At 68.0% G+C, this 81,799-nt stretch carries 99 protein-coding genes, 2 tRNA genes and 1 pseudogene (1 of these 102 cut by a window edge); 71 read left to right on the top strand and 31 right to left on the bottom strand.

Translation table 11 applies throughout. From position 1 onward, the window contains the following. Positions 1-131 precede the first annotated feature (131 nt). Positions 132-1,223, bottom strand: a complete 1,092-nt coding sequence (locus PSV23_RS06915; RefSeq protein WP_300467222.1) for a L,D-transpeptidase family protein — start codon at positions 1,221-1,223, stop codon at positions 132-134. A gap of 59 nt (positions 1,224-1,282) precedes the next feature. Then, on the bottom strand, positions 1,283-1,453 hold the full coding sequence (locus PSV23_RS06910; protein WP_300467220.1) for a hypothetical protein: 171 nt from the start codon (positions 1,451-1,453) through the stop codon (positions 1,283-1,285). 160 nt (positions 1,454-1,613) lie between these two features. Here PSV23_RS06910 and PSV23_RS06905 point away from each other — a divergent pair, with 160 nt between their 5' ends. The 3 genes from PSV23_RS06905 (at position 1,614) to PSV23_RS06895 (ending at position 4,657) form a co-directional block, all read left to right on the top strand. Continuing rightward, the gene (locus PSV23_RS06905) at positions 1,614-2,753 is read left to right on the top strand and encodes a GNAT family N-acetyltransferase (protein ID WP_300467218.1); all 1,140 of its coding nucleotides are present in this window, start codon (positions 1,614-1,616) and stop codon (positions 2,751-2,753) included. Between the two features lie 8 nt (positions 2,754-2,761). Continuing rightward, positions 2,762-3,670: a cupin-like domain-containing protein gene (locus tag PSV23_RS06900; RefSeq protein ID WP_300467216.1), complete on the top strand. Its 909-nt coding sequence runs from the start codon at positions 2,762-2,764 to the stop codon at positions 3,668-3,670. 96 nt (positions 3,671-3,766) lie between these two features. Then, the gene (locus tag PSV23_RS06895; protein WP_300467214.1) at positions 3,767-4,657 is read left to right on the top strand and encodes a GIN domain-containing protein; all 891 of its coding nucleotides are present in this window, start codon (positions 3,767-3,769) and stop codon (positions 4,655-4,657) included. 145 nt (positions 4,658-4,802) lie between these two features. Here the strand turns inward: PSV23_RS06895 and PSV23_RS06890 are convergent, their stop codons facing one another. After that, entirely contained in the window at positions 4,803-5,576 is a 774-nt protein-coding gene (locus PSV23_RS06890; protein WP_300467212.1) for a hypothetical protein, read from the bottom strand. A gap of 657 nt (positions 5,577-6,233) precedes the next feature. Between PSV23_RS06890 and rpsJ the strand changes: the two genes are divergently transcribed. The 29 genes and pseudogenes from rpsJ (at position 6,234) to PSV23_RS06745 (ending at position 22,090) form a co-directional block, all read left to right on the top strand. Then, entirely contained in the window at positions 6,234-6,539 is a 306-nt protein-coding gene (gene rpsJ / locus PSV23_RS06885; protein WP_003164367.1) for a 30S ribosomal protein S10, read from the top strand. 20 nt (positions 6,540-6,559) lie between these two features. Further along, on the top strand, positions 6,560-7,321 hold the full coding sequence (gene rplC, locus PSV23_RS06880; RefSeq protein WP_300467210.1) for a 50S ribosomal protein L3: 762 nt from the start codon (positions 6,560-6,562) through the stop codon (positions 7,319-7,321). Next, positions 7,321-8,022, top strand: coding sequence for a 50S ribosomal protein L4 (gene rplD, locus PSV23_RS06875; RefSeq protein WP_300467208.1), 702 nt, complete (start codon positions 7,321-7,323; stop codon positions 8,020-8,022). Before rplC ends, rplD begins: the two co-directional genes overlap by 1 nt. After that, a complete protein-coding gene (locus PSV23_RS06870; protein WP_298701884.1) occupies positions 8,022-8,327 on the top strand; it encodes a 50S ribosomal protein L23 in 306 nt (101 codons plus the stop codon). Before rplD ends, PSV23_RS06870 begins: the two co-directional genes overlap by 1 nt. Before the next feature lie 4 nt (positions 8,328-8,331). Further along, positions 8,332-9,165, top strand: a complete 834-nt coding sequence (gene rplB, locus PSV23_RS06865) for a 50S ribosomal protein L2 (protein ID WP_300467205.1) — start codon at positions 8,332-8,334, stop codon at positions 9,163-9,165. A gap of 2 nt (positions 9,166-9,167) precedes the next feature. Continuing rightward, on the top strand, positions 9,168-9,446 hold the full coding sequence (gene rpsS / locus PSV23_RS06860) for a 30S ribosomal protein S19 (RefSeq protein WP_300467203.1): 279 nt from the start codon (positions 9,168-9,170) through the stop codon (positions 9,444-9,446). A 3-nt stretch (positions 9,447-9,449) separates the two neighbouring features. Further along, positions 9,450-9,830: a 50S ribosomal protein L22 gene (rplV, locus tag PSV23_RS06855; protein WP_056615236.1), complete on the top strand. Its 381-nt coding sequence runs from the start codon at positions 9,450-9,452 to the stop codon at positions 9,828-9,830. Beyond that, on the top strand, positions 9,830-10,582 hold the full coding sequence (gene rpsC, locus PSV23_RS06850; RefSeq protein WP_300467200.1) for a 30S ribosomal protein S3: 753 nt from the start codon (positions 9,830-9,832) through the stop codon (positions 10,580-10,582). The genes rplV and rpsC overlap by 1 nt, the downstream gene beginning before the upstream one ends. Before the next feature lie 3 nt (positions 10,583-10,585). Next, complete coding sequence (rplP, locus tag PSV23_RS06845) at positions 10,586-11,029, top strand: 50S ribosomal protein L16 (protein ID WP_055832145.1); 444 nt, start codon at positions 10,586-10,588, stop codon at positions 11,027-11,029. Beyond that, on the top strand, positions 11,026-11,223 hold the full coding sequence (gene rpmC, locus PSV23_RS06840) for a 50S ribosomal protein L29 (RefSeq protein WP_055832148.1): 198 nt from the start codon (positions 11,026-11,028) through the stop codon (positions 11,221-11,223). The genes rplP and rpmC overlap by 4 nt, the downstream gene beginning before the upstream one ends. A 10-nt stretch (positions 11,224-11,233) precedes the next feature. Further along, a complete protein-coding gene (gene rpsQ, locus PSV23_RS06835) occupies positions 11,234-11,482 on the top strand; it encodes a 30S ribosomal protein S17 (RefSeq protein WP_055832150.1) in 249 nt (82 codons plus the stop codon). 18 nt (positions 11,483-11,500) lie between these two features. Continuing rightward, positions 11,501-11,869: a 50S ribosomal protein L14 gene (rplN, locus tag PSV23_RS06830; RefSeq protein ID WP_055832151.1), complete on the top strand. Its 369-nt coding sequence runs from the start codon at positions 11,501-11,503 to the stop codon at positions 11,867-11,869. 2 nt (positions 11,870-11,871) lie between these two features. Beyond that, the gene (gene rplX / locus PSV23_RS06825; RefSeq protein WP_300467196.1) at positions 11,872-12,180 is read left to right on the top strand and encodes a 50S ribosomal protein L24; all 309 of its coding nucleotides are present in this window, start codon (positions 11,872-11,874) and stop codon (positions 12,178-12,180) included. Further along, positions 12,180-12,740: a 50S ribosomal protein L5 gene (rplE, locus tag PSV23_RS06820; RefSeq protein WP_300467194.1), complete on the top strand. Its 561-nt coding sequence runs from the start codon at positions 12,180-12,182 to the stop codon at positions 12,738-12,740. The genes rplX and rplE overlap by 1 nt, the downstream gene beginning before the upstream one ends. Before the next feature lie 19 nt (positions 12,741-12,759). After that, on the top strand, positions 12,760-13,065 hold the full coding sequence (rpsN, locus tag PSV23_RS06815; RefSeq protein ID WP_055832157.1) for a 30S ribosomal protein S14: 306 nt from the start codon (positions 12,760-12,762) through the stop codon (positions 13,063-13,065). A gap of 14 nt (positions 13,066-13,079) precedes the next feature. Then, the gene (gene rpsH / locus PSV23_RS06810) at positions 13,080-13,478 is read left to right on the top strand and encodes a 30S ribosomal protein S8 (protein ID WP_055832159.1); all 399 of its coding nucleotides are present in this window, start codon (positions 13,080-13,082) and stop codon (positions 13,476-13,478) included. Position 13,479: 1 nt separating this feature from the next. Beyond that, entirely contained in the window at positions 13,480-14,013 is a 534-nt protein-coding gene (gene rplF / locus PSV23_RS06805) for a 50S ribosomal protein L6 (RefSeq protein ID WP_300467191.1), read from the top strand. A gap of 3 nt (positions 14,014-14,016) precedes the next feature. Then, on the top strand, positions 14,017-14,379 hold the full coding sequence (gene rplR / locus PSV23_RS06800; protein WP_300467189.1) for a 50S ribosomal protein L18: 363 nt from the start codon (positions 14,017-14,019) through the stop codon (positions 14,377-14,379). 11 nt (positions 14,380-14,390) lie between these two features. Further along, positions 14,391-15,008: a 30S ribosomal protein S5 gene (gene rpsE / locus PSV23_RS06795; protein ID WP_300467187.1), complete on the top strand. Its 618-nt coding sequence runs from the start codon at positions 14,391-14,393 to the stop codon at positions 15,006-15,008. Positions 15,009-15,012: 4 nt separating this feature from the next. After that, entirely contained in the window at positions 15,013-15,210 is a 198-nt protein-coding gene (gene rpmD / locus PSV23_RS06790) for a 50S ribosomal protein L30 (protein ID WP_300467185.1), read from the top strand. 221 nt (positions 15,211-15,431) lie between these two features. Next, positions 15,432-15,872: pseudogene (gene rplO, locus PSV23_RS06785) on the top strand (50S ribosomal protein L15); the annotation flags it as partial. Positions 15,873-16,135: 263 nt separating this feature from the next. Next, positions 16,136-17,542: a preprotein translocase subunit SecY gene (gene secY / locus PSV23_RS06780; protein ID WP_300467183.1), complete on the top strand. Its 1,407-nt coding sequence runs from the start codon at positions 16,136-16,138 to the stop codon at positions 17,540-17,542. 23 nt (positions 17,543-17,565) lie between these two features. Beyond that, positions 17,566-18,138 carry an adenylate kinase gene (locus tag PSV23_RS06775; RefSeq protein ID WP_300467181.1) on the top strand — a complete coding sequence of 191 codons (573 nt, stop codon included), beginning with the start codon at positions 17,566-17,568 and terminating at the stop codon, positions 18,136-18,138. A 57-nt stretch (positions 18,139-18,195) separates the two neighbouring features. Next, the gene (locus PSV23_RS06770) at positions 18,196-18,912 is read left to right on the top strand and encodes an energy transducer TonB (RefSeq protein WP_300467179.1); all 717 of its coding nucleotides are present in this window, start codon (positions 18,196-18,198) and stop codon (positions 18,910-18,912) included. Between the two features lie 141 nt (positions 18,913-19,053). Beyond that, entirely contained in the window at positions 19,054-19,422 is a 369-nt protein-coding gene (gene rpsM, locus PSV23_RS06765) for a 30S ribosomal protein S13 (RefSeq protein ID WP_055832177.1), read from the top strand. A gap of 9 nt (positions 19,423-19,431) precedes the next feature. Beyond that, positions 19,432-19,821, top strand: coding sequence for a 30S ribosomal protein S11 (rpsK, locus tag PSV23_RS06760; protein WP_013268944.1), 390 nt, complete (start codon positions 19,432-19,434; stop codon positions 19,819-19,821). Positions 19,822-19,911: 90 nt separating this feature from the next. After that, positions 19,912-20,931, top strand: coding sequence for a DNA-directed RNA polymerase subunit alpha (locus PSV23_RS06755; protein WP_300467177.1), 1,020 nt, complete (start codon positions 19,912-19,914; stop codon positions 20,929-20,931). 115 nt (positions 20,932-21,046) lie between these two features. Further along, on the top strand, positions 21,047-21,466 hold the full coding sequence (rplQ, locus tag PSV23_RS06750) for a 50S ribosomal protein L17 (RefSeq protein WP_300467175.1): 420 nt from the start codon (positions 21,047-21,049) through the stop codon (positions 21,464-21,466). 162 nt (positions 21,467-21,628) lie between these two features. Further along, positions 21,629-22,090 (top strand): GNAT family N-acetyltransferase, encoded by a 462-nt coding sequence (locus PSV23_RS06745; protein WP_300467173.1) that lies wholly within the window; start codon positions 21,629-21,631, stop codon positions 22,088-22,090. Positions 22,091-22,093: 3 nt separating this feature from the next. Here the strand turns inward: PSV23_RS06745 and PSV23_RS06740 are convergent, their stop codons facing one another. Further along, on the bottom strand, positions 22,094-22,954 hold the full coding sequence (locus PSV23_RS06740) for a hypothetical protein (RefSeq protein ID WP_300467171.1): 861 nt from the start codon (positions 22,952-22,954) through the stop codon (positions 22,094-22,096). Further along, positions 22,944-23,855 (bottom strand): ABC transporter ATP-binding protein, encoded by a 912-nt coding sequence (locus PSV23_RS06735; RefSeq protein ID WP_300467169.1) that lies wholly within the window; start codon positions 23,853-23,855, stop codon positions 22,944-22,946. The genes PSV23_RS06740 and PSV23_RS06735 overlap by 11 nt, the downstream gene beginning before the upstream one ends. A 138-nt stretch (positions 23,856-23,993) precedes the next feature. Between PSV23_RS06735 and PSV23_RS06730 the strand changes: the two genes are divergently transcribed. Together PSV23_RS06730 and PSV23_RS06725 are read left to right on the top strand one after the other, a co-directional pair. After that, a complete protein-coding gene (locus tag PSV23_RS06730; protein WP_300467167.1) occupies positions 23,994-25,256 on the top strand; it encodes a TCR/Tet family MFS transporter in 1,263 nt (420 codons plus the stop codon). 62 nt (positions 25,257-25,318) lie between these two features. Next, positions 25,319-26,695 carry a trypsin-like peptidase domain-containing protein gene (locus tag PSV23_RS06725; protein WP_300467165.1) on the top strand — a complete coding sequence of 459 codons (1,377 nt, stop codon included), beginning with the start codon at positions 25,319-25,321 and terminating at the stop codon, positions 26,693-26,695. Here PSV23_RS06725 and PSV23_RS06720 read toward each other — a convergent pair. From PSV23_RS06720 to PSV23_RS06705, 4 genes are all read right to left on the bottom strand, one after another. Then, positions 26,692-27,441 (bottom strand): DUF4386 domain-containing protein, encoded by a 750-nt coding sequence (locus PSV23_RS06720; protein ID WP_300467163.1) that lies wholly within the window; start codon positions 27,439-27,441, stop codon positions 26,692-26,694. The genes PSV23_RS06725 and PSV23_RS06720 overlap by 4 nt on opposite strands. A 132-nt stretch (positions 27,442-27,573) precedes the next feature. Next, positions 27,574-27,831, bottom strand: a complete 258-nt coding sequence (locus tag PSV23_RS06715) for a hypothetical protein (RefSeq protein WP_300467161.1) — start codon at positions 27,829-27,831, stop codon at positions 27,574-27,576. A 12-nt stretch (positions 27,832-27,843) separates the two neighbouring features. Next, complete coding sequence (locus PSV23_RS06710; RefSeq protein WP_300467159.1) at positions 27,844-28,179, bottom strand: winged helix-turn-helix domain-containing protein; 336 nt, start codon at positions 28,177-28,179, stop codon at positions 27,844-27,846. Positions 28,180-28,254: 75 nt separating this feature from the next. Continuing rightward, a complete protein-coding gene (locus tag PSV23_RS06705; RefSeq protein WP_300467157.1) occupies positions 28,255-28,677 on the bottom strand; it encodes a VOC family protein in 423 nt (140 codons plus the stop codon). Between the two features lie 73 nt (positions 28,678-28,750). On the opposite strand from PSV23_RS06705, the gene PSV23_RS06700 reads away from it, so the two are divergent. The 6 genes from PSV23_RS06700 to PSV23_RS06675 all read left to right on the top strand — a co-directional run bounded on the left by PSV23_RS06700 (position 28,751) and on the right by PSV23_RS06675 (position 32,897). Beyond that, positions 28,751-30,061 (top strand): replication-associated recombination protein A, encoded by a 1,311-nt coding sequence (locus PSV23_RS06700; protein WP_300467155.1) that lies wholly within the window; start codon positions 28,751-28,753, stop codon positions 30,059-30,061. Next, positions 30,058-30,444 (top strand): VOC family protein, encoded by a 387-nt coding sequence (locus PSV23_RS06695; RefSeq protein WP_300467153.1) that lies wholly within the window; start codon positions 30,058-30,060, stop codon positions 30,442-30,444. Before PSV23_RS06700 ends, PSV23_RS06695 begins: the two co-directional genes overlap by 4 nt. Positions 30,445-30,494: 50 nt before the next feature. After that, positions 30,495-30,944 (top strand): hypothetical protein, encoded by a 450-nt coding sequence (locus tag PSV23_RS06690; protein ID WP_300467150.1) that lies wholly within the window; start codon positions 30,495-30,497, stop codon positions 30,942-30,944. Between the two features lie 11 nt (positions 30,945-30,955). Next, positions 30,956-31,390, top strand: coding sequence for a hypothetical protein (locus PSV23_RS06685; protein WP_300467148.1), 435 nt, complete (start codon positions 30,956-30,958; stop codon positions 31,388-31,390). Between the two features lie 40 nt (positions 31,391-31,430). Continuing rightward, positions 31,431-32,156 (top strand): RluA family pseudouridine synthase, encoded by a 726-nt coding sequence (locus PSV23_RS06680; protein ID WP_300467146.1) that lies wholly within the window; start codon positions 31,431-31,433, stop codon positions 32,154-32,156. A gap of 234 nt (positions 32,157-32,390) precedes the next feature. Then, positions 32,391-32,897 (top strand): hypothetical protein, encoded by a 507-nt coding sequence (locus PSV23_RS06675; RefSeq protein WP_300467144.1) that lies wholly within the window; start codon positions 32,391-32,393, stop codon positions 32,895-32,897. On the opposite strand, the gene PSV23_RS06670 is transcribed toward PSV23_RS06675, so the two are convergent. The 3 genes from PSV23_RS06670 to PSV23_RS06660 form a co-directional block, all read right to left on the bottom strand. Beyond that, positions 32,894-33,883, bottom strand: a complete 990-nt coding sequence (locus PSV23_RS06670) for an alpha/beta hydrolase (RefSeq protein WP_300467142.1) — start codon at positions 33,881-33,883, stop codon at positions 32,894-32,896. The two genes, PSV23_RS06675 and PSV23_RS06670, sit on opposite strands and share 4 nt — an antisense overlap. A gap of 98 nt (positions 33,884-33,981) precedes the next feature. Next, on the bottom strand, positions 33,982-35,175 hold the full coding sequence (locus PSV23_RS06665) for a hypothetical protein (protein ID WP_300467140.1): 1,194 nt from the start codon (positions 35,173-35,175) through the stop codon (positions 33,982-33,984). Between the two features lie 143 nt (positions 35,176-35,318). Continuing rightward, on the bottom strand, positions 35,319-35,759 hold the full coding sequence (locus tag PSV23_RS06660) for a DUF2214 family protein (protein ID WP_300467138.1): 441 nt from the start codon (positions 35,757-35,759) through the stop codon (positions 35,319-35,321). 47 nt (positions 35,760-35,806) lie between these two features. Here PSV23_RS06660 and crcB point away from each other — a divergent pair, with 47 nt between their 5' ends. From crcB to PSV23_RS06605, 11 genes are all read left to right on the top strand, one after another. Continuing rightward, positions 35,807-36,202 carry a fluoride efflux transporter CrcB gene (gene crcB / locus PSV23_RS06655; RefSeq protein WP_300467136.1) on the top strand — a complete coding sequence of 132 codons (396 nt, stop codon included), beginning with the start codon at positions 35,807-35,809 and terminating at the stop codon, positions 36,200-36,202. Next, the gene (locus tag PSV23_RS06650) at positions 36,199-37,245 is read left to right on the top strand and encodes an RluA family pseudouridine synthase (RefSeq protein ID WP_300467134.1); all 1,047 of its coding nucleotides are present in this window, start codon (positions 36,199-36,201) and stop codon (positions 37,243-37,245) included. The genes crcB and PSV23_RS06650 overlap by 4 nt, the downstream gene beginning before the upstream one ends. 149 nt (positions 37,246-37,394) lie before the next feature. After that, positions 37,395-38,072, top strand: a complete 678-nt coding sequence (locus PSV23_RS06645; RefSeq protein ID WP_300467132.1) for an HAD-IA family hydrolase — start codon at positions 37,395-37,397, stop codon at positions 38,070-38,072. Positions 38,073-38,080: 8 nt separating this feature from the next. Then, positions 38,081-38,842: an ATP12 family chaperone protein gene (locus PSV23_RS06640; protein WP_300467130.1), complete on the top strand. Its 762-nt coding sequence runs from the start codon at positions 38,081-38,083 to the stop codon at positions 38,840-38,842. 79 nt (positions 38,843-38,921) lie between these two features. Beyond that, positions 38,922-39,380 (top strand): hypothetical protein, encoded by a 459-nt coding sequence (locus PSV23_RS06635; RefSeq protein ID WP_300467128.1) that lies wholly within the window; start codon positions 38,922-38,924, stop codon positions 39,378-39,380. After that, positions 39,377-39,703, top strand: coding sequence for a transcriptional regulator (locus PSV23_RS06630; protein ID WP_300467126.1), 327 nt, complete (start codon positions 39,377-39,379; stop codon positions 39,701-39,703). Before PSV23_RS06635 ends, PSV23_RS06630 begins: the two co-directional genes overlap by 4 nt. Before the next feature lie 55 nt (positions 39,704-39,758). Beyond that, entirely contained in the window at positions 39,759-41,291 is a 1,533-nt protein-coding gene (locus PSV23_RS06625; RefSeq protein WP_300467124.1) for an acyl-CoA carboxylase subunit beta, read from the top strand. Positions 41,292-41,376: 85 nt separating this feature from the next. Then, positions 41,377-42,486, top strand: coding sequence for an FRG domain-containing protein (locus PSV23_RS06620; protein ID WP_300467122.1), 1,110 nt, complete (start codon positions 41,377-41,379; stop codon positions 42,484-42,486). Positions 42,487-42,817: 331 nt separating this feature from the next. Beyond that, a complete protein-coding gene (locus PSV23_RS06615) occupies positions 42,818-42,973 on the top strand; it encodes a hypothetical protein (protein ID WP_300467119.1) in 156 nt (51 codons plus the stop codon). 156 nt (positions 42,974-43,129) lie between these two features. Continuing rightward, positions 43,130-43,471: a GIY-YIG nuclease family protein gene (locus tag PSV23_RS06610; RefSeq protein WP_300467117.1), complete on the top strand. Its 342-nt coding sequence runs from the start codon at positions 43,130-43,132 to the stop codon at positions 43,469-43,471. A gap of 320 nt (positions 43,472-43,791) precedes the next feature. Beyond that, positions 43,792-44,478: a hypothetical protein gene (locus tag PSV23_RS06605; protein WP_300467115.1), complete on the top strand. Its 687-nt coding sequence runs from the start codon at positions 43,792-43,794 to the stop codon at positions 44,476-44,478. Positions 44,479-44,573: 95 nt separating this feature from the next. Here the strand turns inward: PSV23_RS06605 and PSV23_RS06600 are convergent, their stop codons facing one another. Further along, positions 44,574-45,014 carry a MarR family winged helix-turn-helix transcriptional regulator gene (locus PSV23_RS06600; protein WP_300467113.1) on the bottom strand — a complete coding sequence of 147 codons (441 nt, stop codon included), beginning with the start codon at positions 45,012-45,014 and terminating at the stop codon, positions 44,574-44,576. A 78-nt stretch (positions 45,015-45,092) separates the two neighbouring features. Between PSV23_RS06600 and PSV23_RS06595 the strand changes: the two genes are divergently transcribed. Then, positions 45,093-45,743, top strand: a complete 651-nt coding sequence (locus tag PSV23_RS06595) for a glutathione S-transferase family protein (protein ID WP_300467111.1) — start codon at positions 45,093-45,095, stop codon at positions 45,741-45,743. Between the two features lie 333 nt (positions 45,744-46,076). Here PSV23_RS06595 and PSV23_RS06590 read toward each other — a convergent pair whose 3' ends face one another. From PSV23_RS06590 to PSV23_RS06580, 3 genes are all read right to left on the bottom strand, one after another. After that, positions 46,077-46,832, bottom strand: a complete 756-nt coding sequence (locus PSV23_RS06590) for a pseudouridine synthase (protein WP_300467108.1) — start codon at positions 46,830-46,832, stop codon at positions 46,077-46,079. Positions 46,833-46,865: 33 nt separating this feature from the next. Continuing rightward, a complete protein-coding gene (locus tag PSV23_RS06585) occupies positions 46,866-47,375 on the bottom strand; it encodes a heme-binding protein (protein ID WP_300467106.1) in 510 nt (169 codons plus the stop codon). A 68-nt stretch (positions 47,376-47,443) separates the two neighbouring features. Beyond that, a complete protein-coding gene (locus tag PSV23_RS06580; RefSeq protein WP_300467104.1) occupies positions 47,444-48,076 on the bottom strand; it encodes a DUF938 domain-containing protein in 633 nt (210 codons plus the stop codon). A 207-nt stretch (positions 48,077-48,283) separates the two neighbouring features. On the opposite strand from PSV23_RS06580, the gene PSV23_RS06575 reads away from it, so the two are divergent. Next, positions 48,284-50,128: a phosphoenolpyruvate carboxykinase (GTP) gene (locus PSV23_RS06575; protein ID WP_300467102.1), complete on the top strand. Its 1,845-nt coding sequence runs from the start codon at positions 48,284-48,286 to the stop codon at positions 50,126-50,128. A 90-nt stretch (positions 50,129-50,218) separates the two neighbouring features. Continuing rightward, entirely contained in the window at positions 50,219-51,229 is a 1,011-nt protein-coding gene (locus tag PSV23_RS06570; protein ID WP_300467100.1) for an FAD-dependent oxidoreductase, read from the top strand. On the opposite strand, the gene PSV23_RS06565 is transcribed toward PSV23_RS06570, so the two are convergent. After that, complete coding sequence (locus PSV23_RS06565) at positions 51,230-51,955, bottom strand: TonB family protein (RefSeq protein ID WP_300467098.1); 726 nt, start codon at positions 51,953-51,955, stop codon at positions 51,230-51,232. A 191-nt stretch (positions 51,956-52,146) separates the two neighbouring features. Between PSV23_RS06565 and PSV23_RS06560 the strand changes: the two genes are divergently transcribed. Beyond that, the gene (locus PSV23_RS06560; protein WP_300467096.1) at positions 52,147-52,944 is read left to right on the top strand and encodes a transglycosylase SLT domain-containing protein; all 798 of its coding nucleotides are present in this window, start codon (positions 52,147-52,149) and stop codon (positions 52,942-52,944) included. Between the two features lie 75 nt (positions 52,945-53,019). After that, complete coding sequence (locus PSV23_RS06555; protein ID WP_300467094.1) at positions 53,020-54,162, top strand: DUF2336 domain-containing protein; 1,143 nt, start codon at positions 53,020-53,022, stop codon at positions 54,160-54,162. A 53-nt stretch (positions 54,163-54,215) separates the two neighbouring features. On the opposite strand, the gene PSV23_RS06550 is transcribed toward PSV23_RS06555, so the two are convergent. The 3 genes from PSV23_RS06550 to PSV23_RS06540 all read right to left on the bottom strand — a co-directional run bounded on the left by PSV23_RS06550 (position 54,216) and on the right by PSV23_RS06540 (position 56,713). Next, a complete protein-coding gene (locus PSV23_RS06550; protein WP_300467092.1) occupies positions 54,216-54,692 on the bottom strand; it encodes an Hpt domain-containing protein in 477 nt (158 codons plus the stop codon). A 64-nt stretch (positions 54,693-54,756) separates the two neighbouring features. Continuing rightward, the gene (locus PSV23_RS06545) at positions 54,757-55,515 is read right to left on the bottom strand and encodes an NAD kinase (RefSeq protein WP_300467235.1); all 759 of its coding nucleotides are present in this window, start codon (positions 55,513-55,515) and stop codon (positions 54,757-54,759) included. 55 nt (positions 55,516-55,570) lie between these two features. Next, positions 55,571-56,713 carry a DUF2336 domain-containing protein gene (locus PSV23_RS06540; protein ID WP_300467090.1) on the bottom strand — a complete coding sequence of 381 codons (1,143 nt, stop codon included), beginning with the start codon at positions 56,711-56,713 and terminating at the stop codon, positions 55,571-55,573. A 134-nt stretch (positions 56,714-56,847) separates the two neighbouring features. Between PSV23_RS06540 and PSV23_RS06535 the strand changes: the two genes are divergently transcribed. The 4 genes from PSV23_RS06535 to PSV23_RS06520 all read left to right on the top strand — a co-directional run bounded on the left by PSV23_RS06535 (position 56,848) and on the right by PSV23_RS06520 (position 62,876). Next, positions 56,848-57,612, top strand: coding sequence for a class II aldolase/adducin family protein (locus PSV23_RS06535; RefSeq protein WP_300467088.1), 765 nt, complete (start codon positions 56,848-56,850; stop codon positions 57,610-57,612). Then, positions 57,609-58,388: a hypothetical protein gene (locus tag PSV23_RS06530; protein WP_300467086.1), complete on the top strand. Its 780-nt coding sequence runs from the start codon at positions 57,609-57,611 to the stop codon at positions 58,386-58,388. The genes PSV23_RS06535 and PSV23_RS06530 overlap by 4 nt, the downstream gene beginning before the upstream one ends. Positions 58,389-58,509: 121 nt before the next feature. Beyond that, positions 58,510-59,652: an efflux RND transporter periplasmic adaptor subunit gene (locus tag PSV23_RS06525; protein ID WP_300467084.1), complete on the top strand. Its 1,143-nt coding sequence runs from the start codon at positions 58,510-58,512 to the stop codon at positions 59,650-59,652. Further along, the gene (locus PSV23_RS06520; RefSeq protein ID WP_300467082.1) at positions 59,652-62,876 is read left to right on the top strand and encodes an efflux RND transporter permease subunit; all 3,225 of its coding nucleotides are present in this window, start codon (positions 59,652-59,654) and stop codon (positions 62,874-62,876) included. The genes PSV23_RS06525 and PSV23_RS06520 overlap by 1 nt, the downstream gene beginning before the upstream one ends. Positions 62,877-63,121: 245 nt before the next feature. Here PSV23_RS06520 and PSV23_RS06515 read toward each other — a convergent pair whose 3' ends face one another. After that, the gene (locus tag PSV23_RS06515; protein WP_300467080.1) at positions 63,122-63,613 is read right to left on the bottom strand and encodes a cytochrome c family protein; all 492 of its coding nucleotides are present in this window, start codon (positions 63,611-63,613) and stop codon (positions 63,122-63,124) included. 147 nt (positions 63,614-63,760) lie between these two features. Here PSV23_RS06515 and PSV23_RS06510 point away from each other — a divergent pair, with 147 nt between their 5' ends. Both PSV23_RS06510 and PSV23_RS06505 read left to right on the top strand, forming a co-directional pair. Then, the gene (locus PSV23_RS06510) at positions 63,761-64,069 is read left to right on the top strand and encodes a FeoA family protein (RefSeq protein WP_300467078.1); all 309 of its coding nucleotides are present in this window, start codon (positions 63,761-63,763) and stop codon (positions 64,067-64,069) included. Then, positions 64,069-65,940, top strand: coding sequence for a ferrous iron transporter B (locus PSV23_RS06505; protein ID WP_300467076.1), 1,872 nt, complete (start codon positions 64,069-64,071; stop codon positions 65,938-65,940). The genes PSV23_RS06510 and PSV23_RS06505 overlap by 1 nt, the downstream gene beginning before the upstream one ends. A 9-nt stretch (positions 65,941-65,949) precedes the next feature. Here the strand turns inward: PSV23_RS06505 and PSV23_RS06500 are convergent. After that, positions 65,950-66,025, bottom strand: a tRNA-Thr gene (locus PSV23_RS06500). Positions 66,026-66,224: 199 nt separating this feature from the next. Continuing rightward, on the bottom strand, positions 66,225-66,746 hold the full coding sequence (locus PSV23_RS06495) for a hypothetical protein (protein WP_300467074.1): 522 nt from the start codon (positions 66,744-66,746) through the stop codon (positions 66,225-66,227). A gap of 289 nt (positions 66,747-67,035) precedes the next feature. Here PSV23_RS06495 and PSV23_RS06490 point away from each other — a divergent pair, with 289 nt between their 5' ends. Next, positions 67,036-69,060: a TonB-dependent receptor gene (locus tag PSV23_RS06490; protein WP_300467073.1), complete on the top strand. Its 2,025-nt coding sequence runs from the start codon at positions 67,036-67,038 to the stop codon at positions 69,058-69,060. A 115-nt stretch (positions 69,061-69,175) separates the two neighbouring features. Here the strand turns inward: PSV23_RS06490 and PSV23_RS06485 are convergent, their stop codons facing one another. From PSV23_RS06485 to PSV23_RS06460, 6 genes are all read right to left on the bottom strand, one after another. Further along, entirely contained in the window at positions 69,176-69,328 is a 153-nt protein-coding gene (locus tag PSV23_RS06485) for a hypothetical protein (RefSeq protein ID WP_300467071.1), read from the bottom strand. A gap of 249 nt (positions 69,329-69,577) precedes the next feature. Further along, a tRNA-Ser gene (locus PSV23_RS06480) sits at positions 69,578-69,667 on the bottom strand. Between the two features lie 85 nt (positions 69,668-69,752). After that, complete coding sequence (locus tag PSV23_RS06475) at positions 69,753-70,694, bottom strand: NAD regulator (protein ID WP_300467069.1); 942 nt, start codon at positions 70,692-70,694, stop codon at positions 69,753-69,755. A gap of 2 nt (positions 70,695-70,696) precedes the next feature. Beyond that, positions 70,697-71,290, bottom strand: a complete 594-nt coding sequence (locus tag PSV23_RS06470) for an HD family hydrolase (protein ID WP_300467233.1) — start codon at positions 71,288-71,290, stop codon at positions 70,697-70,699. Positions 71,291-71,422: 132 nt separating this feature from the next. After that, the gene (locus PSV23_RS06465; protein ID WP_300467067.1) at positions 71,423-72,346 is read right to left on the bottom strand and encodes a methyltransferase type 11; all 924 of its coding nucleotides are present in this window, start codon (positions 72,344-72,346) and stop codon (positions 71,423-71,425) included. 99 nt (positions 72,347-72,445) lie between these two features. Further along, positions 72,446-73,318, bottom strand: a complete 873-nt coding sequence (locus PSV23_RS06460) for a MoxR family ATPase (protein WP_300467065.1) — start codon at positions 73,316-73,318, stop codon at positions 72,446-72,448. A gap of 966 nt (positions 73,319-74,284) precedes the next feature. Here PSV23_RS06460 and rplM point away from each other — a divergent pair. From rplM to msrB, 5 genes are all read left to right on the top strand, one after another. Then, positions 74,285-74,761, top strand: coding sequence for a 50S ribosomal protein L13 (gene rplM / locus PSV23_RS06455; protein ID WP_300467063.1), 477 nt, complete (start codon positions 74,285-74,287; stop codon positions 74,759-74,761). A gap of 2 nt (positions 74,762-74,763) precedes the next feature. Beyond that, entirely contained in the window at positions 74,764-75,300 is a 537-nt protein-coding gene (gene rpsI / locus PSV23_RS06450) for a 30S ribosomal protein S9 (RefSeq protein WP_300467060.1), read from the top strand. A gap of 77 nt (positions 75,301-75,377) precedes the next feature. Continuing rightward, on the top strand, positions 75,378-75,659 hold the full coding sequence (locus tag PSV23_RS06445) for a hypothetical protein (RefSeq protein ID WP_300467058.1): 282 nt from the start codon (positions 75,378-75,380) through the stop codon (positions 75,657-75,659). Positions 75,660-75,867: 208 nt separating this feature from the next. Continuing rightward, positions 75,868-76,800, top strand: coding sequence for an N-acetyl-gamma-glutamyl-phosphate reductase (argC, locus tag PSV23_RS06440; RefSeq protein WP_300467056.1), 933 nt, complete (start codon positions 75,868-75,870; stop codon positions 76,798-76,800). A 204-nt stretch (positions 76,801-77,004) separates the two neighbouring features. Then, positions 77,005-77,499 (top strand): peptide-methionine (R)-S-oxide reductase MsrB, encoded by a 495-nt coding sequence (msrB, locus tag PSV23_RS06435; protein ID WP_300467054.1) that lies wholly within the window; start codon positions 77,005-77,007, stop codon positions 77,497-77,499. Here msrB and PSV23_RS06430 read toward each other — a convergent pair. Together PSV23_RS06430 and phaC are read right to left on the bottom strand one after the other, a co-directional pair. Then, entirely contained in the window at positions 77,487-77,870 is a 384-nt protein-coding gene (locus PSV23_RS06430) for a hypothetical protein (protein WP_300467052.1), read from the bottom strand. The two genes, msrB and PSV23_RS06430, sit on opposite strands and share 13 nt — an antisense overlap. Further along, a complete protein-coding gene (gene phaC, locus PSV23_RS06425; RefSeq protein ID WP_300467050.1) occupies positions 77,867-79,858 on the bottom strand; it encodes a class I poly(R)-hydroxyalkanoic acid synthase in 1,992 nt (663 codons plus the stop codon). The genes PSV23_RS06430 and phaC overlap by 4 nt, the downstream gene beginning before the upstream one ends. A gap of 120 nt (positions 79,859-79,978) precedes the next feature. Here phaC and PSV23_RS06420 point away from each other — a divergent pair, with 120 nt between their 5' ends. The 3 genes from PSV23_RS06420 to recJ all read left to right on the top strand — a co-directional run. Then, the gene (locus PSV23_RS06420) at positions 79,979-80,392 is read left to right on the top strand and encodes a hypothetical protein (protein ID WP_300467048.1); all 414 of its coding nucleotides are present in this window, start codon (positions 79,979-79,981) and stop codon (positions 80,390-80,392) included. A 61-nt stretch (positions 80,393-80,453) separates the two neighbouring features. Further along, positions 80,454-81,410 (top strand): class II fructose-bisphosphatase, encoded by a 957-nt coding sequence (gene glpX, locus PSV23_RS06415; RefSeq protein WP_300467046.1) that lies wholly within the window; start codon positions 80,454-80,456, stop codon positions 81,408-81,410. Continuing rightward, a protein-coding gene (gene recJ, locus PSV23_RS06410; RefSeq protein ID WP_300467044.1) for a single-stranded-DNA-specific exonuclease RecJ crosses the window boundary here: on the top strand, positions 81,410-81,799 show its beginning. The gene runs 1,425 nt beyond the window's last position; 390 of the gene's 1,815 nt are visible here — the first part of the coding sequence; its start codon is at positions 81,410-81,412; the stop codon falls past the right edge of the window. The genes glpX and recJ overlap by 1 nt, the downstream gene beginning before the upstream one ends.

The raw sequence follows: 81,799 nt of genomic DNA, 5'->3' as shown, positions 1-81,799 counted from the left end.
CCGCGAAGGCGGCCGCACCGTCGGCGCCGGCGTGGTCAGCAAGATCACCGAGTAAGCCTCGGTCGTCTCCTGACGATCTGAAACGCGAGCGGCCCCCGGAGAAATCCGGGGGCCGTTTTGCTTTGGGTGGATCAGATGAACCGCACCACCACGCCCGGTTTGACGCCCGCCGCCAACTGTTCGGCGTCCCAGTTCGTCAGGCGGACGCAACCGTTAGAGGCGGTCTTGCCGATCTTCGACGGATCCGGCGACCCGTGGATGCCGTAGGTGTCGCGCGACAGGTCGATCCAGACCGTGCCGACCGGATTGTTGGGGCCGGCGGGAATGACGACCTTCTGGTCTCCCCGGTCGTAGGACACCCGGGTGGGATCGTAGGTGTAGTTCGGCTCCGGGGCGACGCCGGTCACGGTGACTGTACCCGAAGGGGCGGGCCGCTCGCTCGAGCCGATGGTGGCGGGATAGAAGGCCAGCAGCTTGCCGGCCGCGTCAAAGGCCCGCGCGGAGCGTTCCGCCTTGTCGACCACGATGCGGGCGACACCCGTCAGCGGCGTATCCGTGACGGCGGGAACCACGATGGTCTGGCCGGCGCGGCGGAAATCGACCCCGGGGTTCAGACCCTGAAGCAGAGCCTCGGTGATGTGGAACCGTTCGGCCAGCCGCTCCAGCGGGCTGACGAAATTGGTCCCGGACCTGGCGATGTCGGCCAGTTCGCCCTGGGCCGGCGGGCTGAAGGGGCCCGCGATGTCGGCGGCCGTGATCACATGTTGCGCCATCACGCGGGCGGTGTCGGCGGCCGCGAGATGCTGGAGCAGGGCGGTGTCCACGGCGTCGCCCGAGCCAAGGTTGTTGGCCTTGCGATAGGCGGCCACCGCCTGGCGCGTGTTGTCGCCCGCCAGGCCGTCGATCATGCCCGGCGAGAAGACCGTCCGGTCCAGAAGAATCTGAAGCCGCACCAGACCGGCGTCGGGCGGGGTCGTGGGGGTTGCATCGCCCGCTTCACCCACAGCCTGAGCCGGCGTGGGCGCCGGCGCCGTCGCGCCCGGGGCGTCCGCCGCTTGCGGGACGCCGGCCTCGATCTGGGCGACGCTCAGAACGGGTGGTCCCGCCGTGGAGGCCGCGCCCTGCGCCGTCGGGACGTCTTGCGCGGGCTGGTCGGAGTCCGGTGCGCCGCAGGCGGCGAGGGCGAGGAGACTGGCGGAGGCGAGGATCAGGCGGAGCGACATGGGAATCCGGATGTTGAGGGTGTCCGGACCCAATCCCTCACCGCGCCGCCCGTTCCAGGTCAGGGGTTCGGCTTGCCCGTCGCGGGGTCGGTGGCGGTCTCCCCCGAGTTGGAGGAGCCTTCCGATCCCCGGGGCTCGGTCGCGGGACGGGGCGGCTGGCCTTCGCGGGATGGACTGCGCTGGTCTTCGTTTTCGGTCTCGCGGTTGGGCGGGCGTTTCGGATCGGTCATCGGGGCTCCGGGATGAATTGTGAAACCGCAACGCCCGGCGGCCGCGCGAGGCTCCCGGTCATTCGTCATTCACCATGAACGCTCACCGGCCTGAAACGGGCGGCAGGCTATGTCCGCTGCATGAAGGCGGTCCGTGACGGATTCGCCGCGGGACGTTCGAATGGCTGCGCTTCAGGTGGAAATCGTCGCAATCGACGCGCTGGGCGAGACCCGGTGGGCCCTGTGGCGCGACATGCTGGCGGCCAACCCGTCGCTGAACAGCCCGTACTTCCGGCCCGAGTTCGCCCGGGTCGCCGGACGTATCAGTCCGGACGCGGCGGTGGCGGTGTTCTCGCGCGGCGGCGAGACGGTCGGTTTCTTCCCCCACCAGCGGCGGGGCGGGGCGCTTCAGCCCCTGGCCGCGCCGATGAATGATTATCACGGGGTCATTGCCTTCCCGGGTCAGGCTCCCTCGCTGGAAGAGGTCGCGCGGGCGCTGGGCGCGACCCGGCTGAACGTCACGGCCTGGATGGGCGAGACGGGCCTGGGCGAGGATCGGCGCACGGTGCAGGTCGAACTGGGGGAGGGAGGCTATGACGGCTGGTACGCCGAACGTCGCGCCACCCACGGCAAATTCTTCAAGGACAAGGAGCGCGCCCGGCGCAGCATGGAGGCCGAGCTGGGCCCGCTGCGGGTCGAGCGTGGCCTGCGTGACCCGGCCCTGCTGGACTGGCTGATCGGGCTCAAGCGGGATCAGTACAGGCGCACGGGGCGGCACGACATCTTCGCCTGCGGCTGGACCGCGGACCTGCTGCACGCCCTGCTCAGGGAAGAGCGTGATGGCTTCGGCGCCTCCATGGCCGGGCTGTGGGCCGGCGACCGTCTGACCGCGATCGAATATTCGCTGCACGCCGGCGACCAGTACCATTTCTGGTTCCCGGGCTATGAGCCCAGCCTGGCGCGGTGTTCCCCCGGCATCCTGCTGAGCATGGACACCATGCGGCTGGCGTCGGAGCTCGGCTATCGCACCTTCGACTTCGGGTTCGAGGGTGAGCATTATAAAAAGTACTTCTGCAACGGCGCGCGCATCGTGCGCGAGGCGGTGGTGCTGAAGCCCGGTCTTGGGGCGGCGGTCAGCGAGGCGGCGGTCGGGGTGCTGGGCGGGCCTGGCCAGCGGCTGCGGACAAGCGTGCGGCGGCGCTGGGCGGCCATCGAGGCCTGCGAGACCACGCCGGGCAATCGGTTCAGGGGCGCGGTCCAGGCGGCGGGCGCGGCGCTTGCAAAGGCCCGCCAGGGTTCGACCCGACCCGTTCCGGCCTGAGACATCCCATGAGCGACACGCGCACCCGCTATACCGGCCCCATCAAACAGGCCGAGATCCATCCTCACAGCCTGGTCGAGCAGGGCTTCGCCTCGGACGAGGCGCTGGCGGCGGTGCTGGACCGATACCCAGCCGGGTTGTTCGACATCAATCTGTACGACTACGACGACGCCGGGCAGGTGTCGCTGCGCACCGGCGCGCGGGGGCGGCTGAACGGCGAGGAACTGCTGGCGGCGATCCAGCAGGGGCGGTTGTGGGTCAATCTGCGCGAGGTCGAGACCGGCTGGCCCGAGCTGTGGGCCGCGGCCATGGACGAGTTCCGCAAGGTGCAGGACGCGTATCCGGGTCTGCGGGCGGTCAGGAACGCCGGCCAACTGATCCTGTCGTCGCCCAAGGCGCGGGTGCCGTATCATTTCGATGCGGCGGGTGTGGTGCTGTTCCACCTGCGGGGCCGCAAGCGGATCTTCGTCTATCCCGGCGACGAGGCCCATCTGGCCGAGGCGGACATGGAGCAGGTGGTGTCGCGCCAGACGACCGAGGAACTGCCCTATTCGCTGGCCTTCGAGGCCGACGCCCAGGTGATCGACCTGGAGCCGGGTCAGGCCCTGACCTGGCCCATCTATGCGCCGCATCGGGTCGAGAACCTGGACCGGTTCTGCGTCTCCCTGTCGATGGACTTCCAGACCTGGCCGTCGCGGTTCAGGAACGGCGCCCTCTATACCAATGCCGTGCTGCGCAGCCAGGGCGGACGGCCCCGCATGACGGACCGGATGACGCCGCCGGAACTGGCCGCCCGCTGGGCCGCCTCGCTGGCGCTGAAACGGGTCGGGGGGCTGAAGAGCCGGATCGCCCATTTCGAGCGGGACTTCGAGCCGGAGATCGGCGCGGCTGACGGCGCGGGCGCGCTGCGGGCCTGAGCCGCTTCCTTACAATGGCGTCATGACCTCGATTTAAGCTGACTCGGCGTCCCGGCGGACGCACTTTCCGGCCAACTTCCGGAGAGGGAACACGCCATGAAACTCGCTATCGTATCCGCCGCCGCCATCGCCGCCGCCGCCATGGCCGCCCCCGCCTTCGCCGGGCCGGGGCCCGAAGTCGAGATCCGCCACGCCGTGGCCCGCGTGGCCGTGGTGGTCGAGGACCGCACCGACATCGCCGTGGAGATCGAGCAAGGATCGTCCGGCCTGCCCCCGGTGCGGGTCACTCGCGACGGCGCCGACGTCCGCATCGACGGCGGCCTCGGACGCCGCGGCTTCCTGAATCGCGGTGACGGCATCCGCAACTGCAACTCGCGGCCAGACAATCCCGGTCAGCCGGGTGAGGGCGTCACGGTCGAGGTGCGCAATGTCGGCCGCATCAACGTCTCCGACGCCCCGCTGATCGTCATCCGCACGCCGCGTGACGTCAACGTCGATGCTTCGGGCGCCGTGTTCGGCTCGATCGGTCGGGGCGCCGCCTCCGTGGACCTCGGAAACGGCGGCTGCGGCTACTGGAACGTGGCCAACACGGAAGGGCCCGTGTCCCTGAGCATCGGCGGCTCGGGCGACATGCGCGCCGGAACCTCGACGTCGATGGACATCAGCATCGGAGGGTCCGGGTCAGTGACGGCCGGAGCCACGCGGGACCTTGATATCGCGATCGGTGGATCCGGCGACATCGTCGTGGCCCGGGTTGACGGCCCGGTCGATGTCTCGATCGGTGGATCCGGCGACGTGGACATCCGCGCCGGAACGGCCCCGGACCTCAGCATCAGCATCGCAGGATCGGGCGACGTGAACTTCGGCGGCGTCGCCGGAGATGTCGACGTGTCCCTCGTCGGCGGTGGCGACGTCACCGTGGCCCGCGCCACCGGGTCGGTCAGCCGCTCGGTGGTCGGCGGCGGAGACATCCGCATCGGCGACTGACCCCCGGTCGTCGCGACGGAGAAGGCCCGGGAGCGTGGAACCCTCCGGGCCTTTTTCCATGCCTGCCGTCTGTCTGGCCGGCAGCAGAAAGCCCCGGCGGATCGCTCCGCCGGGGCTTCTGTCGTCTGGGCCCGAAGGCTCTGGCCTAGAGGCCGCCCAGCAGGGAGCCGACGCCGACGGCGGTGCGGCCCAGGTCTGCGCCCGAACGCTGACGCGTCTGCAGGTCGCCGCCGAACGAGAAGCGCAGGCCCACGTTGATGGTGTCGGCCTGCAGGTCCAGGTCCTCGATTTCCGAACGAACGTAGCCGGCGGCCACGCTGATGCCGGTGCCCGGGAACTGGTATTCGCCGCCGACATTGGCGGACCAGCCGTCGCCATCGACGCCCGCGCCGAGGTCGGCGGTCGACCAGCCGGCGCCGGCGTTCACGCGGAACGTCGGGGAGATGAAGTAGGAGGCGTCGCCGCCCACGCTCCAGATGTCTGCGTCCGTGCTCTCGACCGTCTCATAGGCGACGACGCCGGTCAGGGTGACCTTGTCGTTCAGATAGGCCTGGGCTTCGGCGCCGAAGCTCCACAGCTGCTCGTCGGCCGCTTCGGCGCCGCCGGCGAAAGCGCCAACGCGGACATTGCCGAAGTTGCGGCTGACGTGGACGCGGCCGTTGGTGCTGCTGTCATCGGCGTCGTCAGCGCCGTCGAGGGCGAGGCTGAAACCGCCGTCCACGGTGACGGTCCAGTCCGAGGTGACGGGGATGGCGACGCCGGCGTCAACGGCGGCAGCTTCGACTTCGCCGTTCAGGCCGACGATGTCGATGTCCGTGTTGGAATAGTTGACGCCGATCGAGCCGACGGCGTCCTGGGCGAAGGCCGGGGCGGCGGCGAAGGCGGCCACGGCGGCCGTGGCGAGGAGGAGAGACTTCATTTTTTGCTTTTCCATTGTCGCAACCGCGGGGAGTCGCGTCGCGAAGCTCCCGGCTATCAGCGCTGTGGCAGGCTTCACCATTACAATAGCGTCACAAAACAGCGGCTTGAGACGGTTGTGGCGGCTCGGCAACGCATTGTGGCGCCTATGCGGCGCCCAAGCGTAAGCATAACGGCGCTCTGTGTTCCAGCTGTCAGAAACGGCGACAATCCGGGCTCACGGTGACCGGATCGCGAAATCCAGCGGCGGCTCACGGCTCTCCATACAAGACGGTTCGCCATGAAGCGGTCGTCGCGGCCGCCTCGGGACGGCCGTGAAATCCGGCGGCGTCTCTCCTCGCCCGCGAAACAGGCGAAACCCAGCCTGCGCCACGTTTTCGCCGCTTGACGAAACGGGACTCAATCGTCATAAGCGCCAACTCTTGTTGGACCGGCTGTGCATCCCGCGTGTTTTGGGGATGCAGACGCGGTTCGCAGGAACGACCTGAGACCCTGTTCTTTGCAGTGACCCAGGACTTCAACGGCCTTCGCGGTTCGCTGCGTGGGCCGATCGTTTTTGCGGACGTGCGTACTCTGAAGGCATTCGTGCCTGAAGGCCTCCGGTCTTTGAAATGGTTCACAGGGACGCAGGTTCGCCTGCTTGGGAAATACGACCGATATGGATCAAAGCATCCGCATCAGGCTCAAGGCCTTCGATCACCGCGTCCTCGACTTTTCGACGCGCGAAATCGTCAACACGGCCAAGCGCACGGGCGCGACCGTTCGCGGTCCGATCCCGCTGCCGACCCTGATCGAAAAGTTCACCGTGAACCGCTCGCCGCACGTCGACAAGAAGTCGCGCGAGCAGTTTGAAATTCGCACGCACAAGCGCGTGCTCGACATCGTCGACCCCACCCCGCAGACCGTGGACGCGCTCATGAAGCTCGACCTGTCCGCCGGTGTGGACGTCGAGATCAAGATTTAATTGGAAAGAGGCGGGATCCGATGCGCACGGGCGTGATCGCCAAGAAGCTGGGCATGACCCGCGTGTTCGCCGATGACGGCGCGCACGTACCGGTCACTGTGCTTCAGCTCGACGGCTGCCAAGTCGTCGGCCAACGTACCCAGGAGCGTGACGGCTACGTCGCTCTCCAGCTGGGCGCTGGCACCAAGAAGGCCAAGAACACCAACAAGGCTCAGCGCGAATCCTTCGCCAAGCTTGAAGTGGAACCCAAGGCCTATGTCACCGAGTTCCGCATCGATGCGGACGCCATGATGGATGTGGGCTCCGAGTTCTCGGCTGACCACTTCGTCGCCGGCCAGAAGGTCGACGTCCAGGCCGAGACCATCGGCAAGGGCTTCGCCGGCGCCATGAAGCGCTGGAACTTCGGCGGCCTGCGGGCGACCCACGGCGTCTCGGTCTCGCACCGTTCGCACGGTTCGACCGGTCAGCGTCAGGATCCGGGCAAGACGTTCAAGGGCAAGAAGATGGCCGGCCACTATGGCTGTGAAGTCGTCACCACCCAGAACCTCACCGTGTTCCGCGTCGACGTCGAGCGTGGCCTGCTGCTGATCAAGGGCGCCGTCCCCGGTCACGAGGGCACCTGGGTCAAGGTTCGCGACGCCATCAAGAAGGCCCGTCCGGCCGACGCCCCGTTCCCCGGCGGCGTGAAGTCCAAGGGCGGTTCGGCTGCTGCGGCTCAACCGGCTGAAACGCCGGCGGAAGAGGCCCCCGCAGTCGAGACCACCGAAGGCGGTGAAGCGTAATGAAAATCCCGGTCATCAAACTCGACGGCAAGGCCGCCGGTGACGTCGAACTGTCGGAAGCCGTCTTCGGCATCACCGACATTCGCGGCGACATCCTGGCCCGTTACGTCAACTGGCAACTGGCCAAGCGCCGCGCCGGCACCCACAAGGTCCAGACCCGGAACGAGAACTCTCGCACCGGCAAGAAGATGTACAAGCAGAAGGGAACCGGCGGCGCCCGTCACGGTTCGCGCCGCGCCCCGCAGTTCGTCGGTGGTTCGCGCGCCTTCGGCCCGGTCGTTCGCGACCACGGCTTCTCCCTGCCCAAGAAGGTTCGCGCCCTGGCCCTGCGTCATGCGCTGTCGGCCAAGGTCGTCGCCGGTGATCTGGTCATCGTCGACAACATCTCGCTGAAGGACGCCAAGACCGCCGGTCTGCGCGAAACCCTCGGCAAGCTGGGCTGGACCCGCACGCTGATCATCGCCGGTCCGGAAGTCGACACGAACTTCGGCCTGGCCGCCCGCAACATTCCGATGGTGAACGTCCTGCCGAACGCCGGCCTGAACGTTTACGACATCCTGCGGGCCGACAAGCTGGTGCTGACCAAGGCGGCGATCGAAGCGATCGAAGCCACCTACAAGGACTACACCCCGTCGCGTCGTGAAGCCGAGGCCGCCTCGGCCGCCAAACCGGCTGCCAAGACGAAGAAGGAGGCCGCGTAATGGCTGGCGCCAACCCCACCGTAAAACACTACGACACCATCCTGGCTCCGATCATCACGGAAAAGGCCACGATCCTGTCGGAGCAGAACAAGGTCGTGTTCCGCGTCTCGGGCACCTCGACCAAGGACGAGATCGCAGCCGCGGTCGAAAGCCTGTTCAAGGTCAACGTCCTGAAGGTCAACACCCTGGTTCAAAAGGGCAAGACCAAGCGCTTCCGCGGCATCATGGGCCGTCGGGTCGACATCAAAAAAGCGATCGTGACGCTGGCTGAAGGCCAGTCGATCGACGTCACCACGGGGCTCTGATCAGATGGCCTTGAAAACATACAATCCGACATCGCCGGGCCGTCGCGCCCTGGTGCTGATCGACCGTTCGGAGCTCCATAAAGGACGCCCCGAGAAGTCGCTGACCGAAGGCCTGACCAAGTCGGGCGGCCGGGGCGCCGGCGGTCGTATCGCCGTCCGCTTCCGCGGCGGCGGCGCCAAGACGCTGTACCGCAAGATCGACTTCAAGCGCCGGAAGTTCGCCACGGCGACCGTCGAACGCCTGGAATACGATCCGAACCGGACCGCCTTCATCGCCCTCATCGTCTATGAGGACGGCGAAAAGGCCTACATCATCGCGCCGCAACGCCTGAAGGCGGGCGACTCGGTCGTGGCTGGTGAAAAGGTCGACGTGAAGCCGGGCAATGCGATGCCGCTGCGCTCGGTTCCGGTCGGCACGATCATCCACAACATCGAAATGAAGCCGGGCAAGGGCGCCCAGCTGGCCCGTTCGGCCGGCGCCTACGCCCAGCTGGTCGGTCGCGATCAGGGCTATGCCCAGATCCGTCTCGGCTCGGGCGAGCTTCGCATGGTGCTGGACGGCTGCATGGCCACGGTGGGCGCGGTTTCGAACCCCGACCACATGAACCAGAACCTCGGCAAGGCCGGTCGCGTTCGTCACATGGGCTGGCGTCCGCACGTTCGCGGCGTGGCCATGAACCCGATCGACCACCCGCACGGTGGTGGTGAAGGCCGGACCTCTGGCGGTCGCACCCCGGTTACGCCGTGGGGCAAGGACACCAAGGGCACCCGGACCCGCAAGAACAAGGCTACGGACAAGTACATCATCCGTACCCGCCACGTTAAGAAGGCTCGCTAAAGATGGCCCGCTCCTCCTGGAAAGGCCCGTTTGTCGACGGGTATCTGCTGAAGAAGGCCGAGACGGTGTCGTCGTCGGGCCGCAAGGACGTGATCAAGACGTGGTCGCGCCGCTCCACCATCCTGCCGCAGTTTGTCGGCCTGACCTTCGGTGTCCACAACGGCCTCAAGCATGTGCCGGTGTCGGTTTCCGAAGAAATGGTCGGCATGAAGTTCGGCGAGTTCTCCCCGACCCGGTCATTCCCCGGGCACGCGGCGGACAAGAAGGCCAAAAGGAAGTAACTGATGGCCCAGACCAAAAATGAACGTCGGGTCGCCCCGACCGAAGCGCGCGCCAAGCTGGTGAACGTCCGGATCAGCCCTCAGAAGCTGAACCTGGTCGCCCAGTCGATCCGCGGCCTGCCGGTGCAAAAAGCGCTGAACGAGCTGGAATTCAGCCGCAAGCGCATCGCCACCGACGTCCGCAAGGTGCTGTATTCGGCCGTGTCGAACGCCGAGAACAACCACAACCTCGACATCGACAACCTGGTCGTCGCCGAGGCCTTCGTGGGCAAGAACCTGGTGATGAAGCGTTTCGCGAGCCGCGCTCGTGGCCGTTCGTCGCGCATCCTGAAACCTTTCGCGGAGATCACCATCGTGGTTCGCGAAGCCGGTGAGGCCGCCTGATGGGTCAGAAAGTCAATCCGATCGGTCTGCGCCTCGGCGTCAACCGTACGTGGGACAGCCGCTGGTTCGCCCGCGGCGCCGAATACGCCAAGCTGCTGCACCAGGACCTCAAGCTGCGCACGTGGCTGAAGGAACGCCTGAACGCCGCCGGCGTGTCGCGCATCATCATCGAGCGTCCGCACAAGAAGTGCCGCGTGACGATCTACGCCGCCCGTCCGGGTGTCGTGATCGGCAAGAAGGGCGCTGACATCGAGAAGCTCCGCAAGGACATCTCGGCGCGGACCGACGGCGAGGTTCACCTGAACATCGTCGAAGTGCGCAAGCCCGAAACGGACGCCCAGCTGATCGCCGAGAACATCGCGCAGCAGCTGGAACGCCGGATCGCCTTCCGCCGCGCCATGAAGCGCGCGATGCAGTCGGCCATGCGTCTCGGCGCCAAGGGCGTCCGCATCAACGTGTCGGGCCGCCTCGGCGGCGCGGAAATCGCGCGGATGGAATGGTATCGCGAAGGCCGTGTGCCGCTGCACACCCTGCGCGCCGACATCGACTACGGCTTCATCCAGGCCAAGACGACCTACGGCATCATTGGTGTGAAGGTCTGGGTCTTCAAGGGCGAAGTCCTCGAGCACGATCCGATGGCGCAGGACAAGCGCTGGGCGATCGAGGCTTCGGGTCCTTCTTCGAACGAAGGCCGCGGCGGTGATCGCGGCGGCCGCAACGATCGCGGTCAGCGTCGCGGGCGTGAGGGCTAAGTCATGCTGCAACCGAAAAAGACCAAGTATCGCAAGGCCTTCAAGGGCCGCATCCACGGCGCCGCCAAAGGCGGCTTCTCGCTGAACTTCGGGTCCTATGGCCTGAAGACGGTGGAGCCGGAACGCATCACCGCGCGTCAGATCGAGGCGGCCCGCCGCGCGATCACCCGCCAGATGAAGCGTCAGGGCCGCGTCTGGATCCGCGTCTTCCCCGACCTGCCCGTCACGGGCAAGCCGGCCGAAGTCCGCATGGGTAAAGGCAAGGGCGCGGTCGATCACTGGGCGGCGCGCTGCCACCCGGGCCGTATCCTGTTTGAAATCGACGGCGTGCCGGACGACGTGGCTCGCGAGGCCCTGCGTCTTGGCGCCGCCAAGCTGCCGGTCCGTACGAAGGTGGTCACCCGCCTCGACGCCGGTGTCTCGCACGTGGAGCACGTCGGAGCATGACCAAGATCGCCGACCTCCGGGCCCAGACGCCCGACCAGCTGTCCGACGAGCTGCTGAAGCTCAAGAAGGAACAGTTCAACCTGCGCTTCCAGGCCGCCACCGGCCAGATGGAAAAGACCCATCGGGTCTCGGAAGTGCGCAAGGACATCGCCCGTATTTCCACGCTTCTGCGTGCGAACCGCGCGGCGGGTTAAGGAAACGAAGATGCCCAAACGAGTTCTCGAAGGCGTGGTCGTCTCCGACAAGGGCGACAAGACTGTCGTCGTCGTCGTCCAACGCACGCTGCTGCACCCGGTCCTTAAAAAGATCGTGCGCCTGTCCAAGAAGTACCACGCTCACGACGAAGCCAACGCCCTCAAGGTGGGTGATCAGGCCCGCATCATCGAGTGCGCCCCCAAGTCCAAGCTGAAGCGCTGGGAAGTCCTGTCGGACTCCTCGGCCTCGGCTTCGTAATCAGAAAGATCTGATCATATGATCCAGATGCAAACTAACCTGGAGGTAGCCGATAATTCGGGTGCTCGCCGGGTCATGTGCATCAAGGTGTTGGGCGGCTCGAAGCGCCGCTACGCCTCGGTGGGCGACACGATTGTCGCTTCGGTGAAGGAAGCCATTCCTCGCGGCCGCGTGAAGAAGGGCGACGTCGTGCGCGCCATCGTCGTGCGCACCGCCAAGGACATCATGCGCAAGGACGGCTCTGTCATCCGTTTCGACAAGTCGGCCGCCGTCATCGTCAACAAGCAGAACGAGCCGGTCGGCACGCGGATCTTCGGCCCGGTTCCCCGTGAACTGCGCGCCAAGAACCACATGAAGATCATCTCTCTGGCTCCGGAGGTCCTGTAGTCATGGCCGCCAAGATCAAATCGGGCGACAACGTCGTTGTCCTGACCGGCAAGGACAAGGGCCGCACCGGCAAGGTGACCAAGGTCCTGCCGGCGACGAACCGCGTGATGGTGCAAGGCATCAACATGGTTCAACGCCACACCCGCCCGACCCAGGCCGACCCCCAGGGCGGCATCAAGAACAAGGAAGCGTCGCTTCACCTGTCGAACGTCGCGATCGCCGACGCCAACGGCAAGGCGGCCCGCGTCGGCTTCCGCATGGAAGGCGACAAGAAGGTCCGCTTCGCCAAGACGACGGGAGACGTCATCTGATGGCCGACACCAAATACACCCCGCGCCTCAAGGGCGACTACAACGAGCGCATCAAGGGCGTGCTGACCGAGAAGTTCGGCTACACCAACCCGATGCAGATGCCCAAGCTGGACAAGATCGTCCTCAACATGGGCATCGGTGAAGCCGTGGCCGACTCCAAGAAGGCCACCGCGGCCCTCAAGGACCTGGCCGCCATCGCCGGTCAGAAGCCCGTCGCCACCAAGGCCCGCAACTCCATCGCCGGCTTCAAGCTGCGCGAAGGCATGGTCATCGGCGGCAAGGTCACGCTGCGCGGCGACCAGATGTACGAGTTCCTCGACCGCCTGATCACGATCGCGCTGCCGCGCGTGAAGGATTTCCGCGGCCTGAAGCCGACCTCGTTCGACGGTCGCGGCAACTACGCCATGGGCCTCAAGGAACACATCGTGTTCCCCGAGATCAACTACGACCAGATCGACCAGATGTGGGGCATGGACATCATCGTCTGCACCACGGCCAAGACCGATGACGAGGCGCGCGCGCTTCTCACCGAGTTCAAGTTCCCGTTCGTGACGAACTGAGCGGGAAGGGAAAAGCACAATGGCTAAGAAAAGCGCCGTAAACCGCAACGAGATGGTCAAGGCCCTCGTCGCGAAATACGCCGACAAGCGGGCCGCCCTCAAGGCGACCGCCAACAACGAATCCCTGCCTCTCGAGGAGCGTTTCGAAGCGCGCCTCAAGCTGGCCAAGCTGCCGCGCAACTCGGCCGCCAACCGGATTCGCAACCGCTGCGAAGTGACGGGCCGTCCGCGGGCCTTCTATCGCAAGCTCAAGATGAGCCGTATCGCGCTTCGTGAACTCGGCAACCTGGGTCAGATCCCGGGTCTGACCAAGTCCAGCTGGTAAGGGGAGCGACAGACATGATGATCAACGATCCCCTGAGCGACATGATCGCCCGCATCCGGAACGCGCACATGCGCAAACGTTCCAAGGTGCTCACCCCGGCTTCCCGCCTGCGCCAGCGCGTCCTCGACGTGCTGCAGGACGAGGGCTACATCCGCGGCTATTCGCTGGTTCAGAACCCCGGCGAATTCCCGCAGTTCGAGATCGAGCTGAAATACTTCGACGGCCAGCCGGTCATCGCCGAGATCGCCCGCGTGTCCAAGCCGGGCCGCCGCGTCTACTCCGCGATCTCCGACCTGAAGCCGATCAAGAACGGCCTCGGCATCTCGATCCTCTCCACGTCCAAGGGCGTCATGTCGGACACCGCGGCTCGCGAAGCCAAGGTGGGCGGCGAAGTCCTCTGCAGGGTCTACTAAGATGTCCCGTATCGGAAAACGCACCATTGAAGTGCCGAAGGGCGTGACCGTCACGCTCGACGGCCAGACGGTCTCGGTGAAGGGTCCCAAGGGCGAGAGCTCCTGGACCGTCGCCGACGAGATCGAGATCACGCAGGGCGACGATGGCCTGAACCTGGCCATGCGCGAGGACAACCAGCGTTCGCGGGCCATGTGGGGCCTGTCGCGCACCCTGGTCGACAACATGGTCGTCGGCGTCACCACCGGCTTTGAAAAGAGCCTGGATCTGGTCGGCGTCGGTTATCGCGCCGCGATGAAGGGCAACGCCCTGTCGCTGCAGCTCGGCTTCTCGCACGACGTCAACATCGACCCGCCCGCCGGCGTCACCTTCGCGGTGCCCAAGCAGACGGAAATCAAGATCACCGGCGCCGACAAGCAGGCCGTCGGTCAGATCGCCGCCGTCATCCGCAAGCTGCGTCCGCCGGAGCCCTACAAGGGCAAGGGTGTGCGCTACACGGGCGAAAAGGTCCGGCGCAAGGAAGGCAAGAAGAAGTAAGTCATGGCTCTCTCTCTTCGACAACAAGCCCAGCGCCGTACGGAGCGCACCCGCCGCCGCCTGAAGGGCGTCGCCAACGGCCGTCTGCGCCTGTCGGTGCACCGTTCGGACAAGAACATCTCGGCCCAGATCATCGACGACCTGAACGGCGTCACGATCGCCTCGGCCTCCTCGCTGGAAGGCGAGAAGGGCAAGAAGGCCAAGGGTTCGGACGTCGCCGCAGCCGCTCTGATCGGCAAGCTGGTCGCCGAACGCGCCCTCGAGAAGGGCATCAAGGATGTCGTCTTCGATCGCGGCGGCTACATCTATCACGGACGGGTGAAGGCGCTGGCTGATGCCGCGCGTGAAGCCGGCCTGAACTTCTAAGGACGCGACAGATGGCGCAAACTCCCCAACGTGGCGGCGGCGGCAACGATCGCAACCGTCGTGACAACCGCAACGCTCCCGCCGAAGGTCCGGATTCGGACATCGTCGAGAAGCTGGTGCACATCAACCGTGTCGCCGCCACCGTCAAAGGCGGCCGCCGGTTCTCGTTCGCGGCCCTGATGGTCGTCGGCGACGGCAAGGGCCGCGTCGGCTTCGGTCACGGCAAGGCGCGCGAAGTGCCGGAAGCCATCCGCAAGGCGACCGAAGAAGCCAAGAAGACCATGATCCGCGTTCCGCTGCGCGAGAACCGCACCCTGCACCACGACGGCAACGGCCGTTGGGGCGCCGGCAAGATCATGATGCGCGCCGCCCCTCCCGGGACCGGCGTCATCGCGGGCGGTCCGATGCGCGCCGTGCTCGAAACCCTCGGCGTCCAGGACGTCGTCGGCAAGTCGACCGGTTCATCGAACCCCTACAACATGATCCGCGCCACGTTCGAGGCCCTCAAGGTCCAGTCGTCGCCCCGTCAGGTCGCGTCCAAGCGCGGCAAGAAGGTCGCCGATCTGATGGGCCGTCGCAACGACGGCGCCTCGGCTCCGGAAGCGGCGCCTGAAGCCCAGGAAGCCTGAGACCATGGCCAAGACTGAAACCAAGACCACCGTCACCATCCGTCAGACGGGCAGCCCGATCCGCCGCAAGTCGGACCAGCGCGCCACCCTGTCGGGTCTGGGTCTCAACCGCATGGGCCGCGAGTCCACGCTGGAAGACACCCCCTCGGTCCGCGGGATGATCGCCAAGGTCGCCCACCTGACCGAGATCGTCGAAAAGTAACTACCGTGACCCTTCTCCCCTCGGGGGAGAAGGTGGCCCGTAAGGGTCGGATGAGGGGGCTGCTTGATGCAGACTCCCTCATCGTCGTATAGGGCGACGCGGATCGAGCCCCCTCATCCGTCTCGCTTCGCGAGCCACCTTCTCCCCCGAGGGGAGAAGGAAAAAACACACAGCCGAGTCCGGTCCCAGACCGGGCGCTAGCACCCGAAAGGATCAGGCACATGAAACTGAACGAAATTCGCGACAACGAAGGCGCCCACAAGAAGCGCATGCGCGTCGGCCGTGGCCCGGGCTCGGGCAAGGGCAAGACCGCCGGTCGCGGCGTCAAGGGTCAGAAATCCCGTTCGGGCGTCGCCATCGGCGGCTTCGAAGGCGGCCAGATGCCGCTGTACATGCGTATGCCCAAGCGCGGCTTCAACAATCCGGGCGCGCTGAAGCTGGCCGAAGTGAACCTGTGGCGTCTGCAGGACGCCATCGACGCCAAGAAGCTGGACATCAAGGGCGAGATCAAGGGCGACGCCCTGGTCGCGGCCGGCGTGATCCGTCGCGTCAAGGACGGCGTCCGCATCCTGGGCACCGGCGAGATCAAGTCCAAGCTGAACCTGGTCGTCTGGTCGGCCTCGGCCGGCGCCGTCAAGGCCATCGAGGCCGCCGGCGGCACCGTGGTGCAGGAACGCATCGCCGCTGAAGCCAAGGCCGCCGCGCGCGTCGAGAAGCGCAACGCCGCCAAGGGCAAGGCTCCGGCCGCCAAGGCGCCGCGCGGCGACGCCAACAAGATCTCGGCCCGTACGACCCGCACCGCGGCTCGCACTGCAAAATAAGCTTGAGGGGCGCTCTCGCTAAGAGGGCGCCCTTCGCCTATCTGGACGCTGGCGCCGGATTCACGTCCGATACGCCGCCTTCTGATCAGTCGGGGTGACGACACATGGCTTCGGCCGCCGAACAACTCGCAGCAAACATGAACATGGGCTCGTTCGCGAAAGCGACCGAGCTTCACAAGCGTCTGCTGTTCACGATCCTGGCCCTGCTGGTCTACCGCATCGGCACCTATGTGCCGATCCCCGGGATCAACTCGGAAGCCTTCCTGCAGTTCTTCCAGAACCCGGACGGCCAGCGCGGCATCCTGGACATGTTCAACATGTTCTCGGGCGGCGCCGTCGAGCGCATGGCCGTGTTCGCCCTGAACGTCATGCCCTACATCTCGGCCTCGATCATCGTCCAGCTGATGGGCGCGGTCTATCCGCCGTGGGAGAAGCTGCGGAAAGAAGGCGGCGAGAGCGGCCGCAAGCAGCTGAACCAGTACACCCGCTATCTGACCGTGGTCCTGGCCCTGTTCCAGTCGACCGGCATCGCCATCGGCCTGAACGCCCAGCCTGGTCTGATCGACAGCCCCGGCCTGTTCTTCATCGTTTCGACCATCACCACCCTGACCGGCGGGACCATGTTCCTGATGTGGCTGGGTGAGCAGGTCACTGCGCGCGGCGTCGGCAACGGCATCTCGCTGATCATCTTCGCCGGCATCGTCGCCGTCCTGCCGGGCACCATCGCCCGTCTGTTCGGCCTGGCCCAGCAGGGCCAGATGTCCGCCTTCACCCTGCTGTTCATCGCCGCGATGATGATCGGCGTCGTGGTCTTCATCGTCTTCATGGAGCGGGCCCAGCGCCGGCTGCTGATCCAGTATCCCAAGCGCCAGGAAGGCAACCGCATGGCCGGGGGCGAGCGTTCGTTCCTGCCGCTGAAGGTCAACACCGCCGGCGTCATCCCGCCGATCTTCGCCTCGTCGCTGCTGATGCTGCCGACGACGGTCGCCCAGATGACCGCCAACGCCAACCTGCCGTCGTGGATGGAGTGGCTGCCGCTGGTCACCGCCCAGATGCAGCACGGCCAGCCGGTCTTCATGCTGCTGTACGGCGCGCTGATCGTCTTCTTCTGCTTCTTCTACACCTCGATCACCTTCAACCCCGAGGACACGGCCGAGAACCTGCGCAAATACGGCGGCTTCCTGCCGGGCATTCGTCCGGGCAAGCGGACGGCGGAATATCTGGACTATGTCCTGACCCGCCTGACCGTGATCGGCGCCGCCTACATCACCGCGGTCTGCCTGCTGCCGGAAATGGTCATCGCCAACTTCGGATCGGGCCTCGCCTTCGGCGGCACCTCCATCCTGATCGTGGTCTCGGTGACCATGGACACGGTGGCGCAGATCCAGTCGCAGCTGCTGGCGCACCAGTACGAAGGCCTGATCAAGAAGGCCAAGCTGCGCGGCCGCGGCAAGACCGCCGGCACGGGCAAGACTCCGGGCAAGGGCGTCACCGCCCCGGCCCGGCGCTAGACCCTTCGGGGGGAGGGGCGGCGATGAATCTGATCCTGTTCGGACCGCCCGCGGCGGGCAAGGGCACCCAGGCCAAGCGGTTGGTCGAGGCCCGCGGCATGGTCCAGCTGTCGACCGGCGACATGCTGCGCGAGGCCATCGCCTCGGGCTCTGACCTCGGGCGCGAATGCCAGGCCATCATGTCGCGCGGCGATCTGGTCTCGGACGCGATCGTCATCGCCCTGATCGAGGCCCGGCTGAAGGAAGCCGGGGAGGCGGGCGGCGCGATCTTCGACGGCTTCCCGCGCACCGTGGCCCAGGCCGAGGCGCTGGACGCCATGCTGGCCAAGCTGGGCAAGCAAATTGACCGGGTTGTCCGGCTCAAGGTCGATGACGCCGCCCTGCTGGAACGGGTCGCGGTCCGTTTCGCCGACCAGGGCCGTCCGGACGACAATCCGGAGAGCTTCAAGGTCAGGCTGGACGCCTACAACCGCAACACCGCGCCGCTGCTGCCCTACTATGCCGACAAGGGCCTGCTGGTCGAGATCGACGGCATGGGCGCGATCGCCGAGGTGGCCAGGTCCATCGACGCGGCGTTGGACGGCGCCGCCGCCTGAACCTCGCCTGACCTTTTGGCGCGCCGCGCGTTCATGTCCGAGTGATAGGACGTGAGCGTGCGGATCCAGCCTCCATATCTGACCCGGAAGCGCCTGCGGACGGCCGGCATCGTCGTGGGCGTTTCGGCGGCGCACCTGCTGGTGTTCGCCGTCATCGCGCGCACCCAGGCCGACATACCCGTGCTGCCGCCGGCGCCGCCCATAGAGGTGGTGCTGTTCCGCCCGACGCCGCCTCCGCCGCCACCCCCGCCGCCGCTGCAGCCTACGCCCGACCCGGGCGGCGGCAAGCCTGCCGCGCCGTCGCGCATCCACGTTACGCCCAGGCCGGCCGACAAGCCGCGTGAACTGCCAGCCCCGCCCGTGCCTGCTCCCGAGCCCGCGCTCGTGATCGGCATGGCTCCCGTGGCGGGCCCGACGCCGGGCATGGGGCAGGGCGGCACGGGCAATGGGACCGGCACGGGCGACGGCGACGGCGAAGGCCCGGGATCGGGCGGCATCGGCCCCCGGTTCGTTCGCGGCGCCAGCCAGGCCGAAATCTTCAGCGTCGTGCCCCGTGGGCGGCGTCAGGGCCGAGGCTCCGTCAGCTGCGTCATCCGGCTGGATCAAAGGCTCGACGACTGCCGCGTGGTCAGCGAGACGCCGCCTGGGCAGGGGTTCGGGGCTGCCGCCGTGACTGTGGCGGAAGCCTATTTCCGTTTCCGTCCGCCGATGAGCGCTTCAGGGCGTCCGGTCGAGGGCCAGCGCGTCACCGTCTTCGTCCAGTTCGGACGCTGATCGAGTCCTTCCGAAGCCGCGGCAGGCGTTGACGCGACGGGAATCCCCTGTATAAAGCGCGCTTCCGCGAAGGACGTCGGCGCTCCTGGTCTGTTGACCGGAGCGTTTGTTGCGTCCGTCAACGCGTATCTGGAGAGCTTCGTGGCCCGTATCGCTGGTGTCAACATCCCGACCAACAAGCGCGTAGAGATCGCGCTGCAGTACATCCATGGCATCGGCGCCCACGCCGCCAAGGAGATCACGACCAAGGTCGGCATCGAGCCCGCCCGTCGCGTGAACCAGCTGACCGACGCTGAAGTGCTGCAGATCCGCGAGACCATCGACCGCGATCACACCGTCGAAGGCGACCTGCGCCGTGAGACGTCCATGAACATCAAGCGTCTGATGGACCTGGCCTGCTACCGCGGCCTGCGTCACCGCAAGGGCCTGCCGGTCCGCGGTCAGCGCACCCACACCAACGCCCGCACCCGCAAGGGTCCCGCCAAGCCGATCGCCGGCAAGAAGAAGTAAGACAGACACATGGCCAAGGAACCGGGTCGCGTAAAGAAGCGCGAGCGCAAGAACATCACCTCGGGCGTCGCCCACGTGAATGCGTCCTTCAACAACACCATGATCACGATCACCGATGCCCAGGGCAACGCGATCTCGTGGTCGTCGGCCGGACACATGGGCTTCAAGGGTTCGCGCAAATCGACCCCGTACGCCGCCCAGATGGCCGCCGAGGACGCGGGCAAGAAGGCCCAGGAACACGGCGTCAAGACGCTGGAAGTCAACGTTTCGGGTCCCGGTTCCGGCCGGGAATCGGCCCTGCGCGCCCTGCAGTCGGTCGGCCTGACCATCACCACCATCCGCGACGTCACGCCGATGCCGCACAACGGTTGCCGTCCGCCCAAGCGCCGCCGCGTCTAAGCGAACCACAACCGACCGACTATCTCCGCCGGTCCTGACGCCCCTGACGAGGAGCGAGGGACCGGCGAACTCCGTTTTCGAGGGACACCCATGATCGAACGTAACTGGCAAGAGCTGATCCGTCCCGAGAAGCCGCAGATCGAGGCGAGCTCCGACCCGCAGCGCAAGTCGCGCCTGGTCGCCGAGCCCCTGGAACGCGGCTTCGGCGTGACGCTCGGCAACGCCCTGCGCCGCGTTCTCCTGTCGTCGCTGCAAGGCGCCGCCGTGACCGCGATCCAGATCGACGGCGTCGTGCACGAATTCTCGTCGCTGGAAGGCGTGCGCGAGGACGTGGTCGACATCGTGCTCAACATCAAGCAACTGGCGCTGCGCATGCACGCCGAGGGCCCCAAGCGCATGACCCTGCGCGCCACCGGCCCCGGCCCGGTGACCGCCGGCCAGATCGACGTCCCCGCGGACATCGAGGTGCTGAACCCCGACCACGTCATCTGCACGCTGGATGACGGCGCTTCGGTGCGCATGGAACTGACCGTCCAGAACGGCAAGGGCTATGTCGCCTCCGAGCTGAACCGTCCGGAAGACGCGCCGATCGGCCTGATCGCCGTCGACGCCCTGTATTCGCCGGTCAAGCGCGTCGCCTATCGCGTCGAGCCGACCCGTCAGGGCCAGTCGCTGGACTATGACAAGCTGATCCTCGAGGTCGAGACCAACGGCGCGGTTTCGCCCGTTGATGCTGTTGCGTACGCCTCGCGCATCCTCCAGGACCAGCTGCAGATCTTCATCACCTTCGACGAGCCCAAGAAGGCCGTGGAAGCCGCCGACGGCAAGCCGGACCTGCCCTTCAACCCGGCCCTGCTGAAGAAGGTGGACGAGCTGGAACTGTCGGTGCGTTCGGCCAACTGCCTGAAGAACGACAACATCGTCTACATCGGCGACCTGATCCAGAAGACCGAGGGCGAAATGCTTCGCACCCCGAACTTCGGCCGCAAGTCGCTGAACGAGATCAAGGAAGTCCTGATGACGATGGGGCTCAGCCTCGGCATGGATGTGCCGAACTGGCCGCCGGAAAACATCGAGGATCTGGCCAAGAAGTTCGACGACCAGATCTAGTTTCAACCCTCCGCCCTTGGTTCTGTCAGGTTTTCTGGCCGGATCGCGGAGCGGTTAGAATGAGAAAGCCCCAGGTCCGCGAGCCGGATACCAGGGTTGAGTAGGAGAGACCCCGATGCGCCACGGCGCCGCCTATCGCAAGCTCGGTCGTACGAGCGCACACCGGACCGCCATGTTCGCCAACATGGCTGCGTCGCTGATCAAGCACGAGCAGATCACGACCACGCTTCCCAAGGCGAAGGAACTGCGTCCCTTCGTCGAGAAGCTGGTCACGCTCGCCAAGAAGGGCGATCTGCACGCACGCCGTCAGGCCATCAGCCAGGTCCGCGACGTTCCGCAGGTCGGCAAGCTGTTCGAGACGATCGGCCCGCGCTACGCCGACCGTAACGGCGGCTATATCCGCATCATGAAGGCCGGCTATCGCCACGGCGACAACGCCGCCATGGCCGTGATCGAGTTCGTCGATCGCGACGCCGACGCCAAAGGCCTGGACTCGGGTCCGGTCTACGCCATCGAGGGCGACGACGAAGCGTAGGCTTCGGCCGTTGGGGCCACGACAAAAGGGCGGCCGGTGCGAACCGGCCGCCCTTTTTCCTTGTCCAGGAACCAATATATTTCGGGCGATACATCCTCCACATCGCGGTGACGACATGGGCGACAACGACCACATCCACGCTATCCCGCCGCCGGTCCGGTCATGACCCTCGTCATCCGTCCCTATCGCCCCGACCACGCCGCCGCCTGGCGGACGTTGAACGAGGACTGGCTGATCGCCGGGGGCTATGCGCTCGAGCCCAAGGACCAGCTGGTGCTGGGCGACCCGAGGGGGTCCATCCTCGACAAGGGCGGATTCATCTTCATCGCCGAGCGCCACCGCGAGCCGGTCGGCTGCTGCTCATTGATGGCCATGGCCGACGGCGGCTATGAGGTGGGCAAGATGGCGGTCCGCGCGGGCGCGCGCGGCCTGAACCTCGGCTGGCGGCTGCTGGACGCCTGCGAGGCGGCGGCGCGGGCGGCCGGGGCTCCCCGCCTGTATCTGGAGACCAACAAGGCACAGACCCACGCCATCGCCCTGTACCGCCGTTTCGGCTTCGTCGACCTTCCGCCGCAGCCGACGCCCTACGCCCGCTGCGACGTGTGGATGGAGAAGCGGTTCTGACCGCTATTCCTTCGACAGGTCCTGCCGCCTGAACCAGGCCAGAGCCCCGACCAGAGACAGGATCGTCCACAGCGACAGCCCCGTCAGAGAGCGCCACACAGTCCCGTCGCTATAGGGCGCGGGCAGGGCCCCGGGCGCCACCGCCGCCTTCAGGGTGTCATAGGCCAGGCCGGGCAGCAGCAGCTGCGGCAGCCACATCTGCGGCTCCCAACCCAGCAGCGGCATGGCCGTGCCGACGATTCCCTGCACGAAGCCAAGGGCCCAGGGCACGAACAGGGCGGCCAGCAACGACCGCGTCATGACCGCCGTCAGCAGGGCGATCATCGTGAACTGGACGATGCGGACATAGGACAACAGACCGATCAGGGCCGCGCGCCCGGCCTCGGCGCCGTCCATCGCGAAGTTCATGCCGCGCTGGTAGACCACCGCCTCGGCGATCAGGAAGACGAAGCTGGCCGCCAGGAACAGCAGGCTCACGCCGATGGCCAGCATCTTGACCAGGCCGACCTTGGCGAGGATCAGCGAGACGCGGTCATTGCGCGCGCTGATCAGCCGCCACGACTCCCAGCGGTAGTCGCCCGCATAGATCGTCGCCGCGCCGATCAGCATGCAGATCAGGATCACGCCGTTGGCGCTCCCCGAGGCCGCGAACGAGAAGGCCTCGGCGAGATTGATCGGCTCGACCGATGCGGGGAGGGCCAGACCGATCTTCCCGGCGGCCTCGTCGCCCTTGGACTTGCTGACCATGTGGAAGAGTACGCCGCCGATCGCGAACAGCAGCGGGACAAGCACCACGCTGACGAACACCTGCAACCGGTTCAGGGAAAATCGATAGGCCTCGGCCCGGAGTGCATCAGCCAGCATGGGGTGTCTCCGGAGCGCGGATGGAGCCGGTTTCGGTGAAGAAGACGCTTTCCAGATCGGTGCCGACCCAGCGGGCCTCGTCGATCTCGATCCCGGCTTCCACGAGGGCGCGGATCAGCGCCGGCCCTTCGGCCCGGGGCACGTTGGCCAGCACGCCCGCACCATCCCGCGAGCCCCGGGAGCCGAGGATGGCGATGACCTGGTCCACAGGTTTCACCGACAGGCGAAGTTGCTCGCCTGACGCCGTCAGCTCGCTCACCGCGCCTTCGCGCACCAGCCGGCCCCTGTGCAGGATCGCCACGCGGTCGCAGATGCGCTGCACCTCCTGCAACTGGTGGCTGGCCAGAACGACGGTCACGCCGTCGTGGTCGGCCAGGGACCGGATCAGGGCCCGCATTTCCTGGATGCCGGGGGGATCCATGCCGCTGGTCGGTTCATCCAGAATGACCAGTTCGGGGTTGCTCATCAGCGCCGCGGCGACGCCCAGCCGCTGCAGCATGCCGACCGAGAAGCCCTTGACCTTGCGGTCGGCGGCCTCGGTCAGGCCGACGCGCTCCAGCCAGCCGGGAACATCGACCTCGGCGCCGACGCCATGCTCCAGCGCCAGCCAGCGCAACACCTGGCGCGCGGTCATATAGGGCGGGAAACGCGGGGTCTCGATCATCGACCCCATCCGGCGCATCGACGCCACCTGGCCCACGGGTCCGCCCATCACGGTGGCGGAACCCTCCGTCGGCCGGATCAGGCCCAGCAGGATCCGGAACAGGGTCGACTTGCCGGCCCCGTTCGGCCCCAGCACGCCATAGACCCCGCCCTGGGGGATGGTGAGATCCAGCCCGTCGAGGGCGCGCACGGTTCCGTAGGTCTTGGTCAGGCCCCGGGCTTCGATCACGGTTGTCATGCCGTCAGCTTGGCCTTGCCCCGTCGTTTCACGCAAGACGTCGCGGCATTAAGCTTTCGCAACCTCGGCTTGCGGGACCTCGGGGGAGACGGGCGACGGCGTTTCCGCTAGAAGGCGCGTCCGTTTTTCGAGCCTCCCATGTCCGCCCTCAACCGCCTCCGCACCCATCGCGCCGCGCTCGCCTTCATCTTCGTGACGGCGGTGCTGGATATCGTGGCCATGGGCATCATCATCCCCGTCCTGCCGCAACTGATCGAGGATTTCGTCGGCTCCAACGCCCGGGCGGGGGTCATCAACGGGGTCTTCGTGGCCCTGTGGGCCGGGATGCAGTTCATCTGCTCGCCGATCATCGGCTCACTGTCGGACAAGTACGGACGCCGTCCGGTCATCCTGATCAGCTGCGCCGGCCTGGCGCTCGACTATGTGCTGATGGCGGTCGCGCCCGACCTGTGGTGGCTGGCGCTGGGGCGAATCATCGCCGGGATCACCTCGTCCAGCTTCACCACCGTCTACGCCTACATGGCCGACATCACCGCGCCCGAGAAACGGGCCCGCGCCTACGGCCTGATCGGGGCGGCCTTCTCGGGCGGCTTCGTGCTGGGGCCGGTCCTCGGCGGCTTCCTCGGCGAGTTCGGCCCGCGCGTGCCCTTCTGGTTCGCCGCCGGCCTGTCGACCGTGGCCTTCCTCTACGGCCTGCTGGTCCTGCCCGAGAGCCTGCCGGTCGAGAAGCGGATGGCGTTCAGCTGGAAACGCGCCAATCCGGTCGGTTCCCTGATCCTGCTCCGCCGCCATCCCGAGCTCAGCGGACTGTCGGTCGTGAACTTCCTTCTGTATTTCGCCCACCACGTCTTCTCGGCGGTGTTCGTGCTGTACGCCGCCTGGCGCTACGGCTGGGGGCCGCGCGAGGTCGGCCTGCTGCTGGCCCTGGTCGGCGTGCTGGACATGCTGGTGCAGGGCGTTCTGGTAGGGCCGGTCGTCAAGCGGCTCGGCGACCGCACGACCATGGTGCTGGGTCTGGTCGGCGGCACGATCGGGATTGCGGCCATGGGCTGGGCGCCCGACGGCCTGATGTTCATCCTCGCCATGCTGCCCAACGCCCTCTGGGGTCTGGCCATGCCGACGCTGCAGTCGCTGATGACCCGCCGGGTCGGCGAGGACGAGCAGGGCCAGCTGCAGGGCGCGAACATGAGCGTGGCCTCGATCGCCGGGGTCATGTCGCCGCTGTTCTTCGGCTGGGTCTATTCGCTGTCCGTGGGCGAGTTCGCCGTCATCCAGATGCCGGGTCTGGCCTTCTATCTGGCCGCCGTGGTGCTGCTGCTGGCGGCCGTCATCGGCTGGCTGGTGGGGCGAGGGCAGGAACGCCGCGACGCCGTGTCCGTTCAGGCCCCGCCCGCGCCTTGATCCGGTCCAGAATTCCGGGCGGAATGGCGGCGCCAGAGGCTTGCTGATTGAACCGGATGACCATGAAGACGCGCACGCTCGCCATCGCCGCCGCCCTGATGCTCTCGGCCTGCGGCCAGCCCAACGACACCCAGGCCCAGGACGGGGTCTTCGCGGACAACCGGGTTGTGCCCGGCGGCGATCAGGCGATGAAGGCCAGCTTCGCGCCGGTTGTGCGCGAGGCGGCGCCCGCCGTCGTCAACATCGCCGCGCGCGGGGTCCAGGTGGTCCGCGATCCCTTCTTCGGCATTCCCGGTCAGCGCCAGACCGGTTCTGTGGGGTCGGGCGTCATCGTGCGTCCCAATGGCGTCGTGGTCACCAACTACCACGTCATCAACGGCATGCAGCAGATCAAGGTCGTGCTGAACGACCGGCGAGAGTTTGACGCCCGCATCGTCCTCGCCGACGAGCGCTCCGACATCGCCGTGCTGCAGCTGGAGGGCGTCAACGAGCGCCTGCCGACCCTCAACATCGACGACCGCGAGGAACAGCAGGTCGGGGACCTGGTCCTGGCCATTGGCAATCCGTTCGGCGTCGGCCAGACGGTGACCAACGGCATCATCTCGGCCCTGAACCGGACCGAGACGGGCATCAGCGACAGCGGCTCCTTCATCCAGACCGACGCGGCCATCAATCCCGGCAACTCGGGCGGGGCGCTGGTCGACATGGACGGCGACCTGATCGGCATCAACACCGCCATCTTCTCGCGTTCCGGCTCGTCGTCCGGCGTGGGCTTCGCCGTGCCGGCCGCCGCCGTGCGCCGGGTGGTCGAGTCCGCCGTCGGCGGGGCCACTACGGTGATCCGGCCGTGGCTGGGTGTGAAGGGCGAGGCCGTCAGCGCCGACGTGGCCCGCAGTCTGGGGCTCGACCGGCCGCAGGGGCTGGTCGTCACCGAGGTCTGGCCGGGCGGACCGGGCGCCCGCGCGGGCCTGCAGGAGGGCGATGTCATCACCGCCATCGACGGCGCCGAGATCAACGATCAGGGCGGTCTGAACTTCCGCGTCGGCACGCGAGAGCCGAACGAGACCGTGCGGGTGTCTATGCTGCGTGACGGGCAGGCGCGGACGCTGGACGCGCGGGTGCAGCGGCTGCCGGGGAATGCAGAGCTCGAGAACGCCACGGTGATCCAGTCAGGCGGCCTGTCCGGCGCCCAGGTCCTGGGGCTGAACCCGGCCCTCGCCGACAGTCTGGGCGGCGATCCGTTCGCCAGCGGCGTGATCGTGGGGCGGGTCGCGGGCAACAGTTATGCGAGCCGGGGCGTGGGCGTCCGGGCGGGGGATGTCATCATGGCCGTCAACGACCGCCCGGTGACCTCCCCCCAACAACTGGCCAACTTGCCGCGAGGATCGCAGTTGCTGGTCGAGCGCCGGGGACAGCGGGGCGTGCTGGTGGTGCGCTAGACGGCCTGCCCGGGCCCGGCCCGCCCCGCGTCCAGCCGCTCCCGCCAGCGCTTCACATTGACGCCCCTCAGCAGCAGCCACAGGCACATCGCCGACTCGCCGATCAGCACCGGCAGCAGAATCCAGGGACTGATCGCCTGGCCAAAGGCGGGGGCGAACAGCGCCCCGAAGGTGGCGACCAGATAGCAGACGCCGGCGAGCCCCATCATGACGCCGAGGAACCTGGGCAGGTATCCCGACCGGAAGACCAGCGTCCCGATGAGAAGGCAGGCGAAGCCGAAGAAGATCAGGGCGATATGGAAGGAGATGTCATGCGCGGTGAGCATCAGGTCCGCCATGGCATGGACCTGGTCGGGCGCGAAGGCGGCGGCATGGCCCGGGTCGGTCAGGACGGGGGCGACCATGAGCAGGAACAGCTTGCTGACGGTTTCGATGGCCAGCGAGACGCCGTTGAACAGCACGAACAGCAGAGCCAGGTTCTTGCTGGCCGGTTTCAGCAGCAGATACTCGATCCACAGCTGCGGAACCGCCAGGATCGGGACCAGCAGATTGCCGGCCACGCTCGTGCGCCAGACCGACTCCGCGCCGAGGATGTTGTGGGCGGTCGCCGCCGCGTCGCCGGGCACGACGAGGGCGCCCATGACGAAGCCTTCGGACCAGCCGCCGAAAACGATGACGAACAGATAGATCAGGCCGGCGAACCGGGCATAGAGCTGAGGCCGCGCCTCGATCGTCCAGCTTTTCATTTCGGGCTCTTCTTTGGAGGCTGCAGGCGGCCAGGATCAGGCGCACGGGCTTTCGCTCCGGGCCAATGACCCGGACGCAGGAACGGCATGTCGGCAGGTTCGGCCGCCGGTCGGGGCGGCCGGTCGGGCGGCTTAGCCGACGTCCTTGAGGATCTTTTCGACCGCGGCCAGCCGCGTATCCACATCCGCGAGGGTCGACTGGATCGAAGACAGCGCCGCCGCTGTCACGGGTTGGGCCGCCACCGCCGTCTCAGCGAGCCGGCGGTAGCCGTCCTCGCCGGCGGCGCGGGCCCGGGCCTGCATCGCCGCGGAGGCGTATCGCACGCCGAAAATCAGCAGGATGGTCCCGAGCCCAAGGCACAGGATGGTGAAATACACGGACTCGGACATGGAAAATCCTCTCTACTTATCTGAACTTGCGGTCACGGAATCCGCGACCTCGGCGATCGCCGCCGCGGTGAGTTGAAGATTGAAGTCGGCCACTTCGAAGTAGTTGAGCGCCTTGCCGTCGTCGGACAGCTCGAGCCGGCTGGTGACCAGACCGGCGTCCTCAAGCTTCTGCAGGTGCAGATGCAGCAGGGGACGGCTGATGCCGATATCGCGCGCCAGCTGACTCACGTAGTTCCGCCCTCCCGACGACAAGGCCGCAATGATCCTCAGCCTGTGCGGACTGGCCAGAGCCGCCAGGGTCGCCAGCAGACGATCTCCAGCCGACCTGGCCTGATCAATCTCTTTCATATGTCAGAAATAACTGACAGGTAGCGATGCGTCAACCCTTGCAGGCGACGGTTGACCGGGAGCCGGGCCTTTGCGTTATTTCGTCTTCACGGGCGATCCGATCGACCAGGTGTGGCCGAACGGGTCGCGCAGCTGGCCGTAGCGGTCGCCCCAGAACTGGTCGGCGATCGGGAAGAGAGGCACCCCGCCGGCCAGCAGGGCGCGGTTCCACCATTCGTCGGCGTCATCGACCTGCAGGTGGAGGGTCACCCCCTTGGGGACGATGTCCTGCTCGCCGTTGAACTCGGGGAATTCGTCGTTCAGCATGACGCTGGCGCCGTTGATCGTCAGGTGGGCGTGCATCAGCCGCTCGCCGTCCTCGGCCATGTGGCGCCGGATCTCCTCGGCCCCGAAGGCGCGGGTGTAGAATTCGATCGCCGCCTGACCGCCGCGCGACGGGATGGTCAGGTGCGGGGTGACGCCCGTGGTCGGCCCCTGTGCGTTGTGATCTGCGGCCATGGCGCGGTCTCCTGCGGTTGCTCCGATACTAACGCGTGAAAATCCCGCCGGTAACGCCTATCTCTGAACGTCCATGAGCGACCTGTTCGAAGCCTCCGGCATCCATCCCCCCGACGCCCCGCTGGCCGACCGCCTGCGACCGCGCACCCTCGACGAGGTGGTGGGCCAGGATCACCTGCTGGGCGAGGGCGGGCCGATCCGGCGCATGGTCGATGCGGGGCGGCTGGGCTCGATGATCCTGTGGGGTCCGCCGGGTACGGGCAAGACCACCATCGCCCGCCTGCTGGCCCAGGCCGCCGGCTATCAGTTCCAGCAGATCAGCGCCGTCTTCTCGGGCGTCGCCGACCTGAAGAAGGCTTTCGAGGCCGCCCGCATGCGCCGCGCCGCCGGCCAGTCGACCCTGCTGTTCGTCGACGAGATCCACCGTTTCAACCGCGCCCAGCAGGATGGCTTCCTGCCGTTCGTGGAGGAGGGGGTCATCACCCTCGTCGGGGCCACGACCGAGAACCCGTCGTTCGAGCTGAACGGCGCCCTGCTGTCCCGGTCCCAGGTCTATGTGCTGAAAAGGCTGGATGATGCGGCGCTCGATCAACTGTTGATCCGGGCTGAGGACCAGGAGGGCAAGACCCTGCCGCTGACGCCCGAGGCGCGTCAGGCGCTGGCGGCGCTGGCCGACGGCGACGGCCGCTATCTGCTGACCATGTCCGAGGTGCTGTTCGACCTGACCTCGACCGAACCGCTGGACGTCCAGGCCCTTGCCGGCATTCTGCAGAAGCGCGCACCTGCTTATGACAAGAGCAGAGAAGAACACTACAACCTCATATCCGCGCTACATAAATCGGTTCGCGGCTCCGACCCTGACGCCGCCCTCTACTGGCTGGCGCGGATGCTGAACGGCGGCGAGGATCCGCTGTATCTGGCCCGCCGCATCGTGCGGATGGCGGTCGAGGACATCGGCGAGGCCGACCCCCTGTCCCTGCTGGTCGCCAATGCGGCGAAGGACACCTACGACTTCCTCGGCAGCCCGGAGGGCGAACTGGCCCTGGCCCAGGCCGTGGTCCACCTGGCCACCGCGCCCAAGTCCGTGGGGGTCTACGAGGCCTTCAAGGCGGCGAGGAAGGCGGCGGCCGAGACCGGCTCGCTCATGCCGCCCGCCCACATCCGCAACGCCCCGACGAAGCTGATGAAACAGCTCGGCTACGGCAAGGGCTACCAATATGACCCCTCGACGCCCGAGGGCTTCTCGGGCGCGAACTTCTTCCCCGACGGGATGGAGCGACGCGTCTTCTATGCGCCGAAGGGGGAGGGGCATGAGGCCAAGGTCAGGGAACGGCTCGAACGCTGGGCGGCGATGCGGAGCCAGGCGCAGGAGGATCAGGCGTGAACCTCAACCAGGTCACTGTTGAGGTCTCCGACATCCCGCGCGCCCGGTCCTTCTATCAGCGGCTCGGGCTGGAGCTGATCGTCTCCAGCGACCACTACGCCCGCTTCCTCTGCCCGGGCGGCGCGACCTTCTCGATCCACCACGCCGAGTCTGTCTCGCCGGGTGGGACGGTCATCTATTTCGAATGCGACGACCTCGATGCCCGGGTCGCCGCCCTGAAGGCCGCGGGCGTCGCCTTTGAAAGCGGCCCTGCTGATCAGCGCTGGCTGTGGCGGGAGGCGCGTCTGCGCGATCCCGACGGCAATCGCCTTTGCCTGTATTTCGCCGGTGGGAACCGGGTGGATCCGCCGTGGCGGGTGAGCGATTCCCCAGCGTTGCCGTAACGCCGGTTTTGGGTCTAGCCTCCCCCATCGATCAACCTTGGGAGGGGACGATGACCGATACGATGAAGGCCGCGGTTCCGTGGCACCTTTGGGCCGTGGGGGTGATTTCACTGCTGTGGAACGGCTTCGGCGCATATGATTTCGTGATGAGCATCACGCAGGGCGAGGCCTACTGGCGCGCCTCCGGCATGACCGACGCCATGATCGCCTATTACAACGCCATGCCGGCCTGGATGTACGGACCCTGGGTCGTGGGCGTCTGGGGCGCGGTGGCGGGCTCGATCCTGCTGCTGCTGCGCAACCGCTATGCCGTCCACCTCTTCGCGCTGTCGCTGCTCGGTGCGCTGATCAGCCTTCTGTACGGCGCGGTCATCGACAAGGCCCCGCCGCCGCCGGCGGAAATGGCGATCATGGCCTGGATGCCTTACGTCATCGCCCTCATCGCCGCCTTCCTGGCCTGGTATGCCTGGACGATGCAGAAGAAGGGGGTGCTGTCTTGAGCGGCATGGGCATGGGCGAACGCGTTCGCACGCCCTGGCACATCTGGGTCGTCGGCGTCGTGGCGGTGCTGTGGAACGGCTTCGGCTGTTTCGACTACACCATGACCCAGACGCAAGGGCACGCCTGGCTGACCAGCATGGGCATGACCGAGCCGCAGATCACCTGGTTCGACGCCATGCCGGCGTGGACCCACGCGGTCTGGGCCATCGGAGTCTGGGGCGGCCTGCTGGGCGGGCTCCTGCTGCTGCTGCGCCGCAAATGGGCGACGCCCGTTTTCGTCGTCTCCTTCCTCGGCTGGGCCGCGGGCGCGGTCTATGCGTTCGTCCTCTCGAACGGGATGGAGGCCATGGGCCCCATGTGGCCGATGCAGATCGTGATCGGCGGCGCCTGCCTCTTCTTCATCTGGTACGCCTGGACCATGGCCAGGAAGCGCGTCCTGCGCTGAGGGGCTGACGGACGGTCGGTCTTTCGCCTATGCAGGCGCGGTGACCGACCGTACCCCCGTTTCCCTGTCCGAAGCCGACATCGCCGCCGTCCGCTCGTGGGTCATCCACGAGGACGAGGCCGTGATCGCCTTCAACAAGCCCGCCGGCCTGTCCAGCCAGGGCGGCCGCATCCAGGCGCATACCCTGGATGACCTGCTGTGGGCCTTCGCCCGTTCGAACGGCAAGCGGCCCGATCTGGTGCACCGGCTGGACCGCGACACCTCGGGCGTCATCCTCGCGGCGAAGACCAAGCCGGCGGCCGGCTTCCTCGGCAAGGCGATTCAGGCCCGGCGGTTCAGGAAGACCTATCTGGCCCTCGTCTCCGCCGCGCCCGACCCGGCGTCCGGCGTGATCGACAAACCGCTGCTGCGTCAGGAGATCGGCCGCGAAAGCTATATGCGAGCCGTCGCTCCCGACACGCCGGGCGCCCAGCCGGCCCTCAGCCGCTATCGCACCCTGTCGGCTTCGGACGACGGGGCGCTGGTCGAGCTGGATCCGGCGACCGGCCGCATGCACCAGCTGCGCGTCCACATGGCCTCGATCGGGCGTCCGCTGGCCGGAGACGCCCGCTATGGCGGGGCCCTGACCTTCGCCGGCCGCGCCGCGCCCCGGCTGATGCTGCATGCCGCCAAACTGGTCTTTCCCCATCCCGAGGGCGGCTATCGCACCGTGGAAGCGCCGCTGCCCGAGGATTTCGAGGCGCTCAAGGCGGCGGCGGGACTGTAGCGTCTCCTCCCTGTCGCGCAGCGATGGGGAGGTGGCTCGGAGGCGCAGCCGACGAGACGGAGGGGGCGACTCGCCGCGAGGCGGTTGGCGATCCGCCGGCCCCGCCAGCGTCGCCCCCTCCGTCACGGCGCGAAACCGCGCCGCGCCACCTCCCCATTCGCAATGCTCATGGGGAGGAGAGCAGGAACCACCATCGCGCCGTCGCGCTAATCTCCACACGCCTGGAGAGCCGCCATGACCCGTTTCACCCTGCCCCTTATCGCCGCCGCGGGCCTGGCCCTGTCGGCCTGCGCCAGCCTGGCCCCCTATGGCGCGCAGATGTCGCCGGGCGGGCAGGGCTATGCCGAGCAGCGCATCGAATCCAACCGCTTCCGCGTGACCTACAATGGCGTCGGCGCGGCGGGTCCGGTTGCCGACATGGCCCTGCTGCGCGCCGCCGAGCTGACCACCTCGCAGGGCTATGACTGGTTCGAGGTGACCCAGCGCTGGATCGACGGCCGCCCTGACAGCGCCGGCGGCATGCGTCCCAGCGTCGGCGTCGGCTATGGCTCCAGCCGCTACGATGGCCGCTACGGCAATTATTCGAGCTCGGGGGTCGGCGTCGGCGTCGGCCTGAACTTCAGCGGCCCGTCGCCGACCTCCACGACCCTCGAGGTGGTGATGGGGAACGGGAACAAGCCCGACCGCCCGGACGCCTATGACGCGCGCGGGGTTCAGGATGCCCTGCGTCCCCGCCTCTAGGCCGGATCGCGCTCCTTCACAAAGGCCTCCACCGTTCGCCAGAGTTTGGCGTTGTGACCGATCCACAGGTGGCCGCCGTCCGGGTACATCACCAGCCTGGCTCCGGGAATCCGCCGTGCGACGTCCACGGCGGCCTTGTCGGTTTCATAGAGATCGCCGCGCGCGCCGACGACCAGCGTGGGGCAGGTGATCCGCTCCACCGGCCATGGCGGCGGCGCCCCCGCCGTCGCGGAGTCCATCAGGAGTCCCTGCCGGCGGGCGGTCACCGGCAGAATGTTGAACATGGCCGCCCTCGCCCTTTGTCGTTCACGGGGAGACGCGGTCTTCACCACCTCTGGATCGGTGGCCAGGACCATGCGCGTCATGAAATCGGGTGCGGCCCGGATTCCGGCCCAGAACAACAGATCCGACCCCAGCACGGCGTTGATGATTCGCTGCGTTCCGGGGTCCGGCGCGGCGTTGGCGCCCGGCCTGCGATCAGGGGCATGGAGGGCGGGGACCACCAGGGCCAGACCTCGGCACCGCTCCGGATGCCGCAGCGCCAGCTGGGTCGCCGACAGGGCGCCCGCCGAGCCGCCGACGATGACGGCCCGCTCGATCCCCAGTCTGCGCATCAGCCAGTCCAGGGCGTCGGCCTGCATCTCCACCGTTGCGCCCTCGGGCATGGCGCTGCGCAGGTAACCGAACCGCGAGGGTGCGATGATCCGCATCCCCTCGCGCGCCAGCGGGGCGCTGAAGTCCAGGCCCTGGTCGAAGCCCCCTCCACTGCCGTGGATGAAGAGGACGGGCGGGCCGGCGCCGACCTCGGCGTATTCGATCGGCCCCCAGGGACTGTCGACGACCTGACTGCGTCCGCGCGTGTTCGCGCGGGCCTCGGCCATGTCTCGACGAAAGGCCTCGGAGACGGTCGCAAGGGCCGCGATCGCCGCCGTGACTCCGATCACGGGCAGCCAGCGTCGTCGCGATTTCACACGGGGACGGCGCATTCGCGGTCCGTCGAACGGGTTCATGGCTGCCTCCAGTGCGGACGGGACCCTGTCCCACCGCGTCGGAGGCGTCCTTGACGCCGATCAAGTCAGGCGATTCACTGCCCGCCGCGAGTCAGGGCCCGGTATTCGACCAGCCGCTCCTTGTCGCGCCGCACCTGGTCGGCGACGGCGTTGTCGACGTCCAGCGAGGCGTAGCGGACCCAGCCGTCGACCCCCAGCTTGTCCTGGATCGCTCCGACCGGCGTGCGCCAGCGGTAATAGGACAGCCAGCTGACCAGCACTCCCAACACGAGAGCCAGCGCCTGCAGGCCGCGGAAGCCGGCCTCGCCCACCGCCGGCGCGGGCTCCAGCGCCAGCGCGGCCAGGCCGACGACCAGCACCAGCGGCGTCATCAGCCGCTGGGCCCAGCGCATCCAGTAGCGTTCGCGCCGCACGCGCCACAGCTCCATCTGCACATACTTCTCGAGGTACTCCATCCGCGCGCCCAGCCACATGGTCAGCCGGGTCAGATACATGGCGCGCTGGCCCCAGCCCTTGCCGTCCTGCTGGAACTGGGTCTCGGCCTGATCGGCCATGGCGCGGGCCGAGGTGAACAGGTTCTGCAGCTCGCGCGTCCGCTGCACGATCTCGCGCGACAGTTCGTAGGAATCGTTCTCCAGCTGGAACCGGTACTGGATGAACAGCACGGCCTGCAGCCCCCAGTACAGGCCCAGCACGGCCAGCATGGCTCCGGCGGCGAGGCCCAGGCCCATGGCCGGGGATCCGCTCCAGCCCGCGAACAGCCCCGTGCCAAGCAGGGCCAGGGCGGCGAAGGCGGCCAGCGCCCCCGCCTGGCTGAGCCGCTTGATGGTGACGTGGACGATCAGCGCGCGGAAGACGCGGCGGCCATAGCTGTGAATCCGGCTGCGGATGTCGGTGTCGACCGGAAACCGTTCCTCGATCTGACGGCTGAACAGGACGTGGAACCGGTCCGGCTTTCCGTCGGTCTCCCAGAAGGGGAAGATATCCAGCGGCTGGTTGAAATACTCGTCGATGTGCGACGAGACGATCGCCTCGGCCTCGGGGGTGGCGGCGAAATATTCGCTTTCGGAGATGGGGCGCAGGATGCCGTCGCCCGATCGCAGCGGTCCGCGGCCGGAACCCGGCGTCGGCGGCACGGCCCGGTTGGCGCTGTCCTCGGCGCCGGGGGGCGGGGGATTGGGCGTGGCGTGCAGCCGGGCGTCGTGGCCCTGACCGCCGTGGCCGCCGTCGAGGGGCGTCGAGCCGTGGTTGTGATCGTCGTGCGACATACGCTTCGGCGGTCCCTGAAACTTGAACCCGGCAGTATGGCGGAACGCCGCCGCCGGGCGATGGTCTTCCCTCACAGCGCGAAGCGGCGCCGTTGCGCTCAGGTATCACCGTTAACCCTGCGCCCCGGCAAGTGAAGTTTCGGTCAGAACGGATATCGCGCCATGGCCGCCGCGAAACCCAGCAGCGGAATCAGCAGCAGGGCCTCGACGCCCAGGGCCGTCCGCACCCTGCGCCGGTCGGCCTCGTCGGGCTGGAACGCCGCATCGGCCCTGGCCGCCCGCGCCCAGGCGATGAACCTCACCGTCGGGATGATGGACACCAGGCCGATGACCGCGAAGGTCGCGATCTTGGCCCAGAAAAACGGGTTGGACTCATGGAAGGGCCAGCCCTTGGCGCCGAGGAAGACGCGGCAGGCCCCGACGATCAGGATCAGGCCCGCTGTCGCGCCATAGCCGCCGTCCAGCCGCGCCAGACGACCGACGTCGATCGTCGGCCCCCGCAACAGCACCCGTTCCGCCATCAGCATGGCCACCAGTGCGAAGACGAGAATGTGGTGCAGAATGGCCAGTCCAAGATCAAGCAAACGCGCCTCCTTCGTTTTGCCGCCGGGTCAAGTATAAGCGCCACGATATGACACGTCTTCTGATCGTCGCAGCCGGGGGCGCCCTCGGCGCCCTGGCCCGCTACGGCGTCGGCGCCTGGGCCGTCCGCGCCTTTCCGGCCGCTGTCTGGCCCTGGGGCACGCTGGCGGTCAACGTCGTCGGCGGGCTGCTGATGGGGCTGCTGGCGGGCTGGCTGGCCTTCCGGGGCGGCGTTCACGGCGAGAGTATCCGCCTGTTCGCCGCCGTGGGCGTGCTGGGTGGTTTCACGACCTTCTCGGCCTTCTCTCTGGAAACGGCCCTGATGATCGAGCGCCGTCAATTCGCCTTGGCCGGGGGCTATGTCGCCGCCTCGGTGGCGCTTTCGGTGCTCGCCCTGTTTATCGGCCTGATGGTCGCCCGCCGCGCCTTCGGAGCCGCCCTTTGACCCCCCCTGAAGCCAACGAACCCATCCAGGAATCGGAACCCGCCCCCAAACGCGAGGTCCAGACCCTCTACGTCGCCGAGGCTGAGGACGGCATCCGGCTGGATCGCTGGTTCCGCCGGCGCTGGCCGCACCTGTCCAACATCCAGGTGCAGAAGATGGCCCGCTCGGGCCAGATCCGCGTCGACGGCGCCCGCATCAAGCCCGAGGGCCGGCTGACCGCCGGCGCCGCCGTGCGCGTGCCGCCGATCCCGGACGACACCTCGCGCCAGGCGGGCGACGTCCACACCCTCAGTGCGCAGGACATCAAGTTCGCCAGGTCGCTGGTCCTCTATGAGGACGATATGGTCATCGCCATCAACAAGCCCCACGGCCTCGCCGTCCAGGGCGGCACCAAGACCAGCCGCCACGTCGACCGCCTGCTGTCGGCCTGGGGGGAGGGGATGGATCGCCCGCGTCTGGTGCACCGCCTCGACCGCGACACCTCCGGCGTCCTGCTGCTGGGCAAGGGCCCCGAGGCCGCCAAGCGTCTGGCCGGCGCCTTCGCCCGGCGCCAGGCGAAAAAGACCTACTGGGCCATCGTCATCGGCAGTCCCAAGCCCTCGGCCGGCCAGATCGACATGCCGCTGAAGAAGACGGGCATCAACGACTTCGAGATGATGCGTCCCGCCGACCGCAAGGACCCGCGCGCCGAGCCGGCCGAAACCGCCTTCGCCACCATCAGCCGCGCCGCCCACCGCGCGTCGTGGATGGCGCTGCGGCCCTTCACCGGCCGGACCCACCAGCTGCGCGCCCACATGGCCGGCATCGGCCACCCGATCCTCGGCGACCCCAAATACGGCGACGAGAAATCGAAGGAACTGTCCGGCCCGCTGAAGCTGCAGCTCCACGCCCGCCGCATCGAGCTGGAACACCCGTCCGGCGGCATGCTGGTGGTCGAGGCGCCGCTGTCGCCCGAAATGCGCGCCGGCTTCGCCCATTTCGGCTTCGAGGAGGCCGAGGGCAACGAGAGCGATCCGTTCGAAGGGGTGAAGCGGCAGAGATGACGGCCTTGGATCCGTGCATCCCCGCGAAGGCGGGGACCCAGGTTTTGGCCGCGTCTCCGCTGTCGGAAGACGCCGCCGCCAGAACACCCGCCATCCGCGCCGCCGCTCAAGCCTGGGTCCCCGCCTTCGCGGGGATGCGCGGTGTTTAGATGACCCGCCCCCTCGCGGTCTTCGACATCGACGGCACCCTCGTCGACAGCCGCGCCTCCATCCACCGCGCCGCCTGCGAGGCCGCGCGCGACATCGGCCTGCCCGAGCCGGACTACGACCGCGTCCGCCAGATCGTCGGCCTGTCCCTGGAGCACGCCATGGCGGTGCTCGAGCCGGGTCTGAATGCCCAGGAACTGGCCCGCTTCATCGCCGGCTTCCGCGCCAGCTTCCAGCGCATGTACGACGATGGCCACGAGGAGCCGCTCTATCCCGAGGCCATGACCACCCTGCGCCGCCTGCACCGCGACGGCTGGCGCCTGGCCCTCGCCACCGGCCAGAACCGCCGCGGCGTGGCCCGCAACCTGGCGCGGGAGGGTTGGGCCGATATGTTCATCTCCTCCCACTGCGCCGAGGACGGTCCGGGCAAGCCCGACCCCGCCATGCTCCACGCCGCCATGGCCGCCTGCGACAGCGACCCGGCGCGCACTGTCATGATCGGCGACACCGCCCACGACATCGAAATGGCCATCAACGCCGGCGTCCTGCCGCTGGGCGTAAGCTGGGGCTTCCACACCGTCGAGGAACAGCAGGCCGCCGGGGCCCGCCATGTCGCCCGATCCTTCTCCGAACTGACCGTGGTGCTGGACGGTTTCGCCGCCCACACCCGCGCCGCCTGAGACGCCCCATGAGCCATATCCCGCCCCTCGATCCCAACGTCGCCGCCCGCAAGGGCTTCCGCGAGTCCGAAGAGCGGCTGAAACGCTTCTGGACCGCCGTCGACGTGGCGGAAGGGGAGGGCGGCTGGGCCGTGACCCTGGACGGCCGTACGCCGAAGACGCCCGCCCACGCGAAACTGATCCTGCCGACGGGCGCCGCCGCCCGTCTCGTCGCCGACGAATGGGACGCCCAGGGCGAGTTCATCGATCCGGCGACCATGCCCGCCACCCGTCTGGCCTCGACCGCCATCGACCGCGTCAGCCAGGTTCGCGATGCCGTCGCGGACGAGATCGCCGCCTTCGCCGGCTCGGACCTGCTCTGCTACCTGGCCGATCACCCGACCTCGCTGGCGGCCGAACAGGCCCGCGAGTGGACGCCCTGGCGCGACTGGGCCGCGCTGGAGCTGGGCGTGGTGCTGGAACCCGCCGAGGGCATATGCCACCGGCCCCAGGACCCCGCCGCCATCGCCCGCGTCCGCGACCTGGCCCTGCGGCTGGACGACTTCGCCCTGACCGGCCTGGCCATGGCCACGCCCCTGCTGGGCTCCGCCGTCCTCGCCCTCGCGGTCCAGCGCGGCGTCCTGTCGGGCGAGGCCGGCTTCGCGCTCAGCCGCCTCGACGAAGCTTTCCAGGAAGGCCAGTGGGGCGTCGACGCCGAGGCCGCCGAACGCACCGCCGTCCGTCGCGCGGAAGCGGTGCTGCTGGACCGGTGGTTCCGCGCCCTGGGTTAACTTTCCAACTTGGAAAGTTTTAACTTGACGATCTGGAAAGCGTCCATCACTTTCCAGATCAGAAAGTGAGAACCCGCCCATGACCGACGACCCCAGGCCCGCCGAAGCCCTGGCCGCCATCGCCGAGGCGCGCCGCAGCGTCCACGACCGCATCGCCACCCACGGCTGGCGCTATGACCTGTCCTATGCCGCGATCTGCGCGGGCATGGTGGGGGCGCAGGTGCTCGACATTCCCCTGAACGTTTCGGGCATGACGGTCGGCGTGCTGCTCCTCGTCGTCATGTTCCAGGCCGAGGCCCGGCGCACCGGCGTCATGGTCACCGGCGTCTCGCCCCGACAGGCCCGCTGGGTCGCCATCGCCATGGGCCTGCTCCTGGCCGGCGCGATGTTCGGCATGGTCCTCGCGCGACGGGTCGCCGATCCGGCCGTGCTGCCCCTCATCGTCGCCGGCGTCATGGCGGCCAGCTTCCTTGTCGCCCTGATCGGCTCGCGCGTCTGGCGGCGGGTCTACCGCGCGGAAATGCGGGCGGGCCAATGAGCCGCGTCCCCCGGTTCGATCCGGTCATCCACGCCCCGGGCCGGCTGCAGATCTGCGCCATCCTGTCGGCGGCGGAAGAGGCCGAGTTCGCCATGGTCCGCGACGCCATCGCCGTTTCCGACTCCGTCCTGTCCAAACACCTCAAACAGCTGGAGGAGGCGGGGTACATCAAGCTGCGCAAACAGGCCCACGCGGGTCGCCAGCGGACCTGGCTGTCCCTGACCCCCGCCGGCCGGTCCGCCTTCGCCGCCCATGTCGCGGAGTTGACCCGTCTGGCCGGCCTGACCGCGCCGCCGATGCTGGGCGAGGGCTTCTCGGGCTAGCGTCGCTTGCCACCGCCAGCGCGTCTCCTTAAGCCAGCGCTCAAGGAGACGCCGCATGAAGACCACCCTCGAACAGCTGGAACAGCGCCGCGCCGGCGCCCGCCTCGGCGGCGGCGAGACCCGCATCGCCAGCCAGCACGCCAAGGGCAAGCTGACCGCCCGCGAACGCATCGACGTCCTGCTGGACGAAGACAGCTTCGAGGAGACCGACATGTTCGTCGAGCACCGCTCGCACGACTTCGGCATGGAGACCCAGCGCATCCCCGGCGACGGCGTGGTCACCGGCCGAGGGACCATCGGCGGGCGACTGGTCTATGTCTTCTCCAAGGATTTCACCGTCTTCGGCGGCTCCCTGTCGGGGGCCCACGCGGCCAAGATCGTCAAGATCCAGACCATGGCCCTGACCAATGGCGCGCCGATCATCGGCCTGTTCGACGCCGGCGGCGCCCGCATCCAGGAGGGGGTCGAGTCACTCGCCGGCTATGCCGACATCTTCCTCCAGAACACCCTGGCCTCGGGCGTCATCCCCCAGATCAGCGTCATCATGGGTCCCTGCGCCGGCGGCGACGTCTATTCGCCCGCGATCACCGACTTCATCTTCATGGTGAAGGACACGAGCTATATGTACGTGACCGGCCCCGACGTGGTGAAGACGGTCACCAATGAGGTGGTCACCCACGAGGACCTGGGCGGCGCCCGCGTCCATTCGCAGAAGTCCGGCGTCGCCGACGGCGCCTTCGAGAACGATCTCGAGGCCCTCAGCGAGGTCCGCCGCCTGATCGGCTTCCTGCCCCTGTCGAACCGCGAAAAGCCCCCGGTCCGCGACAGCTACGACGACCCCGACCGCGACGAGGCCAGCCTCGACACCCTGGTCCCGGCCAATCCGAACCAGCCCTATGACATCAAGGAGCTGATCCTGAAGACGGTCGACGAGGCCGAATTCTTCGAGATCGCCCCCGACTTCGCCCGCAACATCGTCACCGGCTTCGGCCGCCTCGACGGCCAGACCGTCGGCGTCGTCGCCAACCAGCCCCAGGTCCTGGCCGGCGTCCTCGACATCGACTCCAGCCGCAAGGCCGCCCGTTTCGTGCGTTTCTGCGACGCCTTCGACATCCCGCTTCTCACTTTCGTAGATGTGCCCGGCTTCATGCCCGGCACGCGTCAGGAATACGGCGGCCTGATCAAGCACGGCGCCAAGCTGCTGTTCGCCTATGCCGAGGCCACCGTGCCCAAGCTGACCGTGATCACCCGCAAGGCCTATGGCGGCGCCTATGACGTGATGAGCTCCAAACACCTGCGCGGCGACGTCAACTACGCCTGGCCCTCGGCCGAGATCGCCGTCATGGGGGCCAAGGGCGCGGTCGAGATCATCTTCCGCAAGGAGGCCGGCGACCCGGAAGCGCTGGCGGCGCGCGAGGCCGAGTACAAGGAACGGTTCGCCAACCCGTTCGTGGCGGCGGGGCTCGGCTATATCGACGACGTGATCATGCCGCACGGGACGCGGCGGCGGCTGATCAAGGCGCTACGGACGCTGAAGAACAAGTCGCAGAGCAATCCGTGGAAGAAGCACGATAATATTCCGTTGTAGAGGGTGGGTTACCTGTCACAGCAACGTTCGGGAAACGGCGGGTACCGATAGACTCAGTGTCGGCCGGGAAAGGTAGAAGCGCCAAATGGCAGGGTCGAGAAGGAATAGTGGTCAGTGGATTGGCCGAGCCAACAGCCAAACTGCAGCGGAGGGCTGGGCCGTAGTTGAACTCGACGGTATTGCAGGAGGTGCGATTGGCAAAGCGTATCATTTTCCCGACGATCCGACCGCACCGGCAGTCTTTGCAGAGTTAGCGTTTCCTGACGGTATCAATGGCCATCACGTCCGGATGCAGACGCCTCTGTATACGTTCCATCCCATGCGAGGCGAGGTGTTCTCCAGGGACCGCCTGCCCGAGATTTTTCCTGACGGTTGGGCGGCCGATACTGCCGACTTGGATTTCGAATTCGTCGGCGATGAACTCCGGTTTCAGTTCAAAACTACACAGACAGAAGGTAACGGTCGGCTCTGGCGGGTAGCTGACGAAGAACCCGCTACCCCGTCCGATAGGAAGATGAGTTGGCAGGAGTTTGTGGCGTTCGCCTCAAGCCACAACAACGGCAACATTTTCAGAGGTCAGTCGGCTCCACACCGATTGAGGACTTCATTCCATAGATCGTCCCGCAAGGACCTAGTTCGTTACCGAATGGTAGACATTCCAGAGGTGTATCGATCTCTGGCCTGCCAACTTCAGCACTATTTTGATCCGAATAATCCCGACCAGACCGGGGCTTTCTACAGCCTTATCCAGCACCATGGTTATCCTACCCCTTTGCTGGACTGGACCTTCTCGCCTTTTGTTGCTGCTTTTTTCGCCTTTGAGAGGGCTGACCCCTCTAGTCCTGATGTAAGAATTTTTGCCTTCGATCGCGCCGCTTGGGAAGCTGACCTTCCGCAAATTAAACTCGTGACGTTCACGGGGCCTCATTTCTCTATGATTGATGTCCCGTCTATAGAAAACAACCGCATGGTTCCGCAGCAAGCAACTGCTGCTTTAACAAACATCGATGACGTTGAGTTTTATATTCAATATCATGAAACTGTTCTATCTAAAAAATACCTACATAGGATAGACATTCCTGCCACAGAACGAGATGTTGCGCTCGCCCAACTCAGGCTAATGGGTATCACGGCGGGCTCTCTCTTTCCCGGGCTTGACGGTACTTGCCGCGCTATGGCGGCGAAGAACTTCTGAACTGGCGTCAACCAGGAAAAGGCACCGCCTGACTAACCTCCTCTTCCACTGCGCCCGCAACCGCCTCCGCTCCCCCACGGCCGAGCAGGTGTTCGCGTTCCGCCCCGGCGTCGAGACCGCCTCCGCCGGCCTGGCGCCCGCTCTCTCATTTGTCGTCATCCCGGCGAAAGCCGGGACCCAGCGGCGCGCGAGAGCGCGAACCTGTCGCGGGTGCTCCCGGCGCCCGGCGTGCCTGAACAGGTCGCCTTCGGCGCCGCCGGGTCCCGGCTTTCGCCGGGATGACGACGGGGGGAGGGGCTTGCTCTGCCGGTCAGGCTGAGGGACCGACATCATGGAGCGCGCCCACCGCGCCAAACTCCAGCACCGCTTCAAGCCCCAGCTGAAGCGCGCCCGCGTCGTCTGCCTCGACATCCCCGACGACCACGCCTTCATGCAGCCCGAGGTGGTGGGGCTGCTGGAGAAGAAGGTGGGGCCCCACCTCAAATAACTGTCGTCATCCCGGGGCGCGGAGCGACCCCGGGACCCAGCGGCGCGCGAGAGCACGAACCTGTCGAGGACACCGCTCGTTCTTTCGCCTTCGGCGCCGCTGGGTCCCGGCTTTCGCCGGGATGACGACAGAAGAAAAAAGCTATAGGTTGTGCGAATGCCGACGCATCGCACCTTCATCGCCACCTACATCATGGCCAGCGGGCGGAACGGGACGCTCTACACGGGCATGACCGCCAACCTGACCGCGCGGGCATGGAGACATCGCAGCGGCGCCTTCGAGGGGTTCAGCAAGACTTACGGCTGCACCCGCCTCGTCTGGTTTCAGCGGTTCGCCTGGGTGGCCGAAGCCATCCGGCGCGAGAAACAGATCAAGGAATGGAAGCGCGACTGGAAGCTCAAGCTGATCGAGGACGCCAACCCCGGCGGGCTCGATCTCGCCGCCGACTGGTTTCCAGAGAATGATCCGGACTGGACCCCGCCGAACGAAGCCGACTGATCCCCTTCCTGTCGTCATCCCGGGGCGCGTAGCGACCCCGGGACCCAGCGGCGCGCGAGAGCGTGAACCTGTCGCGGACACGCCCGACGGCCGGCGTGCCTGAACAGGTCGCCTTCGGCGCCGCTGGGTCCCCCCGTCTCGCTGCGTCGCCGGAGGATGACGAAAGGAGGGGGCCGGGCCGACATCTTCCTCGCCATGGAGCCGCAGGAACCGCTGCGGATAGGCACGATCATCTTATGCCGTGATCCGCGGCCAGGTTTGAGCCTCATTCCGCCCGAACATCCAGGTCCGGGCTGACCCCACGTGGCCGGGAGCAAGACATGATCATCATCGCACTGGCGCTGGCTCTGTGGACCGCCGGACCCCGGCAGGACGATCCCGGTCCCCCCGTCCGCATCGTCCTGGACAACAGCACCGCCTCCGAGGCGGCGACCCGCGACCAGCTGGGGCGGCTGCTGGAAAACCCCGCCGCCGGCCGCTGGATCTTTCACCCGGACGTGCTGGTGAAAGATGGCGCCATCCCGCACAGCCATCCCGTGGTGACCATGCGCACGGGCGAGCCCGACCGCGAACTGATCGCCAACTTCCTGCACGAGAACATCCACTGGTACGTCAGCGCCCGGAAGCCCGCGCTGGACGCCGTGGTCGCTGATTTGCGCGTCCGCTACCCCGACCTGCCGACCCGCTTTCCCCAGGGGTCGGGCGACGAATATTCCTCTTACGTGCATCTGGTCGTCTGCACCCTGGAGTTCCAGGCGCTGAGGGAGGTCCTGGGAGACGCCGCCGCTGTCGATGTGATGCGTTTCTGGGCCACGCATCACTATACGGCGATCTACGCCGCCGTGATCGAGGACGAACAGGCGATCCTGAGCCTTCTCGAAGCCCACGATCTGTCCAACAGGAAGATGGGGTCCGCACATGTGATTCCTTCCCCCGCGTCGGAGGAAGGCGTGCCGCGGAGCGGTCGGGACGGGGGCTCTGTCCGCATCACGACCGGCGAAAGATGAGGCCCGATCGGCAGCCCCGGTCCGTCAGGCTTCGCCTGCCACCGTCCCTCGAAATGGAGAAGGGCTTGGCCTGCGGGTCGACCCGGGAAGGGCGCTCACCCCACCCGCCTCAGCCCCGCCCGCAGCGCGTCTCCGCCCCCCGCCAGCCCCGCCTCGATCGCCGCGTGCTCGCGCACCCAGATCGGCGTGGCCGCCGCCAGCAGGGCCCGGCCCGTGTCGGTCAGGGCCGGGCGGCGGCTGCGCCGGTCCTTCGGATCGACGCCCAGGACGACCGCCCCCATCCGCTGCAGCGGCTTCAGATTGGCCGTCACCGTGGACCGGTCCATGGCCAGCAGCGCCGCCACCGCCCCGATGGTCGGCGGCTCGGGCCGGTTCAGGCCGTTCAGCAGCGAGAACTGGCCGCTGGTGACGCCCAGTTCGCGGAAGGCCTCGTCGAACCGCCGCGCCAGGGTCCGCGCCGCCCGCTGGGCGTGCAGGCACAGGCAATGGTCCCGGATGTGAAGGGTGGCGGCGTAGGCGGCGGGCGCGTTTGACATGATCCCGAGATGGGTTGATATCAACGCAATTGTCAATGGGAGGCCCCCGGGGCCCCGCCGCTTCACAGGGAGTTCGTCATGATCCAGGTCACCGCCTTCAAATGGGTGCCGCCCTTCGCACAGGGCTCGGTCCGCGACATCCGCGTGCGCTGGGCGCTGGAAGAGGCCGGTCTGGGCTATGACGACCAGCTGATCGGTTTCGAGGACCAGTCGACGCCCGCCTATCGCGCCCGCCAGCCGTTCGGCCAGGTCCCGGCCTTCAGCGACGGCAAGGTCGAGATGTTCGAAAGCGGGGCCATCGTTCTCTACATCGCCCAGAACTCGGACCAGCTGATGCCCGCCGACGACGCGGGCCGGGCCATGGTCATGACCTGGCTGTTCGCCGCCTCCAACACTGTCGAACCCCTGGTCCAGCAGCTCGGCGGCATCGACCTGTTCCACGCCGACCAGGCCTGGGCGAAGGAGCGGCGGCCGCAGGTCGAGACCATGCTGCGCAAGCGTCTGACCGATCTCCAGACCGCCCTGGGCGACCGGCGCTGGTTCGCCAACGACCGGTTCAGCGCCGCCGACATCCTGATGACCCACGTCCTGCGCGACCTGCGCCACTGCGATATCCTGGCCGACTATCCGGCGCTGCGGGACTATGTCGCCCGCGCCGAGGCCCGCCCGGCGTTCAGGCGGGCGCTTGAGGATCAGCTGAAGCCTTTCAGGATCAACGAACCGGCGTGACGGTCCGTCTCCTCCCATCGCAGACGGGGAGGAGGCATCCTCTCATCCGTGCATCCCCGCGAAGGCGGGGATCCAGGCTTTACCCTCACCGCCTTCGCGGGGATGCTCGATGACTACAGTGTTGGAGATTCCACGCCAGCCAGACGATTTCGCGCGTCTAACCCCTTGATCCTCTGCAGGATCACACAAGAACCAGCGTCATTTCATAGCCGCGGGAAACACCTGTGAGAGACTCCTCCCGTCGGTGAGGGTCGTCGGAGTCCCGCGCCTCGAAGGGCTCAGGCGAAGTGGACGCAGTGGACTCTATAGACGCTGTAGACTGTTTTTTTTAGCTCAGCCGACCAGCGCCGCCCGCTCTTCCGCCGTCAGCATCCGCCATCTCCCCTCCGGCAGATTGTCCAGTTTCAGCGGCCCGATCCGTACACGGATCAAATCGATGACCTCCAGGTCGACCATCTCGCACATCCGGCGGATCTGGCGGTTCCGACCCTCGCGCAGGATGAATTTGAGCCGGAAGGACTCCATCCGGCTGACATAGGCGGGCTTCAGTTGGCGGCCGTCCAGCATCAGCCCGTGGCGCAGGATCTTCAGCTTCTTCTCGGTCACGTCGCCGGCGACGCGGACCAGATATTCCTTGTCCAGATCGGACTGCGGCCCGATCACCGCCTTGGCCACCACCCCGTCGGACGACAGCAGCAGCAGGCCGCGCGAATCCTCGTCCAGCCGTCCGATCGGGGGCAGGGAGTGGTCGTCCGCCGGGACCGCGCCCTCGCCGACCCGGTTGCCCTCGGTGATCAGGCGGACGGCGGGGAGCTTGTCCGGCTCCGGCTGGCCCGACACGTAGCCCAGCGGCTTGTGCATGACGATGGTCACGCCTTCGGCCAGGGTCGCCGTGGCCCGTTCGTTCAGCGTCAGGGTCTGTCCCGGCTCCAGCTTGCGGCCCGCATCGGTGACCACCTCGCCGTCGACCGACACCAGGCCGTCGGCGATCAGGGCGTCGGCCTCGCGCCGCGAGCAGACGCCGGACTGGCCCAGCCATTTGTTGATCCGGACCGGCTCGGGGCCGTCATAGGTGCGGGAAAACGCCATGCGGGGGTCCGTAGCCGCAGGGCGGAGCCGGGTCTAGCCGCCGAAGACAGCGGCGATGGCGGCCCGGGCCACCTCGTCGTCCTGGGCCGACGACGCCCCCGACACGCCGATGGCCCCGACCACCCGGCCGTCGACCACGATGGGCACGCCGCCGGCGACGGGCACGATCCCGTCGATGGCCAGCAGGGCGATGCGGCCGGCCGCCAACCGCTCCTCCGCCGAGGCGGAGGCGGCGCGGAACCGGGCCGAGGACCGGGCCTTGGCCTGGGCGACGTTGATCGAGCCATACTGTGCGTCGTCCATCCGCCCGAAGGCCACCAGTTCGCCCGATGGCTCCACCACGGCGACGGCGAGGCGGAAGCTGCGGGCCCGGCCGGCCTCGATGGCCCGGTCAATCAGCGCCTGCGCCGCCTCCAGCCCGATCGGCGCGCCATAGGGCGGGGCGGGGGCGGCGGCCGGCGCCGCCGGGGGAGCAGGGGCTGTCTGGCTCCATGCGGGAGCAGCCGTGGCCATGACGGCCAGAATGACGAGCAGACGTTTCATGGCGGGCATCCCGGTGAAGCTTTCGCCGATGCCGCCACATCCGCGCCGGAAGCACAAGGGCGGGCGGCTCAGATCCGCCGGAACAGCAGCATCAGATTGTTGGCCGGCATGGCGACTCGCAGGGTCAGGGCCAGTCCCTCGGCCTTCGCCGCCGCCGACACAGCGTCGCGGTCCCGCAGGCCCCATGCGGGGTTCCGGCCCTTCAGGCTCTCGTCGAACGCGGCGTTCGAGGGAGCCAGCGGGACTTCCGACTCCCGATAGGGGCCGTACAGCGCCAGCAGGCCGCCGGGCGCCAGCACCCGCCCGGCCAGCGCCATCAGGCCCTCGGTGGCCGTCCAGGGGCTGATGTGGATCATGTTGATGCAGACCACCGCCTGCGCCGGCCCCGCCGGCCAGGACCTCGGGTCCAGCACGTCCAGGGTCAGAGGCTCGCGCAGGTTCGGCAGGCCCGCCGCCGCCGCCCATGCCGCGATGCTGGCCCGGGCCTCGGGCGAAGGGTCCGTCGGCGTCCAGTCCAGCCCCGGCAGGGCGCGGGCGAAGGCGACGGCGTGCTCGCCCGATCCGGCGGCGATCTCCAGCACCTTGGCCCGCGCCGGAAGATGGGCGCGGAGCACCTCCAGGATCGGTGCGGTATTCCGCGCCACGGCGGGTGAGGCCAGGCCGCCGGCGGGAGTCGGATCGATCGGGTCCATGGTCTGCATGGCGGCTCCGATACCCCGCGCCGGCGCTCGCAGGGAACGGAAATATGCAGCCGCCGCAGGCCCGCCCGCTCGCGAGAGGTTGAAACGTGCATCGGTTGACGCCGCGTCCGCTTAGGTGTCATTCCGGCTGAAACATTGCGTGATGAACCACGCAGCGGAGGAGCCACGGCGGCGTCAGATCGCCGGGCGACATTCAGGAGAGTGCGCGTGACGGACACCATTCCCGGCCTGCATCCGGCCCCTACCCACCATGCCGGCCTGGTGGCCTGGGTCGAGCAGGTCGCCGCCCTGACCAAACCCGCCCGCGTCCACTGGTGCGACGGCTCCGAGGCCGAAAAGGCCGCCATCGTCGCCGACCTGATCGGCAAGGGCACGCTGAAGGAACTGGATCAGACGAAGCGTCCCGGCTGCTACTACGCCGCCTCGGACCCGAAAGACGTGGCCCGGGTCGAGAGCCGCACCTTCATCTGCTCGGCTAACCAGATCGACGCCGGCCCGACCAACAACTGGTCCGATCCCGCCGAGATGCGTGACCGCCTGAACGGTCTGTTTGACGGCTGCATGGCCGGCCGCACCATGTACGTCGTGCCCTTCTCGATGGGCCCGCTGGGCTCGAAGATCAGCGCGCTGGGCGTCGAGATCACCGACAGCGGCTATGTCGCCGTCTCCATGGGCATCATGACCCGCATGGGACAGCCGGTGCTGGACCTGATGGGCGAGGACGGCTTCTTCGTCCCTGCCGTCCACACTCTCGGCGCGCCGCTGGCCGAGGGCCAGGCCGACGTGCCGTGGCCCTGCAATGACGACAAGTGGATCGTCCACTATCCCGAGACGCGCGAGATCTGGTCCTACGGCTCGGGCTACGGCGGCAACGCCCTGCTGGGCAAGAAATGCTACGCCCTGCGCATCGCCTCGGTCATGGCCCGCGACGAGGGCTGGCTGGCCGAGCACATGCTGATCCTCAAGCTGACCGATCCCAGCGGGCGCGCCAAATACGTCGCCGCCGCCTTCCCTTCGGCCTGCGGCAAGACCAACCTGGCCATGCTCCAGCCGACCCTCCCGGGCTGGAAGGCCGAGACGATCGGCGACGACATCGCCTGGATGCGCTTCGGCGATGACGGTCGCCTGTACGCCGTGAACCCCGAAGCCGGCTTCTTCGGCGTCGCTCCGGGCACCAGCCGCAACACCAACGCCAACGCCCTGGCGACAATGGCGACCAATACGGTCTTCACCAATACGGGCCTGACCCACGACAACGATGTGTGGTGGGAGGGTCTGACCAAGGACGCCCCCGAAGGCCTGACCACCTGGAAGGGCGCGGCCCATGACCCCGCCTCGGGCGAGCCCGCCGCCCATCCCAACGCCCGCTTCGCCGCCCCGGCGTCGCAATGCCCGACCATCGCCCCGGAATGGGAAGACCCCAGGGGCGTGCCTATCGACGCCATACTGTTCGGCGGCCGCCGCGCCTCGGCCGTGCCGCTGGTGACCGAGGCCTTCGACTGGGAACACGGCGTCTTCATGGGCTCGTCGGTCGCCTCGGAAGGCACCGCCGCCGCCGAGAACGCCATCGGGACCCTGCGCCGCGATCCCTTCGCCATGCTGCCGTTCTGCGGCTACAACATGGGCGACTACTTCGCCCACTGGCTGTCGATGGGCGGGCGCACCGAGGCGGCCAAGCTTCCGCGCCTCTACTTCGTCAACTGGTTCCGCAAGAACGACGAGGGCAAATTCGTCTGGCCGGGCTTCGGCGACAACGTCCGCGTCCTCAAATGGATCGCCGAACGGCTGGAGGGCGAGGCCGCGGCCCTCGACACTCCGGTCGGCCGCGTCCCGACCCGCGACGCGCTGGACCTTTCGGGCCTGACCCTGTCGGACGCCGACCTGACGACCCTGCTGGACGTCGACGCCGAGGTCTGGGCCGAGGAAGCGTCGCTGATCCCGGACTTCTACGCCCAGTTTGGCGACCGTCTGCCGCAGGCCCTGTGGGACCAGCACGTGGCCCTGACGGCTCGCATCGACGCGGACCGCGCGGCGGCCATCGCGGCGGAATAGGGCGGCGAACGGCGCCCGGGTCGCGAGCGGCCGCACCGCTCGCGACAGTGCCCCTTGCAAAGAGCTCGCAGGCGGTCGATCAGATCGCCCGTGGCTTTCTCTCCAGACGTGATCATCATCGGCGCCGGCGTGCTCGGTCTCTGCACCGCGGCGGAGCTTGGCGCGCGGGGCCATGCCGTCACCGTCATCGATCCGGGCGGTCCGAATGCCAGCTCGGTGGCCGCCGGCATGATCGCGCCGGCCCTGGAATCCCTGCTCGACGACCTGTCGCCGGACCGCGCCAGCCTGCTGAAACGCGCCCGCGACCTCTGGCCTGACCTTGCCGGGGCGCACGGCGTGAAGCTTCACCGCGATGGCGCTGACTGGCGCGGTGAAGAGCCCGGCCCGGCCCTGGCCCGTCTCCGGGCGCTGGGTTTCGAAGGCCGGTCGATCGAGGGCGGCCTGACCACGCCCGACGACTGGCGGATCGACGTCGGCCCGGCCCTGACAGCCCTGGCTCGCGCACCGGGCGTCACGGTCGTGCGCGGCCGGGTGGTTCGCCTGGCGGGCGAGGGGAGACGCTGGCGTGTCGAGGCGGGCGACGGGCGGGTCTGGTTCAGTCCCACGGTTGTCCTGGCCACCGGTGCGGACCCGGCGATTCCCGGCCTTCCCGAACCGGTCGCCGCGATCGTGGCGGGCGTCCAGCCCATCCGCGGCCAGTTGACCTCTGTGGCAACCGCCGCCCCTCCCAGGGTGGTTCGAGCCGCCGGCGTCTATGTCGCGCCGGGCGAGGGCGGGGTCGTCATCGGCGCCACCATGGAGCCGGGCCGCCGCGATATCGAGCCCGACGCAGCGGAATCCGCGCGTCAGGTCGAAGCGGGCCTGACCTTGCTCGGCGCCACGGGCGAGGCCGGCGCCGTTCGCGTCGGTATCCGCGGAGCCACGGCGGATGGCCTGCCTCTGGCGGGTCCGGCTGGCGAGCCGGGCCTGCATCTGGCGCTGGCGCCCCGCCGTAACGGCTGGCTGATGGGGCCGCTGACGGCGCAGATCGTGGCGGACGGTATCGAGGGCAGGGTGCCCATGGCGGACGCCGCCGCCCTCGACCCGCTCAGGTTCGCCTGATCAGTCTTCCGGCAGGGTGAAGCGCAGGTTCATGCTGACCCGGGATCCCTCAGCCGCGCCGTTGACCGTACGCGGATTGACCCGAAAGTAGCGCGACAGACTCTGCGCCGCCCGGCCGAAGCCGTAACCCCCCGGCGTTTCGCGCGTCACATTGCAGTCCGTGACCGCGCCGCTTGGGAGGACCAGACAGTTCAGCGAAGCGGAACCCGCCACGTCGGCCGCGATCGCCCGCTGCGGATAGGCCCGCATCAACTGTTCCGAGGTGGGCTGACGCGACCAGCTGGGGCTGGTGATGACCGTCGGCGGAGCTGGCGCCGGTTCGACCGTCCGGATGTCGGGAGCCGGTTCCTCCACGACCGTGTCGAAGGTGATGGTTGTGCTGTCGGTCGGGGTCGCATTGGCGGGGACCGCGGGCAGGGTGTCGGTCGGCGTGCGGGGAACGGGCGTGTTGTTCACAGGCATGTTGGGCGCCGGCGGCGTTTTGGATTCGACCGGTTTCGGCGGAGGCGGCCGGTAGGTCAGCACATTGATGGGCGGCCTCTCGGGGAGGGTGACCACAGCGGGCATCTCGAACCGCTGATAGTAGAGGGCGACGCCCAGTCCGGCGTGGGCCGCCACCACGATGCCCGTCGCGATCCAGGTCGCGCGGGAAAACCGGGGCCGTTTGCGTTCGTTGAAATCGAGCGGGTGCACCAGTCCGGGTCCGCCAGCAGTCTTCATCATCATGGCCGTCACTCCCTTTCGCCGTCCCCACAGCGTCCCACGGACAAGTTGAGCGCCGGTGTTGCGGCAAGTTTTGGACGAGTCTGGCCTTGGAAACGCCACGGGACCGCGCCCCGCGGCCCAGGTTAAGGGACTGTGGACGTTAATGTTGTCGTTAGGGTTTGGTTAACCACGGTCGACCAGCCTCATGACTCATGAACCTCGGAGCGATTCCATCTTCTGGCGGAGTCGAGGCGGCCATCCGGCGCGCCTCGAAAGCCACTGGCGTGGACGCTGATTTCCTGGTCCGGACGGCCCGCCGCGAAAGCGCGATGAACCCGTCGGCCAAGGCCCGGACGTCGTCCGCCGCCGGCCTGTTCCAGTTCATCGAACAGACCTGGCTGGGGACGGTGAAAGCACACGGAGCCAAGCATGGCTACGGCCAGTACGCCGATCTGATCTATCGCGGCGGAGATGGCCGCTGGCGGGTCGAAGGCTCCGCCCGCAACGTTGTGCTGGATCTGCGCTTCGATCCGCAGGCGGCCTCGACGATGGCCGCCGAACTGACGGCGTCCAACGCGGCCTATCTGCGCGGCCGGTCGGGCCGTGAGCCCGGAGCGGGCGACCTGTACGCCGCCCACTTCCTCGGACCGGCGGGCGCGGCCCAGTTGATGGACGCCATGGACCGGCGGCCTGGAAGTTCAGCCGCCGCGATCTTCCCCGAGGCCGCCTCGGCCAACCGCTCGATCTTCTACCGCGACGGCCGGCCGGCGACGGTGGGGGAGGTTCACGCCAATCTGCAGCGCAGCGCGGGCGACGGCGCTCCGGCGGCGGCTTCGGGATCCGGCCAGACGGCTCCGGACCTGACCGAACGCGACCAGATGCTGGCCGCTCGCCTCGATCGGCTGAAACAGGACCAGAGCCTGCTGGCCTTGCTGCTGGGGCAGGACGGGGACGGCAAGAACGGTGGCTTCGCCGGCGCCTTCGGGCCGGATTCAGACACGCGCATCTGATCCCGAATCCGGCGATGGTAAACCGACCGTTAGGGATGACGGGCCGATGTTGACCGGCAAAGCCTGGATCCGCCGATGACCGCCTACCGCGCCCGACTTACCGAGATCGACATCCACCGCCTGATCAAGGCGACCGATGAGGACGAACGGGCGGCCGCGGCCCACAAACTCTGTCGCAGCATGGACAAGGCCGAGCTGGGCGAGGACGACCGCGCGGCGGCGCAGAAGATCCTGCGCATGCTGTCACAGGACGCGGCCGAGCTGGTGCGTCGGGCGATGGCGGTCACGCTGAAGGCCTCGGACCTGATTCCCCGGGACGTGGCGCGGCGCATGGCGGCCGATGTGGACAGCGTGGCCCTGCCGATCATCAATTTCTCGCCCGTCTTCACTGACGAGGACCTGATCGAGATCGTGCGAGCCGGATCGGCCGTGCGTCAGGTCGCGGTGGCCAGCCGGCCCAGGGTCGGGCGAGACGTGGCCGAAGCCGTGTCCGAGGTCGGCTGCGAACAGGCCGTGCGCGCGCTGGCGGCGAACGACAACGCCGACGTGGCCGAAACGGCGCTGGGCCGCTGCGTCGACCGCTTTGGAACCTCGCCCGAGATCGTGGCGGCCATCGCCTATCGCCAGGTGCTGCCGCTGACCGTGACCGAACGGTTGGTCGAACTGGCCTCGGACGCCGTGCGCGAACACCTGGTCACCCGTCATGCCGTGGCGCCCGAGACGGCGATCCGCCTGGCCGCCTTCGCGCGGGAGCGGTCCATCGTCGATCTGGTCGATCAGGCGGCCAGCCAGTCCGACCTGCCCCTGTTCGTCGAAAGCCTTAATGCCCGTCGCGCCCTGACCCCCTCGCTGCTGCTTCGGGCGCTGGCCCGGGGGCAGATGACGCTGTTCGAGCATGGCATGGCGGAATTGGCCGGGACCCCGCTGGTGCGCGCCGCGCTGATGATCCACGACGCGGGGCCGCTGGGCCTGAAGGCCGTCTACGACCGCGCGGGCCTGCCGCCACGGCTGTTCCAGGCCTATCGCGCCGGGGTCGACACCTGGCGTCAGCTTCAGGCCGAGGGCGTGGACACATCGGGGGACGAGTTCCGCCACCGGATGCTGGAACGGTTCCTGACCCAGCGCCCGAACGCGCCCCGCGAGGATCTGGCCTGGCTGATGGAGCGGCTGGACCATGACCCGCTGCCGGCCAGGGCGCGGCTCAGCGCCGCTGCCTGACAGCAAAACGCCCGCCGGTCAGGCGGGCGTCGGCTTTGGTCGAACAGAAGGGGTCAGCCCAGGTGTTGGGCGACGCGGGCTTCGAGTGTTTCGGCCAGAACCCTACCGACCGGGTGGTCGTCGGTCTGGATCTGGTCACGGACCACGGCCTTGATCGCGTCGATATGGGCGTCGAGGATGACGACCGGTGCGGCCATGCGTTTGACGGGGTCGTCCATCATCTTGCACAGCGAACCGGCCAGACGCGTCACCAGCGGATATTGATAGGTCGTGCCCAGCCCCTTCAGGTCGTGGGCGCGGAAATACAGGGCCTCGGCGGTCTGGGCATTGTAGCCCTCGCTGCGGATGTCGGCTTGGGCCTTGTCGAGTTTGACGATCTCGTCCTGCAGCCACTGACCGAACTGGGACGACATGGCCTTCAAGGCGGCTTCCGCCTTGGCGATGGCGCCGGCGTCGATCCCGCCGAAGGCCCCGCCGACCTTCATGCGCAGGGTGTTGGGCGGACGAATGACCTGGGCCGGGTTGCTCACGGCGAACTCCTGAAGACAGACGCGAGCAGTCTGGGCCGGTGTCCCTAAAAAACCGTGCACGACCTCAAGAGGCGAATTGTTCGGCCAGAACCCGCTCCTCGAACGAGCGTCCGGCGTCAAACAGCATGGTCAGGGCGATATCCCGGCGTTCCCGGACCTCGACGCGGGCGACGCGGCGGACCTCGAAACTGTCGGCCGTGGCGCTGACGGGCCGCTTGTCAGCCTCCAGGACCTCGAAACAGACCCTGGCCTGATGCGGCAGAAGGGCGCCCCGCCACCGGCGCGGCCGGAAGGCGCTGATCGGGGTCAGGGCCAGCACCCGCGAATCAAGCGGAATGATCGGCCCGTGCGCCGACAGGTTATAGGCCGTCGATCCCGCCGCCGTGGACAGCAGACAACCGTCGCAGGACAGTTCCTCCAGGCGCACGCGACCGTCGACGCTGATGCGCAGCTTGGCGCTCTGACGGGTCTGGCGAAGCAGCGAGACCTCATTGATGGCCAGTCCGCTGTGGACCTGACCGGCTTCGGTCCAGGCGTCCATCTGCAGCGGATGGATGACCGCCCGCCCGGCTCCGGCGAGCCGCTCCAGCAGCCCCTCTTCGGCGTAGTCGTTCATCAGAAAGCCGACCGAGCCCCGGTTCATCCCGAATACGGGCACGCGTCGGTCCATGACGGTGTGCAGCGTCTCCAGCATGAAACCGTCGCCGCCCAGCGCGACGATGACATGGGCCTTTTCAGGTTCGACCGAGCCATACAGGGACATCAACCGCTCCCGGGCAGCCTGCGCTTCCGGTCGGTCCGAGGCCACGAAGGCCACATGCATGTCTGGGATGGGGAGGTCGCTCACCGCCCTACGCAAGCCGAGCCGGCCGGCGAAGTCAAACGGCGGCTTTTAATTCGCCATGGCTGGCGGCGACCAGCGCGCGGAAAGCGCGGACAGAGGAGGTGGCAGACAGTGCGCCTCGAAGCCAGACCGCCTCGCCCCTGTCGCCCGGCAGGGACTGGTTCAGCTTGCGCACTTCGGTCAGCAGGGTCGGAAACACCGCGCGGTCGATGCCCACCGCCGCGCAGGCGTAGTAAAGCGCCTCGGGCGTCGGAGCAGCCAGGGCTTCGCGGATGTCGCCGGCCGCGAAGCCGCCCAGGGCGGCGAGGCCGTGCACGAACAGACTGAGGCGTTTCTCGCGGATGGCGCGGATAAGGAAGCCCGCACGCAACTGTCCTGCAGATTGAAGTTTGTCGATCAGCCGCCGTTCCATCTCGTCGCGGTTGGGATCGTCCTGCCCGAGCTCGTCCGGGCGGGCCTGACGGAGGACGCCCTCGACGGCGTCATAGACGGCTGCGCCCAGCGCCCTTTCATCGACGTTGAAGCGGGCGGCGATCGACTGGCGCAGCGCCGTTCCGACCCAATGATACAGCTGCTCGGCCAAGGCCTCGGTCAGGCGCGGATGGCGGGTCAGGGGTGCGCGCAGCGCCGCGATGCGGCGCGAATGCTCGACCAGCCGGCGGACGCCGTCGATGCTCAGGTCGGCGGTCCGGTTGGTAGCCAGGGCGGTCAGCACCGCCGGCTCGCCGCGTTCGATCACGGCGTCGGCGACCCGGCCGCTGATGTGAGGACGCCGGGCGATGGCGATCTGATGCTCGAGCGATGCCTCGATCATCACGCGCAGCAGGTCGTCGTCCTGCAGGATGGGACTGGAGGTCAGGACCGGGCGGGCGATCTCGATCTCGTCCAGCGCCAGCACATTCACCAGCGCGGCCGGGGCCCAGTCGGCGTGGGCCAGCTTCTCGGACAACACCTGGCGCACTTCGCGCTCCGCCTGGCGCGCCAGGGTCAGGAAAATTTCAGCGAGGACCGGTGACAGCTCGCCGGAAGGCGGGCTGGCGTCGCAGAGAGCCACGACGCCCAGCAGCAGCCGCTGGCGCGCGTCCGGACTGGCGTTCCGTGCAAGCGCCAGAAGGTCTCTGGCGCTTGGGGCCTCGGCCTCGGGACGGGCGGTAGGGACCAGTTGAACGAGGACCACGGACGTCTCCGGCGAGCCAATGGAGGTCGACGTGACCGAGCTAACAAGCGGGACGCTAAGACGCGGTTAACGGAAGCTGAATCTTGACGTCGGCCCGGTCCGGCGCGAGCGTGCGCCACAACGAGGAGACGATCATGGCCGACGGAGCGACCACCACTCTCAAATCGAGAGTGTCAGAGGCGGAGTGGGCGGTCCGCGTCGAGCTGGCCGCGCTTTACCGGCTGGTGGCCCTGCACGGCTGGGACGACATGATTTTCACCCACATCTCGGCGCGCGTGCCGGGACCCGAGCATCACTTCCTGATCAACCCCTATGGCTACTATTTCGAGGAGATGACCGCCTCCTCGCTGGTGAAGGTCGATCTGGACGGCAATATCGTCCAGGAGACGACCAGTTTCATCAATCCGGCCGGCTTCACGATCCATTCCGCCATCCACGGGGCGCGGGAGGACGCGCACTACGTCATCCACCTGCACACCGTGGCTGGCGTCGGCGTGGCGGCGCAGCAGGAAGGCCTGCTGCCGATCGGCCAGAACGCCTGCCTGCTCCAGCATCAGGTGGCCTATCACGGCTATGAGGGTCTCGCGCTGAATCACGACGAGCGCGCGCGACTGGTGGCGGATCTGGGCGACAAGCCGCTGATGCTGCTGCGCAATCACGGCACCCTGGCGGTCGGCCAGACGGCGGCCCAGGCCTGGATCGGCATGTTCTTCCTCGAGCGCGCCTGCGCCCAGCAGGTGGCGGCGCTGTCGGGCGGACGGGAGCATGTGCTGTTCGCGCCCGACGCCGCCCAGGCGGAAACGAAGGAGCAGGGCAAGGGCATCGGCTTCATCTCCGCCCTCGCCTGGCCCGGCGCGCTGCGGATGCTGGACCGGAAATCCCCGGGCTACGACGCTTGAAGTCGGCCGGGGGGCTGCTGACCGGACTGGCGGCTCTCGCGGGAGCCGGAGCCGCCGACGCGGGCCCCTGGACCCAGCCCGAAGGGCATGGACAGGTGATCCTCAAATACGAGGACATGCGCGCCGACCGCGGCTTCGACATGGATGGGTCGCTGGCGGACCTGCCCGCTGAACGGCGCGATACGGCCTTTGGCGTGTTCGCCGAATACGGCCTGTCCGATCGCTTCACCCTGCAGCTCAAGGGCGACTGGCAGACCGGCGAGGACGCGTTCATCGACTATGACGGACGCGGGCCGCTCGAGATCGGCGTGACGTGGCAGGCCTGGCGCGACGACCGGACGGCCGTCAGCCTGTACGGCGGCTACGCCGATGGCGGCGAGGGCCGTAACGCCGGCTACGCTCCGCCGGGGCAGGGCGATGACGACTGGGAGGTGCGGGCCTCGGTGGGTCGGTCTTTCGGAGGCTGGAGCGGGACCTGGGCTCCCGGCGGCGGCTTCGTCGAGCTCCAGGGCGCGCGCCGCATCCGTCAGGGGCTACCGGACGAACTCCGCGTCGACGCCACCGCGGGCGCGCATTTCAGCGACGACTGGATGATCCTGGCCCAGGCCTATGCGGGCCAGGCCGACGATGGCGGCGCCCGATGGCTGTCGGTCGAGGCCTCGGTGGTGCGCGATCTGGGGGACTGGAGCCTGCAGGCCGGATGGCGTCAGGCGATCGCGGGCCGCGAGACGCCCGAAAGCGGCGGACCCGTCATCGCCCTCTGGCGGCGGTTCTGACCGCGACACTGAGGCGCGCCCGCCGGCGACGGAAACCGGAACAGCATCCGTTACAAGGACTTTAGTTGCGTCGACGGCGTCAGCCGCTAAGTCGGCTCGTTCCCCCTGCCAGAGAGCGTCCGTGATCAAACGCCACTTCTTCCTCGTCGCCGCCGCGGTCCTGCTGGGCCTGATGGTCGTGGCTGTCGTTCTGAGGATGGCCTTCGCCGGCGATGAGAAGGCGGGCGGCGGTCCAGGCGGCCGCGGCGGTCCCGGGGGCGGGCGTGGCCAGACGGTGTCCGAGGCGGTGATCGGCGCGCGATCCTTCACCGACGAGATCCGGGTGCTGGGCGTGGCGCGCGGCCGCCGGTCGGTCAACATCACATCATCCACCAGCGAGCTGATCACCCGCGTCCTGTTCACCGACGGCCAACGGGTCGCGGCGGGCGCGCCCCTGGTAGAGCTGCAGGCGCGCGAGGAAGACGCCGGCATCATCGAAGCCCGCGCCCAGGTCGCCCAAGCCCAGCGCCAGTACGACCGCTTCAAGGGTCTGGCGGACCGCGGCATCGCCCCGCGCGTCACGGCCGAGGACGCGGAGACGTCGCTGGCCACGGCCCGGGCCTCGCTGACGGCCGCCCAGGCGCGCCGCGGCGACAGGCTGATCCGGGCCCCGTTCGCCGGCGTGCTGGGTCTCAGTTCGGTCACAGCGGGCACGCTGGTGAATCCGGGCGGGGTCATCACCACACTGGACGACATCGACGTCGTCCGCGTCGATTTCCCCGTCCCCGAACGGTATCTGGGCGTACTCAGAACCGGAACGCCGATCACGGCCACCATCGACGCCTGGGGTGACGAGGCGTTCGGCGGACGCATCGCCCTCATCGACACCCGCGTCAACGAACAGACCCGCGCCGTCACCGCCCGCGCCGAAATCCCCAATCCGGGCGCCCGCATCCGTCCCGGCATGGCCGTGCGTGTCTCCGTCCAGCAGGGTCAGCGCACCGCGCCGGCGGCTCCCGAGGCGGCGGTCCAGTATGAAGGCGACGGCGCCTTCGTCTATCGCATCGCCCGGGGCGACAAGGGCTCGACCGCCCAGCGGGTCGAGGTCGAAACCGGTTCGGTCGAGGGCGGATTCGTCGAAATCGTCTCCGGGCTGAACGTCGGCGACCGCATCGTCGGTTCGGGTCTGAACCGCATCCAGCCGGGCGCGCCCGTCAGCGTCGCGGGCCAGGGCGGGCGTCGTCTGACCGGGGCCGTTGCTCCCGCCGGGGCCGCCGCCCGATGATGCTGTCCGATCTCGCCGTCCGCCGCCCGGTGTTCGCGGCGGTGGCCGCCATCGTGCTGTGCGTGATCGGCGCCGCGGCCTTCTTCTTCCTGCCGGTGCGCGAACTGCCCGACGTGGACCCGCCGATCGTCTCGGTCAGCACCAGCTACGCCGGCGCCTCGGCCGAGGTCATAGAAAGCCGGATCACCGAGCCGATCGAGCAGCAGATCGCCGGCATCCAGGGCGTGGAGCGGATCAACTCCTCCAGCCGCGACGGCCGCTCGAACGTTTCGATCGAATTCTCGCTCGACCGCAACATCGACGACGCCGCCAACGATGTGCGCGACCGGGTCTCCCGCGTCGTCGGCCGCCTGCCGGACCAGGCCCAGCCGCCCGAGGTGTCCAAGGCCGACACCGACAGCCAGCCGATCATGATCCTGTTCCTGCGTTCGACGACCATGAACAGGCTGGAGCTGACGGACTACGCCGACCGCTATCTGATCGACCGTCTGGCGACAGTGCCTGGCGTGGCCCAGGTCCAGATCTACGGCGAGCAGCGCTATGCCATGCGCATCTGGCTGGACGCCTCGGCGCTCGCCGCGCGCGGCCTGACCGTCAACGACGTCGAGACCGCCCTCACGACGCAGAACGTCGAACTGCCGGCCGGCCAGCTCGAGTCGGGCCAGAAGGACTATACGGTCCGCGTCGCCCGCACCTACGCCCGGGCCGAGGACTTCCGCCAGCTGCCGATCGGCACGCGCGGCTCCGGCACGGCGGCCGCCATCCAGACCGGAGCGGCGTCCAGCGCGACGGCCCTGCCCAGCGGCGCCTCGGGCGCCATCCAGGGCCAGTCCGCCTATGTCACTCGTCTCGGCGACATCGCCCGCATCGAGGAGGCTCCCGCCGAAGACCGCCGTCTGTTCCGAGGCAACGGACAGGACCAGATCGGTCTGGCCGTCACCCGTCAGGCCCAGTCCAACGACCTCGCCATCTCCAGGGGCGTCGAGGATATGCTGGAACAGGTTCGCCCCAGCCTGCCCGCGGGGGCCGAACTGGTCGTCGGATCCGACAACTCGGTCTTCACCTCGCACGCCATTGACGAGGTCTGGATCACCATCGGCATTTCCCTCGCGCTGGTGGCGCTGGTGAACTTCATCTTCCTGGGCAGCATGCGGGCGGCCTTCATTCCGTCGATCGTGGCCCCGATCTGCCTGCTGTCGACCTTCATCGTCCTGGCTCCGCTGGGCTTTTCGCTGAACCTGCTGACGCTTCTGGCTCTGGTGCTGGCCATCGGCCTGGTGGTGGACGACGCCATCGTCGTGACCGAGAACATCCAGCGTCGCCTGGATCACGGCGAACCGCCGCTGGTGGCCGCCGAGCGGGGCACGCGTCAGGTGTTCTTCGCCGTCGTGGCCACGACCATCGTTCTGCTGGCCGTGTTCGCGCCCCTGCTGTTCCTGCCGGGCTACGTCGGACGGCTTTTCGTGGAGCTGGCGGCGGCGATCGCGGCGGCCGTGGCGTTTTCCGCCTTCCTCGCCCTGACCCTGTCGCCCATGCTGGCTTCCCGCATCCTGAAGCCTGCCTCGGGCGGCGGATGGTTGGCGCGCAAGGTTGATCGGGGCATGGACGCCTTGCGCAACTCGTACGGCAATTCGCTTCAGGCCCTGCTGGGCAAGCGGATCGCCGTCGTCGGCGTGGCCGGACTCGTGCTGGTGGTCGCCGGAGGGGCGGCCGCCATGTTCTTCGCCCTGCCCAATGAGCTGGTTCCGGCCGAAGACCGCGGCCGGGTGCAGATCCGCGTCCAGGGACCTGAGGGCGCCGGCTTCGATTACACCCGCAAGATCATGATGGGGATCGAACCCATCCTCGCGGAATACAAGGCCAGTGGCGAGGCGAACAACTATCTGATCTCCGCCCCCGGGTTCGGCGGCGGCGGCTTCAGCTCGGGCAACGGCGTTCTGATCCTCAGCGACTGGTCCGAACGCGACCGGGCCGCCGACGAGATCGCCCAGGAACTGAACGGCAAGCTGCGCGGTCAGACAGACGCCCAGGTCAACGCCTCGGTCCCCGGCGCCTTCCAGCGCGGCGGCGGCAACTCCAACTCCATCGAAATGGTGGTGACGGGCTCTGAATACGGGGACATCTACAACTGGCTGCAGCCCGTGCTGGCCGCCTCGCTGGAGAACCCCGGATTCTCGCGGCCGCGCCTGAACTACGAGCCCAACGCGCCGCGCCTGCTGGTCGACGTCGATCCGGAGAAGGCGGCCGCGCTCGGCGTCTCCTCGCAGGCCATCGGACGGACGCTTGAGACCATGTTCGGTTCCCGGCGGGCCACGACCTATCTGCGCGGCGGTCAGGAATACGACGTCATCCTGCAGACCCGGCGCGACGACCGGCGCAGCGTGGGCGACCTCGAAGCTCTCCATGTCGCGACCGGCTCGGGCCAGCTGGTGCCCCTGTCGGCGGTGGTCACGACCCAGACGTCGGGCGACACGCCGGACCGGCGTCGGCTGGACCGCCAGCGGGCCATCTCCATCTCCGCCGACCTGAACCCCGGCACGACCTTGGCTGACGCCACCGAGTTCATGACCCGCGTGTCCCGCGAACAGCCGCAGGGCGTCGTCACCACCCAATGGGGCGGCGCCGCGCGCGACCAGCAGGAAGCGGGCGGGGCGGTCGCCGCCGCCTTCGGGCTGGCGCTACTGCTGGTCTTCCTGGTGCTGGCGGCGCAGTTCGAAAGCTGGATCACACCCGCGGTCATCATGCTCACCGTGCCGCTGGCCGCGGCCGGTGGGCTGTTCGGCCTGATGATGGCGGGTTCCAGCCTGAACATCTACTCGCAGATCGGCCTGATCATCCTGATCGGCGTGGCGGCCAAGAACGGCATCCTGATTGTCGAATTCGCCAACCAGCTGCGCGATCAGGGCCGGTCGATCCATGACGCGATCATCGAGTCTTCGACCCTGCGCCTGCGGCCCATCATCATGACGTCGATCGCCACGGCCTTCGGCGCCTTGCCTCTGGTGCTGTGGCAGGGCGCAGGCGCGGGCAGCCGCCAGACCATCGGCGTGGTCATCTTCGCCGGGGCCATGTTTGCGACCCTGCTGACCCTGTTCGTGGTGCCGGTGATCTATGGCGTGCTGGCGCGCTTCACCAAGTCTCCGGAATATACCGCCCGCAAGATCGAGGAATGGGAAGCCACCGAGGCCGCCGCCAACGACGCTGTGCCGGCCGCGGCGGAGTAGAACGCGGGTCCGGTCTTTTTAGATGGCGCCGGATAATCCACCAAGACGTTCAAAAACAACGACATATTTTTACGCGGACAGCGGTTTGCCTGGCGCTGCCGCCAGCCGCGTTTGACTGGCGGAATGACAGTCGCCGCCGCTGATCGCCACCCGCCATCGTTGTGAAAAGTCCGATGTGTCCGATTTGTCCGTCGAAAAATCCCGGTCAGCGGACTCTTCCGGATCCGTTCCGCTCCCGCCGGGTGCTAACGGGCCGCCGGCATATGGCCGGTCTCGACCTTCAGATACGCGATCACGTCCCGACGGTCGGTGGCGTCGGGGATGCCGGGGAAACTCATCTTGGTCCCGCGCAGGAAGGTGCGCGGGTTCTCCAGCCAGTGGTCCAGCCGCTCGCCGTCCCAGGCGAAGCCGGCCTCCTTCACGGCGGTCGAGTAGTTGTATTCGGTCTGGCTTCCGGCCTGGCGGCCGAAGACGCCGTAAAGATTGGGTCCGGTCATGTTCGGGCCCCCCTCGGTGATCGTGTGGCACGAACGGCATCGGGCGAAGACTCGGCGGCCATTCTCCAGATCAGCCTGATTGTAGGGCGCGGGGAGGGCGGCCAGCAGGGCCATTTTCGCCGCCTCTGTCGGCGGCGGCGGCCCGGGAGTCGCGGCAGCGTCTTCCCTTTCTCCGGCCTCGCCCTGGCCACACCCGGCCAGGGTCACAGCGGCGAGGACGGTCAGAACAAGGCGGGTCATGGGCGGCTCCGGCGATACGCGCCTTTGATAGCCGAACCACGACGCCCGGCAACCGGTGCGACGTCACGTCAGGCTGGACGACAGCCAGTCGCACCTGATAATCACTGTCAACAGACGCGGAGAGCCGCGGCGGTGAGTGCGAACCTGATGTCCGATATCTTCAAACTGAGCCATGCCCGCCAGGGCGACCGGGGCGTCATCGTCCAGGTCGGCGACCGTGGGCCTGCGGACGAGCATGCGTTGGAGCTGGAACGCCGGTTGCTCGAACTGGGGTTCGTCGAGGGCGCGCGGATCGAACTGCTGCACGAGGGCCTGTTCGGCCGGGATCCCATCGCCATGAAGGTGGACGACATGCGCGTGGCCCTGCGCCGGCATGAGGCCGCCAGTCTGCTGGTCCGCTTCGAGGCAGCCCTGGTCGCCGAAGCCGTCTTCGTTCCGGAAGAGGCCGCCGCCTGATGGACGTGGCGGTACGGAGCGCGCGGGTCGCGCTCGTGGGCAATCCGAACAGCGGCAAGACCGCCCTGTTCAACGCCCTGACCGGCGCCCACCAGAAGGTCGCCAATTACGCCGGCGTCACCGTCGAACGTAAGGAGGGTCTGATCCGCTCGGCGGACGGCCGCACCCTGTCGGTGCTCGACCTGCCCGGCACCTATTCCCTTCGCGCCCGCAGCCCCGATGAGGAAGTCACTCGCGACGCCGTTCTGGGCAAGCTGGCGGGAGAGACGCCGCCCGACGTGATCATCTGCGTCGCCGACGCGACCAACCTGCGTCTGGTCCTGCGGCTTGTCCTCGAGCTGAAGGCCGTCGGCCGGCCGATGGTGCTGGCGCTGAACATGTACGACATCGCCCAGCGTCAGGGCCTGCGCATCGATCTGGACCGGCTGTCGGCCGAGCTGGCCGTGCCGATCGTCACCACGGTGGCGACGCGCAAGCGCGGCATCGAAGACCTGATCGCGACCGTCGCGGGCGTCGTGGACGCCGCGCCCCGGATGGCCGCCAACGCCTGGGCCGCGCCGGACGCCGACGCCCTTCGCACCGCGGCCCGCGAGGCCGAACGGATCATGAAGGCCTGCGTCCGCCCGCCCGAGCGGCCCGACACCCTGACGGGCAGGATCGATTCGGTCCTGCTTCACCCGGTCGGCGGGCTGGTGATTCTTCTGGCCCTGTTGTTCGTCATGTTCCAGGCCGTATTCGCTTGGGCCGCGCCACTGATGGACGGCATCGAGGGTCTTCTGGCGGCCGTGGGTGTCGGTGTCGCGGCGGTGATGCCCGATGGCATCTGGCAGAGCCTGGTCGTTGACGGTCTGATCTCCGGCGTTGGCAGCGTGCTGGTATTCCTGCCCCAGATCCTGATCCTGTTCCTGTTCATCATCCTGCTGGAAGACTTCGGCTACATGGCCCGGGCGGCCTTCCTGATGGACCGGATCATGGGCGGGGCGGGACTGCACGGCCGCGCCTTCATTCCACTGTTGTCCAGCTTCGCCTGCGCCATTCCCGGGATCATGGCGGCGCGGGTCATCGATTCCAAACGCGACCGCCTGACAACCATCATGGTCGCGCCGCTCATGACCTGTTCGGCGCGCATCCCGGTGTACACCCTGATCATCGCCGCCTTCATTCCCAACCAGCAGGTCTGGGGCTTCGCCAGCCTGCAGGGGCTGGTGATGTTCGGCCTCTACGCCGCAGGCATCATCAGCGCGCTGGCGGTCTCGTTCGTGATCCGCAAGGTGTTCTGGCGAGGGGCGGTCGAGCCGTTCATGATGGAGCTTCCGGCCTACAAGACGCCCGACATGAAAAGCGTCCTGTTCAATCTGTGGGTCCGGGCGCGCATCTTCCTTGAGCGGGCGGGGCGGATCATCCTGCCTCTGATGGTTATCGTCTGGGCCCTGGCCACCTTCCCCTATCCGCCTGAAGGCGCGACCCGCCCGGCCATCGACTACAGCTTCGCCGGCATGATCGGGCACGCGCTGGAGCCGATCTTCGCCCCCATCGGCTTCAACTGGCAGATGGTCATCGCCCTGGTGCCCGGCATGGCCGCGCGCGAGGTCGCCGTGGCGGCCCTGGGCACGGTCTACGCCGTGGCCGATCCCGAAAGCGCGACCAGCCTGTTGGGCGCGACCCTGGCGGCCCAGTGGTCGCTGGCGACCGGCCTGGCCTTCCTGGCCTGGTACGTCTTCGCGCCCCAGTGCGTGGCGACCCTGGGCGTGGTGAAGCGCGAGCTGAACTCGTGGAAATGGATGTGGGTGATGGTGGCCTACATGTTCGGCCTGGCCTATCTGGCCGCCTTCGCCGTCTACCGGATCGCGGTCGCCATGGGCGGCGGCTGACGGAGGCGATGGTGCCGGCTGCAGGAATCGAACCCGCGACATCCAGTTTACAAAACTGGCGCTCTACCAACTGAGCTAAGCCGGCCGCCGTCCCGACGGGCGGCCCTTATGCTGGCGCGGCATGAAGGACGTCAAGACGGCGGGCTAACCCCATCGCCGCCGTATCGGGAGTACGGGCGACGATGGGGGCCGAAGCCGGAGCGATCAACGCTCCGGCATGACGCACGAAATCCGGGGGGGAGGATTTCGCGCGTCAGTTCTGTCCACCGGGACCGATCCGCGGGTCAGGCACTCCGGGACCTTGCGGAGAAGTGGCGAGCGGCGAGGGCGATCGGCAATCCCACAAGGGCGATGTGAGCCGCCACCTGGCCGAGCACCATCGCCATCGAGGGCGGCGCGCCGTTTGGCGCGGCCGACAGCGGCACCACGATCCGGTCCATGATGAAGAAGAGCACCAGGCCGTACAGCGGGCCCCAGACGAACGGTCGCCGGACCAGGGTCGGCAGACGCGTGCCGGCGACGACATAGGCCGCGGCCATCGCCAGCGCTATCAGCCAGTGCAGGACAGCCCCCAGGATGGCGGTCGCCGCGCCTCCGCCGAAGGCCGGCGCTCCCAGTACGCCGCTGGCGATCGCGCGAAGGATCACCTCGGGCCCGACGCCGGCCAGGGACCAGACCGTGAAGGCGTAGCCGATATCGAGAAACGCGGCGGCTGTTCCGCCGATGAGGATCGCCCGGGCGACAGGGAGGCGGACTGAGGGTTTGCCTTCCGGCAGGACGACGAGATTGTCGGTCGAGGTGGACATGTTGCGTGCTCTGGACATCGCCGGACAGCCGGGCGTTCAGGATACGCTGGGTCGGATCCGGCAGCGTGGGAAGGACAGCCGTCCGATGATTGGCGAGGGAAGCCGATGATGGCGCCGGCGAGCCGGGATCGCTCATGTCGGGTGGCGGCCAGGCGCGAACGAAGGAGCGCGAGACCCCGGACTTGCGAATGCGATGATGCGGGAAGTCAGTGCGCGACGTTCGCGCCACCCCGTGCCATGAGCATCTTTTCGTGACCTTCGTCGACGCGGAACATGGATCGGGCGCGTGATGATACAGGATACTCCCACCCCCCTTCCGGAGGTCGTCGTCACCGCCGCGCGGCTTCCGCCGGCAGCCGGCGACGCGGCCTTTTCGGTAGTCCGGCTCGAGGGCCAGGCGCTTGATCGCGCGACCCGTCTGGACGAGGCGTTGGCGACCGTGCCGACGGTCTCGCTGTTCCGGCGCACCTCCAGCCTCGGCGCCAATCCGACGACGCAGGGGATCAGTCTTCGCGCCATCGCACCGTCGGGCGCGGGACGCACCCTGGTGACCCTTGACGGGGAGCCGCTGAATGATCCGTTCGGCGGATGGGTGATCTGGTCCCAGGTCGCGCCTGAGAGTCTGGAAAGCGTTGATATCATCCGAGGAGCCGGAGCCGGAGCCTACGGCGCGGGTGCGTTGACGGGGGTGATCACCCTGCGCGAACGCGACCGCGATGGCGGTGTGCTGGACGCCTCCGCCGGTGGGGACGGAGGCCGCCGTCTTGCGGCCGCGACAACGCTGACCCACGGCCGGGCCTCGATCACGGCGTCTGCTCTCTACGACCGGTCTGATGGCTACATCCCCGTGCGTGGTCCCGCCGCGGGCGCCGCCGACACACCGCTGGACCTTGAGGCCCGCAGCGCCGCCCTGCGCGTGGATCTCGGTCTGGAAGCCGCCACGGCTCTTTCCTTGCGGGCCTCTGCCTATGAGGAGGATCGCGGCTCGGGCCTGGCCGGCGCGCGGTCGTCGGCCAGCGGCAAGGGTTATAGCGCCACCCTTGCGAGGACGCCGGGCGAGGGGCGCCTGGGCGCGCGCGTTCAGGTCTGGCGGCGTGAGAGCGACTTCGCCAACACCTCGGCGGCGGTCGCCGCTGGCCGCGCCACGACAGCGCCCGCCAATGACCAGTACGCCACTCCGGCCAGTGGATGGGGCGGCAATCTGGCCGTGCGCCAGTCCCTGGTCCTCGCGGGCGGACGGCTGGAAGGGGAGGTGGGTGCGGACGCCCGCTTCAGCGAAGGGGGAACGCAGGAACGCTTCCGGTACATGATCGGTCAGTTCACGCGGGACCGTTTCGCCGGCGGCGAAACCTCTGTGGTGGGCGTCTATGCCGAAGCCTCATGGACCGGCGGCCCCTGGCTGGTTGCGGGCGGGCTGCGTCTCGATCGCTGGGAGAACGCCGAAGGGCGCAGGCTGGAACTCGACCGCGCGACAGGCTTGCCGACGCTGGATGAAACATATCCCGATCGTTCAGGAGACGTGGTCAGCGCCCGTCTGGCCCTGCGCCGGGATCTGGGCGCCGGTCTGGCGATCCGCGCCGCCGCCTATTCCAGTTTTCGCCCGGCGACGCTCAACGAACTTCATCGTCCGTTCCGCGTCAGCAACGACCTGACGGAGGCTAACGCCGCCCTGGAGCCCGAGACGCTGCAGGGCGTTGAAGCCGGTCTTTCGTGGAGCGGCGGCCGCACGATCCTGGGCGCGACCGTGTTCTGGAACCGGATCGAGGATGCGATCGTCAATGTCACCATCGGTGAAGGGCCGGGGGTGATAGCCGCCCTCCCGCGGGCCGGCTTCATCCCTGCAGGCGGGGTGCTGCGCCAGCGGCGGAACGCCGGCGTCATCGAGGCGACGGGACTTGAGCTAACGGCTGAGCACCGGTTCGACACTGTGACCCTCGTCGGCGCCGTTTCGGCGACAAACGCCAAGGTGAATGGTGGATCGGCGGCCCCGCGGCTGACGGGCCTTCGGCCCGCCCAGGCGCCGGTTCTGAGCGCCACGGCGGGCGTGGACTGGCGCATGACCGAGCGACTGACGCTCGGCGCCCGGGCTCGCTATGAGAGCCGGCGTTTTGACGACGACCTGAACAGCCGCGTGCTTGAGGCCGCGCTTACGATCGACGCGCGCGCCGACTGGCGGGTTCGCGGCGGCGTCACGCTGTACGCAAGCGCCGACAATCTTCTGGATGAGGATATCGAGATCTCGGAGACTGGTGACGGCATCGCGGGATTCGGCCCGCCACGAACCCTGCGGGCGGGCGTTTCGTTCGACTGGTGACAGTCATGAAGTGCCGCGCCGCGTCGCTCCAGCGCGCCGGGCATGATCGTCAGGGTGAAGAAGGTCGCCGTTTCATGGACCCGCTTGGCTGCGAGCTGGTCCGACAGGTTGCCGGTCAGCGCCATCGGCAGGGCCGCGTAGCTGTCATGAAGGTGGCCAGGAACGCGCCGCGGATCACGAACGGCACGAGATGCGCATACTGGTTGCGCTCGAGGCGGGCCCCTTCGTTGACGAGCGCCATGTCGACCCAGTCGGGCGTCTGCTCCATCGCCCCGAGGAGGGCGGCGAGTTCGGGAGGGGCGTCAGGCGCGGCCTCCAGGGGCCTCCGTCGCAGGCGGCGCCCTGCGCGCCGAACTGTCCCGCCAGGTCATTGATCGCATCGAGACCCTGCCTGACCTCTCGGCATCTTGGCTGCCCCCGCCGGCTTGCTACGCGTGTGGCTGTGACGCCTCCCGCGTGGGGACACAATGCGTTCGGTTGGGGTTTTAGTAGGTTGATTTGTAACGAAACGACCGAATGGCGGAGAGGGTGGGATTCGAACCCACGGTGCCCGCAAAGGCACGCCGCATTTCGAGTGCGGTACATTCGACCACTCTGCCACCTCTCCGCGGGGCCGATAGACGCTTGGTCGAGCGAGCGGCTTCTCTAATGGGCGACGGCCTGCGCCGCAAGCGGCCCGATGAGAAATCGCATCAGCGCTGCGCGGGTAGCGGCAGGCCGAGGGCCTCGCCGGTCGACAGGTCGGCGTCCATGACCCGGAACAGCTCGGCCGGCCGCCCTCCCGTGGCGGCGGAGAGGCGTCCCGTTGGCTGGACCAGTCCGGTGCGTTCGACGCCGCGGCGGAAATTCTGCTTGTGCAGCGACAGGCCGGAGACGGCCTCGGCGGCGATCTGCAGCTCGGAGAGGGTGAAGGTGGCGGGCATCAGATCGAAGAGGACTGGCCGGTATTTCAGCTTGCTGCGCAGGCGGCCCAGGCCGGTGGCCAGGATACGGCGGTGGTCGGAGGCCATGGCGCGGCCCGGCGCGTCCGGCAGGGGCGGGCGTTCCTGGTCCCGCGCCGCCTCGGCGACCAGGCCAGCCTCATAGAGCAGCTCGTAGCGGTCCAGAACCTGGCCCTCATTCCAGCGATGGGCGGGCGTGGTGGCGAACAGGGTTTCGATCCGGGCCTGGCGACGGGGATCGACCCCGGCCCAGGTCGTCAGCCGGGCGATCAGCGGTGCGACGCAGGCGGGGGCGCCGTCGCGCCGGTCTTCCCAAGGGAAGATTTCGTGCACGGGAGTCCAGCGGGCCTCGGCCTGGGGGGCGTCCGCAGCGTCCGCGGTCAGGGCGAGATATCCGACCGAAACCTCGCGGCGGCGTTCGGGCCCCGGGGTGGCGCGGGGGCTGGCGCGGCCAAGGTCGCCGAAGGTGTAGAGCTGTTCGACGAAGCCGAGGCGGAAGCCGGTCTGGGCGGTGACGAAGTCGCGCAGGGCCCGCTCGAAGGTGCGGTCGCGGGCCGGGTCGAAGGGGCCGAAGGGCAGGGCGGCGGCGCCGTCCTCGCCGGTGGTGGTCAAGACGCAGGCCTTGCGATCGCGGAGCGCGATGACGACGGCCGAGAGGCCGATGCGGACGCCCTGTTCGTCCGGACCCGCCATGGCTATTCGGTGTGCCAGGCGTCGGGGGCGGGGACGACGCCGGTCGCCTCGGCCAGGACGCGGTAGCGTTCGAGATAGCGCTGCTGCGCCACGGGGGCGGGCAGGGGGTCGATGATCAGGTCGTAGCCGGCTGGCGGGGCGCCGAAGAGGGTCAGGCTCTCCTTCTTGCTGAAGCCGGCCAGCTGGGTGGCTTCGAAAAAGGCGCAGGCGACGTCGGCCTTCTTGATCAGGGTCTTGATCTCGATCGGGTTCTTCGGCGGCAGGCCGAAGCGGACGTGAATGGCGCCTTCCAGCCGGGCCTCGAAGGCCTTGTAATTGACGCCCAGCGCGGCCTTGAACGGCGAGATCATGTCGCCGATGACGTATTCCGAGGCGTCGTGGAGCAGGGCGGCGAGACGCCATTTGGGCTCGAGGCCGGGCCGGATGTGGGCGGCGATCTCCTCGACGACGCAGGAGTGCTGGGCGACCGAGAAGGCGTGTTCGCCGACGGTCTGGCCGTTCCAGCGGGCGACGCGGGCGAGGCCGTGGGCGATGTCCTCGATCTCGATGTCGAAGGGCGAGGGGTCCAGCAGGTCGAGCCGGCGGCCTGACAGCATGCGCTGCCAGGCGCGCGGTTCTTTCGCGGAAGGGCGGGGCTTTGCGGCCAAGGTCTGATCCTGCTCTCGTGGGCAGGGTTGGTGACGCATCAGGGCGATGCGATCAAGGGCGAAGCCGACTGCGCAGGGGGCTTATTCGCCGACGTTGAGCGTGACCAGGTCCCTGGCGTCCTCGAAGGCCCGGCCGCGGTTCGCATCCCTGGAGCGGATGGTGGCGACGACCAGCGGGCCGCCGACGGGGCCTCGCGCCTCGAAGGCGACCATCCGCCAGCCCGTTTCCGTTTCCCGGTTGTCGGTCAGGATCCAGCTGACGCGAGTGGCCTCGCCGCTGGCGCTGGTGCGGATCTCGGCCGCGTCGTTCTGGGCATTGATGGTGACGCTGTCGCCGCCGCCCGACGAGCCGGTGACCCGGGCCGAGCCGTCGGTGTCGTTGGCGTCGATGTGGAAGCCTCCGATGCGGACGCTGGCCTGATCGCCCCTGGTTTCGATACGCATGCCCGGCAGGCGGACGGTGGCGTCGTCGCCGTTGGCGTCGATCATTACCCCGGGCGCGCGGACCGTGGCGCGATCGGTGGAGGCCGCGGCCGCATCCGCCCGAACGGCGGCCTGATCGGCGCTGACGGCCGCCGTATCCGCCCTAGCGGCGGCCGTGTCGGCGTCGGCGCGCGCGATGTCGGCCTGCATGCGGGCCTTTTCAGCGTCGGTCGAGGCCTGCAGCTGGGCGACGGCGGCGGGGAGGGAGGCCGACAGGCGGGTTTCGAAGGTCTTCAGAACGTCGGCGGGGGTTTCCCCGTCCAGCGCGACGAGGTGCAGGCTGACCTCGGTCCCCTTGGGCCCGACATAGGTGCAGACCTTGCCGCCGTCCTGAGCCGAGCCCTTGCGGGTCAGGGAGCCCATGGTCTGGGGGCATTGCAGGGCGTCGACGACCTTCAGCACGCCCTTGGCGTCGCTCTCGTTGCGGGTCGAGGTAATGCGCACGGAGTTGTCGCCGTCGCAGGCGGCGGTCAGCGCGGCGAGGGCGCAGAGGGTCGAAAGAAGAAAGGGACGAGGGGTCATCGTCGGGAGTCCTGTTCGTGGTCTCATCCTGGGCGCGCCGGCCCGATAATCCAGTGAAATCGCGGTAAGGCGTGTGACCGAAGCGCAACCTGGGTTGTGTCAGGCGCCGGGGCGGGAGCCTTCGCGGCGGCTCAGGAAGGCGAGGCGTTCGAACAGGTGGACGTCCTGTTCATTCTTCAGCAGCGCGCCGTGGAGCGGCGGGATCAGCTTGTTGGGTGACTTCTCGCGCAGGGTCTCGGGGTCGATGTCGTCGACCAGCAGCAGCTTCAGCCAGTCGAGCAATTCCGAGGTGGAAGGCTTCTTCTTCAGGCCCGGCGTGTCGCGGATTTCGTAGAAGGTCTTCAGCGCCTCCGAGACCAGGCGCGGCTTGATGCCGGGGAAGTGGACCTCGACGATGGCGCGCATCGTCGCGTCGTCCGGGAAGCGGATGTAGTGGAAGAAGCAGCGACGCAGGAAGGCGTCGGGCAGTTCCTTCTCGTTGTTGGAGGTGATGATGACGATGGGGCGGACCTCGGCGCGGATCGTCTCGTCCGTCTCCTGGACGTAGAACTCCATGCGGTCGAGTTCCTGCAGCAGATCGTTGGGGAATTCGATGTCGGCCTTGTCGATCTCGTCGATCAGCAGGACGGGGCGGTTCGGCGCGGTGAAGGCCTCCCACAGCTTGCCGGGCTTGAGATAGTTGCGCACGTCGTGAACGCGTTCCTCGCCCAGCTGGCTGTCGCGCAGACGGCTGACGGCATCGTATTCGTACAGGCCGTTGTGGGCCTTGGTCGTGGACTTGATGTGCCAGGTGATCAGGGGGGCGTTCATGGCCCGCGCGATCTCATAGGCCAGGACGGTCTTGCCGGTGCCCGGCTCGCCCTTGATCAGGAGCGGGCGTTCGAGCGCGACGGCGGCGTTGACGGCGATCTTCAGATCGTCGGTGGCGATGTAGTTGGACGTGCCTTCGAAGCGATCGGTCGAACGGGGCATGGCGGTTCCGATTGGGGTTTGTTCCGGGTTAGCGAAGGCGAAGCGGGTTAACAACGATCATGTGGTTCGCGCGTGATCCACGATCGCTTCGGTCCCCGGATCGGCCTCGCCCTTGCGGGCTCGTTGTCCGGAGATGACGAAGTCATGCGGTCTCGCCCCGCCGCGGAGGCGCGGCAGGTCAAGCGGGAGGCAGGGCGGAGCGTCCGGGCCTTCGCCCGGATGAAGATAGAGATTACCGTTTCGACGAAGACAGAACGCTCCGCGCGGAAGGTTTTCCGGAAGCTTGCGTCGGGTGGCGGTTTTATCGCCTTACCGCAGCGCCCCCGGCGGGCAGGCTGTCCCGGCGGACAGTCCTGGAGCGGTCCGAGTATCCCCCTCGACCCTGGCCGGACGTGTTTGCGCCCGTCGGCTCCGCCGGCCGAAACCGGCGGACCCCGCTCCCTCCGCTCCCGCCGCCGCTTCGGTTCGCCGGCCGAGCGAGCCTCCCTTGCGACGGGACCTGCGTAGTATGGACCGGGCTGATCCTGCGGCTGCGAAATGACGCTGATTGTCGTGGAATCATGAACGGGATCAAAAGGTTGGCCGAACAAACCTGTATGGCTGGCGGTGGATTGCCAGCACTGGGGACCCATTTCCCGATGCCAAAAACACCGTGCATCCCCGCGAAGGCGGGGACCCAGGCTTTGGCCTCATCGCCGGTGTCGGATCGAGCGCCGGTTACCTCAGCCAGTCTGGTTGCAGCTCAAACCTGGGTCCCCGCCTTCGCGGGGATGAACGGATGGGGGGTGGAATTTATACGGTATTTTGATACCGTGTTTAATTAGCCGTGTATTTTCAGTTAGATGAACCTGCTGGTGCGCATCCACACCCATTGACCCCGCGCCCCCCTTCCTCTATCAGCGCGCCTTCCGCTCGTCCCGGTCATCGGGAGGGGCCCATAGTTCGTCTGTCCCAGGAACCCCGAACATGCTGAAGAGCACCACGGTCGCGCTGAAGCCGGCCGAGGTCACGAAGAAGTGGATTCACATCGACGCCGAAGGCGTCGTGGTGGGCCGTCTCGCGACCTTCATCGCCAACCGTCTGCGCGGCAAGCACCGCGGCGACTACACCCCGCACGTGGATTGCGGCGACTATGTCATCGTCACCAACGTCGACAAGGTGGTGTTCACCGGCAAGAAGCTGACCGACAAGATCTACTATCGCCACACCGGCCACCCGGGCGGCGTCAAGTCGACCAGCCCCGAGAAGGTGCTGAACGGCCGCTTCCCCGAGCGCGTGCTCGAGAAGGCTGTCGAGCGCATGCTGCCCAAGGAGAGCCCGCTGGCCCGCCTGCAGATGACGCACCTGCGCCTGTTCGCCGGCGCCGCGCACACCCACGAAGCCCAACAGCCGGAAACGATCGACTTCAAGTCGGCGTCCTCCAAGAACACCCGGAGCGTCTGAGCATGACCGACGTGACTGCTGAAACGCCCGTCGTCGAGAACGACGCCCCCGCCGCCGCCGCGCCCGCCGCGACCGGCTTCGACGCCCTCAAGGGCCTGGGCACCGCCTCGGCCTCCGAGGACGCCCCGGTCTATGTCCAGAAGCTGGACGCCCAGGGCCGCGCCTATTCGACCGGCAAGCGCAAGAACGCGATCGCCCGCGTGTGGATCAAGCCCGGCTCGGGCAAGATCACCATCAACGGCAAGGATCAGATGCAGTATTTCGCCCGCGAAATCCTGCGGATGATGATCGCCCAGCCGCTGGAAGTGACCGACCGCCTGACCCAGTTCGACGTCGACTGCACCGTGCAGGGCTCGGGCCTGTCGGGCCAGGCCGGCGCCATCCGCCACGGCCTGTCGCACGCCCTGACCCACTATGAGCCGGCGCTGCGCCCGGTCCTGAAGCCGCACGGCTTCCTGACCCGCGACAGCCGCGTCGTCGAGCGCAAGAAGTACGGCCGCGCCAAGGCGCGCAAGTCCTTCCAGTTCTCGAAGCGCTAGTCGCAACCGCGACCTGGACTACAAGGGGCGCTCCGGGGAAACCCGGGGCGCCTTTTTCTTTGGCTGGAGGATGCCTGATGTCCGACCCCGAGCTTGAAGCAGCCAAGGGCTACTGGCTGTATGACGCCTCGGTGAGGCGCGAGATCGTGATTACCGCTCGCCCCGCTGCTCGTTCGCAGTCCCGCTATGACGACAATGAGCAATTGGATAAAGCCCGTCCGATACCGACCACTCCGGATGGGCGGGTGTATCTCGTAGGGGCAACCGGTGGCGGTGAGTATAAGACACTGGCCGAAGCGAAGGCATGGGCCGACGCCCAGCCTTGGGGCCCCGTCCAGTGGCTGGATGAGCCCGAGTAGGAATCCAATAGGTTAACCCACGCGCCTTCCCTGTCCTTCTCCCCTTGCGGGAGAAGGTGTCAGGCGAAGCCTGACGGATGAGGGGTCGCGCCGGTCTGTCGGGGCGGGGTCTCAAATCCGCTGAATTTCGGGGTCAGTGCGACCCCTCATCCGACCCGCTGCGCGGGCCACCTTCTCCCGCAAGGGGAGAAGGATTCTGGAGCGTTCGATGTCTTATTCGATCTTCATCGACGGCGAGGCCGGGACCACGGGGCTGGAGATTCGCGAGCGGCTGGAGGCGCGCGGCGATCTGGAACTGATCCTGCTGGGCGACCGGCGGCGCGACGTGGCGGCGCGGCGCGAGGCGCTGAACGGGGCCGACGCCGTGATCCTGTGCCTGCCCGACGAGGCGGCGAAGGAAGCCGTGGCGATGATCGGCAATCCGGCCGTGCGGGTGATCGACGCCTCGACGGCGTATCGGGTCGATCCGGTCTGGACCTACGGCTTCGCCGAGATGGCGCCGGGACAGACGGAGAAGATCGCGGCGGCGACGCGGGTGTCGAACCCGGGCTGTTATCCGACGGGGTTCATCGGCCTGGTGCGGCCACTGGTCAGCGCGGGGATCATTTCGGCGGGCTGGCCGGTGACGGTCAATGCGGTGTCGGGCTATTCCGGCGGCGGCAAGGCGATGATCGCCGAGTTCGAGGCCGGGGGAGCCGGGGCGTACCGCGCCTATGGCCTGTCGCTGAAGCACAAACACGTGCCCGAGATGACGCGGCACACGGGGCTGGAGCGGCCGGTGCTGTTCGCGCCGGCGGTGGGGGCGTACCGGCAGGGGATGCTGGTCGAGGTTCCGCTGCAGCTGGCGGCCCTGCCGGGCTCGCCGTCGGTCGAGGTGGTGCACGGGGCGCTGGCCGAGGCCTATGCGGGATCGCGGTTCGTCGAAGTCGTGGAGCTGGAAGAGACCGAGGCCATGGCCGGGATCGATCCGGAGGGGCTGAACGGGACCAACCGGATGCGTCTGCATGTGTTCGGCGACCGGGGCGGGGCGCAGGTGCGGCTGGTCGCCCTGCTGGACAATCTCGGCAAGGGGGCGTCGGGGGCGGCGGTGCAGAACCTGAACCTGATGCTGGGGCTGAGGGAAGACACCGGCCTGAGCTGATACCCGGGCCTTGCCTCCTATCCGCGCATCCCCGCGAAGGCGGGGACCCAGGCTTAAGCCCCGCCGCCGGCGTCGGGTTGAGCGTCGGTTCGTTCAGACAGCCTCGTTGCAGTTCAAACCTGGGTCCCCGCCTTCGCGGGGATGCACGGAGTTTGTGGAGTCGTTGGCTTGAAACCTGCGCGGCGGCGCCGACGTATCTCCTGCATGACCCAGATCAACCGCCGTCATCTGTTCCTGACCGCCGGCGCGGTCGCCCTGTCGGCGTGTGCGCCGGAGAGCGCGGACGCCTCGGTGGCGCAATATGCGAACTCGCCGTTCCGGCGTCTGACGGACGCCCAATGGCGGGCGCGGTTGCCGGCGGCCGCCTACCAGACGCTGCGGCATGAGGCGACGGAACGGCGCGGGACCAGTCCGCTGAACGACGAACATCGGCGCGGAACCTTCGTCTGCCGGGGCTGCGACCTGCCGCTGTTCCGGTCGCAGTGGAAGTTCGACAGCGGCACGGGCTGGCCCAGCTTCTACGAGGTCATCGCCGCCAATATCGGGACGAAGACCGATTTCGCCATCGGTATTCCGCGTACGGAGTATCACTGCGCCCGCTGCCTGGGGCATCAGGGACATCTGTTCATGGACGGGCCGCGGCCGACCGGAAAACGCTATTGCAACAATGGCGTGGCGCTGAAGTTTCAGCCGGCCTGACGGCTGGCCTTGATCGCCGATTCCGCCGTGGCGCCGAACCAGACCGAGGCGATCAGCACCAGCAGACCATAGTCGGGCCCGGGCCAGAAGACCGGGATCGCCGCGGCGGCGATGATCAGCATCGGGAAAAGCGAGGCCCAGGCCGCCGTGCCCCGGCTGTCGGGATGGATCATCGGCGGGCGCGGCGTGATCTTCATCATCCGCAACATCACCGGATTGAGCAGCACAAAGCCTCCGGCGCAGATGATGGCCAGCAGGGGATTGCGGATCAGGCCGATGGGCGGGCCGTAGACGGTGGCGGTGATGACCACCAGCAGCAGGGCGCAACCCGTGGTGATCGCCAGCAGCAGATTGGGTTCGAGACGCTTCAAGACTTCACTTTCACATAGGATCCCGGGGCCGGTTCCAGCGGCGGAAGCGGGCCTTTTTCGGGATCGCGGGCGGGGACCCAGTCACCCGACCGGGCATGCAGCCAGTCCGCCCAGTGGTTCCACCAGCTGCCGGGGTGCTCCTCGGCCCTGGCCTGCCATTCGCCGAGGGTCGCGGGCAGGGCGGGATTGGTCCAGTGCTGGTACTTGTTCGCCGACGGCGGATTGACCACGCCGGCGATGTGGCCCGAACCAGCCAGGGTCAGGGTCACGTCGGCGTTGGAAAAGGCGCGGGCCGAGCGGTAGACCGAATTCATCGGCGCGATGTGATCCTCGCGGCTGGCCTGGAAATACAGGGGGATGGTCACCTTCGACAGGTCGACCTTGATCCCGCCGATGGTGAACTCGCCGCGGGCGAGGCGGTTCTGGCCGTACATGGAACGGAGGTAGTCCATGTGCAGCTTTTTCGGCATGCGGGTCTGGTCGGCGTTCCAGAACAGCAGGTCGAAGGCGGGCGGGTCCTTGCCCATCAGATAGTTGCTGACGAAGAAGGACCAGATCAGGTCGTTGGCGCGCAGGGCGTTGAAGGTCTCGGCCATGGCCGCGCCGGGCAGGACGCCGCCGGCGGCGTCCATCTGCTGCTCGATCTCGTTGAGCCAGTGCTCGTCGGTGAACAGCAGCAGGTCGCCGGCCTCGGCGAAGTCGTGCTGGGCGGCGAAGAAGGTGTTGGCCGTGACGCGCGTGTCGCCCTTCGCCGCCATATGGGCCAGGGCCGCGCCCATCAGGGTGCCGCCGATGCAGTAGCCGACGGTGTTGATGTGCTCGGACCGCGACTGCTCCAGAGCCTTTTCGATGGCGCGGTAGACGCCCTTTTCCAGATAGTCGTCGAAGCCGAAGCCGGCCTTGTCCTTGTCGGGATTGACCCAGGAGCAGACGAAGACGGTGAAGCCCTGGGCCGAGAGCCAGCGGATCATCGAGTTCTCGGGCTGGAGGTCCAGGATGTAGAATTTGTTGATCCACGGCGGGAAGATCAGCAGGGGGATGGCGCGCTGCTTGTCGGTGGCGGGGTCGAACTGGATCAGTTCGAACAGCTCGTCGCGCCAGACGACCTGGCCCGGGGCCGTGGCGACGTTCTCGCCGACGACGAATTTGCCGTAGTCCGCCTGGCTGATCTTCAGCTTGCCGGCGCCGCGCTCCATGTCGGCGGCGAAATTCTGCATCCCCTTCACCAGCGATTCGCCGTTCGACTCGGCGAGGGCCTTCAGGGCGGCGGGGTTGGAGGCGAGGAAGTTGGAGGGGGAGAAGGCGTCGGTCAGCAGTCTGGTGAAGAATTCGGCGCGGCGTTTGACCAGGGGATCGACGTCCTCGACGCTGGAGACGAGGCCGTTCATCCAGTCGGCGGTGACCAGATAGGACCGGCGCATGACGTCGAACATGGGGTTCTCGGACCAGGCCGGGTCCTTGAAGCGCTTGTCCTTCGAAGGAGCGGCGGGGGCGTCGTCGCCGGCGGCGCGGCGGGTCGCGGAGGCCCACAGGTCCATGTAGCGGTTGAAGAGGTCGGCCTGGGCGGCGAACAGCTTGTCGGGCCGCGAGGCCAGGCTGGTCATGACCGAGTTCATGGCCGGGCCGACGTGGAAGGGGTCAGGCGACAGGGCGGCGGGGCGATCGGCCTGGGACAGGGCGGCCTCGGCGATGGCCGTCTGGGCCGTCATGGCCGCCCTGGCCAGGTTCATGGACAGGGTTTCGAGCATCTGGCGCTGGTCGGCGCCGGGGAAGGCGAAGGCGCCGGCGGGCGCGGAGGCGGCGATCTCGGGCGCGGGCGCGGGCGCGGGCTCCGGCTTCGGGGCGGGGTGGGGCGCGGCCTGTGCGGGCGGCGGCGCCTTGGCGGCGCGCGGGCGCGGCGGCTTGGCCGAGGTGGGGCGCCCGGACTTGCGCGGCGGACGCGAGGCGGTCTTGTCCGGAGCGGGCGGAGGAGTCGGACGCTTGGCCATGGGGAGGGCTCCGGAGGTCGTCGGGATCGGTCGCAAGGGTCGCGCGCGCCCTTCCGCCTGTCGCGATCATGGCATATGACCGCCCCTGATATGAACGCACCAATCCGGAAAATCGCAGCGATGACGGCGGCGGTCCTGCTGACGGGGGGGCTGACGGCCTGCGCCGGCGCCTTCAACGCCGAGACCGACGCCAGTTCGCCGGTGGCGCCGAGGGTGCAGGCGCTGGTCGATGCGAATCGCGAATACCCGCGCTGGGCCGACTTCCCCAGGGTGACCGAGCCCGTGCCGGAGCCCGTCGCGATCGCGGCCCAGGTCAACACCCTGCGGGTGACGGGCGGCACCCTGGCGGGCGAGGTCTCGCGCATCGACTGGCAGGAGACGGGCGACCCCGCCGCCTACGCCGCCGAGGTGCGGGCGCGGGTCGACGCCGTCCCGGTCGCTCCCGTGACGGCCGGGACCCAGGCCGAGATGGAAGAATTCATCCGGCGCACCCGCGAACGCGGCCGCGCCCCGCCGCCGGTGGATCGCCGCTAGCGCCCATAGAACTGTCGCCCGGCCGGTAGAATCCGGGGATCATCGTCCAAGGAGAACGCCCATGGCCGCTTCGGCTCCCTATGCTTCCACGCTGGCCGCCGACGCCGCGCGGGTGACCGAACTGGCCGCCATCGCCAGCTACGCCCAGATCGGCCGCGGCGACGAGAAGGCCGCCGACCAGCTGGCCGTCGACGCCATGCGCACGGCGCTGAACGCGCTGGATATCGACGGCAAGATCGTCATCGGCGAGGGCGAGCGCGACGAGGCGCCCATGCTGTACATCGGCGAGAAGGTCGGCACCGGGAAGGGGCCGGCCATCGACATCGCCCTCGATCCGCTGGAAGGCACGACCCTGACGGCCAAGGCCATGGCCAATGCGCTGTGCGTGCTGTCGATGTCGCCGGGCGGCGGCATGCTGCACGCGCCCGACACCTATATGGACAAGATCGCCATCGGGCCGGGATTCGCCCCGGGCACCGTCGATCTGGACATGAAGCCCCAGGACAATGTCCGCTCGCTGGCCTCGGCCAAGGGTGTGAAGCCGGAAGACATCACGGTCTGCGTCATGGACCGGCCGCGCCACGCGGAACTGATCGCCGCCCTGCGCGAGGTGGGGGCCAAGGTGGTGCTGATCACCGACGGCGACGTGGCGGGGGTGATCCACACGGCCGAGCCCGAGACGGGCATCGATCTGTATCTGGGCTCGGGCGGGGCGCCGGAAGGCGTGCTGGCGGCCAGCGCGCTGAAATGCGTCGGCGGCCATTTCCAGGGCCGGCTGATCTTCCGCAACGACGACGAGCGGGAGCGGGCGCGCAAGACCGGCGTCACCGATTTCGACCGCAAATACGACCTGCATGAGCTGGTGTCGAAGGACGCCATCTTCGCCGCCACGGGCGTGACCAAGGGCGCCATGCTGGACGGGGTCAAGGTCGCCGGCGGCTTCGTCTCGACCCATACGCTGGTGATGGATTCCTCGACGCGGACGGTCCAGCGCATCCGCACGATCCGGCCCCTCTGATGGCGGACGGGGGCGCGGTCCCGGACGTCGGGCCGGCGTTCCTGGGCGTGTCCCGCTCGCTGTCCGGCCGCGCGTGGCGGCAGAGGCCCGCCGAGGCGGGGCTGATCCGCAGCCATATGCAGGCGCTCAACCTTGAGGAGCCGCTGGCGCGGGCGCTGGCGGCGCGGGGCGTGCGGGCCGATCAGGGCGCGGACTTCCTGCAGCCGACGCTGAAGGCGCTGTTCCCCGATCCGTCCAGTTTCATGGATATGGACGCGGCGGCGGAGGCGATCCTCGACGCCCTGCAGGCGCAGGCCTCGATCCATGTGTTCGCGGACTATGACGTGGACGGAGCGTCCAGCGCGGCCCTGCTGGTGCGCTGGTTCCGGGCCATGGGCGGGGACCTGCCC

Origin of the sequence: Brevundimonas sp., assembly GCF_029946145.1 — a bacterium.
In the GTDB taxonomy this organism is placed as follows: Bacteria; Pseudomonadota; Alphaproteobacteria; order Caulobacterales; family Caulobacteraceae; genus Brevundimonas.
This window is presented reverse-complemented; position numbering and strand designations above follow the sequence as displayed.

Coding starts and splice junctions, on each gene's coding strand:
- PSV23_RS06915 (WP_300467222.1), bottom strand. CDS start 1,223: ATGTCGCTCCGCCTGATCCTCGCCTCCGCCAGTCTCCTCGCCCTCGCC.
- PSV23_RS06910 (WP_300467220.1), bottom strand. CDS start 1,453: ATGACCGATCCGAAACGCCCGCCCAACCGCGAGACCGAAAACGAAGAC.
- PSV23_RS06905 (WP_300467218.1), top strand. CDS start 1,614: ATGGCTGCGCTTCAGGTGGAAATCGTCGCAATCGACGCGCTGGGCGAG.
- PSV23_RS06900 (WP_300467216.1), top strand. CDS start 2,762: ATGAGCGACACGCGCACCCGCTATACCGGCCCCATCAAACAGGCCGAG.
- PSV23_RS06895 (WP_300467214.1), top strand. CDS start 3,767: ATGAAACTCGCTATCGTATCCGCCGCCGCCATCGCCGCCGCCGCCATG.
- PSV23_RS06890 (WP_300467212.1), bottom strand. CDS start 5,576: ATGAAGTCTCTCCTCCTCGCCACGGCCGCCGTGGCCGCCTTCGCCGCC.
- rpsJ (WP_003164367.1), top strand. CDS start 6,234: ATGGATCAAAGCATCCGCATCAGGCTCAAGGCCTTCGATCACCGCGTC.
- rplC (WP_300467210.1), top strand. CDS start 6,560: ATGCGCACGGGCGTGATCGCCAAGAAGCTGGGCATGACCCGCGTGTTC.
- rplD (WP_300467208.1), top strand. CDS start 7,321: ATGAAAATCCCGGTCATCAAACTCGACGGCAAGGCCGCCGGTGACGTC.
- PSV23_RS06870 (WP_298701884.1), top strand. CDS start 8,022: ATGGCTGGCGCCAACCCCACCGTAAAACACTACGACACCATCCTGGCT.
- rplB (WP_300467205.1), top strand. CDS start 8,332: ATGGCCTTGAAAACATACAATCCGACATCGCCGGGCCGTCGCGCCCTG.
- rpsS (WP_300467203.1), top strand. CDS start 9,168: ATGGCCCGCTCCTCCTGGAAAGGCCCGTTTGTCGACGGGTATCTGCTG.
- rplV (WP_056615236.1), top strand. CDS start 9,450: ATGGCCCAGACCAAAAATGAACGTCGGGTCGCCCCGACCGAAGCGCGC.
- rpsC (WP_300467200.1), top strand. CDS start 9,830: ATGGGTCAGAAAGTCAATCCGATCGGTCTGCGCCTCGGCGTCAACCGT.
- rplP (WP_055832145.1), top strand. CDS start 10,586: ATGCTGCAACCGAAAAAGACCAAGTATCGCAAGGCCTTCAAGGGCCGC.
- rpmC (WP_055832148.1), top strand. CDS start 11,026: ATGACCAAGATCGCCGACCTCCGGGCCCAGACGCCCGACCAGCTGTCC.
- rpsQ (WP_055832150.1), top strand. CDS start 11,234: ATGCCCAAACGAGTTCTCGAAGGCGTGGTCGTCTCCGACAAGGGCGAC.
- rplN (WP_055832151.1), top strand. CDS start 11,501: ATGATCCAGATGCAAACTAACCTGGAGGTAGCCGATAATTCGGGTGCT.
- rplX (WP_300467196.1), top strand. CDS start 11,872: ATGGCCGCCAAGATCAAATCGGGCGACAACGTCGTTGTCCTGACCGGC.
- rplE (WP_300467194.1), top strand. CDS start 12,180: ATGGCCGACACCAAATACACCCCGCGCCTCAAGGGCGACTACAACGAG.
- rpsN (WP_055832157.1), top strand. CDS start 12,760: ATGGCTAAGAAAAGCGCCGTAAACCGCAACGAGATGGTCAAGGCCCTC.
- rpsH (WP_055832159.1), top strand. CDS start 13,080: ATGATGATCAACGATCCCCTGAGCGACATGATCGCCCGCATCCGGAAC.
- rplF (WP_300467191.1), top strand. CDS start 13,480: ATGTCCCGTATCGGAAAACGCACCATTGAAGTGCCGAAGGGCGTGACC.
- rplR (WP_300467189.1), top strand. CDS start 14,017: ATGGCTCTCTCTCTTCGACAACAAGCCCAGCGCCGTACGGAGCGCACC.
- rpsE (WP_300467187.1), top strand. CDS start 14,391: ATGGCGCAAACTCCCCAACGTGGCGGCGGCGGCAACGATCGCAACCGT.
- rpmD (WP_300467185.1), top strand. CDS start 15,013: ATGGCCAAGACTGAAACCAAGACCACCGTCACCATCCGTCAGACGGGC.
- secY (WP_300467183.1), top strand. CDS start 16,136: ATGGCTTCGGCCGCCGAACAACTCGCAGCAAACATGAACATGGGCTCG.
- PSV23_RS06775 (WP_300467181.1), top strand. CDS start 17,566: ATGAATCTGATCCTGTTCGGACCGCCCGCGGCGGGCAAGGGCACCCAG.
- rpsK (WP_013268944.1), top strand. CDS start 19,432: ATGGCCAAGGAACCGGGTCGCGTAAAGAAGCGCGAGCGCAAGAACATC.
- PSV23_RS06755 (WP_300467177.1), top strand. CDS start 19,912: ATGATCGAACGTAACTGGCAAGAGCTGATCCGTCCCGAGAAGCCGCAG.
- rplQ (WP_300467175.1), top strand. CDS start 21,047: ATGCGCCACGGCGCCGCCTATCGCAAGCTCGGTCGTACGAGCGCACAC.
- PSV23_RS06745 (WP_300467173.1), top strand. CDS start 21,629: ATGACCCTCGTCATCCGTCCCTATCGCCCCGACCACGCCGCCGCCTGG.
- PSV23_RS06740 (WP_300467171.1), bottom strand. CDS start 22,954: ATGCTGGCTGATGCACTCCGGGCCGAGGCCTATCGATTTTCCCTGAAC.
- PSV23_RS06735 (WP_300467169.1), bottom strand. CDS start 23,855: ATGACAACCGTGATCGAAGCCCGGGGCCTGACCAAGACCTACGGAACC.
- PSV23_RS06730 (WP_300467167.1), top strand. CDS start 23,994: ATGTCCGCCCTCAACCGCCTCCGCACCCATCGCGCCGCGCTCGCCTTC.
- PSV23_RS06725 (WP_300467165.1), top strand. CDS start 25,319: ATGAAGACGCGCACGCTCGCCATCGCCGCCGCCCTGATGCTCTCGGCC.
- PSV23_RS06720 (WP_300467163.1), bottom strand. CDS start 27,441: ATGAAAAGCTGGACGATCGAGGCGCGGCCTCAGCTCTATGCCCGGTTC.
- PSV23_RS06715 (WP_300467161.1), bottom strand. CDS start 27,831: ATGTCCGAGTCCGTGTATTTCACCATCCTGTGCCTTGGGCTCGGGACC.
- PSV23_RS06710 (WP_300467159.1), bottom strand. CDS start 28,179: ATGAAAGAGATTGATCAGGCCAGGTCGGCTGGAGATCGTCTGCTGGCG.
- PSV23_RS06705 (WP_300467157.1), bottom strand. CDS start 28,677: ATGGCCGCAGATCACAACGCACAGGGGCCGACCACGGGCGTCACCCCG.
- PSV23_RS06700 (WP_300467155.1), top strand. CDS start 28,751: ATGAGCGACCTGTTCGAAGCCTCCGGCATCCATCCCCCCGACGCCCCG.
- PSV23_RS06690 (WP_300467150.1), top strand. CDS start 30,495: ATGACCGATACGATGAAGGCCGCGGTTCCGTGGCACCTTTGGGCCGTG.
- PSV23_RS06685 (WP_300467148.1), top strand. CDS start 30,956: ATGGGCGAACGCGTTCGCACGCCCTGGCACATCTGGGTCGTCGGCGTC.
- PSV23_RS06675 (WP_300467144.1), top strand. CDS start 32,391: ATGACCCGTTTCACCCTGCCCCTTATCGCCGCCGCGGGCCTGGCCCTG.
- PSV23_RS06670 (WP_300467142.1), bottom strand. CDS start 33,883: ATGCGCCGTCCCCGTGTGAAATCGCGACGACGCTGGCTGCCCGTGATC.
- PSV23_RS06665 (WP_300467140.1), bottom strand. CDS start 35,175: ATGTCGCACGACGATCACAACCACGGCTCGACGCCCCTCGACGGCGGC.
- crcB (WP_300467136.1), top strand. CDS start 35,807: ATGACACGTCTTCTGATCGTCGCAGCCGGGGGCGCCCTCGGCGCCCTG.
- PSV23_RS06645 (WP_300467132.1), top strand. CDS start 37,395: ATGACCCGCCCCCTCGCGGTCTTCGACATCGACGGCACCCTCGTCGAC.
- PSV23_RS06640 (WP_300467130.1), top strand. CDS start 38,081: ATGAGCCATATCCCGCCCCTCGATCCCAACGTCGCCGCCCGCAAGGGC.
- PSV23_RS06635 (WP_300467128.1), top strand. CDS start 38,922: ATGACCGACGACCCCAGGCCCGCCGAAGCCCTGGCCGCCATCGCCGAG.
- PSV23_RS06630 (WP_300467126.1), top strand. CDS start 39,377: ATGAGCCGCGTCCCCCGGTTCGATCCGGTCATCCACGCCCCGGGCCGG.
- PSV23_RS06625 (WP_300467124.1), top strand. CDS start 39,759: ATGAAGACCACCCTCGAACAGCTGGAACAGCGCCGCGCCGGCGCCCGC.
- PSV23_RS06620 (WP_300467122.1), top strand. CDS start 41,377: ATGGCAGGGTCGAGAAGGAATAGTGGTCAGTGGATTGGCCGAGCCAAC.
- PSV23_RS06615 (WP_300467119.1), top strand. CDS start 42,818: ATGGAGCGCGCCCACCGCGCCAAACTCCAGCACCGCTTCAAGCCCCAG.
- PSV23_RS06610 (WP_300467117.1), top strand. CDS start 43,130: ATGCCGACGCATCGCACCTTCATCGCCACCTACATCATGGCCAGCGGG.
- PSV23_RS06605 (WP_300467115.1), top strand. CDS start 43,792: ATGATCATCATCGCACTGGCGCTGGCTCTGTGGACCGCCGGACCCCGG.
- PSV23_RS06600 (WP_300467113.1), bottom strand. CDS start 45,014: ATGTCAAACGCGCCCGCCGCCTACGCCGCCACCCTTCACATCCGGGAC.
- PSV23_RS06595 (WP_300467111.1), top strand. CDS start 45,093: ATGATCCAGGTCACCGCCTTCAAATGGGTGCCGCCCTTCGCACAGGGC.
- PSV23_RS06590 (WP_300467108.1), bottom strand. CDS start 46,832: ATGGCGTTTTCCCGCACCTATGACGGCCCCGAGCCGGTCCGGATCAAC.
- PSV23_RS06585 (WP_300467106.1), bottom strand. CDS start 47,375: ATGAAACGTCTGCTCGTCATTCTGGCCGTCATGGCCACGGCTGCTCCC.
- PSV23_RS06580 (WP_300467104.1), bottom strand. CDS start 48,076: ATGCAGACCATGGACCCGATCGATCCGACTCCCGCCGGCGGCCTGGCC.
- PSV23_RS06565 (WP_300467098.1), bottom strand. CDS start 51,955: ATGATGATGAAGACTGCTGGCGGACCCGGACTGGTGCACCCGCTCGAT.
- PSV23_RS06560 (WP_300467096.1), top strand. CDS start 52,147: ATGAACCTCGGAGCGATTCCATCTTCTGGCGGAGTCGAGGCGGCCATC.
- PSV23_RS06555 (WP_300467094.1), top strand. CDS start 53,020: ATGACCGCCTACCGCGCCCGACTTACCGAGATCGACATCCACCGCCTG.
- PSV23_RS06545 (WP_300467235.1), bottom strand. CDS start 55,515: ATGCATGTGGCCTTCGTGGCCTCGGACCGACCGGAAGCGCAGGCTGCC.
- PSV23_RS06535 (WP_300467088.1), top strand. CDS start 56,848: ATGGCCGACGGAGCGACCACCACTCTCAAATCGAGAGTGTCAGAGGCG.
- PSV23_RS06520 (WP_300467082.1), top strand. CDS start 59,652: ATGCTGTCCGATCTCGCCGTCCGCCGCCCGGTGTTCGCGGCGGTGGCC.
- PSV23_RS06515 (WP_300467080.1), bottom strand. CDS start 63,613: ATGACCCGCCTTGTTCTGACCGTCCTCGCCGCTGTGACCCTGGCCGGG.
- PSV23_RS06510 (WP_300467078.1), top strand. CDS start 63,761: ATGTCCGATATCTTCAAACTGAGCCATGCCCGCCAGGGCGACCGGGGC.
- PSV23_RS06505 (WP_300467076.1), top strand. CDS start 64,069: ATGGACGTGGCGGTACGGAGCGCGCGGGTCGCGCTCGTGGGCAATCCG.
- PSV23_RS06495 (WP_300467074.1), bottom strand. CDS start 66,746: ATGTCCACCTCGACCGACAATCTCGTCGTCCTGCCGGAAGGCAAACCC.
- PSV23_RS06490 (WP_300467073.1), top strand. CDS start 67,036: ATGATACAGGATACTCCCACCCCCCTTCCGGAGGTCGTCGTCACCGCC.
- PSV23_RS06485 (WP_300467071.1), bottom strand. CDS start 69,328: ATGGAGCAGACGCCCGACTGGGTCGACATGGCGCTCGTCAACGAAGGG.
- PSV23_RS06475 (WP_300467069.1), bottom strand. CDS start 70,694: ATGGCGGGTCCGGACGAACAGGGCGTCCGCATCGGCCTCTCGGCCGTC.
- PSV23_RS06470 (WP_300467233.1), bottom strand. CDS start 71,290: ATGCTGTCAGGCCGCCGGCTCGACCTGCTGGACCCCTCGCCCTTCGAC.
- PSV23_RS06465 (WP_300467067.1), bottom strand. CDS start 72,346: ATGACCCCTCGTCCCTTTCTTCTTTCGACCCTCTGCGCCCTCGCCGCG.
- PSV23_RS06460 (WP_300467065.1), bottom strand. CDS start 73,318: ATGCCCCGTTCGACCGATCGCTTCGAAGGCACGTCCAACTACATCGCC.
- rplM (WP_300467063.1), top strand. CDS start 74,285: ATGCTGAAGAGCACCACGGTCGCGCTGAAGCCGGCCGAGGTCACGAAG.
- rpsI (WP_300467060.1), top strand. CDS start 74,764: ATGACCGACGTGACTGCTGAAACGCCCGTCGTCGAGAACGACGCCCCC.
- PSV23_RS06445 (WP_300467058.1), top strand. CDS start 75,378: ATGTCCGACCCCGAGCTTGAAGCAGCCAAGGGCTACTGGCTGTATGAC.
- argC (WP_300467056.1), top strand. CDS start 75,868: ATGTCTTATTCGATCTTCATCGACGGCGAGGCCGGGACCACGGGGCTG.
- msrB (WP_300467054.1), top strand. CDS start 77,005: ATGACCCAGATCAACCGCCGTCATCTGTTCCTGACCGCCGGCGCGGTC.
- phaC (WP_300467050.1), bottom strand. CDS start 79,858: ATGGCCAAGCGTCCGACTCCTCCGCCCGCTCCGGACAAGACCGCCTCG.
- PSV23_RS06420 (WP_300467048.1), top strand. CDS start 79,979: ATGACGGCGGCGGTCCTGCTGACGGGGGGGCTGACGGCCTGCGCCGGC.
- glpX (WP_300467046.1), top strand. CDS start 80,454: ATGGCCGCTTCGGCTCCCTATGCTTCCACGCTGGCCGCCGACGCCGCG.